Genomic DNA, 85,352 nt, shown 5'->3' on the forward strand with positions numbered 1-85,352 from the left:
TACGCAGGTTCATTTCTTCGACCCAAACGGCGTCAAGATCGAGATGATCTTCGCCGAGCGCGCCGATCCGTCGGCGCTGAACTGACCCCGATGGTCAATTCCCCGAACCTCCCGCTCGACTTTGCTCAGCCATATCCGTCCCGACGCGTGCCGGCGATGGGCCGCGCCGCCATTGCCACCTCGCATCACCTCGCCTCGATCGCCGGCATGGATATGCTGGCCAAGGGCGGAAATGCTGTAGACGCTATCGTCGCCGCAGCGATGACGCTGACCGTCGTCGAACCCACCGGATGCGGTATCGGCGGCGACGGCTTCGCTATTTTGTGGGATGGCAAGGAACTGCACGGTCTCAACGGATCTGGCCGGTCGCCTGCCGCATGGACCCCCGAATATTTCGCCGGGCTTGCCGCTTTGCCGGAACGCGGCTGGGGCTCGGTCACTGTGCCCGGCGTGGTATCGAGTTGGATCGCACTATGGGAGCGGTTTGGCTCGCTGCCGCTCGAGACGATCGGCGAGCCCGCCATTCGATATGCGCGGGACGGCTTCCAAGTCACCCCGACCATCGCCGGCCTCTGGGCGAATGGCGGCAAAACGCTGAAAAACCAACCTGGTTTCGCGCAATGCTTCCTACCCGCCGGCCGCGCGCCGCGCGCGGGAGAGCTGTTTCGCTCCTCGGCCCACGCTGCGACGCTGGAAGCGATTGTGGCGACACGGGGCGAAGCCTTTTATCGCGGGGACTTGGCCGAGCGCATCGTCGCCCACGGTCAGGCGCATGGCGCGGCGCTCAGCTTGGCCGATCTCGCTGAACATCGCGCGGAATGGGTGGGTACGATCTCACAACGCTTCGCCAACGGCGTCGTGCACGAACTGCCGCCAGCAAATCAGGGCTTAGCGACGTTGATCGGTCTCGGCATATTGGAGGCGGCAGGCTGGCAGCCGTCGACTCCCGACGATCCGCATCAGCTGCACTTCGCTATCGAAGCGACCAAACTCGCCCTGGCGGACATCTATCGCCACCTGGCGGATGTCGACTCCATGCCATTCGCGCCCGAGGCATTGCTCGAACCCGCCTATTTGCGGGAGCGGGCAAAGCTGATCGATCCCGATCGCGCGGGCGATCCAGCATTTGGTGAACCGCGACCCGGTGGCACTGTCTGCTTGGCTGCTGCAGATGATCGTGGGATGATGGTGTCGTTCATCCAATCCAACTACAAGGGTTTCGGATCGGGCGTGGTTGTACCCGACACCGGCATCGCGCTCCACAATCGCGGCATCGGCTTTACGCTCGAACCGGGCCATGCGAATCAGGTTGCGCCGCGTAAACTGCCTTTCCACACGATCATCCCGGGCTTCGCAATGGACCTGAACGGTGAACCGCTAATGGCGTTCGGCGTCATGGGCGGGCCGATCCAGGCACAGGCTCATTTACAGATCGCGTTGCGCATCCTCGGCTATGGCCAGAATCCGCAAGCCGCCGCAGATGCGCCGCGCTGGCGGATCGATACGGGGCGCAGGATCGGCATCGAGCCTGGGACCGATCCGGCACTGATCGCTTATCTTCAAGCGCGCGGGCACGAGGTCGTCTCTGAAGAACTGGATTCGACTTTTTCATTTGGCGGCGCGCAGATCATTCTCAGGACCCCTGACGGTTATGTGGCCGGCTCGGACCCTCGCAAGGATGGGCTGGCCCTCGCACGCTGAACTGCTTCTCTTGGCAGATCGTGACGACCGGTCGCGGCGCGACCGCTCACGCCTTCAGGCGGTACCCCGTCCGGAAGATCAGCCATACCAGCAGCAGGCACAGGCCGAGGAACAGGACCGTCATCGCCAGGCTGATCCGCATGTCGACATCGGCGGTGCCGAAGAAGGTCCAGCGGCAGCCGTTGACCAGATAGACGATCGGATTGAACAGCGTCAGGGTCCGCCACGGCTGCGGCAGCATGTCGATCGAGTAGAAGACCCCGCCCAGGAAGGTGAGCGGCGTCACCACGAGCATGGGGATGACCTGGAGCTGCTCGAATCCCTTGGCCCAGATGCCGACGATGAAGCCGAACAGGCAGAAGGTCGTCGCCACCAGCATGAGATAGCCGAGCATCAGAAAGGGGTGGGCGATCTGCACGTCGATGAACAGATTGGCGGTCGCGAGGATCACCAGCGCCACCGTCATCGCCTTCGTTGCGGCCGCGCCGACATAGCCGAGCACAGTCTCGAAGGCGGATAGCGGCGCCGAGAGCAGCTCATAGATCGTGCCGGTGAAGCGCGGCATGTGGATGCCGAACGACGCGTTGAAGATGCTTTCGGTGAACAGCGACAGCATCATCAGGCCGGGCACGATGAAGGCGCCGTAATCGACCCCGCCGATCGCACCCATCCGCGATCCGATCGCCGATCCGAAGACGATGAAATAGAGCGACGTGGTGATCGCCGGCACGGCGAGCCCGGTCCACAGCGTTCGCTTGAAGCGATGCATCTCGAACCGGTAGATCGCCCAGACGCCGCGGGCGTTGAAACGTTTCACGCTCATGCTGCGTCCCGCTCGCTGACCAGGCTGACGAAGATATCCTCGAGCGAGCTCTGGCTGGTGTTGAGATCGGTGAAGCCGATGCCGAGGTCGCGCATGCGCGCCAGCAGCGACGGTATGCCGGTCCGTTCCGCCCTGGCGTCGAACCGGTAGCGCAGCTGGCGTCCGCCGTCCTCGATTTCGAGCTGCCAGTCGGACAGTTCGGCGGGCAGCGCCGTCAGCGGTTCGACAAGGTTCAAGGTCAGTTCCTTCCTGCCAAGCTTCTTCATCAGTTCGTTCTTGCTCTCGACGAGGATCAGCTTGCCCCGGCTGATCACGCCGACCCGATCGGCCATTTCCTCGGCTTCCTCGATATAATGGGTGGTGAGGATGATGGTGACGCCGCTGTCGCGCAGCCGGCCGACCAGTTCCCACATATCGCGCCGCAGCTCGACATCGACACCCGCGGTCGGCTCGTCGAGGAACAATATCTGGGGCTCGTGCGACAGCGCCTTGGCGATCATCACACGGCGTTTCATGCCGCCCGACAATTCCTTGATCTTGGTGTCGCGCTTGTCCCACAACGACAGGTCGCGCAGCAGCTTCTCGACAAAGGCCGGGTTGGGCGGCCGGCCGAACAGTCCTCGGCTGAAGGCAACCGTCGCGCGGACCGATTCGAAGGCGTCGGTATGCAGCTCCTGCGGCACCAGCCCGATCATCGACCGCGCGGCGCGATAGTCGCGCACGATATCATGCCCATCGACGCTCACCGTGCCGCCACTGGCGTTGACGATGCCGCAGACGATGCTGATCAGCGTCGTCTTGCCCGCGCCGTTCGGCCCGAGCAGCGCGAATATCTCGCCGCGTTCGATATCGAGGCTGACCGTGTCGAGCGCCCGGAAGCCGGAGGCATAGCTTTTCTCCAGTCCTGAAATGGAGATGATCGGCGTCATGCTGTCCCTCGTCGTGAAGCGGCTTGGGACCGATGTAGTCGAGACGGGTGGCCGAGCGGAAGGGCTATCGGCCGCGCCGCATGTGGACGGAGCGCCGCCCGCATGCCAATAGCCGGACTATGGCCGAACCGACGCCCAAGGCACCGATCGATACACCCTTCCCGAGCAAGGCCGATCGCCAGCGCGAGCGGGAGGCGAAACGCCAGGCGGTGTTGCTGGCGGCGGTGCGGATGTTCAACGAACGTGGCTTTCGCGAAACCTCGCTCGACGATGTGGCGGCGAGCCTCGGCGTCACCAAGCCCGTCCTATACCATTATTACGGCAACAAGGATCAAATCCTGTTCGCTTGCGTCGACGCGGGACTCGCCCAGCTCCGGCCGGCCGCGGCGCGCGCGCGGGCGTTGCCCGGCACCGGGCTCGACCGGCTCAAGGCCTTTCTGATCGACTATGCCGCGATCAACATGACCGATTTCGGGCGCATATTCGTGCTCACCCGGCCCGAGGCGCTCAGCGCCGAAAGCGGCGCGCGGTTACGCGACTTCAAGCGTGAGATCGACGGAAATCTGCGCGAGCTGATCGCCGGCGCGGCGGCCGACGGGTCGGCGGTGGTCGGCGACGTCAAGCTCACCGCCTTTGCGCTGGCCGGCGCGCTGAACTGGCCCGCGCGGTGGTTTCAGGAGAATGGCGAGCACAGCGCGCCCGATGTCGCGCGCGCGCTTGTCGGGACGCTCTGCGCCGGCCTGGAGCCCCGCCCCGGCGGAGCCTGAGCGTCCCGATCGTTACGCCCGTGACCGGATCGTTCCGATAGGCTATGATGCCTCCGGGCGCATCATCCGAAGGGGAGCGTTGCGATGATCTTGGGTCTTTCGATACCGGCCTTCACCCAGCTTCACGTCATCATCAGCCTGATCGCGATTGCATCGGGGCTGGTCTGGCTTGTCGCGCTGACGCGGGGCCGCTGGCTGCCGCGCACCAACCTGGTCTTTCTGGTGACGACCATCCTCACCAGCATCACCGGCTTCATGTTTCCATTGGCGGCTGTCACCCCCGCGGTAATCACCGGCGTCGTCTCGCTGGCCGTGCTTGCGGTTTCGGTGGCGGCGATCGGGCCGTTCAAGCGGCACGGCGTCTGGAACGGCATCTACGCCCTCACCGCCGCCATCGCGCTGTGGCTGAACTGCTTCGTGCTGGTGGTGCAGTCCTTCCTCAAGATCGGCCCGCTCAACGCGCTCGCGCCGACCCAGACCGAACCGGCCTTCGCCGCCGCGCAGGGGCTGGTGCTCGTCGCGTTGGTGCTGCTCGGTTTCCTGGGCGTGAGACGATCGCGGACGGCGGTCGCGTCAGCCTGAGTTACCGCACCAGCTTGCCGCCCTTCATGACGTGATCGACGGATTCGAGCGCGGTGATGTCAGCCAGCGGATCGGTCTTTACCGCAATCATGTCGGCATAGCGGCCGGGCGCGACGGCGCCGACGTCGGCGGACCAGCCGAGCAGGTCGGCGGCCGTGACCGTAGCCGACCGGATCGCCTGCATCGGCGTCATCCCGTAGCGGATCATATATTTGAACTGGCGCGCATTGATGCCGTGCGGATAGACTCCGGCGTCGGTGCCGAAGGTCAGCTTGACGCCGGCCTTCACCGCCTTGCGGAATCCTTCGCGCTGGGCGTCGGTGGTCTCGCGGTTCTTGCGGATATAGCCCTCGGGCCAGCCCTCCTTGACACCGATCTCCTCGATATAGTCGCCGTTGAAGATATCCATGTCGAGGAACACGCCCTTCGCCTTCGCCAGCGCGATGCCCTCGTCGTCGATCAGCGAGGCATGTTCGATCGATCGCGCCCCGGCGCGGATCGCGGCCTTGATCCCCTCCGCGCCATGGGCGTGCGCCGTCACCCAGCTGCGATTTGCCTTCGCGGTTTCGACCGCCGCGCGCATCTCCTCGTCGCCCAGTTCGCGGGTGCCGGGCTCGGTTCCCTCGGCCAGCACCGCGCCCGTTGCGATCAGCTTGATCGAGTCGACCCCGCGCTGGAACAGATAATTGACCTTGAGCCGCGCCTCGCCGGCATCGCGGACCACGCCGACGCGCATGTCGGCGGGCACCGTCACGTCGGGAGCAAAGCCGGTCACTTCGCCGCCGCCGCCCGGCACGGTGATATAGGCCCCGACCACACTCATCCGCGGTCCCTCGACATCGCCCCGGTTGATCGCATCGCGCAATTCAACATCGCTGAACGCACGATAGCAGCCGACATCATGGACGGTGGTGAAGCCGGCATGCAGGGTGACGCGGGCGTGACGCGCGCCGATATAGGCTATCTCCTGCTGGCTGTGCAGCAGCGGCTCGGCGACATTGCCGGTCATGCTCATGTCGGCGAGATGGGTGTGCATGTCGATCAGCCCCGGCAGCACGGTGAAGCCCGACCAGTCGAGCAGCGGCGATCCGGCGGGGGGCGTGGCGAAGGGCGTTATCGCGGTGACACGGCCGTCGTCGATCCGGATCAGCCGGTCGGCCAGCACCGTCCCCGCCTCGACATCGATCAGCTTTCCGGCGCGGACATAGCTGGTCTCGGCTGCCGCTGGAGACAGCGCGGACAGGAGCCCCGCCGCCAGCAGCGCGATCGATCGGCTCGCCATGTTCGTACCTCCAGCTTTCAGTCGGTGCTTTTCATTCCCGAATATTTCCCGCTAGGAAAGGCCGTGCCGAAAATCGCTTCACATCTCGCCGCGCTCGCGCTGGTCCTCGCCGGTCCGGCACTGGCCGCACCTGCCGGCGGCAACGACAGCGTACCTGCCAACCAGACGGCGGCGGCGAACGAGTCCGCGCCCGCGGAATCCGGCGGGCTCAAGTCGGTGGGGCAGAGCGCCGGGCGGATTGCGTCGCAGCCGGCCAAGGATGTCGGTGTCGCGCGGACCACCATTCCGCCCGCGTTGATCGCGGCAGCCGAGAACCCCTATAGCCTGAAGGGCATCAAGACCTGCCGCGACATATCGGTCGCCTTCCGCGCGATGACCGACGTGATCGGGCCTGATTTCAAGGTGGGCGACGCCAGGAAGGAAAACCGGGCAGGCAAGCTGGCCGAGGCGGGCGGACAGACGGTGGTGAACTCGTTGATTCCGTTTCGCGGCCTGGTCCGCGAGGTCACAGGCGCCGCCCCCGCGCAGCGACGCCTCAACCGCGCCATCGACGCCGGTTACGCGCGGCGCGGTTTCCTGCGCGGCATCCACCAGACACGGAAGTGCAAGACGAAGCTCTTTTAGCTAGCGGCGGCCCGCTAACACGCTAAGCTCCCTGTCCAAGCATAGGGAGAGGAAATCCATGCTCGTCATGTTCGTCGGCAGCGATCGGGTCGAAACCGCGATCAACGCGTCTCAAGTGACCTTCATCTCGTCAGTGACCGACGGCACCCGCATCCGCTTTGGCGAGGGCCGCAGCATCACCGTCACCGAGCCGATGGCGGAGGTGGTCGAGAAGCTCAACCAGGGGCTACGCCCCCACGAATAGCAGCTTCGGCTTTCCCCGCATTTGCTGATCCCATCCGGTTTTCACCGGGGCCTGATGCCGGGCGGTCATTCTTTGTTAGGAAAGCTGTGATAGAGATCACAATAGCGGAAAGTGGGTTTGCGCGCCGTTAACCGCGCTCCTCAACATCGCATATACCCGCTGGCGGGATAATCGTCCCGGGCCCGACATGATCGGGCCTGAGACGAGGATATCGCCATGAAGCGGCTTTCGATGTTGGTCTGTTTGTTGTCGATGCCGGCCAGCGGCTGGGCTCAGGGACTTCCGTTCGACTTCGATCCCGAACCCGTCGCGATCGAGGCGGTCCAGTCTTCCCCAATCGCCTCCACGCGGCGTGACGAGGCGAACGGTACCCGGCCGGTCCGCTATGCCGCGCGCAACGTGCGCATGGTCAACGGCACTTCGCCGATGGCGGCGGAGCTGGACATGAGCCGATTGCCGGACGCGGAGCGCTAGTCTTCCCGTCACCCGGCGCACGCCGGGCCGACGGTCGGGGACGTGGTTGCCCCAAGCCTCTGAACTCCCTATTTATTACCCTCCACGCACGGGAGGCCGACATGAACCAGGACCGGAGCAGCATCACCAGCCTCCCCCTCATGGTCCGGATCAATCATGTCCTCGCTTCTCACTTTCGACAGAATCTCGCTCGCTGCGCCTGACGGCCGGCGGCTTTTCTCAGAGCTGACCCTCGCCGTCGGCCGCGAGCGCGTCGGCGTGGTCGGCCGCAACGGCGCCGGAAAATCTACCTTGCTGCGTGCGATCATGGGCGAGATACGGCCTGTCGCCGGCAGCATGTCCTTGTCCGGCACGGTCGGCACGCTGCGTCAGGCGAGCGGCATCGCCGATGGCTCTGCCGCCGATCTGCTCGGCGTCGCTCCGGCGCTCGCGCTGCTCGACCGCATCGATCGCGGCGAGGGGACGGCGGACGATTTCGACGCCGCCGACTGGCTGCTGCCCGCGCGGATCGAGGCGGCGCTGGCCGAGGTCGAACTGGACGCGCCCGATCTCCAGCGGTCGCTCGCCAGCTATAGCGGCGGCGAGCGGATGCGGCTGGCGCTGGCCCGGCTGTCGCTCGACGCGCCCGACCTCATCCTGCTCGACGAGCCGACCAACGACCTCGATCGCGCCGGGCGGGCGATGGTGGCGAAGCTCGTCGCCGGCTGGCGCGGCGGGGTGCTGATTGCCAGCCATGACCGCGATCTCCTCGAACAGGTCGGTCATATCGTCGAACTGTCGTCCGTCAGGGTGATGCATCATGGCGGCGGCTGGTCGACCTTCGCCGAGGCGCGCGCGGCCGAACGGGCGCGGGCGGCGCAGGCGCTCGACGATGCGAAGGCCGACGCCCGCGCCACAAGGCGCGAGGCCCAGGTCGCGCGTGAGCGGCAGGCGCGCCGCGATTCCGCCGGGCGCGCCTTCGCCGCCTCGGGCAGCGCGCCGAAGATCCTGCTCGGCGGGATGAAGCGCCGGGCCGAGGCGACCGCGGGCAAGGCCGAGCGCATGGCGGCCGACATGATCGACGCCACCGGCGAGGCGCTGGCCGATGCGGCGCGCAACATCGAACGGGTGACGCCGCTCTCGATCGAACTGCCGCCTACCGGCCTGCCCGTCGGGCGCATCGCCCTTATGCTGGAGCATGTCGTCCTCGATCTGGGCGGACGGACGATGTTCGGGCCGATCGACCTGGCCGTGCAGGGCCCCGAGCGTATCCGCGTCACTGGTCCCAACGGCGCGGGCAAGAGCAGCCTGCTCAAGCTGATCAGCGGAACGATCGAGCCGACGACAGGCATGATCCCCGGAACGTGGCGATCGCCTATCTCGATCAGCATGTCGGCCTGCTCGACGATCGGTGCTCGCTGCTCGACAATCTGCGCCGCCATCAACCGGTGCTGACCGACAACGAAGCCTATGCCGCGCTGGCGCGCTTCGCCTTTCGCAATGCCGATGCGTTGCGCATCGCGGGTGGACTGTCGGGCGGCGAACGGCTGCGTGCGGGTCTGGCCTGCGTCATGTCCGCCGCCGCGCCGCCGCAACTGCTGCTGCTCGACGAGCTGACCAACCATCTCGACATCGCCAGCATCGAGATATTGGAGGGCGCGCTCGCCGGTTATGACGGCGCGCTGGTCGTCGTCAGCCATGACGAGGCGTTCGTCGCGGCGCTGGGGATCGAACGGACGATCGCGATCGACAGCATCGCGCGCGCCTCCGCAGGATGAGTGGTTTAAGTCTGAGCCCGTCTGGACTAAATGGCTGGCCACCATGACCGACATGCCGATCTGCGTCGCCGCGCTCTACCAATTCACCCGCTTCGCCGACTGCGAGGCCGTCCGCGGTCCGCTGGCAAAGCTGTGCTGCGGGCAGGGCGTGAAGGGCACGCTGCTGATCGCACGCGAGGGGGTCAACGGCACGATCGCCGGCAGCGATGCGGCGATCGATGCGGTGCTCGCCCATCTCCGCACCCTGCCGGGCTGCGCCGATCTCGAGGTCAAGCTGTCGCGCGCCGCGGCGATGCCCTTCCACCGCATGAAGGTTCGCATCAAGCGCGAGATCGTCACGATGGGCGAACCCGACATCGATCCGCTGACCGGTGTCGGCCATTATGTCGCGCCAGAGGACTGGAACGCGCTGATCGCCGAACCGGGGACGATCCTGATCGACACGCGCAACGATTATGAGGTTGCGGTGGGCAGCTTCGCGGGTGCGATCGACCCGCGAACCAGGAGCTTCCGCGACTTTCCGGCATGGTTTCGCGAACATCGCGACGAACTGCTGGGGCAGGGCGCACCGCCCAAGATCGCAATGTTCTGTACTGGCGGGATACGGTGCGAGAAATCCACCGCCTTCCTCAAGGCCGAAGGGCTCGACCAGGTCTATCATCTCAAGGGCGGCATCCTGAAATATCTGGAAACCGTACCGGTCGAGCAAAGCCGCTGGGACGGTGAATGTTTCGTGTTCGATCAGCGGGTCAGCGTCGGCCATGGTCTGACGCCCGGCACGTACGAACTCTGCCATGCCTGCCGCATGCCGGTAAACGCGGCGGATCGCACGTCGCCGCTCTATGTCGAGGGGGTGAGTTGCCCGGCCTGTCACGCCGATCGCAGCGACGCGCAGCGCGAGGGCTATGCCGAACGCCACCGGCAGGAACGGCTCGCCGCCGAACGCGGCGCGACGCATGTCGGCGCAACCCTGGCGCGCCATCGCGATGAGCGCTGAAGACCTGCGCCCGATCCTCTACAGCTTCCGTCGCTGTCCCTATGCGATGCGGGCGCGGCTCGCGCTGCTGGCGAGCGGCACGGTCTGCGAGATCCGCGAGGTCAAGCTGTCGGCCAAGCCCGCCGAACTGGCCGCGGCGTCACCCAAGGCCACCGTGCCGGTGCTGGTGCTGGCGGACGGCCGGGTGATCGACCAGAGTCTCGACATCATGCGCTGGGCGCTAAGCCGCAACGATCCGGAGGGCTGGCTCACGCGTGCCGACGAGGCGCTGATCGCGACCAATGACGGTCCGTTCAAACACCATCTCGACCGCTACAAATATCCCCACCGCCACCAGAGCGATCCCGCCGAGCATCGCGCCGCCGGTCTGGCGATGCTCGAAACGCTCGAAAGCCGGCTTGAAGCGAGCTCCTGCCTGAGTGGCGCGGCGCGCGGCATCACCGACGCCGCGATATTCCCTTTCATCCGCCAGTTTGCTGAACCCGACCGCCTATGGTTCGACGCTCAAAAGCTCCCGCGCCTCCACGCCTGGCTGGTGGCTCATCTCGCCTGGCCGCTGTTCGAAACTGCGATGGTGCGGCTGGACCCATGGCGGACGGACGACGCGCCAAGGCTGTTTCCGGGCTGAGCTACTTCGCCGGATCGGGCGGGTTGTGCTTCTCGACGAAGCCGACCGCGGCCTTGAGCATCGTCAGGCGCGTTCCGCTGCGTGACAGCCAATGGTCCTCGCCTGCCAGCTTGACCAGTTCGACCGGCTTGCCCGCGCGCTGGAGCGCGGCGGCCATTTCGGCGCTCTGCCGATAGGGGACGATGATGTCGTCAACGCCATGGATCAGCATGACCGGCGCGTCGGCGCGATCGACGAAACGGATCGGCGACACCAGCGCAAGGTCGCGACCCTTGCCGAGTTCTTTCCTCAAGACGCGGACCAGAGCGGGATTGTTGCCGCTTTCGGCGATGTCGGTGCTGATCAGCTTACGTACGTCTCCTATCCCCGCGACCGACACCGCGCAGCGATAGAGGCCCTGCTGCAGCGTGACTCCCGCCAGCGCCGCATAACCGCCATAGCTGGTGCCGACGATGCAGGCCCGCTTCGGATCGGCAATCCCCTGGCGGGCCAGTTCGGCGAGACCGTCCGAAATATCGGTCTGCATCTTCCCGCCCCATTCGCCCCAGCCAGCGCGTACGAAGGCGCTGCCCGATCCCGAAGAGCCCCGGAAATTCGGCTGGAACACGGCATAGCCGCGCGACGCGAACGCCTGCGCCATCCAGTCGAACTCGGGATAGTCGCGCGCCTGAGGTCCGCCATGCGGCATGACCACAACGGCAAGATTCTTAGGCTGACGGCCTGGCGGCAGGGTCAGGACGCCCGCCATGTCGACGCCATCCGCAGCCTTGTACCGGATCATCCGCATCGGGCCGACATCCTCGGCCCTGATCGGGTAGCTTACGCCAAGATTGTCGGCGGAACGCTTTTTCGTATCGACAAGCCACCAGTTCCCCGGATCGCCGGGACCGGACGTCCTGACGATGAGCCGGTCGAAGGCTTCGTTCTGGTCGATCAGTTTTACCGAAAGCCCCGGAAACGCCCTGCGGGTAGCGGCCATGATCTTTGCCGCGGCCGCGTCGAACATCATGTCCTCGGGTATGTCGCCGTCGCGGACATAGCCGATCATCTGGCCAGTGCTCCCGCCCCGGTGATAGCCGATAAATCCCTGATCCCGCAGTATCTCTGTTGCCGGCCCTCCCTTTAGCGGCTGTTCCCAAAGGCGTGCGCCGCTTTCTTCGTCGCCCAGCCGATAGATGATGGTGTCAGCCGAACGGCCCAGACTCAGAAGATCGGGTCGCCCCGTCGGAGATTGCCCGGATGCGATTGTCTCACGCCGCGCATTGCGGATACGCCATTCGCCCCTTGCGCTCGAATATTCGAGGGTTGCGGCGACCGTGCCGTCAGGACTGACGATCCAGTCACGCCAGTCCTCCTGCCGGTCGGGTCGGTGCGCGATCAGGCGGGTCTTCTGTGTCCGCAGATCGACTTCGTACAGATCGGGATCGAAGCTCGTGACATAGGCGCCGCCATTGCCGCGAGTCAGCGTCAGTCCGCCAAAATAGCCGTAGCTGACGCCGTTGCGCTCGTAGACGCCATAAAAGCCGTGAATGCTGCCGCCGATCGTCTGCGACTTGCCGAAGATAGACCAGATCGGCTTGTCGCCGATCTGGACGATGAACATGCGGCTCACTTCGGTGCGGGCAGCCGAAAAACCAACGCCCAGCGGAACGGTCTCACTGATCCGTAGCATCACGAGGTCTTCGCCCGCCCAGTCCAGACTGCGGACCTTGTGATCACCGACATCGCTGTTGATCAGGGTCTTGCCGTCTTCGATGACGATCAGGCGGCGCTCATCGCCAACGACGCCCATCAGCGCGACCTTTTTGCCCGACGGGGAAATCGCCGCCATTTCGAAGCCCGGTAACTTGCCATAGGTTTCGAGCGGTGGGGCAGCCGGTGCTGTTGCGATCCAGCACATCGCGACGATCATCGCGCACAATCTGCTCAACCGCTTCATCGTTTTCCCCCGGAAGTCCGGCCCGATCCCTATCGCATCGCCACGCGGCGGGAAGTCGATTCTTGCACCATATCGGAGCTTTCGCGCTACTCCGCCGCCTCGGGCAGGGCGGCCGCGGTCGTCCAGCCGAGGCGGGGAATGGTGATCGATCGCTTGCCCGACAGATCGGTGCGCAGCACGAAGATGCCTTGTTCTTCCATATAGGCGATCAGGCGGCGGACCCGGCCCTGCGAGTGGGTGCCATAGACCTGCGCGAGCATCGCGTCGCCGGGCGCTTCGCTGCCATCGCGCGCCGCGCGGGCGACGAGCAGGAAGGGCGCGAGCATGTCCTCGGGCAGCGACGCGCCGAGCGCCATCGCATCGAGCCAGCCGGCGTCGAGCTCACCGTAAAGGCCGGCCCGCGCCATCGCGAGGCGGCGTCGGAAGGCGGTGAGGTCGAGGCCGTGGCCGCCCAGCCGGTGCATCCGGCACCGCACGCCAAAATCCTGGAACAGGATGGCGGGCGCGCGATAGGTCGCTTCGGGATCGTCAACGATCTCGCGAAGCACCGTGTCGATCACCGCGTCGCGCTCTTCATCGGCCATCGCGGGATGGGCGCTGGGAGCGGCGGTCGGGGTCAGCTCGGGCCCGCCCCGGCTGATCGTGCGGAGCAGATCGTCGCTGGTCGGCGCGGGTGCGCGGACGGGCGGCGGCGGGGGCGGCGCGTCGTTGCCCGGCGCGAACAGCAGGCCCTGCAGGTCTTCGGGTGCGGTGGCGGTGGGGAGCGGGACCAGCTTGGGGCTGCCGCTGCGCGCCGATGTCTCGACCGCGCCCACCGTCACCGCGATCGGCCGGCGCGACACGGCCGGGCCGAGGGCCAGGAAATGGCCGCGCGGCAGGTCGCGTATCTGTTCGGCCTGACGGCGCTCCATGCCGAGCAGGTCGGCGGCGCGCGCCATGTCGATGTCGAGGAAGGTGCGCCCCATCATGAAGTTCGATGCCTCGGCGGCGACATTCTTGGCGAGCTTGGCGAGCCGCTGGGTGGCGATCACCCCGGCCAGACCGCGCTTGCGCCCCCGGCACATCAAATTGGTCATCGCGCCAAGCGAGGCGCGCCGCGCCTCGTCGGAGACCTCGCCAGCGACGGCGGGGGCGAAGAGCTGCGCCTCGTCGACCACCACCAGCGCCGGATACCAATGATCGCGCGGTGCATCGAACAGCGCCGACAGGAAAGTTGCGGCGCAGCGCATCTGCGCTTCGATCTCCAGCTCGTCGAGCGCGAGGACGACCGAGACGCGATGCTCGCGGATGCGCGCGGCAAGCCGGGCTATCTCGGTTTCGCTATGGTCGGCTGCCTGGATCGCGACATGACCGAAGCGATCGCCCAGCGTGACGAAGTCGCCCTCCGGATCGATCACCACCTGCTGGACGACATTCGCGGATTCCTCGAGTAGCCGGCGCAGCAGATGCGACTTTCCCGAGCCCGAATTGCCCTGAACGAGCAGACGGGTGGCGAGAAGCTCCTCGACGTCGAAGAAAACCGATTGTCCCGGGCCGCTGGTGCCGATGTCGATTCGTGCGGTCACGCCGCCGTCTTGGCGGATCGGGGTGGTCGGGTTCAAGCGGTACGGCGAGAAAACTGTGGATGATTCGCCCTATTCATCGTCATTCCAGCGAAAGCGGAAATCTCTCTGGTTCTTCGTTGCGCAAAGGCAATGAGATCCCAGCTTTCGCTGGGATGACGGCGAACTTATATGGGAGGCATGACCGACAGTGCAGAGTTGACCACCGTTGCCAGCGTCTCGCTGGCGACCTCCGACAAGGATCCCGAGAAGTTCGCGCAGGCGATCGGCCGTTCGTTCGAGCGTTTCGGCTTCGCCGTTGTCGCCGATCATGGCATTCCCGCGGATCTGATCGCGCGGGCCGAAGAGACCGCGAAGGCCTTTTTCGCGCTGCCCGAGGATGTGAAACGCGCCTATTTCGTCGAGGGCGGCGCGGGGCAGCGCGGCTATACTCCCTTCCGGGTCGAGACCGCCAAGGATGCGAGTGAGGCGGACCTCAAGGAGTTCTGGCATATCGGGCGCGAGTTGCCCGCCGGGCATCGCTATGCCGGGGAGATGCCCGCTAATATCTGGCCGGCCGAAATCGCCGATTTCCGCGAGACCTATCTGGCGCTGTTCGCGGCGTTCGACCGGGCGGGCCTGCGCATATTGTCGGCGATCGCGCGCTATCTGGGGCTCGATCCGCATTTCTTCGACGACACGGTGGCGGACGGCAATTCGATCCTGCGCCTGCTCCATTATCCGCCGATCGGCCCCGACGCCCCCGGCATTCGCGCCGGCGCGCATGAGGACATCAACGCCATCACGCTGTTGCTTGGCGCGGAAGAGGGCGGGCTTCAGCTGCTCGACAAGGATGGGCGCTGGCTGTCGGTGGGCATCGCGCCCGGCGAGCTGGTGGTGAACATCGGCGACATGCTCCAGCGGCTGACCAACAAGCGGTTGCCGTCGACGAGCCATCGCGTGATGAACCCGCCCCCCGAACGCCGCGGCTTCGCGCGCTATTCGATGCCGTTCTTCCTGCACTTCCGGCCTGATTATCTGATCGAGACCTTGCCGCAGACGATCACGCCCGAGCGGCCCGACCAGTTCCCCGAGCCGATCACCGCGAATGATTTCCTGTTGCAGCGGCTGCGCGAGATCAAGCTGATCTAGGGCGACGATCTTACTTTCACTGATGTCATCTGTTGCGCTAGCCTGAGCCCAATCAAAGGGATCATCACATGCGCTTCTCTATCGCTCTGGCCGCCGTCGCGCTGGCCGCTCTACCCGTTTCCGCCTACGCCGCCGATGACAAGAAGAGCGACGACGCCCCGATCGCCGCCCCGATCGTCTCGGTGACGAAGCACAAGGGCAGCTTCGGCGGCCAGTCGATCGCCTATACCGCGACCACTGGCGAGACCTACCTCACCGACAAGGACGACAAGCCCGTCGCCGCGATCTTCGCGACCTCCTATGTCAAGGATGGCGGCGATCCTAAGACCCGGCCGATTACCTTCCTGTTCAACGGCGGTCCGGGTTCGGGATCGCTCTGGCTACACATGGGCGCCTTCGGGCCGAAGCGGATCGCCATCCCCAATGCCAGGGACGACGGCGCGCCGCCCTATCCGCTGGTCGACAATCCCGACAGCCTGCTCGACGTCACCGATATCGTCTTCATCGATCCGGTGGGCACCGGTTTCGCCCGTGCGCTCGGCAAGAAGGAGGCGAAGGATTATTGGGGCGTCTCGGCCGATGCCAAATCAATCGCCGAGTTCATCCGCATCTGGCTCAACCGCAACGGCCGCTGGAACTCGCCCAAATATCTTGGTGGCGAAAGCTATGGCACGACGCGGTCGGTGGCGGTGCTCAAGGAGCTGGAAGGCAGCTATAACGATGTCTCGCTCAACGGCATCATCCTGATCTCGACGATCCTCGATTTCGGCGCACCGGCTGAAATTCAGGGTAATGAGATGCCGTACATCCTCAACCTGCCGTCAATGGCGACGACGGCCTGGTATCATAAGAAGATCGCCAACCCGCCGGCCAGCGCCGCCGATATCGCAGCCGAGGCGCGGGCCTTCGCGATCGGGCCTTATGCGGCGGCGCTGTTGAAGGGCAATCAGCTGGGCGGGGAGGAGCGCGCCTCGGTCCGCGCGACGCTGGCGCGGCTGACCGGCCTGTCCGAAGCCTTTGTCGACAAGGCCAATCTGCGCGTCCTGCCGGGCCGTTTCTACAAGGAGCTGCTGCGTGACCGGGGGGTAAGCATCGGCCGGCTCGACACGCGCTATACCGGCGTTGACTATGATCTGGCGGGGGAGGAGCCGGACAATGATCCGAGCTTCTACGCGATCGACGGCGCCTATAGCGCGGGCGTGAACGCCTATTTGCGCAATGATCTGAAGCTGAAGATGGACGACCGCCATTATGTGACGATCGGCGGCGTCAGCAACTGGGACTGGAAGCTCGCCGATCAGCGCGGCCGCGATGGCGAAGTCTATGTCAATGTCGCGCCCTATCTGGGCAAGGCGCTGCGCGAGAATAGCGGCCTGCGCGTGTTCGTCGGCCAGGGCTGGTATGATTTCGCGACGCCTTTTTTCGGCGCGGAATATTCGCTGAATCGTCCCGGCTTCGACCCCGCCCGCATCCAGTTCCATTATTATGACGCGGGCCACATGATGTACGTGCGGCCCGAGGACCTCCACAAGCTGAGCGCCGATGTGCGAGCGTTCATCCAGGGACGCTAGATCGCCCACCATATCGCAAGGCCTGCGAGCGCGCAGGCGGCGAGCGTCGTCAACACCCCGGCGCGAAAGCGCAGCATCGCCAGCATCGCCGCTGCCGATAGCGTCACCGCGGCGATGTCGATCGTCGCAAGGTCGGGTATCGCCAGATGGACCGGGCCGATCGTCCGGTCGTCGACGCGCGCGAACCAGTAATGCAGCGCGAACCAGCAGGCGAGGTTGAGGATCACCCCGACGACCGCCGCGCTTATCGCGCTTAGCGCGGAGGCAAGCGCGCGGTTGCCGCGCAGCCGTTCGACGAAGGGCGCGCCGAGGAATATCCACAGGAAGCAGGGCAGGAAGGTCACCCAGGTCGTGAGCAGCCCGCCGAGTGTGCCCGCCAGCAGCGGATCAAGTCCGCCAGGATTGCGGTAGGCCGCCAGGAAGCCGACATATTGGGTGACGATAATCAGCGGGCCGGGCGTACTTTCGGCGAGTCCGAGCCCGTCGAGCATCTCGCCTGGGGTCAGCCAGTGATATTGCTCGACCGCGGCCTGGCCGACCCAGGCGAGAACAGCATAAGCGCCGCCGAAGGTGAGCATCGCCATTTCCGAGAAGAAGGTCGCGATCGGGGCGAAGGCGCTGTCCGCCGGGGCCAGCTGCACGATCAGCGCCACCGGGATCAGCCAAAGCGCGAGCAGAAGCGATGCGATTGCCATCAGCCGCCCGGGACTCTGGTGAGCATGATCGGGCATGTCCGCGCCAAGCGCGCTGTCGGCATCGAGCAAGGGAGCGGAAGCGCCCGAACCGTGAGCGTGGTCGGCGGAGAAGGCGGTCAGGCCCGCGCGCCCGGCCAGCCAGCCGCCGAAACCGGCGGCAAGAATGACGAGCGGGAACGGCAGTTGAAAGAGGAACAGCGCGAGGAACGCCGCGCCGGCCACGGTCAGCCGGAAACGATTCCCGAGCGACCGGCGGCCGATCCGCATCACTGCCTGGAAGACGATCGCGACCACCGCCGCCTTGATCCCGAACAGCAAGGCCGCGACCGGCGGCGCGCCGATCGCCAGCACATAGAGCCAGGACAGCGCCATGATCGCCGCCATCCCGGGCAGGATGAAGAGGATGCCCGCCGCGAGCCCGCCTTTGATCCGATGAAGCAGCCAGCCGATATAGATGGCGAGCTGCTGCGCTTCGGGTCCGGGCAGCATCATGCAGAAGTTTAGCGCGTGGAGGAAGCGCGCCTCGCCGATCCATTTCTTCTCGTCGACGAGGATGCGATGCATCAGCGCGATCTGTCCCGCCGGGCCACCAAAGCTGAGCAGGGCGATCCGCGTCCAGACGCGCAGCGCTTCGCCGAAGCCGATGCCGTGATGCGTCTGGCCGGTCACTTTATCCCCGGCCGCGATAGCCGGCGACGCCCTGATCAGGCACCCATAGCCCCTCGGGCGGCGTGCCCGATTGCCAGAAGACGTCGATCGGGATGCCGCCACGGGGATACCAGTAGCCGCCGATGCGCAGCCATTTCGGCGCCATCTCGTCGAACAGCCGCTGGCCTATGCCGACGGTGCAGTCCTCGTGAAAGGCGGCATGGTTGCGGAAGGATCCAAGGAACAGCTTCAGCGATTTGGATTCGACGATCGTCGCGCCGGGCGCATAGTCGATTACCAGATGCGCAAAGTCGGGCTGGCCCGTCACCGGGCACAGCGAGGTGAATTCAGGCGCCGCGAAACGAATGAGATAGAGCGCGCCGTCGCGCGGGTTGGGAACATAGTCGAGCACTGCCTGTTCGGGAGAGGCGGGCAGGCTGCTGGTCTTGCCGAGATGGATGGTGCTCATGGTTCGCCTCCTTAGCCGAGGCCGACGGCCTATGCCAACCTGTACCAAAATTACTCTATCGATCGTATTTTCGTAACATACTTGCAATCACGGCAATGTATTGATAATTAAACCTCACCTCCCCGGATAATTGATTCGCCATGGCACCGTCGCGATGGTGGAGTGTGTCCGTTGCAGGAGGTAAAGATGGAATTGCTGGTTTCGACCGAATGGCTCGCGAGCGAACTCGGGGCCAATGATCTCCGTGTCGTTGATGCGACCTATTTCGCGCTGGATCCCGCGCGCGATGCGCAGGCCGAATATGAGGCCGGTCATATTCCCGGTGCGGTGCATCTCGATCTTGCGAATCTGAAAGACGAGGCAAGCGACCTTCCCGGCATGCTGCCGCCCGCCGAGAAGTTCGCCAGCCGTATGCAGTCGCTCGGTCTCGGCGATGGCAGCCGCATCGTTCTGTACGACAACAGCCCGCACCGCACGTCGGCGCGCGCCTGGTATATGTTCCGCATGTTCGGGGTGAACGAGGTCGCGATCCTCGACGGCGGCCTGCACAAATGGGTCGCCGAGGGCCGGCCGATCGAACAGGGCAAGGTGGCGCTGCGTCACCGCCACTTCACGGTCTGGCGCGATCCCGCCGCGGTGCGCGACATCGACCAGATGAGGGTGAATGTGGCGAGCGGCGCCGAAGAGGTGGTCGACGCCCGCTCGGCGAAGCGCTTCACCGGCGAGGAAGCCGATCCGCGCGGGCTGGCCTCTGGCCACATCCCCAATTCCAAGAACCTGCCCTTCGACCTGCTGCTCAATCCCGACGGCACCTTCAGGAGCAAGGATGAAATCCGCGCCGCGTTCGACGATGCCGGGGTGGATCCGGGCAAGCCGCTGGTCACAACCTGCGGCTCGGGCGTCACCGCGTCGGTGCTGCTGTTCGCGGCGGCGTTGCTCGGACGCGAGGATATCGCGCTGTACGACGGTTCCTGGAGCGAGTGGGGGTTGCGCGCCGACACCGAAAAGGCAATCGGTGAGGCATGCATGACGACGACAGCGACCGCCTGAAACCCGGTACCAGGCTGGTAACAGCCGGACGCAAGAAGATCGCCGGCCGGGGGATCGTCAATCCCCCGGTGTGGCGCGCCTCGACGATATTGTTCGACAGCGTGGCCGAGCTACGCGCGGCAGTGCGGAAGCCAGATGACGGCCTCTATTATGGCCGCCGCGGCACCCCGACCCAATGGGCGCTTGCCGATGCGCTTACCGAATTGGAGCCCGGCGCCGAAGGGACGATGCTCTACCCGTCGGGCGTGGCGGCGATCAGTGCGGTGCTGCTGGCGCTGCTGTCGCCGGGCGACGAACTGCTGCTGGTCGACAGCGCGTACGAGCCGACCCGCGCGATCTGCAACGGGCTGCTCCGACGGATGGGCGTGACCACGCGCTATTTCGATCCGATGATCGGCGCGGGTATCGCGGACCTGATCACCGATCGCACCCGGGCGATATTTCTCGAAAGCCCCGGCAGCCTGACCTTCGAGGTCCAGGACATCCCCGCGATCACCGCCGTGGCCAAGGCGCGCGATATTACCACGATCCTCGATAACACCTGGGCGACGCCGCTGCTCTTTCCGGCGATCGCGCATGGCGTCGACATTTCGATCCTTGCCTGCACCAAATATATCGTCGGCCACTCGGACGTGATGATGGGATCGGCCACCGCCGCGCCCGGCCATTTCGACAGGCTGCGCAAGGCCAGCCTGTCGCTCGGCCAGTGCATCAGCGCCGACGATGCCTATCTGGCGCTGCGGGGCCTGCGGACACTCGGCGTCCGGCTGCGCCAGCATGAGGAAGGCGGGCTCGCCGTCGCGCGCTGGCTGGCCGAACAGCCACAAGTCGCGCGGGTGATGCACCCGGCACTCGAAAGCTGCCCCGGCCATGATCTGTGGCGGCGCGATTTCGCGGGAGCGTCGGGATTGTTCAGCTTCGTGCTCAACGGCGGCGACGATGCCGCGCGCGCGGCGCTGATCGACGGGCTCCGCCTGTTCGGCATCGGTTTTTCATGGGGCGGTTTCGAAAGCCTGGCCCTGCCGGTCGATCCGGCAGGGCTCAGAACCGCTACTGCCTGGGCAGCCGAGGGCCCGGTGGTGCGCCTTCATATCGGCATCGAGGACCCCGAGGATCTGATCGCCGATCTGGCCGCCGGGCTGGTTCGATTCGATGCTGCTCGCGGCTGAAGCTGTGATGAACGGCTAAGACGCCGCCAATTTTTTCCTGGACAGGCATGAACGGCGCATCCGGCCAAGGAGTTCAGATCGGGCGCGGCTTGAGCAGATTTTCGAGCCGCTGCATCGTCGCCGCCACGCTTTTGCCTAAAAAACGGGCGGCGGCGATCGTGCCCGGATCGCTTCGGCCATGGCGGCCTGCGATCAATCCGAAGCCCATCCGCGCAACCGTGTCGGCCTCGCCCAGCAGCGCATCGAAGCGGCGGCGGGTGATCGGGTTCGCGGCTGCGTAGCGCGTGCCCAACGACTGTGGCGCGGGGGCGGAAATATGTTGTTGCAAAGCAACATCGGGCCGTCCCGCAATTGCGAAATCCTGAAGAGCCGATAGCAGCGACCGGACGGCATCCAGCTGCTCTTCGAGCCCGACGGCGGTGGCGTCGCTGGTAGTGATACGGCGCTCAAACATTCTCGGCCACCTTGTGCAAGCCTAAATAATCAGCAAATTATTGCGCAAAATGCTTAATATTCGGTCAATGGGCCTCAGGCTGTGCAACCCTGAAAATCGCAGGAATCCAGCTCATTTCAACTGTTGCTGCTCAGCAACAGTCTGCTTCAAGAAATGTTGATTTGTCACAATCGTCATTGTGCGCCGCAAGGCGGTCCTGCACAAACGCCGGGTCTCGCACAGCAGCCGGCTCATCCCAGTTACGGGGATAAAGAAGTCTGGCGCGGGCGATGCAGGGGAACGGATCGAGCTTTTTATATAAGGGGACTAACCTATGCGCGCTTCCATGATCGGTCTTTCGGCCCTCGCTCTGGTCGCTTCCGCCACGCCTGCTCTGGCGCAGGAGGAAACTTCGGAATTCACGCTGACCGGCACCGCTGCCCTCGTCAGCGACTACCGCTTCCGCGGCATCTCGCAGTCGGGCAAGCACATCGCGGCCCAGGCCGGCGCCACGCTCGCGCACAGCTCGGGCTTCTACGGCAGCTTCTGGGCCAGCTCGATCGACGATTATGTCGCAGCGGGCGCCGATGCCGAGCTCGACCTGATCGGTGGTTACTCGACCACGATCGGCAACGTCACGCTTGACGGCGGTGCGCTCTATTACATGTACACCTCGGCCACCAAGAACGCGCCGACCGACTTCCTCGAGCTTTATGCTTCGGCGAAGGCCGCTGTCGGCCCCGCGACCGTCAAGGTCGGCGTCGCCTATGCGCCGAAGTCGAACGCGCTCAGCGTCGGCTTCGGCAAAGAAGACAATCTGTATATGTACAGCGACGTTTCGTTCGCGGTTCCCGAGACGCCGTTCGGCCTGTCGGCTCACGTCGGCTATTCGCCCGACACGACCTTCATCACCGGCGACAAGTATCTCGATTGGAGCCTCGGCGCGACCTACACCTGGAAGGCCGCGACGTTCGGCGTCTCCTATGTCGACACCGACCACAGCAAGGGCTTCCTGACCGATCCGTCGTCGGGCAAGGACATTGCCAAGGCTGGTGTCGTGATCTCGGCAACCTACGCCTTCTAAGCATCGCTTCCACGATGTTCGAGAGGGGCCGCGGAGCGATCCGCGGCCCCTTTTCCGTTTAACGGCTGGCGTCGACCAGGCTGCGCGTGATGGCGTGCGACGGTGCGGCGATCAGGCGGTCGGTAGGGCCCTGCTCGACGATCCGTCCGGCATCCATGACGATGATCCGGTGGCACAACCGTCGCGCGACGGCGAGATCATGAGTGATCATCAGGATGGCCAGGCCCCGCTGGCGCTGGAGCTCGCCGAGCAGATCGAGGATTGTGCCGGCGACCAGCACGTCGAGCGCCGAAGTCGCCTCGTCGAGCAGCAGCAGCGCCGGATCGGGCCCGAGCGCGCGGGCGATCGCGACGCGCTGCGCCTGCCCGCCGGACAGGCTTGCGGGCCTGCGGCCGGCGAGCGCCACATCGAGGCCGACCTCGGTGAGCGCGGCGTCGATCCGCGCGGCAACCGCGACATCGTCGAGATCGGGGCGAAGCCGGCGTAGCGGCTCGGCGACGATATCGCGCACCTTCCACAACGGGTCGAGGCTCGCGACCGGATCCTGGAAAACCGGCTGAAGCCCCGCGCGATGGCGCGGGCGCATCGCCTTGCGCGGGGGAAGGGGCTCGCCCCGCCAGTCGACGGCGCCGTTGTCGACCGGGCCGAGCCGGGCGATGGCGCGGGCGAGGGTCGACTTGCCCGAACCCGATCCGCCGACGATCGCCACCGCCTCACCCTCGGCAACCGAAAGGCCGGCATCCGCGACCGCCTGCAGCCGGCCGCGCCGCCAGCCGGGCCGCGCGAAGCTGACCGATATGTCCCGGGCGTCGATAAGCGGCGCACCGATGGGCCCGAGGGGTGGTGCGGGACGGTCGAGCCGGGGGCTCGCCGCGATCAGTGCGCGGGCATAGTCGCTCCGCGGGCTGCGCAGCAGCATCGCCGCGGGGCCGGTTTCGACGATATGACCGTCGTGCAGCACCGCCACATCGTCGGCATGATCGGCCACCGAGGCCAGGTCATGGCTGACGAGCAGCAGCGCCATGCCCCGCTCATCGCACAGCCGGCCAAGCAGCCGCATGATCTCGGTTCGCAGTATCGCGTCGAGCGCGGTGGTTGGCTCGTCGGCGACGAGCAGCTTCGGCTTGTGCGCGATCGCCATCGCGATCAGCGCGCGTTGACGCTGCCCGCCCGACAGCCGGTGCGGATATTGGTCGAGCCGCTCGGTCGCATGGTCGAGCCCGACCCGCTCTAACGCAGCCGCCATTTCCGTGCGGGAAGGGCGTGGCGCGCCGGCCTGCGTCCACGCCTCCTGGAGTTGCGCGCCGATCGTCAGATGCGGGGTGAGCGCGGTCAGCGGCTGCTGGAAGACGAAGCCGACGTCGCGGCCCCGGATCGCGCGAAGCCGGTCTTCGCGCGCGCCGACCAGTTCTTCGCCCGCGAGACGGAAGCTGCCCTCCACCTGTGCTGGAGACAGGCCGAAGGGGGCGAGGCAGGTCTGGCTCTTGCCCGATCCTGACGCCCCGACCAGCGCGAGCGAGCGGCCCGCCGCGATCGTGAAACCAATATCATGGACGATCCGCCGCCCGCCGATGGTGAGGCGCAGGCCCTCGACTGCAAGCAACGTCACAGCGTGAACCGGTCGCGCAGCTTCTCGCCGGCGCGGGTGAGGCAGAGCAGGATCGCCACCAGCACCAGTCCCGGCAGCAGCAGCGCATGCGGGGCGATGTCCATGTCGTCCGCGCCGTCCTTGAGCAGGATGCCGAGCGAGGTCATCGGCTCCTGCACGCCGAGACCGAGGAAGGACAGGAAGCTCTCGATCATCACCACCTGCGGGATGGTCAGCAGCAGATAGGCGATCGCCACCCCGGCGAGATTAGGGAGCATGTGGCGGATCACGATCATCGTCGGGCGGGTGCCGGCGGCCTCGGCGGCGGTGACGAAGGGGCGGTCGCGCAGCGCGAGCATCTGGCCGCGCACCACCCGCGCCATCGTCAGCCATTCGACCGCGCCGATGCCGAGGAAGACGAGCAGGATCGAGCGGCCGAACACCACCATCAGCAATATGACGACGAACATGAAGGGCAGCGCGTAGAGCGCGTCGACGATCCGCATCATCGCCTCGTCGACCTTGCCGCCGCGCCACCCCGCGATCGCACCCCAGGCGACGCCGACCACCAGCGAGACGAGCGCGGAGGCCGCGGCGACGCCCAGCGTCACCCGCGTGCCGACCAGCGTGCGGGCGAGCATGTCGCGGCCGACGCTGTCGGTGCCCATGATATGGTCGGCGGAGAACGGCGCGCCGCGCACCGTGTTCCAGTCGATCGCGTCATAACGCCATTCGACCGCCAGCGGGCCGAGCAGCGCCGCGACGACGATCAGGCCGAGGATGATGAGCGGGGTTCTCATCGCCGTGCTACCGCCGCGCCCTCGGATCGAGCCAGCCATAAGCCAGGTCGGCGAGCAGATTGAACAGGATGATCAGCGCCGCGTAGAGCGTGACCACGCCGAGGACGAGCGGATAGTCGCGGTTGAGCGCGCCCTGCACGAAATAGCGGCCCAGGCCGGGCAGCGCGAACACCGTCTCGATCACCACCGCGCCGGTCAGCATGCCGGCGGCGGCGGGGCCGAGATAAGATGCGACCGGCACCAATGCGGGGCGCAGCGCATGGCGGATCAGGATACGCGGCCGGCTGAGGCCCCGTGCGTGCGCCATGCGGATATGGTCCTGCTCCAGCACCTCGGCGAGGCCCGCACGGGCGAGCTTGGCGATCGCTCCGGCAGCGGGGAGCGCGAGCGCGACTACCGGCAGCAGGATATGCGCCGGATCGCCATCGCCCCAGCCCGATACCGGCAGCCAGCCTGTCCACAGGCCGAAGACCAGGGCGAGCAGCGGCCCGACCACGAAGCTGGGCAACGAGGTTAGCAGCGTCGCGCTGAGCATCAGCGCATGATCGGTGCGCCCGCCGGCCCGCGCGGCGGCGGTGAGGCCCGCGCTAAGCCCGAGGACCAGCGCGAGCAACAGCGCCAGCGCGCCCAACGTCAGCGATACCGGAAGGCCGCGCGCGATCAGGTCGGTGACGGTGAAGTCGCGATAGACCAGCGATGGCCCGAAATCGCCCTGCGCCAGCCGTCCGACATAGCGGATGATCTGTTCGGGCAGCGGTTTGTCGAGTCCGTAAGCGGACATCAGCGCGGCGCGGGTCTGCGGATCGAGCGGGCGTTCGCCGTCGAACGGACCGCCAGGCGCGACGCGCATCAATATGAAGGAGAGGATCACCACCGCCGCGAGGGTGGGCAATGCGGTGAACAGCCGGCGGCGGATCAGGTCAAGCATTTAGCCCCTCCCTTTTAGGGGAGGGGTTGGGGTGGGGGCCATCCGCTGGGCGCGACTCGCGGAGAGCTCCCACCCCCGGCCCCTCCCCTGAAGGGCAGGGGTGAGATGATTTGTCCCGCCTCTCAGTTGCCGAGCGTGACGCTGGCGTCCGCGCTGTTCGTCGCGGCGGCGGCGAGGATCGTGCGGGTGGTCGGGCCCTTGTCGACCATCACCTGACGAACTTCGGCGACCGAGGAGCGGATGCCGGGCTCGGGCACCGTCTTCGTCTGGCTGATGATGTCCTTTTCGGTCTGGCTCTTCGCCGGCTGGGTGTTGCCGAACATCGCCGACAGCGCCTGCTGGCCCGAATCGGCTTCCTGCGGGCGCGGTGCGCCGGGCTTTGGCGGGACCAGGACGAAATCGGGCGGAATGGTAAGCGGCGCGCGCTTCGACACCGCGAAGGCGTCGAGGCTCGAACGGCCAGCCATCACGCCGGGCCGGTCGCCCCGGCTGCTGCAGCCGGCGAGGAGGGCCGTGGCGACCAGCGCCGAACCGAGAAGCAACTTAGTCCGCATCGATATTCTCCGCAGGGGCTTGCGGCTCACGCGCCAGGAGGGCGCGCGCCACAAGAAGTACAACGCCAATGGTAATCGCGGCGTCCGCGACATTGAAGACCAAAAAAGGATGCCAGTCGCCGATATGCAGATCGAGGAAGTCGGCGACATAGCCGAGCCGCGCCCGATCGGTGATGTTGCCGATCGCGCCGCCCAGCACCAGACCGAGCGCCAGGACGTCGAAACGCGCCTTCTCCCGCCATATCCAGACGCTGACGCCCGCCGCGATGGCCGCCGTCACCGCGACGAGGATCCAGCGTTCCTTGTTCGACGATGCGACGAGGAACCCCATCGACACGCCATAATTTTCCACCCAGCGCAGGTCGAAAAAGCTGGTGATCGTGATCAGCCCGCGCTCGCGCAGCGCCAGCGGCCCCATGATCGCCCATTTGCTGAGCTGATCGAGGATGAAGATGATGGCGGCGATGCCATAGCCGAGCGGGCGATGACCGCCGCGAATCGGATCAGCCATGCACCACCGTCTCGCAGCGGTCGCACAGCGCGCCATCGCTCTTCACTTCGGGCAGGTGCCGCCAGCAGCGGCCGCATTTCTCATATTCGGTCTTCGTCACCTCGAACGCGATCGGATCGCTGCCATTCGCCATCCCCGCCACGGCAGGATCGCCATCGCAGACGGTGACCTTCGCGACGATGCCGATCTCGGCCATGTCGGCGGCGCGCAGCAGCGCGGCCTCTCCCGCCGAATAGCTCAGCGCGGTGACGTCGACTTCGAGGCTGGAGCCGATCACCTTCTCGCGGCGCAGCGGCTCGATTTCGCCGGTCAGCCTGGTGCGATATCGGCGCAGCAGCTCCCAGCGCATCCGCAGGTCGTCATTCGCCCAGCCGGCGTCGACTTCGGGCCAGGTGAGCAGGTGGACCGACCCGGCGTCGGGGAAGCGCGTGCCCCATACTTCCTCGGCGGTGAAGCACAGAACAGGCGCGGCGTAGCGGACCAGTGCGTGAAACAGGGTGTCGAGCACGGTGCGATAGGCGCGGCGCTTCAGGTCCGAAGGGGCGTCGCAATAGAGCGAGTCCTTGCGGATATCGAAGAAGAAGGCCGACAGGTCGTTGTTCGCGAAATCGACCAGCGCGCGGGCATAGCGGTTGAGCTCGAAGGCGGCGGTCGCGTCCTTGAGCTCGGCGTCGAGGGTCGCCAGCAGGTGGAGGACGTAACGCTCCAGCTCGGGCATTTCGGCGGGCGCGACCTTCTCGGCATCGGTGAAGCCGTCGAGCGCGCCGAGCAGATAGCGGAAGCTGTTGCGGAGCTTGCGATAGGCGTCCGATGTGGTGGCGAGCACCTCCTTGCCAATGCGGACATCCTCGAAATAGTCGGTCGAGGCGACCCACAGGCGCAATATGTCCGCGCCGCTCTCGTTGATGATCTTGAGCGGATCGACGACATTGCCCTGGCTCTTCGACATCTTGCGGCCCTGGCCGTCGAGCGCGAAGCCGTGGGTCAGCACGGCGTCATAGGGCGCGCGGCCACGCGTGCCGCAGCTTTCGAGGAGCGACGACTGGAACCAGCCGCGATGCTGGTCCGACCCTTCGAGATAGAGGTCGGCGCGGGTGCCCACGCCATAGCGCGCCTCGACAGTGAAGGCGTGGGTGCAGCCCGAATCGAACCAGACGTCGAGGATGTCGTTGACCGGCTCATAGTCGGCGGCGCTGTAGTCCGCGCCGAGGAAGTCCTGATGATCGGCGGTGAACCAGGCGTCCGCGCCGCCGGCCTCGAACGCCGCGACGATGCGCGCGTTCACGGCCGGATCGCGCAGATAGTCCCCGGTCTTGCTGTGGACATAGACCGCGATCGGCACGCCCCAGGCGCGCTGGCGGCTGATCACCCAGTCGGGGCGGCCCGCGACCATCGCGGTGATGCGGTTCTCGCCCTTCTCGGGCACCCAGCGGGTCTGCTTGATCGCGTCGAGCGCGAGATCGCGCAGCGTCGCGCCATTGCCCTGGCGCGCGCGGATCGATTCCTCCTCGGCGCAGCGCGCGGCGAGACCGTCTTCGATCGGCCGGTCCATCGGGATGAACCATTGCGGGGTGCAGCGGAAAATCACCTTGGCCTTCGAGCGCCAGCTATGCGGATAGCTGTGCCTGAAGTCGGCGCTCGCCGCGAGCAGCGCACCGGTCTCGGTCAGGTCGGCGCAGATCGGGCCGTCGGGGGCGTTGAACTTGGGATTGATCACCGATCCCTGGCCGCCGAGCCATTCCCAGTCGGCGCGATACTTGCCGTCGCCCTCGACCGCGAACACCGGATCGATGCCGTTCGCCTTGCACAGGAAAAAGTCGTCCTCGCCATGATCGGGCGCCATATGGACGAGCCCGGTGCCCGCGTCGGTAGTGACGAAGTCGTCACCCGCCAGAAATGGACGTAGTTTGGCGAAGAAGCCACCAAGCTGGTGCATCGGGTGGAGGGCTTTTGCACCCTCTAATGCCTTTCCAAGATACTGGAGAATATCCTGCGGGCCATCGGAGGTCGGATCGAAACCCCAACGCTTCATCGTGGCGGCTTGGCAGTCTCGCGCGATCAGATATCGAGCGCCATTGAAGGGAACGACATCATAAGCGATGGCCGAGCCATAGGCTAAAGCCTGATTGACCGGAATTGTCCAAGGTGTTGTCGTCCAGATGACGGCATACACCTTTTCACCCGCGTTGATGAAAGCTTGGATACCCGGCGCGTTCGGCGCTTCGACGATCTCGAAGGCCACATCGATCTGGGTCGATGTGATGTCCTCATATTCGACCTCGGCCTCGGCGAGCGCGGTCTTTTCGACCGGGGACCACATCACCGGTTTAGCGCCGCGATAGAGTTGGCCGCTCTCGGCGAACTTCAGCAGTTCGGCGACGATCGCGGCTTCCGACGCGTAATTCATCGTCAGATAGGGGTCATCCCAGTCGCCCTGGATGCCGAGCCGCTTGAACTGCTCGCGCTGCACACCGACCCATTTCTCGGCATAGGCGCGGCATTCGGCCCGGAACAGGACGGGATCGACCTCGTCCTTGTTCAGCTTCTTGGCGCGATAGGCTTCCTCGACCTTCCATTCGATCGGCAGGCCATGGCAGTCCCAGCCGGGCACATAGGGCGCATCCTTGCCGGTCAGCGACTGGCTGCGGACGATGATGTCCTTCAGCACCTTGTTCATCGCATGGCCCATATGGATGTCGCCATTGGCGTAGGGCGGGCCGTCGTGCAGGATGAAGCGCGGCTTGCCGGCGCGGTCCTGGCGCAGCTTACCATAGAGATCGTCCGCCGCCCATTTCGCGAGGATCGCCGGTTCCTTCTGGGCAAGGCCGGCCTTCATCGGGAAATCGGTCTTCGGCAGGAAGACGGTCGAGCGGAAATCTGGGGCGTCGGTCATCGTAGAAGCTTCAATCCATCAATCCATACGTATGTTTTATGCATACGGAATCGAGGGAGGCTCTAGGGCTTGGCCTCATAACCGGCAAGTATGCGCTTCGCCTCGATGCAATCCTTGTCCATCTGCGCGGTCAGCGCGTCGAGGCCGTCAAACTTCGCCTCGGGACGAATATAGGCGATCAGCTCGATCTCGACGCACTGGTCATACAGGCTCTCGGCGAAATCGAAGAAGTGGGTTTCGAGCAATTCCTTGGGCGGATCGAAGGTCGGCCGGATGCCGATATTCGCCGCGCCGTGCAGTACCCGTCCGTCCGCCAACAGCCCGCGCACCGCGTAAATCCCGTATTTCGGGCGCAGATAGCGGTCCATGTCGATATTGGCGGTGGGGTAGCCGATCGTCCGGCCGAGCTTGTCGCCATGCTGGACGACGCCCTGGATGCGATAGGGGCGGGTGAGCAGCCGCGCGGCTTCGGCGGGATCGCCCGCGATCAGCGCGTCGCGGATGCGGCTCGACGATATCGGGCCATGTTCGTCGCTGACCGGTCCGATCGCCTGCGCGGTAAGTCCCTGCGCCGCACCCAGCTCGGCCAGCACCGCGACATTGCCGCTGCGGCCCTTGCCGAAGGTGAAATCCTCGCCTGTCACGATATGCGCCGCGCCGGCCCGGCCGATCAGCCAGTCGGCGACGAAATCGCCCGCCGATACGTTCGCGAGGGTCTGGTTGAAATTGAAGACCAGCATCGCGTCCGCCCCTGCCGCGGCGAACAGATCGCCGCGCTGGTCGAGCGAGGTCAGGCGGAAGGGCGGAACGTCGGGCCTGAAATAGCGCACCGGATGTGGATCGAAGCTGGCGACGAGCACGGGCCGTCCAGCCGCGCGGCCATGCGCGATCGCCGCGCCCACGACCGCCTGATGCCCCCGGTGGAAGCCGTCGAAATTCCCCAATGCCACCACGCCCCCGCGCAAAGCCTCGGGAACGGGGTGGTCGCATGTCAGGCGATCCATGCCGCGCCTATAGGAAGTCGCGGGGGATGGCGCAATCAGCGCCGGCGCAGGGTGACGAAGGCAAAGCCCGGCTTTCCATCCGCCGCCACATGCTCCTCGCGCGCATCCTCGCGCCAGACTGCGGGATCGAAGGACGGCACGACCGTGTCGCCTTCGGGCGCGTCGTCGACCTCGGTCAGTTCGATCCGGTCGGCATGCGGCAGGAGGAGCGCGTAAATCTCCGCGCCCCCCACCACCGACAGCCGCCCGGCGGCCGCCGCGGCGATCGCGGCTTCGACGCTGTGAACCACCTCGGCCCCCTCGGCGCTCCAGCCCGCATCGCGGGTCAGCACGATATGCCGGCGGCCCGGCAGCAGGCCGGGCAGGCTCTCGAAGGTCTTGCGGCCCATCAGCATCGGCGCGCCCTGGGTAAGCGCCTTGAAATGCTTCAGGTCGGCGGAAAGGCGCCAGGGCAGGTCGCCGTCACGTCCGATCACGCCATTGCGGGCGCGGGCAAGGACGAAGACGATCTCGACGCTGCCGGTCATCACACCGCCACATCCGCTTTGATGTGCGGGTGGGGATCGTAGCCCTCGATCACGAAGTCATCGAGGGCATAGGCGAACATGCTCGACGGCTTGCGTGCGAAGCTGAGCCGGGGGAAATCGCGGGGCTGGCGCGACAGCTGTTCCTCGACCAGATGGCCGTGGTTCGAATAGACATGGGTGTCCGCGCCCATCCATACCAGCTCGCCCGGCTCAAGGTCGGTCTGTTGCGCGAGCATGCGGATCAGCACCGCCGCTTCGAAGATGTTGAACGGGAAGCCGAGCCCGAGGTCGCACGACCGCTGGTATAGGATGCCCGACAGCCGGCCGTTGGCGACATGATATTGATAGGTCATGTGACAGGGCGGCAACGCCATGCCGGGGAGTTCGGGGACGTTCCAGCCGGTGAAGATCAGCCGCCGCGATCCGGGATTGGCGCGGATCATATCGACGAGCTCGGCGATCTGGTTGATGCCCTTCTCCTCGCGCTTGTAGAGCCCCTCCTCGCCGGTGGGCGTGTAGCGCGGCCAGTCCACCCACTGCTTGCCATAGACCGGGCCGAGATCGCCCCATTGCCCGGCGAATGTCTGGTCCTCGACAATGCGCCGTTCGAAGGCGTCGCGGTCGATATCCTCGCCGGTCGCCTTGCGATATGCGTCGAGAGGCCAGTCGGTCCAGATATGGACGTTCTGCGCGACCAGCGGACGGATGTTGGTCTCGCCCGACAGGAACCAGATCAGCTCCTTGATCGCAGATTTCCAGAAGATCTTCTTGGTGGTGATCAGCGGGACGGTGCCGTCCGACAGATCGAAGCGCATCTGTACGCCGAACAGCGCGCGCGTACCCACCCCCGTGCGGTCGATCCGCTCGTCGCCGCCATACCAGGCCTTCGCCATGGCATCGAGATATTGCTGTTCGGGGTGCTGGCTCATGAGGGTTGAGGTAGCGGGCGGTGCGATGGCGTTCAACGCCTATCCGTCGTGCCGGCGAGGCTGACGTCTCTGGCGGAAAGGGCGGTGCATCTCCTTACGAGATACCGGCCTTCGCCGGCATGACGATATTGGGAGGTACTGGCGGAGTCGAAATCCGCTCGCTACATCGCCGAACCATGGCAAAGCTCAAGATCGCATCGTGGAACATCAATTCGGTGCGTGCCCGCATCGATATCGTGAAGCAGTTCTTGATCGAGCAGGAAATCGACATCCTCTGTCTGCAGGAAACCAAGGTGCGCGACGATACCTTCCCCTTCGGGATGTTCCGCGACATCGGGTACAGCCATTTCGAGATCAACGGCCAGCCGATGCACCATGGCGTCGCGATCATCTCCAAATTGCCGCTTCACGACAACGGCAAGCATGACTGGCAGGACAATGGCGAGGCGCGGCACATCGGCGTGCGGCTTGATTGCGGCATCCGGCTGGAGAATGTCTATGTGCCTGCGGGCGGCGACATTCCCGATCGCGCGCTCAACCCCAAATTCGGCCAGAAGCTCGATTTTCTCGAGCGGATGATCCGCTGGTCGGAGGAGCTCAAGGAGCCGACATTGCTGGTCGGCGACTTCAACATCGCCCCGCTCGAATGCGACGTGTGGAGCCACAAGCAACTGCTCAACGTGGTCAGCCACACCCCGATCGAGGTCGAGACGCTGAACCGGCTTCAGGCGAGCCACGACTGGGTCGATCTTGGCCGCCATTTCGTCCCCGCGCCGGAGCGGCTCTACACCTGGTGGAGCTACCGCGCGCAGGATTGGTCCGAGTCCGATCGCGGCCGGCGGCTCGACCATATGTGGGCGAGCCCTGAACTCGCGAAAAAAGCGACAAACCATTATGTCTGCGAGCCGTGCCGCTCGTGGATCAAGCCGTCGGACCACATCCCGCTGATCACCGAGCTCGACGTGTGAACGGCGCGCGCGATGCCGCCCGCGCGATCGATGCGCTCAAGCGCGGCTGGCCGGTCGCGGTGTCGGCTGGCGGCGGACGGCTGGTGGTGCTCGCGATCGAGACCGCCAATGATGTGAGCCTCGCCGATTTCGACGGCGCGCAGCCCGCCGACGTGCTGCTGTCGGCGGCGCGCGCGGCGACCCTCAATCTCGCGAACCAGCTTGAGGCGGCGAGCCCTTCCATCCCTGCGCTGGTCGCGCGGGTGCCATGGCTCGATTTGCCGACCGCGACCGCGCTCGCCGATCCGGTCCGCGATCTCGCCACCCCGCTGAAGGGCCCGTTCCGCGCCAAGCCGGTCGAAGCGCCCGAGGCAGCGACGGCGGCGTTACGCCTCGCGCGGCTCGCCGGTCTGCTGCCCGCCCTGTTCGTGCGCGGCGACGGCGCGGTGGAGGCCGAACTGGAGGCGTCGGCGCTCGACGATTATGAAGACCCCGTCCATCTCGTCATCGCATCGCAGGCGCGGCTGCCCGTCGAGGTGAGCGAGAAGGCCGAGATCGTCGCCTTCCGCCACACCGCCGATGCCGCCGAGCATGTCGCGCTGATTATCGGCACACCCGACGGCACCCCGCCGCTGGTTCGCCTGCACAGCGAATGCCTGACCGGTGACGTGCTGGGCTCGCTCAAATGCGATTGCGGGCCGCAGCTTGCGGGCGCGCTCCGCGCGATGACCCAGGGCAGCTGGGGCATTCTCCTCTATCTGCGGCAGGAAGGGCGCGGCATAGGCCTGATCAACAAGCTGCGCGCCTATGCGTTGCAGGATCAGGGCTTTGATACCGTCGACGCCAATCTGCGCCTTGGCTTTGGCGTCGACGAGCGCGACTTCCGGGTCGCGGCGCGGATGCTGACCTTGTTGGGGCAGCGCAAGGTGCGGCTGATGACCAATAATCCGAAAAAGGTCGAAGGACTCGAGGCAGCCGGTGTTGCGGTGGTCGAGCGGGTGCCGCACAAGATGGGTGAGAATCCCCACAACAGCGCCTATCTCGCGACCAAGCGCGACCGGACCGGCCACCAGCTGTGACCGAGGCCGTCCGCGTCGACAGCGCGGCGCTGACGCTGACCGGGCCCGACGGCACGACCGTTCGCTGTGCTATCGGACGATCGGGCGCGGGCCCCGCCACCGCCAAGCGTGAGGGCGACGGAATGACCCCGCTGGGCCGCTGGCCGATCCGCACCGTGCTGTTCCGCCCCGGTCATGCCGCCCCACCCGCCGGGATGAAATTGCCCTGGCGCTGGGTGCGCGATGACGACGGCTGGTCTGACGGTGCGGGCGATCCCGACTATAACCGCCCGGTGCGACACCCGCACGGCTTCTCCGCCGAACGGCTGGTTCGCGACGACGGGGCTTATGACGTGATCGTCGTGCTCGGCCACAATGATGCGCCGCCGGTCGATGGTCTCGGCAGCGCCATTTTCCTCCATTGCAGCGAAGGCCGCCCGACCGCCGGATGCGTCGCGGTGGAGAAGGACGCGCTGCTGGCGTTGCTGGCGCAACTCGCGCCCGGGGATGCGGTGGAGATCGTGTGAGCCGCCCCTCCTCCCGCATGCGGGAAGGGGGCGGGTTGGCGAGAACCGGTAAACCTATTTCTTTGCTGGCTTCACGGCGGTCACTTCGAGTTCGACGACATGCATCAGGTCGGCCACCCCTATGCGCAATTATTTTCCTGAAGAGAAATCGACCTCTGCGACGACGGGTCGCGGACGTGCTGGCGTCAGCCTGCCGCGGCGATCCGGTCGTGGCACTGCCGCGCGATGTCCTGAAGCTCGTGGAGCGTCTGGTCGACCGCCTCGCGTTGCGCGACCAGCGCACTCATGCGCTCGGAGACGCGTTCGAGCAGCCGCCGGGTCTGCGATAGATGCAGGCTGTCGGCATCGTAGAGGTCGAGGAATTCCTTGATCTGCCGCAGGCTGAAGCCGAGCCGCTTACCGCGCAGGATCAGCTGGAGTCGGCCGATCTCGCGGCGCGAATAGACCCGCATCGTGCCGACGCGCTGCGGCTCGAGCAGGCCCTTGTCCTCATAGAAGCGGATCGTGCGCGTGGTGACGCCCAGCTCGGTCGCGACGTCCTGGATGCCGCGCAAGGGTTGGCGATCGTCGTCGCCAGACAGGGCGCGCTTCGCCACGCTCAGTTTGCCGCTGCCGCTTTGGCCTTGGCGGCCTCTTCGGCAACAAGTTCCTTCTTGGACAGCTTGCCGATCAGCGTCTTCGGCAGGCTCTCGCGAATTTCCACCTCGCGCGGCATCTCGATCTTGGAGATGCGGGTCGTCAGGAATTCACAGAGCAGCTCGGGCGTCGCGCTCTGGCCGGGACGGAGCACCACGAAGGCCTTGGGGGCCTGGCCGCGATAATCGTCAGGCACCCCGATCACCACCGCTTCGAGGATGGCGGGGTGCTCGTACAGCGCTTCCTCGATCATCCGCGGATAGACGTTATAGCCACCGCAGATGATCACGTCCTTGATCCGGTCGACCAGGAACAGATAACCGTCGGCGTCGAGATAGCCGACGTCGCCGGTACGGATCGCGCCGTCGACGAAGACCTTCGCGGTCTCGTCGGGCTTGTTCCAATAGCCCTGCATCACCTGCGGCCCGCGCGCGCAGACCTCGCCGCGCTCGCCAACGGGCATCAGCTGGTGCGGATCGTCGAGGCCGCGAATCTCGATCGTCGTGCCGGGAAAGGCGATGCCGGCGCTGTTGTCCTTGATGATCCCGCCCTCGCACGGGTTGCAGGTCAGGATCGGCGAGGTTTCCGACAGGCCATAGCCCTCGACCACCTTCGCGCCGGTCAGCCGCTCGAACTCGGCGCGCACGTCGAACGGGAGCGGCGCGCCGCCGGAGACGCAATAGTCGAGATCCTCGAAATGGATTTCGCGCGTGATCGCGGCCTTGTTGATCGCGGTCAGCATCGTCGGCACCGCGAGCAGCTTGGTCGGCCGTGTCCGCTTCACCGTCTTCAGGAACTGATCGAGTTCGAAGCGCGGCAGCAGGATCATCAGCGCGGCGGTATCGACCGAGAAGTTGAGCACGGTGGTCAGCGCGAAGACATGGAACATCGGCAGCACGCCCATGATCCGGTCATTCTGCTCGGCGCCATGGCCGACATGCAAGGTCATCTGGCGGCAATTGGCGGTCAGGTTGGCGTGGCTCAGCATCGCCGCCTTGGGGACGCCGGTGGTGCCGCCGGTATATTGGAGCACCGCGACGTCATCGGGCGACAGCGGCACCGGACGGAATGGAGCCCGGCTCTCGGCCAGCGAACGGAAGGTGACGTGGCGGGCGTCATGCGGCCAGCGCGCGATATCCTTGCGCTTGAACAGGCGGTAGGCGATCGACAGCAGCGGCGGCAAGATGTCCGCCATCGGGCAGACGATGATCTTCTCCAGCCCGCATTCCCCGGCAATCGCCGCGACCTTCGCGTGGATGTTCGCGACGTCGACGACCGCCATCACCGTCGTCCCCGAATCGCGGATCTGATGGCGCAGCTCATGTTCGACATAGAGCGGGTTGAAATTGACGATCGTCGCCCCGCAGCGCAGCGCCGCGAAATAGAGGACCACGAAATAGGGGGTGTTGGGCAGGCACAGGCCGAGCCGCACGCCCGGGCCGACGCCCATCGCCTGTAGTCCGGCGGCGACATGATCGACCTGCGCGCCGATCTGGGCATAGCTCCAGCGCCGCTTCAGGAAATCGACCGCGGGCCGCGCGCCATGATCGCGCACCGCGGCATCGAGCATGTCGGTCAGCAGTCGCTTCGGTATCGGCGGGGGCGCTGGCACGCCCCCGCCGTCCGGGGTTGCGGCACCGCGACCAGGGGGGATGGGGTCAGTCACGGTGCCGTCTGGAGACATGTTCTTCCCTTCAGCCTCAGAAGCTCATCCGGCCGCCAAAGGCGAGGATGATAACGCTGGCGTTGTTGAGCCGTCCGTCCGGCAGAATGACCGTCTGCGCGGCGGTTCCGGGATAGAAGCCGCCGGGACGATCGATCGTAGCGTTCTTGAGGTCGATATAGCTGGCGGCCGCGTCGAGCGTGATCGATTCGGTGACCGCGAAAGAACTGCCGAGCGCGAAATTGATGCGCGAGGCGTCGGGCACGCGCGCATCGCGGAAGCCGTCCTGCGTCGGGGTCTTGTCGATCTGAACGCCGCCGCGCACCGTCACGGTCGGGGCGATGTCGTAATCGACGCCGATCGCATAGCTCCAGCTGTTCTTGTAGTTCTGGTCCAGTGCGGCGTTGACTGGCGCGCCGAGGCGGATCGCGTCGAACTTCTCCCAGCCCGCGCGGACAATCTGCGCGTTGAGGGTCAGTGCGTCGGTGGCGTGGAAACGTGCGCTCGCCATCGCCTGCCACGGTGTGCGGAAGCTGGCGGTGACGCCGTCGATCTTGCCGTTAGAGGCGGCTAGCGGGCCGAGCAGGCCAGCGGTGGTGATGCTGCCCTTCAGCTTGTGCTTGATCGACGACTTATAGCTGAAGCCCAGGTCGAGCATCTCGCTCGGGTGGAGCTGGATACCTACGCTATAGCCGAAGTCCCAGCCCTTGCCGCGCAGCGTCTGGTGTCCATCGGGCAGCAGCGGCGAGAGGTTGGGCAGCGAGTTGGAGAGCGACGCCTTGCTGTGCTCGGCATTGAGCGCGATGCCGATGCCGATGATCGGCGACGGCGCGAAGGCCAGCGTCGGCTGAAGGTCGAAGGTGGTCAGCTTGGTCTTGTCGGCGGTATAGCGCGCCCAGCTGGCGCCCTTGTAGTTGGTGGCGAAGCTGTACGGCGCAGTGACCGACAGGCCGACCGCCCATTGGTCGTTGAGCTTCCAGCCCACCGCGCCCGACGGCAGATAGCCCTTGTTGAGCGGGTCCTTCGACACCTGCTCGCCGCCGACCGGCGCCGGGGCCTGGCCTGGGCGGATGATGCGGGTGTTGACGTTGACGACGTCGCCCTTGGGCAGGATCGCGCTGACGCCGCCATAGACCGTGCTCGTCTCGTTGCCGGCGATCGCCGCCGGGTTCCACCACAGCGACGATGCGCCCTGGTCGGCGGCTTCGCCGGAAAAGGCGCGGCCGGCGGCGCGGACCGACTGTTCCTGCAGGTAGAAGGCCGAGGCCTGCGCCGCGCCCGCGCTGACCAGCGCGACGGTCGATGCCGCGCCCGCCAGGGCGACGCGCCGGAAATTGAAATTGGTCATCGGGATCGTTCCTCTCTTGTAATCGGTGCGTCTCAGCGCACGCGGGTCCAGGTCTGGTTCTTGCACAGCGGCACGAAGACGCAGCCCCTGAGCTTCAATGTGTTCGCATCGACGGGGGTGATGCGCGCGTCATAGGTCTTGCCATCCTCGGCGTTATAGATGGTGCCGCCGTCCCAGACGCCATTCTTGAGCGTGAAACCGCCCAGCAGCTGCACGCCCTTGAGGGCGCGGCCGCGCAGCTTCTCGTCCTTGTTCTTGACGTCCTTCAGCGCCGGATTGGCTGTGATGCCATCCGAGCTCAGTAGTTTTCCGCATAGCGATTGGCCGCAGTGCGTGATCTCTACGATGCCGTTGCGGGTTTCCGTTTTCCACCGGCCGACAACGGTATCGGGGCTTGCGGCCGCCGCCATTGCCAGGGCCATCAGCGTGATGCTCATCGCCTTCCATCCTCCTGCAAGCCGCCCGATGCTGCGCTCGGGTCGTGCTCTTCGATGCAGCATGGATTGCACAATTTTTGATTGACGTATAGGGTAATCATCCTACCTTTAAGATAATTCATTCGCGACTGTTGCATAAAGGTCGCGCCGGAGGAGACGGAGGTCCCATGTCGAATGCCGTTATCGCGGGCTATGCGCGCTCGCCCTTCCACCTCGCGGGCAAGGGCGATCTGGCCCGCGTTCGCGCCGATGATCTCGCCGCACAGGTGATTCGCGGACTGATCGACAAGAGCGGCGTCAAGGTCGAGGATATCGAAGACATCATACTCGGCTGTGCCTTCCCGGAGGGCGAACAGGGCCTAAACGTCGCAAGGCTGATTGGGTTGCTTGCCGATCTCCCGCTCAAGGTTGGCGGGATGACGGTGAACCGTTTTTGCGGATCGTCGATGAGCTCGGTTCATATCGCCGCCGGGCAGATCGCGATCGGCGCGGGCGACGTGTTCATCTGCGCCGGCGTGGAGAGCATGAGCCGGGTGCCGATGATGGGCTACAACCCGCTGCCCAGCCCCGAACTCGCGAAGAAGCGGCCCGGCGCTTATATCGGCATGGGCGATACGGCGGAGAATGTCGCGACCCAGTTCCAGGTGTCGCGCGCCGCGCAGGAGGCCTTCGCGGTCGAGAGCCAGAAGAAGGCCGCCGCTGCCCGTGACGGCGGCAAGCTCAAGGACGAGATCGTCGCGATCAAGACCAGGAAGGGCGTCGTCGACACCGATGGCGTGCTGCGCCCCGACACGACCGCCGAAGGTCTCGCCGCGCTCAAGCCCGCCTTCGACGCCAATGGCTCGGTCACAGCGGGGACATCCTCTCCGTTGACCGACGGCGCGGCGGCGGTGCTCGTAACCAGTGAGGAATATGCCAAGGCCAATGGATTAACCATATTGGCGCGGATCAAGAGCGTCGCAGTGTCGGGTTGCGAGCCCGAGATCATGGGCGTCGGCCCGGTATCGGCATCGCGCAAGGCGCTCCAGCGCGCCGGGCTTGCGGTCGGAGATCTCAATGTCGTCGAGCTGAACGAAGCCTTTGCCAGCCAGGCGCTGGCATGCACCAACGAACTCGGCCTCAAACCGGAGACGATCAACCTCGATGGCGGCGCGATCGCGATCGGTCACCCGCTCGGCGCGACCGGCGCGCGGATCGTCGGCAAGGCGGCGTCGCTGCTCAAGCGGGAAGGCGGCAAATATGCGCTCGCCACCCAGTGCATCGGCGGCGGGCAGGGCATAGCCACCATCCTCGAGGCGGTGTGACGATGAGCGGCGCGATAAAGAAGGTCTGTGTCATCGGCGCGGGCACAATGGGCGCAGGGATTGCCGCGCAGGCGGCGAATGCCGGCGTGCCGGTGCTGCTGCTCGACATCGTCCCCAAGGAGGGGGCGAACCGCAATGCGATCGCCGAGGGGGCGGTCGCGAAGATGCTCAAGGCCGATCCCGCCCCCTTCATGTCGAAGGCCGCGGCAAAGCTGATCGAAACCGGCAATGTCGAGGACGACCTCGCCAGGGTTGCCGACTGCGACTGGATCGTCGAGGCGGTGATCGAGCGGCTCGACATCAAGCAGAGCCTCTATGCGAAGCTGGAGGAGGTGCGGAAGACGGGGACCGCCATCTCGTCGAACACTTCGACGATTCCGCTCGGCAAGCTGATCGAAGGCCGGTCCGACGCGTTCGCCGCCGATTTCCTGATCACCCATTTCTTCAATCCGCCGCGCTATATGCGGCTGCTGGAGATCGTCACCGGTCCGAAGACCAGCAAGGAAACCGCCGCCAAGGTCGCCGATTTCGCTGACCGCGCGATGGGCAAGACGATCGTCCGCACGAACGATACGCCCGGCTTTATCGCGAATCGGATCGGTACATATTGGTTGCAGGTCGCGGTTAACGCCGCGATCGACCTCGGGCTGACGATCGAGGAGGCCGACGCGATCGGCGGCAAGCCGATGGGCGTGCCGAAGACCGGCGTGTTCGGGCTGATCGATCTGGTCGGTATCGACCTGATGCCGCTGCTCCAGAAGAGCCTGACCGCGACGCTGTCCGAAGGCGACGCCTATTTCGCCACCGTACGCCCGATGCCGCTGATCGATAAGATGATCGCCGAGGGCTATACCGGCCGCAAGGGCAAAGGCGGTTTCTACCGGATCAACCGCGAGGCGGGGAAGCGCAAGGAGACGCTCGACCTCGTCACCGGCGAATATCGCCTGCCAATCAAGGCGCAGGCTCCGCGCGCGGAGCTCGCCGAACTGATCGCAATGCCGGGGAAGACCGGCGATTTCGCCTGGGCGGTGCTGGGCCAGCTGCTCAGCTATGCCGCGAGCCTGGTCGGCACCATCGCCGACGACATCGTCGCGATCGATGATGCGATGAAGCTCGGCTATAACTGGAAATATGGTCCGTTCGAGCTGATCGATCAGATCGGCGCGGCGGCCTTCGCCAAGCGGCTGGCGGATGAGGGCCGGCCGGTTCCCGCGATCCTGCAAACCGCTGGCGACCGGAGCTTCTACCGCGTCGAGGGCGGCAAGCGTCAATATCTCGGCCTCAACGGGGACTATCACGATCTTGTGCGTGCCGAGGGCGTGCTGCTGCTCGAGGACGTCAAGCGTGCGGGCAAGCCGATCCTGAAGAATGGATCGGCGTCGCTCTGGGACATCGGCGATGGCGTCGCCTGCTTCGAATTCACCTCGAAGATGAACGCGCTCGATGGCGATACGCTCAAGCTGCTCGGCCAGGCGGTCGAGCATGTCGCCACGTCGATGAAGGCGCTGGTCGTATATAATGAGGGCAGCAACTTCTCGGCGGGCGCAAATCTCGGCCTCGCGCTCTTTGCGGTGAACATCGCCGCATGGGGCGAGATCGACAAGCTCGTGACCGGCGGCCAGCAGGCCTATAAAGCGCTCAAATATGCTCCCTTCCCGGTCGTGGCCGCGCCCGCTGGCCTCGCGCTCGGCGGCGGTTGTGAGATCGTCCTTCATGCCGATGCGGTCCAGGCGCATGCCGAAACCTATATCGGCCTCGTCGAATGCGGTGTCGGGCTCGTCCCCGGCTGGGGCGGCTGCGGCGAATATATCGATCGCTGGGTGAAGTCGGGCTTGTTGCCCAAGGGCCCGATGCCCGCCGTCGGCAAGGCGTTCGAGACAATCTCGACCGCGACCGTCGCCAAGTCGGCGGCTGAGGCGAAGGAGCTGCTGTTCCTGCTTAAGGACGACGGCATCACGATGAACCGCGACCGGCTGCTTGCCGACGCCAAGGCGCGCGCTCTTGCGATGGTCGATGGCTATGCGCCGCCGAAACCTCCCGAGTTCCGTCTGCCCGGCGAGAGTGGCCGGGTCGGCCTGAACATGGCGGCGCAGGGCTTCCGCAAGCGGGGCCTCGCCACCGATTACGACATGGTCGTGTCCGATGCGCTGGCGAAGGTGCTGACCGGCGGCGACGCCGATCTCGTCGACGTCGTCACCGAGGAAGCGATGCTGGGCCTCGAACGCGAGGCCTTCATGTCCCGCGTGCGTGATCCGCGTACTCAAGCCCGGGTCGAGACGATGCTCGAAACCGGCAAGCCGCTAAGAAACTGAGCTTCAGGAGCAGGATAAGATGCAAGTCTATGAGGCCCCGCTGCGCGATATGCGCTTCCTCGTCCACGAACTGTTCAAGGATGACGGCTTCGGCGATCTCCCTGCCCATGCCGAGTTCACCCCGGACCTGATCGATGCGGTGATCGAGGAGGCGGCGAAGCTGGCGCAGGACGTGCTGCTCCCGCTCAACGCCAGTGGTGATGTCGAGGGCTGCGTCTGGGAAAATGGCGTCGTCCGCACGCCGAAGGGTTTCAAGGAAGCCTATGCCCAGTTCCGCGACGGCGGCTGGTGCTCGCTCGCGAACGATCCCAAATGGGGCGGGCAGGGCCTGCCCGAGACGGTCAACAAGCTGGTCGAGGAGATGATCAGCTCGTCGAATCTCAGCTTCGGCCTCTATCCCGGGCTGACCCATGGCGGCACCACCGCGCTCAAGGCGCATGCGACCCCGGATCTTCAGGAGCGTTTCCTGCCGAAAATGGTGTCGGGCGAATGGTCGGGCACGATGTGCCTGACTGAGCCGCATTGCGGCACCGACCTCGGCCTGCTGCGCACCAAGGCCGTGCCGCAGGATGACGGCAGCTACAGGATCACCGGCAACAAGATCTTCATCTCGGCAGGCGAGCATGACCTGACCGAGAACATCATCCATCTCGTCCTCGCCCGGATGCCCGACGCGCCGAGGGGCGTGAAGGGGATCAGCCTGTTCGTCGTCCCCAAATATCTGCCCAAGGCGGATGGATCGGTCGGTCCGTCGAACGGCGTGCTGTGCACCGGCATCGAACACAAGATGGGGCTGAAGGCGTCGGCGACCTGCCAGATGAGCTTCGACGATTCGACCGGCTGGCTGGTCGGCGAGCCGCATCAGGGCCTCAACGCGATGTTCACGATGATGAATACCGAGCGCGTCTCGGTCGGCGTCCAGGGGCTGGGCGTCGCCACCGCCGCCTATCAGAGCGCGGTCGCCTATGCGAAGGATCGTATCCAGGGCCGCGCCCTGTCCGGCCCCAAGCGGCCCGATCTCGCCGCCGATCCGATCATCGTCCACCCCGATGTCCGCCGCATGCTGATGACGATGCGCGCCTATAGCGAGGGGTGCCGCGCGCTCAGCCTGTGGGTCGCCCGTGCGCTCGATGCCGAGCGCCATTCGGAAGACCCCGAGATCCGCCAGCGGGCTGAAGACATGACCGCGCTGATGACCCCGGTGGTCAAGGCGCTGCTCACCGATCTCGGCCATGAATCCGCTCAGCTCGGCATCCAGGTCTATGGCGGCCATGGCTACATCCGCGAGCATGGCGTCGAGCAATATGCCCGCGATGCCCGCATCGCGATGATCTATGAAGGCACCAATGGCGTGCAGGCGCTCGACCTCGTCGGCCGCAAGCTGCCCGCGCATGGCGGCCGCTATCTGCGGTCCTTCTTCCATCCTGTGTCGGAGTTCATCGAGCAGCACAAAGCGGTGCCGGGCATGGAGAAAATGGTCGAGGCTCTGGAAAAGGCGTTCGGCGCGCTCCAGCTCTCGACCGCGACGATCGCCCAGAAGGGCATGGCTGATCCGGAGGAAGCGGGCGCCGCCTCGTCCGACTATCTCCGCCTGCTCGGGCTGGTTGCAATCGCCTATCTCTTTGCGAAATCGGCGAAGATCGCGGGCATGAAGAAGATGTTCGGGCAGGATCCCGACGGCTTCTACGCCGCCAAGCTGATCACGGTGCGCTTCTTCTACGAACGCCTGCTGCCGCAAGTCGCAACGCTGTTCACTGCGATTAAGGCCGGCAAGGCGTCGATGATGGACATGCCCGAAGACGCGTTCTGATCGGTTAGACAGCAGTGGTTGAGCCGGGACGCTTTAGCGTCCCGCAAGGCCGAACGGCCGCCTGAGCTTATGCGAGGAAGCCAAGGCCAGCGGATGCTGGCCGCCCGGCGTTTGAGGGCGCCCGCGCTCGCGCGGGCCAAAAGATTACGCCGCCTTCAGCCGATCGATGAAGGTCTTCGTGACCTTCTCCAGCGTGACCGCATGGCCCAGCAGGTCGCCGGCCGCGCCACGGACCTGGCTGGACAGCTTGCCCGCATCGTTGGCGACCGAGGCGACCTGGACGATGCGTTCGGCCATGTCGTCGGCGCCTTCGGCGGTGTGCCGGGCATTGTCCTCCAGCCGCTGTGCGGTGCTGCGTTGTTCGGCGAGCATGTTGCGGATGCCGTTTGCCGCGTCCGCGAGCTGATCGACGACGCGCGAGACATCGCTGAGCGACCCCTCCGCTACCTGCGCGCCCGCATGGACGCCTTCAATCAGAGCGGTGATCTCGGCAGTGGCCCGGGCGGCTTGTCCGGCGAGGCTCTTCACCTCGGTCGCGACCACGGCAAAGCCCTGCCCGGCGGTGCCGGCGCGGGCGGCTTCGATCGTCGCGTTGAGCGCGAGCAGATTGGTGTTCGACGCGATCGACTGGATGCGTCCGGTGAACTCGCCGATGTCGGTCGCCCGCTCGGCGAGCGAACGGACCGCCTTGTCCCCGGTTTCGGAATTGGAGCGCGCACGCGCGCTGAGTTCGGCCTGCTGATCGATCCGTGCGGCGATCCCCGCGATCGATCTGGACAATTCGACGACGCTGCCGGCGACCTCGCGCGCGGCGCGACTGGCGCCGTTGGCGCGTTCGGCCACGGCGGCGCTTTGCCGGCCGCTGTCATTGGCGAGGTCGTTCAGTGCGCTCGACGCCGCCTCGAGCTGGGTGGCGGCGGCGCCGACCGAACTCACCACGACATGGACCGAGCCCTCGAACTGCTCGGCAAGCGCCAGCAATTCCTTCGAGCGGGCGGCTGCGGCGGTGCGCTCGCTATCCTCGCGCCGGGTTCGTTCGACCGCGACTCGTTTGTCGGCATCGGCGGCGGCGGTCAGGGCGCGTTCGGCGGCGGCCTGTGCGGCGCGTGCTTCGACCATCGCAGCCTCGGCCTCGGCGGCCAGCGTCTCGCTGGCGGCGCGCGCGTGGCCCTGGCCGACGAGAACGGCCTTCAGACGGCGAGTCATCAGCGCGAGCGCGATGAATTCGAGGATCACGGCAACGGCATGGACCATCACCCGGCCGATATTGCCGGTTCCGGTGAAGACCCATTCGGGCGCTAGATAGTCGAGCAACAGATGGTGCAGCGCGATCAGCAGGGTCGCAAGCAGCATCGGCCGCCAGTCGCACAACAGCGACAGCGCCGCGAGCGCGACAAAGAAGTACATATGCATGTCCATCTGCCAGCTATGCCCGCGAAAGGCATAAACCAGCATCGCCGGAAGCGCGGCGGCAAGCACGCCCATGACGAGCCGGGCGACGAAGTCGTGCCGCGAGTGAAGCGCCATGTGCACCGGCACGATATTGATCAGGACGGCCATCGTGACGAGTGGCCAGCCGCCCCGGATCAATCCGAAGGCGACGCCGATCGCGAACTGGAGCGCGATGAAGCAGCTGACGATGACGAGCAGCCGGATTCCCCCGACGCGCAGCTGATCCAGTTCGGAGATCCTCATGCTTCTTGTCCCTGTGGGGCTGTGGAGCCGCAAATTATCTCTGGCGCGGCGATCAGCACGATGCCCCGGCGCAGCAAGGCGGTACCCAGCCGCGCACGTTCGCCGCGCACCAGCAACGATCCCGCGACGGGCCCTTGCCCCAACAGCAAAGCGCCCCGCCGGACGGCGAGCCCGGGCAAGTCGGCCCGGGCGCGCGTGGTCAGTGGCACGAGGAGCATCGCGCCCCGTACTGGCGGCGCGAAGGCGAACATGCCGAAGGCGGCGAGCAGCATGAGGAGCTGCACGGCGATTGGCGTCAGGCGAGAGAGAATCAGGGGCCTTTGCGGAATCATGATCCGGCTGTCGGGCAGCTAAGGTTAGCAAATCGCTAAAAAGGCGCGAAAAATTGTTCTGAATGCCGGAAAAGTCGACCATAGCCTTAGTGTCGGCACGATGCGCTTCGCATATTGCCCTGCGCAGCGGCTTCGCCTATATCGCGGCTACTTCTCGACATTGGAAACTTTGCCGGGCTCGGGGGCGGAAGCCTCCGGGACATGAACTGCTGTCTTTTGATACGGAGCCTGAATGGCGGATATCGCCGCACTGACGAAGCTGATCGAGCCCGAGGCCGAGGCCCTGGGGCTCTCGCTCGTGCGCGTTGCCTTCTTCGGCGGCAAGAGCGATCCGACGCTGCAGGTGATGGCGGAGCGCCCGGATACGCGCCAGTTGGTGATCGCCGATTGCGAGGCGCTGTCGCGGCGGATTTCCGAGAAGTTCGACGAACTTGACCCGATCGAGGAAGCCTATCGGCTTGAGGTCAGCTCGCCTGGCATAGATCGCCCGCTGACCCGCGTCACCGACTGGACCGACTGGGCCGGCTTCGACGTGCGGGTGAAGCTCGCCAGCCCGCTCGACGGCCGCAAGCAGTTCGACGGGCGGATCGTTGCCAGCGATGGCGACTCGGTCACGCTCGGTGTAAACAAAATTGGTGAGGTGGTGGTCCCGCTGGCCCAAATCGCCGGCGCGAAGCTGATCCTGACCGACGCTCTCATCAAGGCCACCGCGCCACTCTCCACAGAGGGTGCGGACACGATCATCGAAGATGCGCCGCTCGACGACGCCGACACGACTAAACTGGAAGGATAGACTCGTCATGGCCACCGCCATCACTGCCAACCGCGCCGAACTGCTCGCAATCGCCGATGCCGTCGCCCGCGAGAAGCTGATCGATCGCGAAATCGTGATCGAGGCGATGGAGGACGCGATCCAGCGCGCCGCCCGCGCGCGCTATGGCGCCGAGAACGACATTCGCGCCAAGATCGACGGCAAGACCGGCGATATGCGGCTGTGGCGCGTCGTCGAGGTGGTCGAGCTCGTCGACGACTATTTCAAGCAGGTCTCGGTCGACGAGGCGCAGAAGCTGCAGAAGGGCGCCGTCGTCGGCGACTATATCGTCGATCCGCTGCCCCCGATCGAGTTCGGCCGCATTGCCGCGCAGGCCGCCAAGCAGGTGATCTTCCAGAAGGTCCGCGATGCCGAGCGCGAGCGCCAGTATGACGAGTTCAAGGACCGCGCGAGCGAGATCATCACCGGCGTCGTCAAGCGCGTCGAGTTCGGCCATGTCGTCGTCGACCTGGGCCGCGCCGAGGGCGTCATCCGCCGCGATCAGCAGATCCCGCGCGAAGTCGTCCGCGTCGGCGATCGCGTCCGTTCGCTGATCCTCAGCGTGCGCCGCGAAAATCGCGGGCCGCAGATTTTCCTGAGCCGCGCGCATCCCGACTTCATGAAGAAGCTGTTCGCGCAGGAAGTCCCCGAAATCTACGATGGCATCATCGAGATCAAGGCCGCGGCCCGCGATCCCGGCAGCCGCGCCAAGATCGGCGTCATCTCGCATGACGGTTCGATCGATCCGGTCGGCGCTTGCGTCGGCATGAAGGGCAGCCGCGTCCAGGCCGTCGTGCAGGAGATGCAGGGCGAGAAGATCGACATCATCCCCTGGTCGCCGGATATCGCGACCTTCGTGGTCAACGCGCTTCAGCCCGCCCAGGTCGCCCGCGTCGTGATCGACGAGGAGGAAGAGCGCATCGAGGTGGTCGTCCCCGACGATCAGCTCAGCCTCGCCATCGGCCGCCGTGGCCAGAATGTCCGCCTTGCCAGCCAACTGACCGGCAAGGCGATCGACATCCTGACCGAAGCCGACGCCAGCGAGAAGCGCCAGAAGGAGTTCATGCAGAATTCCGAGATGTTCCAGACCGAGCTCGACGTCGACGAAACGCTGGCCCAGCTGCTGGTAGCCGAAGGCTTCGGCGCGCTCGAAGAGGTCGCCTATGTCGATCTCGACGAGATCGCGTCGATCGAAGGCTTCGACGAGGAGCTTGGCGCGGAGCTGCAGAATCGTGCGCAGGAAGCGCTGGAGCGCCGCGAAGCCGCCGCCCGCGAGGAACGTCGCGGCCTCGGCGTCGAGGACGCGCTGGCCGAGTTGCCTTATCTGACCGAGGCGATGCTGGTCACGCTCGGCAAGGCGGGCATCAAGACGCTCGACGACCTCGCCGATCTGGCCACCGACGAGCTGATCCAGAAGAAGCGCGCCGAGCAGCGCCGCCGTCCGAACAGCGATCGTCCGGAGCGCCCCGAGCGCGCCGAGCGTGAAGAGAACAAGGCTGGCGTGCTGGGCGAATATGGCCTGAGCGAGGACCAGGGCAATGAGATCATCATGGCCGCCCGCGCCCATTGGTTCACCGACGAGGCCTGACGCTCATGCCGTTCGTCGACATCCGCCTCGCGGGCACCGCCACGCGCGAACAGAAGGCCGCCATCGTCGCTGACGTGACGCGGTCGCTGGGCGCGCATCTCGGCAAGTCGGCGAGTGCGGTCCAGGTGAACATCCTCGAACTTTCCCCGGAAAATTACGGGGCGGGCGGTCTGCTCATCGCGGACCATCCCGCCACCGTCGCCACGCAGGAGGTCGCTCCCGCGAATGGCACACGATGATCATCGGGACGTTCCGCTAGCATCGGATGACGGCGGGGAGGTTAGGCCTCCCCGGCCGGAAAAGCATGTACCCGAGCGCAAGTGCGTGCTGTCGGCGGAGCATGGCGCGCGTGGCGACCTGATTCGCCTCGCGCTGTCGCCCGATGGGACTGTGCTGCCCGATTTGCGTGCCAAGGCGGGCGGGCGTGGGGCCTGGATCGGGGTCGATCGCGCGATGCTGGAAACCGCGATAGCGAAGGGTAAGCTGAAGGGCGCACTCGCCCGCGCCTTCAAGACTGGCGAGTTCAGCATCCCGGCCGATCTGCCCGACCGGATCGAGGACGGTCTGCGCCGCGCGGCGCTCGACCGGCTCGGCCTCGAGGCGCGCGCGGGGGCGCTGCTTACCGGATCGGACAAGATCGGCGAGGCCGCCCGGCGCGGGCAGCTCCATTTGCTGCTCCACGCCGCCGACGCTTCGGAAGACGGCAACCGCAAGCTCGATCAGGCGCTCCGCGTCGGCAGCGATGCCGAGGGCAGCGGCCTGCGCGGGGTGGTAATCCCGGCTGAGCGCACCATATTGTCGATGGCGCTTGGGCGGGACAATGTGGTACATATAGGTCTGACCGTGCCGGCTTCCGCCGTGCGCGTCGCTGACGCTTTGGGCCGCTGGTGCGGCTTTATAGGACGTTCGGAAAGCGCTTCAGCCTTGCGGAGTCGATCCGCAGGGTCCATCGGCGCTACAAATTTGTGAAGTGAAGGGTTCGGTTACCAGATGAGTGACAACGACAAGCCGAAACTGGGAATGCGCGCGCCGCTGGGCCTGAAGCGTACGGTCGAGACGGGCCAGGTGAAGCAGAGCTTCAGCCATGGCCGCTCGAACACCGTCGTCGTCGAGGTCAAGCGCCGCCGCGTGCTCGGTGGACGCCCCGGCGAAGCCGAGCCGCAGGTAGTCGAAGAACCGACGCCGGCACCGGCTGCCGCTCCGGCGCCCGCGCCCGCGCCCGCGCCTGTTCAGGCCGCGCCGACGCCGGCTCCCGCCGCGCCGAAGCCTGCGCCTCCCGCGCCGCCCGTCAATACACGCCCGATGACCCCGCTCGAGCGGCGCGAGCAGCAGGCGCGCCTGCTGCGCGAGGCCGACGAAGCCCGCATGACCGCACTTGAGGAGGCACGCCGCCGCGAGGAACGGATGAAGGCCGAGGCGAGTGAGGAAGAGAAGCGCCGCGCCGAGGATAACCGCCGCTCCGAGGAGCAGGCCGAGCGCGCCGCCTCCGAGCCTGCCGTCGAGACCGCCGCAGCGCCGGCGCCGGCCGCAGATGCCGCGCCCGCTGCCGCGCCCGCAGCCGAAGTCCGCAGCGACGGTGTCCCGCCGCCGCGCCGCTTCACGCCAGTTGCCAGCCCCAAGCGTCCCGAGCCCAGCCGTCCGCAGCAGCGCGACCGCAAGGGCGACGATCGCCGTCAGTCCGGCAAGCTCACCGTTACCAAGGCGCTCGACGACGACAGCGGCGCGCGCGCGCGTTCGCTCGCCGCGCTCAAGCGGTCGCGTGAGAAGGATCGCCGCGCGCATCAGTCGGGAGCGGTCCAGCAGAAGCAGGTCCGCGATGTCGCAGTGCCGGAAACAATCACCGTCGCCGAACTCGCCAATCGTATGGCGGAGCGGGGCGCCGATCTGGTCAAGGCGCTGTTCAAGATGGGTATGCCCGTCACGGTGAACCAGTCGATCGACCAGGACACCGCCGAGCTGCTCGTCACCGAGTTCGGCCATAACATCAAGCGCGTTTCCGATAGCGACGTCGACCTGGTGTCGACGCATGATGTCGATGCCGACGAAACGATGGTGTCGCGTGCTCCGGTCGTCACGATCATGGGCCATGTCGACCATGGCAAGACCAGCCTGCTCGATGCGTTGCGCGGTACCGACGTCGCCAGCGGCGAAGCCGGCGGGATCACCCAGCATATCGGCGCCTATCAGGTGCAGGTGGAATCGGGCACGAAGATCACCTTCCTCGATACCCCGGGCCATGAAGCGTTCAGCGACATGCGCGCGCGCGGCGCCAACATCACCGACATCGTCGTGATCGTCGTCGCCGGCGATGACGGGCTGCGTCCGCAGACGATCGAGGCGATCAGCCACACCCGCGCCGCGGGCGTGCCGATGATCATCGCGATCAACAAGATGGATAAGCCCGGCTCGAACGCCCAGAAGGTGCGCGAGGCGCTGCTCCAGCACGACGTGCAGGTGGAAAGCATGGGCGGTGACGTTCAGGAGGTTCAGGTCTCCGCGCTCAAGAAGACAGGTCTCGATGAGCTGATCGGCAAGATCGAACTTCAGGCCGAACTGCTCGAGCTCAAGGCGAATCCCGATCGCGCCGCCGAAGGCACTGTCGTCGAAGCCACGCTCGACAAGGGCCGTGGCGCGGTCGCGACCGTGCTGGTCAACCGTGGCACGCTCCGGGTCGGCGACATCTTCGTCGTCGGTGCGGAGAGCGGCAAGGTTCGCGCGCTGATCGACGACAAGGGCCGCAACGTCAAGGAAGCGGGCCCGTCGCTGCCCGTCGAGGTTCTCGGCCTGTCGGGTGTGCCGAGTGCGGGCGATCAGCTCTCGGTCGTCGAGAACGAGGCGCGCGCCCGCGAGGTCGCGGCCTATCGCGCCAGCGTCATCCAGGCGAAGCGGACCACCTCGGCGCCCGCCAGCCTCGAGTCGATGTTCTCGGCGCTGCGCGAGCAGCAGGCCCAGCAATATCCGGTGGTCGTGAAGGCCGATGCCCAGGGCTCGGTCGAGGCGATCGTCGGTTCGCTCAACAAGATCTCGACCGACCTGATCCAGGTTCGCATCCTGCATTCGGGCGTCGGTGGGATCACCGAGAGCGACGTCAGCCTGGCTGCCGCGTCGAAGGCGCCGATCATCGGCTTCAACGTCCGTGCCAACGCCAAGGCACGCGAGATCGCCACGCGGGACGGGGTCGCGCTTAAATATTATGACGTGATCTACGATCTGCTCGACGAAATCCGCGCCGCGATGGCCGGCCAGCTTGGTCCGGAATATCTGGAGCATGTCGTCGGACGCGCCGAAATCCGCGAGGTCTTCTCGGCGGGTAAGCATGGCAAGGCCGCCGGCCTGCTCGTGGTCGAGGGCTATATCCGCCAGAAGCTGCGCGCGCGCATCCTGCGTGATGACGTCATCATCTATAATGGTGCGATCTCGTCGCTGCGCCGTTTCAAGGACGACGTTCCGGAGGTTCGCGCGGGCCTCGAATGCGGCATTACCCTCGACTCGACGACCGACATCAAGCCCGGCGATATCGTCGAGACGTTCGAGGTCGAGGAACGCGAACGGACGCTGTAGGAACAGAGCGTCATCCCAGCGCAGGCCGGGATCTCAGGAGATATGCGCAGGTCCTCCCTGCCGCCTGAGACCCCAGCCTGCGCTGGGGTGACGCGTCCTTTGGAAAGGCCGCGTCATGCGCCGTAACGAAACTGCCGAAGGCAAGTCGGTCCGCCTGCTCCGCGTCGGCGAGCAGGTGCGCCATGCCCTGTCGGACATATTGATGCGCGGCGACGTGCACGACGATACGCTCGCCAGTCACATGGTGTCCGTGACCGAAGTCCGCATGTCGTCGGATCTCAAGCACGCCACCGCCTTCGTGAAGCCGCTGCTCGGCGCGAATGAGGAAGCGGTGATCAAGGCGTTGCGCACCAACACCGCCTATCTGCAGAGCGAGGTCGCGCGGCGGGTGAACACCAAATATGCCGCGAAGCTCAAATTCCTGGCCGACGAAAGCTTCGACGAGGGCAGTCATATCGACAAGCTGCTTCGCCAGCCCAAGGTCGCGCGGGACCTGACCCGCGACGAGGGCGAGGCCTGAAGTCGTTTCGGCATGGCTGAAGCGCGGAGCTGGTTGGCGCCGCGGTCAGATATGTCGAACAAATCTAGGTCTTTTCGGTCCACCGTCGCGCTACGGCATTATGCTCCGCGGCGTGGAGCAGCTCCTCGAGATCGGCGAGGCCGACGTCGAGCACGTCCGGATAGTCCGCGATCGCCTTGATCAGGTCTTCCCGCGAGAAATCGGCTGAGCTCGCCGGCTCGGCCAGCGCCTTGGCGACATGCGGGTAGCTGTGGCCCGAAAAGCGATGGAAGCTCCAGGCCATGGCGAGCAGCAGCACCGTTCCCACGCCGACCGGGGCCAGGACGAAGCTATAGCCCATATCGTGGATCCCGGGCCCGCCGAGCACCGCGGTCAGCGCGACCGCGCCGCCGGGAGGATGAAGCGATCGCGTTAGCGCCATCGCCGCGATCGCGCCGCCCACCGCTAGCCCGGCCGCAACCATCGGGTCGGCCCCGAGGCGCGCCGCGGACACGCCGACGATCGCCGAGACGATATTGCCGCCGAACACCGCCCAGGGTTGCGCCATCGGACTGGCGGGCACCGCGAACAACAGCACCGCCGCCGCACCGATCGGTGCGATCAGCAGCGGCATGTGTGCACCCGCGCCCGCGAGGCTGCGCACCAGCAGGCCGGTCGCGATGATGCCGATCAGCGCGCCAAGGCCCGAGATCAGCCTGTCGCGCACCGCCTTGTCGGCGGGCACAGCGATCATCATTGCGTGATAGCGCGACCAGCGGAAGCGGACGCGGGGCGTATCCTCGGGAGGCATCTTCATCATGCGCGGCTATCGTCGATGAGGGCGGGCTCCGCCAGAAAGATGTGATTGTCCGCCGCCAATATTGTAGCGTCCGATTCGTTGCATGTTGGGGGCATGGATTGCTTATATCGCGAACATTGTCGGCGCCGCGCCGCGCGCTAGGATAGCGCGATGGCGAAGCTCTATTTCTATTATGCGGCCATGAACGCGGGCAAATCGGCCACGCTGCTTCAGGCCGATTTCAACTATCGCGAGCGCGGCATGCGGACGCTGCTGTTTACCGCTGCCTTCGACGACCGCTTCGAGCCGGGCAAGATCAGCTCGCGAATCGGTCTCGCGTCGCATGCCAATGCGATCGATCCCGAAAGCGATCTGTTCGAGGAGGTCGCCATCGAACTGGCCGAAGCGCCCGTCCATTGCGTGCTGGTTGACGAAGCGCAGTGGCTGACCCGCGCACAGGTGTTCCAGCTCGCGGCGGTGTGCGACGAACTCGACATTCCAGTACTGGCCTATGGACTGCGCACCGATTTCCGCGCGCAGCTTTTTCCCGGCAGCGAAGTGCTGCTCGCGATCGCCGACAATCTTATCGAGCTGAAGGCGGTGTGCGCCTGCGGCCGCAAGGCGACGATGAACCTGCGCGTCGATGCGGAGGGCTTCGCGGTCAAGGAGGGCGCGCAGATCGAGGTGGGCGGCAATGAGCGCTATGTCGCGCTGTGCCGCCGCCATTATGCCGAACAGATGGGCTGGCGGCGCGGCGCGCATCTGTGAATGCCCATGCTCAGGCCCGGTTCAGGCACGCCGGGCTATCCTTGCGGGAATGAAACAGCTGATCATCTTCGCCTGGTCGGCCGTGCTGCTGTCGAGCGCGGCTGTGGCGGCGGATACTGCCCCCGCGAAGGAGCCGCGGCAGGCGCGCATTCCCTTCGCCAATAGTGGCTCGATCGACAATTGGCAGGCGGACGGCCGCCAGGCGCTCTATATCCAGGGGCCGGGCCGGCAATGGTATCATGCCAGGCTCGCCGGCTACTGCCCTGATCTCGATTTCGCCACTGCGATCGGCTTCGAAACGCGCGGCATCGGCGATTTCGACAGCTTCTCGACGATCATCGTGCGTGGCCATCGCTGTCCGCTCACGAGCCTCGTCAAGAGCGGCCCGCCGCCCAGCAAGATAAAGAAGCCGAAGAAGGATTAGTGCGCGGGCAGCCTTAGCCGCGCGACGGTCCGCGTCCCACCGCTCAGGATGAAGCTGCCGCGCAGTTGCCGCGCAAGCATCTGGGCGAGGCGGAGGCCCAGACTGTCGGTGGTGGCGAGGTCAAAGCCAGACGGGAGCCCTGCGCCATCGTCGCTGACATCAATGTCGAGTGAGCCGTCTTTGCGCTGCCACACCTCGATCAGCACCTCCCCCTTTTCCCGACCAGCCAGGCCATGTTCGATGGCGTTCGTTACCGCCTCGGCGACGATCAGCGCCATCGGCACCGCCGCTTCGGGGGCGAGGTCGATATCCTCCGGCGCTTCTACCCGGAAATCGACCCCTGCCTTTCCGCTCGCTTCGACGAGGTCCGCTCCCAATTCGGTGAGAAAGGCCGCAAGATGGAGCTGATCGCCATGCGGATTATAGAGTTGCCGGTGGATGCGGCCGATCAGCGCCAGTCGCCGTGCGGCGTCGTCGAGCGCGAGCCTGGCTGTCTCGTCCGAAATGCCGCGCATCTGCAGCGACAGCAGCCCGCTGACGACCTGGAGATTGTTCGATACGCGATGCTGAAGCTCGCGGAACAGAAGCTCGCCGCGTTCGGCGAGCCGTTCGCTGCGTTCGCGCTCATCGGCAAGCCGGCGGTTGGCGCGCTGCATCCAGTCGATCAGCAGGATATCGATCACCACCACGACCGAATAAAAGCCCAGCGCGAAGACAATGCCACCCGTTATCTTTACCGCGAAATAGGGCGGTATGAAGCAGTACCAGGCGATGAGGCCGCATAGGATACCCGCCAGGATGCCCGGCCGTACGCCGAACAGGAATGTCGACAGGATCACCGCCGGGAAGAAGCTGACATAAGGAAAGCCCGCCGGCAGCAGCGGTTCGGCGAGCATGCGCACGGAGAACGAGACGGCGCAGATCGCGAGCGTGCAGCCATAGGCCAGCATCGGCCGATCACGACCGAGCGGAAGCCGCTCCAGCAACTGGGCCCATGGACTCGCCAAATTTCCCCCCAAACCGGTTCCGGCCATCTAGCCAGTCCCGTGGGGAGGCCGCAATATTCGTAAAACTACAACTACTAATCGAGGTTAACGGCCTTGTAACAATCGACGGCCCCGCAAGTAGATTTCGATGCGATAGGCGGTAAGCACGCCGGCCGCGAAAGCGATGAAGATGCCGCTGACCAGCATTGCGCCGAGATGCCAGCGCGCGTCGCTCAGTTCGACGATATAGTGCAGGATCCAGCGGACCCCGATCAGCATGCCAATGAAGATCAGCGCCGCGGGGGAACTGCGCTGGTTGAGGCGTCCACTTTGCGGATCGAGCCCGATCTCGACCAGCCGTCCGCGTTGCCAGCCGATTGCGCTGCCTGCCGCCAGTCCCAGCCCGATCCATAGCCAGCCGGAAGCGGAGGGCGGAGATGTGACGAAGACCGCCGCGGCGAACAGCATGAAGACGGTGGGAATGATCCACAATGTGCCGAGCCGGAGCCGCTGGGTCTTGCCGATCCTGCGGACGCGGATGACGATCGCCAGCGCGAAGCAGGCGCCGACAAAAATATAATAAGGCCAGTCATGCTGCTCCATGGCATCAGCCTAACATGCTGGCCCGGAACAAAAAAAGGGGAGCATCGCTGCTCCCCTTTTCTTCTTGTTCGGAACTGAGGATCAGTCGTCGTCGCGCTTCAGGAAAGCGGGCGCGAACTCGGGCGCCGGTCCGTCGTCATTGCCGCCTTCGCGACGCGGGCCGCGATCGCCACGGCCTTCGCCGCGGGGACCACGATCGCCGCCGTCGCGACGGGGACCACGATCGCCGCCGTCACGGCGCGGACCACGGTCGCCATCGCGGCGCGGGCCACGATCGCTGCGGGGAGCGCGATCACCACGGTCGCCGCCTTCACGCGGCGGGCGGGTGTCGGGCAGTTCCTCACCGGTTTCCTGATCGACGACGCGCATCGACAGGCGAACCTTGCCGCGCTGATCGATCTCGAGGACCTTGACCTTGACTTCCTGGCCTTCGCTCAGGGCGTCCGAGACCTTCTCGACCCGCTCGTTCTTGATCTCCGAGACGTGGACGAGACCGTCCTTGCCGCCCATGAAGTTCACGAACGCACCGAAATCAACCAGGTTGACGACCTTGCCGTCGTAGATCTTGCCGACTTCGGCCTCGGCGACGATGCCGATGATCCAGTTCTTTGCGGCTTCGATCTGCGCGGGATCGGACGACGAGATCTTGACGGTGCCGTCATCGTCGATGTCGACCTTCGCGCCGGTGGTGGCAACGATCTCACGGATGATCTTGCCGCCGGTGCCGATGATGTCGCGGATCTTGTCCTTGGGAACCGACATCGATTCGATCCGCGGCGCGTGCGCCGACAGCTCGGTCCGGGTCGAGTCGAGCGCCTTGGCCATTTCGCCCAGGATGTGGGCGCGGCCTTCGCTCGCCTGGAGCAGCGCGGCCTTGAAGATCTCCTCGGTGATGCCGGCGATCTTGATGTCCATCTGCATCGTGGTGATGCCTTCGGACGTGCCCGCAACCTTGAAGTCCATGTCGCCGAGATGATCCTCGTCGCCGAGGATGTCGCTGATCACCGCGAAGTCCTTGCCTTCGAGGATCAGGCCCATTGCGATGCCCGAGACCGGACGCTTGATCGGCACGCCGGCGTCCATCATCGCCAGCGAACCGCCGCACACCGTCGCCATCGACGACGAGCCGTTCGACTCGGTGATGTCCGAGGTCAGGCGGATCGTGTAAGGGAACTCCTCCTTGGTCGGCAGCACCGCGTGCAGCGCACGCCATGCCAGCTTGCCATGGCCGACTTCGCGACGGCCCGGCGCGCCGAAGCGACCGACTTCACCGACCGAATAGGGCGGGAAGTTGTAGTGGAGCATGAAGTGCTCGTAACGCAGGCCGGTCAGGCCATCGATCATCTGCTCGCTTTCCTTGGTGCCCAAGGTGCAGGTCGAGATGCTCTGCGTCTCGCCACGGGTGAACAGCGCCGAACCATGCGCGCGAGGCAGGAAATGCGCCTCGGCGACGATCGGACGAACCGTCTTGGTGTCGCGGCCATCGATGCGGCGGCCATGCTTGAGGATTGCGGTGCGGACGATTTCGGCCTCGAGCTTCTTGACGAGCTTGCCGGCGGCCATCTGGTCCTGTGGCGCGGCGTCGGCGAAAGCAGCCTTCGCCTTGGCGCGGACCTCGTTGAGCGCGCTCGAGCGAGCCGACTTGTCGGTCAGCTTGTAGGCAGCCTCGATATCCTTGCCGACCAGCTTCTTGAGCTTGGTCTTGGCGGCGGACAGATCGGCCTGGGGCGCCATTTCCCACGGATCCTTGGCAGCCTTCTCGGCGAGCTTGATGATCGCCTTGATGACTTCGCCGCTCGCCCGGTGAGCGAACATGACGGCGCCGAGCATGACTTCTTCCGAAAGCTCCTTGGCTTCGGATTCGACCATCATCACCGCGTCATGCGTGCCGGCGACGACGAGATCGAGCTCGCCCGCCGCGACCTGCGCGTCGGTCGGGTTGAGGATATATTCGCCGTCGACATAGCCGACGCGGGCAGCGCCGATCGGGCCCATGAAGGGAACGCCGGAGATGGTGAGCGCGGCCGAGGCGGCGATCATCGCCAGGATGTCGGGTTCGTTCTCGCCGTCATAGCTCAGCACCTGGGCGATGACGTTGACCTCGTTGTAGAAGCCTTCCGGGAAAAGCGGGCGGAGCGGGCGGTCGATCAGGCGGGAGACCAGCGTCTCCTTTTCGGTCGCGCCGCGCTCACGCTTGAAGAAGCCGCCGGGGATGCGGCCGCTGGAGAAATACTTCTCCTGATAATGGACGGTCAGCGGGAAGAAGTCCTGCCCTTCCTTGACGCTGCGCGCCGCCGTAACGGCGCAGAGGACGACGGTTTCGCCCAGGGTCGCGAGCACCGCGCCGTCGGCCTGGCGCGCGACGCGGCCCGTTTCCAGCGTGAGGGTCTGGCCGCCCCACTGGACTTCTACTTTCTTCGTATCGAACATCTGATTTCCTTGTCTCCGGACGCCCTATGCGGCCGGGGCCTATGCGGATGGCGGCGCACATCGCGCCTTCGACCATCGCGTGGGGCAGGCCGCTTTCGGCCTGCCGTGACGGGAGCTTATGCCCGCCGTCCCGCCCGGTACCGAATTGCACCAGGCCGGAAATGACGAACGGCCCCGTTTCCGGGGCCGTCCTGAAGGGGTTACTTGCGCAGGCCGAGCTTTGCGATCAGCGCTGCGTAGCGGGAAGCGTCTTCCTTCTTGAGATAATCGAGAAGGCTGCGGCGCTTGTTGACCAGCATCAGCAGACCGCGGCGCGAGTGATTATCCTTCGCGTGGGTCTTGAAGTGCTCGGTCAGGTTGACGATGCGCTCGGTCAGGATCGCGACCTGGACTTCGGGGCTGCCGGTGTCACCCTCGGTACGGGCGTTGTCAGCAATGATCGCGGTCTTGCGCTCGGCGGTAACGGTCATATGTCTTCCTTCGACATCAGGTTAAAGCCCCGCACCACCCAGACCTCATGGTCATCGGCCTCGACCAGCGCGACGGGCGTTTCGCCCTCGATCGCAAGGTTGAGGCCGGTGGGTGCGGCGATCCCGGTCAGCCGGCGTCCCTGGCGGAACGCATGTGCCTGATCGGGGGTGACGGAAAGAGCCGGGATGTCGTCCAGCCCTGCCGTCAACGGCAATAGTGCCGTTTCAAGCCGCCGGGCCTTAGCGAGTTCGTCCAGTTTGTCCAGCGAAATCGCGGGTTCGAGCGTGAACGGCCCGGCCTTGGTGCGGCGGAGCATGGTGACATGCCCCACGGTGCCGAGCGCGAGCGCGATGTCCCGCGCGAGGCTTCGGATATAGGTGCCCTTGGAGACGGTCGCGGAGAGGGTGATCTCGGGCAGTTCGTCGCCTTCTCCGCTATCGGCGGGCGCCTGGACGACGAGCCGGTGGATCGTCACCGGCCGCGTCTTGATGTCGAACGTCTCGCCGGCCCGCGCGCGATCATAGGCGCGCTCGCCGTCTATCTTTAGCGCGGAATAGGCGGGCGGCACCTGCTCGATCGGCCCGGTGAATCCCACCAGCGCCGCCTCAATCGCGGCGCGGGTCGGGCGGACGTCGGATGTCGCAACCGCTTTCCCCTCGGCATCCAGCGTGTCGGTCTGGATCCCGAAACCGATGGTGAAGTCATAGGCCTTGTCGGCGTCGAGCATTCGCCCCGACAGCTTGGTCGCCTCGCCGAGCGCGACCGGCAGCACGCCCGTCGCCAGCGGATCGAGCGTTCCGCCATGACCGACCTTGTATTTGCCATAGCTGCCGGCCTTCAGGGCGCGTTTCACCGCCGAGACGATATCGGTCGAGCCCGGGCCGAGAGGTTTGTCGATGATGAGCCAGCCATGCATGGCGCGCGGCTGTAGACATGTTGCGTCCGTCATGCCAGCGCCGACCCGCCACCGGCCTTTGCGCATTGTCATGTTGCGGATCGGCGCGCGGCGGGCCAGACTGCGGACAACGCTTCCAGGGGTTAAGAGATGAAAGATATCAACTGGGATGCCCCGGCGCAGCTTCATGAGCGCAGCGACGGCGGGTCCGATATGTTCTACGATTTCAAGACGCTGAAAAGCGGTCCGCTGGCCGAGCTGGTCGCGCATGTGATGGCGCTGCCGACGGCGGAGCGGGAGCGTGTCGTGATAGACGCGGCGGGGATCGGTTCGATCAATGTGCAGGACATCGCCGGGCTGGCCGAGCGGTCGGATTTTCCGGCTAGCTGAGCCGCCTCAGATCTCCAGCTCAAGGCTGTCATACGAGCAGACGATTTCGAGCGGCGTCCGGTCCTTGCGGTTGAGCGCCTCGTAGCGGACCGTCTCGTCGAACAGATTGTCGATGTCGGCGTCGCTGCTGGTCGGTTCGTGATGGAACAGCGCCAGCTTCTTCACCCCCGCGCCGTGGCAGAGGTTGACCGCCATCACGTTGCTCGAATGGCCCCAGTCGGCCTTCAGCGTGATGCTCTCCGCCAGTGAATACATCGTGTCGCAGATGACCAGATCGGCCTTGTCGAAGAAGGTCTCGAACGCCTCCTTGTCCTCGATGTCCTCCATCCGGTGCTCGGCGTCGGTCGAGAACACCAGCGTCTTGCCGTCCTTGCGGAACTTCCAGGCGTAGGAGACATGGCTGTGGTCCTGCGGCATCAGCTCCACCTCGACACCGTCGACGACATGGGTTTCGCCCGGCGTCAGCACCTTGAACTCGATCTTGGCGCGCAGCCAGTCGAACGCGACCGGGAAGCTGATCTCCTCCTGCTGACGGCGCAACGCAGCCTCGCAGTCGGCATGGCCCGAATGGATGATGATATGCGCGCCCGGATCAAAGGCCGGCCCGAAGAAGGGAAAGCCCATGATATGGTCCCAATGCAGGTGAGACATGAAGAAGTTGTACGTCCGCGATCGTCCTTGCTGGGCGATCCGGCGGAAGGCGTCGTTGCCCAGCTCGCGCAGGCCCGATCCCATGTCGAGAATGAAGAAGCTGTCGTCGGCGCCTTCGAGTTCCAGGCAGGTGGTCGCGCCGCCATAGGTGTGGCCCTCGCCGAAGCTCAGTTCGTCATTGATGAAGGCTCGGGCTGCGGCCTCGTCGGCGAAGCTGCGGCCCGACGCGCGCATCAGCGCATTGGTCAGCTTGTCCTCGATGACGCGCGCGCGGGGAGCAACCGGCAAGGATCCTCTCGTTCCCCAAAAGCGCACCAGCATCTAAAGCTCCTCAGCCGCCATCGGCGTCGAGATCGTCGACGATGTCGAAGATCAGTTGATAACGGCTTATCTCCAGCACTTCGCGGATCGCCGGATTGGGCCGCGCCAGTACGATCTTTACATCGCTGGTGATCGCTTCCTTGCGGGCGATCGTCAACGCCATCAACGCCGTGGCCGAGATATGTTCGACGGCCGAAAGGTCGACGACGAATTCGCCGTCGCCTGCCGCGGCCGCCGCGACGCCCTCGCGCAGATGGACAAGAAAGGCTTCACGCGCGTCATCGCCGATGTCGCCCGCTGGTCGCCCTACCGGTCCTCGCGCCGATGACGACGCCGCCCATATCATCGAAGCCCTCCCCCTGCTCCGTCCCGTAACGAAGCTTAGGGACTCTAAGTGCTCACTGCAACGGGACTGATTACCGGCTTGTCAGCAGCTTTCCCACCTGCGGGGTGATGCCTTTGACGATTACGGAAACGCCCCGTGCATTGGGGTGGATCGCATCGCCGATGTGCAGCGACCGGTCTCCGACTATGCCAGCGAGGAAGAAGGGGTAGAGCGGCACGCGATATTTTGCGGCCAGCCGGGCATAGATCGGATTGAAGCGCTTCGCATAATCTGGCCCCAGATTGGGCGCCGCGACCATGCCGGCAAGGAGGATCTTGATCCTGCGCTTGGACAGTTCGGCGAGGATCGCGTCGAGATTGGCCTCCGCCCGCGCCGGATCGAGCCCGCGCAGCATGTCGTTCGCGCCGAGCTCGACGATCACCACGTCGGGCCTGGCCTTGAGCGAGGCAAGCACCCAGTTCAGCCGCGCGCGTCCCTGTGCGGTGGTGTCGCCCGACACCCCGGCATTATGCACCCGCGCCGCGATCCCCTGCTTACGAAGCGCGGCCTCCAGCTGGGGCGCGAATCCCTGGCCCGGCGGCAGCCGGTACCCCGCCATCAGGCTATCGCCAAAGGCGAGCACCAGCTTGTCTGCGGCCTGGGCGGCGGCGGACATCGACAGCAGGGCGAGGAAGGCGAAGGCGGTGCGGAAAAAGGTCATGGGGCCGATATTGGCACGGGGGCGGGGAATGTCACCCCTCGGCCGGCGTTATCGCCGCGTGAGCAGCGGATAAGGATTGATCGCCTTGCCCTGCCACCAGCCTTCGCCGGGCGCCATCGCGTTGATGGCATAATGGAGATGGGGGGCTTCAGGGCTGGCGTCGCCGGTCGATCCTACGGTGCCGATCATATGGCCCTGGGGTACCTTTTGTCCTTCGGTCAGGCCGGGAGCATAGGCGTCGAGATGGGCGTAATAGTCGATCCATTGCCCGCCGTCGCGGCGAATATAGACGGTGGTGCCGCCCAACTTGCTCTCGAACAACTTCTCGACCGTGCCGGCCGCCGCGGCGATCACCGGGGTGCCGCGCGGCGCCATGATGTCGATCGCATCGTGGATGCGGCCCTCGCCGCGCGCATCGTCGAAAGTGTCGGTGAGCTGGTTCGCGACGATCCCGGCGACCGGGATGACCAGTGGGCCGGATCGAACCACCTCGATGGTCTTGCCCGTGCCGGCCCCCATCCTGGCCACTGGGGCGGGCGATGTGGCCATTGTACGGGGCGCGTCATTCCCCGGCAGGTTGAGGATGATCACCCAGATCACATAGCCTACCACCGCCACCAATAGCAGCATTGCGATCTTGCGGATCATCCCTCTCTCCTCCTGCCGGGCCAGACTTATTCTTGGAAGGTCGCCGGGGTGCCCGGCTTGATCATCATCGCCAGCCGCGCGGCATCCCAATTGGTCAGGCGGATGCAGCCATGGCTTTCCGTCCGGCCGATCTTTTCGGGGTTCGGCGTCCCGTGGATGCCATAATGCTTCTTGTCGAGATCGAGCCAGACCACGCCGACAGGTCCGTTCGGACCCGGCGGCAGCAGCGCCTTCTCGTCCTTGTTCTCGGCATCCCAGAACAGTTCGGCATTATAATGGAAGGGCGGGTTATACGCCGCGCCCTGAATCTTCCAGTTGCCGATGGGCAGTGGATCATGGCCGCTGCCCATCGTCGCGGGGAATTGCGCGACGAGCTTGCCTGCGCCGTCGAAGACGCGCAGCACGCTGTCAGACTTGTCGACGACGACCTTCGCACCTTCGGGCTGATCCGACCCGACATTGAGCGTCCACAGCGTCTTGCGCCAGGCCGGGTTGAGGCTTTCAGCGAACTCTTGCTTCGGTGGAATCACGTTCGGCACCTTGATCACCGCGCCCACGGCCAGTTTCGCGCCCGGCTTGTTCAGCGCGATCAGCGTCGCCTTCGTGGTGTGATAGCGCTCGGCGAGCTTTTCCGCCGCGTCCGAATAGCCGAGTGACTTCATCTTGGCCTTGTCGATCTCCTTTGCGGGCAGCGGACCGACGAACGGTCCTTCGAGAATTTGCTCGTTGAGTTTGATTTCGATGACGGTCGGCATCGCCCGGTGCGGCTCGAAGCTCTCCAGCGTCGCCGCATCGAGCTGGCCGGTCTCAGGCAAGCCCTTCGCTTCCTGATAGCCCTTGAGCGCTCCGGTAAAGCTCGCGCCCTTCGCGCCGTCGATTACGCCCGGACCGAAACCGAGCCGGTCGAGCAGCACCTGTGCGCCCAATATGCGCGGGTCGGGGGCTGCCGCCATCGCCATGGCGGGCAGGACGGCAGTAGTCAGGATCAGGGTTTTCAGCAGGCGCACGCAACACTCCTCTTGTCGTAACGAGGGGAGAACGTTCGCCTTGGCTTTTCTTTCCGTCCTATCTGAAACGCGCTGCGATCAGGGCGCGGCGACCGCCAGCTTGAGCTCCTGCAGCGTGGGTGTCGCTGTCGGGCCCAGCAGGAAGCTGCCGGTGATCCGGCCTGTTTCGCAGGTCCATGTGAACTTGCCCGCCATTGCGGTGGTCGCGGTGACGGATTCGGTCGTCGCGCAGCCGCCGACCTCGCGTTTCAACCGGGCGAGGTCGGTGTTCCAGTGCGCCGCGTCGCGATCCATCAGGAAGTTCATCGCCAGCCGGCCGGGCGCCGCCATCACGTCGCCCGCCGCCCAGATCGCGCGTGCCGCGGCATAGCCCGCGATCACGCCGGGGCTCGCCGCCGTTTCGCGATCGTCGGGCAGCGCCTTTGCCGCCTTGAGGGCCAGCGCGGCGCGGAACGCGGGCATCGAAGGGCCGCCATAGGTGCGGTTGGTGAAGGCGAAGATGCCCACGCCCTTGTCGGGCAGAAGCGTCACTACCGATCCATATCCCGGATATCCGCCGCCATGCGTCAACACCCGCCCAAGATCGCAATCGTCGACGATCCGCCATGCCATGCCATAGGCGACAGCCTGCCGGCAGGGGGTTCCGCCGATCGCCGTGGCCCGCATCTCGGCGGAGATGAAATTCGATCCCTCGACGATCGCCCGCACCGTCGCGCGCGCCACCGGTCCCTTGTCGGCCCCGTCGCGCGCAGGCCACGCCGAAAGCAGGAAGCCGACCCAGCGGGCATAGTCCCTCGCGCTCGTCTCCATTCCGCCCATCGCCCCGAAGGCGCCGTCCGCCATGTCGGGCTCGCGCAGCCAGCCATTGTCCTGCCAGCGATAGCCGAGCGCGCGCCGCGCGGGCGGGGAGGCGGCAACGTCATAGCCGGTGGAGTTCATCCCCAGCGGGCGCAGCAGCGTATCCCGGATATAGTCCTGATAGCGCTTGCCTGCGACGTTGGTGATAATCCGGCCGAGCGTCGCATAGCCGAAGTTCGAATATTCCATGGCGATACCGGCGGGGCGCGAGAAGGGCACCCCGGCCTTGAGCATCGCGGTGAATTCGGGCTCGGTCAGCGGCTGTTGCCGGTCGCCCCAGGGATTGTCGTCGACGAAGCCGGCGATATGATTGAGCAGGTCGCGCACGGTGATGCGCGGCGCATCGCTGGTCGGATATTTCCAGCCGCGCATCTCGGGAACGTAGCGTTCGGCGGGAGCGTCGAGCGAGAGCCTGCCCTCGTCGCGCAGCTTGAGGATGGCAAGCGCGGTGAACGCCTTGCTCATCGATGCGATGCGGAACAGGCTATCGTCGTCGACCGGCCTGCGGCCGTCGAGGTTCTGCACGCCCAGCCCCTTCACATGGACGAGCCTGCCGTCGGCGACGATGCCGTAGACGAGCCCCGGCACATGCGCGTCGACCTTCCACTGCGCGAAGATGCGGTCGACCTCGGCGATCGATGCTGCATCGATGTCGGCGGCGCGCAGCGGCGCGGCGGCCAGCAGCAGGAGTGAAGAGATCAGAATCCGGAACAGCATCGGCGCACACTCCCGTCGCCCCAGCGAAAACCGGGACCTGTTGCTTCAGGTTGAGCATGAAGGAACGAGAGATTCCAGCTTTCGCTGGAATGAGGATCAGGAAGAAGGTTCAACCGTTCGCACGGTCCAGCGGCGCAGCCCAACGCCGACCAGCGCCACCGCCGCGGCCCCCAGCATCAGCAGGGGCACCGCGAGGTGCGGCGGTACAGGGTGAAGCGTGAAGACAAGACCGGTGGCCGCCGCTGGAGGATGTACCGCGCGAAACAGCATCATCAGCAGCAGCCCGATCGTCGCGGCGATGATCGCGACCAGCACCGACGCCCCGAAGAGCCAGCCCGCCATTGATCCGACAAGCGCTGTCGCCGCATGTCCAGCGAGGATCGGCCACGGCCGGGCCGACGAGGCCTTTGGCGTGGTTGCGATCAGCGCGACCGAATTGACCAGCGGCATCCACATCGCGACGATCCCGAAATGATGCGCCAGCCCGCCGAACAGCGCCAGCGTGACGAGGAACATCGACGCCGCCAGCAGCATTGCCCGCCACGACATTACATCGGTCGTCGTCCAGGGCATGCGATCAGCGCCGGTCCTTGGTCGCCGAGAAGCGCAATTTCGGGAACTTGCCCTGGATATAGTTCAGTTCCCACTGATCCTTCGCCATGAAAACCGGCGCGCCATCGCGGTCCTCGGCCATGGCCGAGCGATGAAGCCCCTTGAACTCCTCCAGCGTCTTGTCGTCGTCGGCGGCGATCCAGCGCGCAGTGTCCCATGGCGAGGGCTCGAATCCCGCCTCGACCTTATATTCGGCCTGGAGCCGCGAAATCATCACTTCGAGCTGGAGCTGCCCCACCACGCCGACGATCCACTGCGATCCGATCGACGGATGGAAGACCTGCATGATGCCTTCCTCGGCCATGTCGTTGAGCGCGTTGCGCAGCTGCTTGGTCTTGGTTGGATCGGCGAGCTTCACGCGGCGCAGGATTTCGGGCGCGAAATTGGGCAGGCCGGTGAAGCGGATCATCTCGCCCTCGGTCAGCGTATCGCCGACGCGCAGCGTGCCATGATTGGGGATGCCGATGATGTCGCCCGGATATGCCTCCTCGGCGAGCTCGCGATTCTGCGCGAAGAACAGGATCGGGCTGTGCACCGCGATCGTCTTGCCGGTGCCGATCTGGCTGAGCTTCATGCCCCTTTTGAACTTGCCCGAGCATAGCCGCATGAAGGCGACCCGGTCGCGATGCTGCGGATTCATGTTGGCCTGCACCTTGAAGATGAAGCCGGCCACATTGGGCTCGCCCGGATCGACGTCGCGCGGTTCACCCGGCTGGGGGCGTGGGCTGGGCGCGAAATCGGCGAGCGCGTCTATCAGTTGCTCGACGCCGAAATCCTTGAGCGCCGATCCGAAATAGACCGGGGTCAGGTCGCCGTTGCGATAGGCGACCTCGTCGAACGGCGCATAGCCGATCTGCGCGAGTTCGGCTTCCTCGCGAAGCTGCGCCAGAGTGTCGGCGGGCAGAATGTCGTCGAGCTGCGAATCGCCAAGCCCGGCGACGGCGATCGCATCGCCCTCATAGGCGCCGGTCGCGTCGGCGGCGGGGCGGTAGAGCCGGTCGCGGGCGAGATCGTAAATGCCCTCGAACATGCCGCCCATGCCGGCGGGCCAGCTCATCGGCGAAACGTCGAGCGCCAGCGCATCGGCAATCTCGTCGAGCAGTTCGAAGGGCGGGCGGCCTTCGCGGTCGACCTTGTTGATGAAGGTGATGATCGGCACCGAGCGCAGGCGGCAGACTTCGAAGAGCTTGCGGGTCTGCGGCTCGATGCCCTTGGCGGCGTCGATCACCATAACCGCCGAATCGACCGCGGTCAGCGTGCGATAGGTATCTTCGGAGAAATCTTCGTGGCCCGGCGTGTCGAGCAGGTTGAAGGTGATCCCGCCGCGCTCGAAGGTCATTACCGACGAGGTGACCGAGATGCCGCGCTGCTGCTCGATCTTCATCCAGTCGGATCGCGCCCGCCGCGTCTGCCCGCGGGCCTTCACCTCGCCGGCGAGATGGATCGCACCGCCGAAATAGAGCAGCTTCTCGGTCAGCGTGGTCTTGCCGGCATCCGGGTGCGAGATGATCGCGAAGGTGCGGCGGTCGGGGCGGTTCTGCTTGTCCATGATGGCCGCGGCGGATAGCAGCGATGATCCATGCCGTCACCATCTCCCTATGACGTGATCATCCTCGGCGCCGGCGCGGCCGGCCTGATGTGCGCGCTCACCGCCGGGCAGCGGGGGAGGCGAGTATTGTTGCTCGACCATCTCGACCGGGCGGGGGCGAAGATCCTGATCTCGGGCGGCGGGCGCTGCAACTTCACCAATGTGAACGGCGGCATGGCCGAACGCTATCTGTGCGCCAACCCGCATTTCCCTAAATCGGCGCTGGGGCGGTACACGCCCGCCGATTTCATCGCACTGGTCGATTCCCATGGCATCGCCTGGCACGAAAAGACGCTGGGCCAGCTGTTCTGCGATGGCTCGGCGAAGCAGATCGTCGCCATGCTCGAGGAAGAGTGCGCCAGGGGTGGAGTCGAAACGCGGCTGCTGAGCCGCGTGACCGCGGTGTCGAAAGCCGATGATCTTTTCCAGGTCGAAACCCCGGCGGAGACCTATGCTGCCGCATCACTGATAGTCGCCACCGGCGGACCTTCGATCCCGAAGATGGGCGCGACCGGCTTTGCTTATGACGTCGCCCGCCAGTTTGGGCTGAAGGTGGTCGAGCCGCGCCCGGCGCTGGTACCGCTGACCCTGGGCGCCGACGACCGGCTGTTCGAGAGCCTGTCGGGGGTCTCGCTCGATGTCGTCGCGAGCATCGGCAAGGCGCGCTTCCGCGAGGCGGCGCTGTTCACCCATCGCGGCCTGTCCGGCCCGGCGATCCTCCAGATCAGCAGCTATTGGCGGCATGGCGACTCATTGTCGCTCGATCTGCTGCCTGACGCAGATGCGCGCGCGCTGCTCACCGAGGCCAAGCGCGCGCGGCCCAATGCCGAGCCGCGCACGATCCTGCGCGAGCGATTCCCCGACCGGCTCGCCGATGTCCTTGCCGATCGGCTGGGGCTGTCGGGGCCGCTGGTAACGCACAAAGATCCGGCGCTGGCGGCGGCGGGGGCGCGGCTCAACGGCTGGGCCTTCACCCCCAATGGCTCGGAAGGATTCGCCAAGGCCGAGGTGACGATCGGCGGCGTCGCCACCGACGGGCTCGATCAGCGCACGCTGATGGCGAAGCGCGCGGCCGGGCTGCATTTCATCGGTGAGGCGGTCGACGTGACCGGCTGGCTCGGCGGCTATAATTTCCAATGGGCCTGGGCGAGCGGCCGCGCGGCGGGCGAGGCGGCCTGATCCCTGCCCAGCCGTCCGCCGCTGAGCAGCTCGGCGGCCTTCGGCGAGATTGCCTCGACAAGCTTCGCCAGTAAGATCGCGAAGCCGAGCGCCAGCAACGGCTGGAGCAGGAAGAAAGCGGGCCATAGCGGACTGCCCATCGTGCCCGTCACCAGCCCGATCTTCGGCGCGATCAGCCACATGAACAGCAGGTGCGAGCAGAACAGGAAAAAAGCATAGCGCTCCAGCGCCAGCAGCGGGCCGGCGACGGATCGCGCCGCCAGCGCATTCGCCGCCCGCCAGACGAGCAGCGCCGCGGCGGCCCGCGTCAGCAGATCGACGGCCGCCGTCGCATGGAGATGGAAATCGGCCGCGCCGCCATTCTCGACCGACAGCCATGTCTTAACTGGCACGACCAGCAGAAAGGGCAGCGCCGCCTGCCAGGGCGGCAGCAGCGCGGCGCGCTGGGCGAGGCCATGACGGCGCGCGAGGATGCCGCCGATGAAGAAGGCTAGGATAGAGGGCCGGAGCAGCAGCGGGAATTGCCACAGACTCACCCACCACAGCATTGCCAGCGCGGCTATCGCGACGAGCCAGCCGGTGCGCAGCCGCACCAGTAGCGGTGCGGCGAGCATGCACAGGAACAGGTCGCGCAGGAAGGCGGTCTGGACGTTGATATCGCCCGCGCGGGTCAAGTTGGCGACATTGTCGGCTATCCAGCGCGCATCGCCTATCAGCGGCGCGCGGACCCAGCCCATGCTCCCGGCGCCAACGACCAGCAGCATCGCGATCACATTCCACAGCAGCATAGGCAGCAACACGGTGCGCGCCTTGCTGCTCACGAAGCTGCGCGCGCCACGCTTGGCCAGCGATCCCGCGACGAGCCAGCCCGACACCAGGCTGAGCAGCGGCACCGCGCCGCGCCCGAACAGTTCGACCACGGTCCAGCGCAGCAGGTCTTGCGCCGATCCCATCTGCGCCGCCATCTCGTCACCGCCCAGCCCGGTCCAGCCGTGGACATAGACGATGCCGAGGATGCAGATCAGCCGAGCGAGCCCGATCGCCTTCGATATCGGCGGCGCGGGCGGCTCTGCCATACGCCGCACCGGCGCATCGGGGGGAAGCATGCGACTCATCTCTTCACTAGCTGGCATTGCGTGAAGCTTTACGCACCCACCCGGGCGTTATTCCGCCCCGAAGTGGCCACGGCCCATCCCGGACTGGCAATTTCCGGCGGCGATGCCTATAGGAGCCGCCAACATTGCCGCGCGCAGAGAGGCGCCGGCCCCCTTTGCTATCGGATATCAGATGCCCTTTTCTTCCCTGCCGCGGCCGGTCGCCGAGGCAATCGCCGAGCGTGGATACGAGACCCCGACTCCGGTCCAGGCCCAGGTGATCGCCGCCGAGGCGCATGATCGCGACCTGCTCGTCTCCGCCCAGACCGGCTCCGGCAAGACCGTTGCTTATGGTCTCGCCATCGCGAACACCCTGCTTCAGGGCGCCGAGACGCTGCCCCGTCCGGGCGAGCCGCTCGCGCTGATCATCGCCCCGACCCGCGAGCTTGCGCTTCAGGTCGAGCGTGAGCTGCAATGGCTCTACGCCAAGCTCGGCGCACGCGTGACGAGCTGCGTCGGTGGTATGAACGTTCGCGTCGAACAGCGCGCCTTGTCCCACGGCTGCCACATCGTCGTTGGCACCCCCGGCCGCCTCAAGGACCATCTCGAACGCGGCACGCTCCAGCCCGGCTCGCTGCGTGCGGTGATCCTCGACGAGGCCGACGAGATGCTCGATCTCGGCTTCCGCGAAGATCTGGAAGAGATTCTCGATCTTACGCCGCCCGAGCGCCGCACCCTGCTGTTCTCCGCGACGATGCCCAAGCCGATCGCAATGCTCGCCAAGCGCTATCAGCGCGATGCGTTGCGCATCGAGACGACCAGCGCGCGCGAGGCGCATGCCGATATCGATTATCGCGCGATGGCGGTCGCCCCGGCGGATATCCAGCACGCCGTCGTCAACGTCCTGCGCTTCCATGAAGCCAAGGGCGCGATGGTGTTCTGCGCGACTCGCGAAAATGTCCGCCGCCTGTCGGCGACGCTCACCGAACGCGGCTTCGCGGCGGTGACGCTATCGGGCGAGCTCAGCCAGAACGAGCGCAACCATGCGCTCCAGGCGCTGCGCGACCGCCGCGCCCGTGTCTGCGTTGCGACCGACGTCGCCGCGCGTGGCATCGATCTTCCCGGCCTCGAACTGGTGATCCATGCCGAGCTGCCGATCGGTCCCGACGTGCTTCAGCACCGTTCAGGCCGCACTGGCCGCGCGGGCAAGAAGGGCACCTGCGTCATCATCACCCCCTATCAGCGCCGCCGCCATGCGGAGCGGCTGCTGCGCGCTGCGAACGTCAACGCGACCTGGGAGAATGTACCGACTCCCGACGAGATTTACGCGAAGGATCAGGACCGGCTGGTTGAAAGCCTGTCGATCGGTGAGGTGTCCGAGGAGGATCTGGAGGTCGCCCGCAAGCTGCTCGAAACGCGCAGCGCCGAAGAGATCGCCGCCGCCTTCGTGCGCACCCAGCGCCAGCGCCTGCCCGCCCCCGAGGATCTGATCGACGCGTCGCCGATGGCGCGTGGCGAACGCGAACAGACCACCCGTGATGAGGGGCCGCGCCCGGGCTTCGAGGACACTGTTTGGTTCCGGATGAATGTCGGCCGCGCCGCCAATGCCGATGCGCGCTGGCTGATGCCGCTGCTGTGCCGCCGTGGTCACATCACCAAGCGCGAGATCGGTGCGATCCGCATTTTCCAGACCGAGACCCGATTCGAAGTGCCGCGCGCCGTCGCCGACAAATTCATCGACGCGCTCAAACGCACCGAGGGTGAGGCGGACGGCGTTATCATCGAACCCGCCGGCGACGCTCCCACGCCTCCGCCCGCCCAGCTTCGCGATCGTCGTGGTCCGCCACCGCGCGCGCAGCTTTCCGCCCGTGGCCCCGGACGGCCCGATGGCCCGCCGCGCGGCCCGCGGGGACCGGGTGGCCCCGGGCGCGGTCCGGGCGGCCCAGGCGGTCCCAAGCGCTTCGGCGCGAAGCCGTATAAGAGCGGCGGACGCAAGCCTTCGTAGATCGGTGGCGTAAGGCTAAGAGCAAATGTCGGGGTGCCTAGCACCCCGCAGGGCCGAACGGCCGCCCGAGCTTATCGCGAGGAAGCCCCGCACGGCGGATGCCGTGCGCCCGGCATTTGATGGCCAGACAAAAACCAGCTTAGGGCGAAAGCCCTAAGCCGCCAGGCGCATCTCCATCCGGCTCCATATCTCGACGAGCGCCTGGGTTAGCTCACGCATCATCGCCTCGTCATGGGCGGGGCCGGGGGTGAAGCGCAGGCGCTCGGTGCCGCGCGGCACGGTCGGATAGTTGATCGGCTGGACGTAGACGCCATATTCGGCGAGCAGGATGTCCGAGACTCTCTTGGCCTTGACCGGATCGCCGACCATCAGCGGTACGATATGCGTCACCGTTTCCATCACCGGCAGGCCGGCGTCGGCGAACATCTTCTTGAGGGTGGCGGCGGCGGCCTGCTGGCCCTCGCGCTCCTCGGACGATGCCTTGAGATGCTTCACGCTGGCGAGCGCGCCGGCGACCAGCACCGGCGACAGCGAAGTGGTGAAGATGAAGCCGGGCGCATAGCTGCGGATCACGTCGATGATCATCTGGTCGGCCGCGATATAGCCGCCCATCACGCCGAACGCCTTGCCCAGCGTGCCCTCAATCACCGTCAGCCGGCTGGCCGCGCCGTCGCGGTCGGAAATGCCGCCGCCGCGCGGGCCGTACATGCCGACGGCGTGAACCTCGTCCAGATAGGTCAGCGCGTTATACTTGTCGGCGAGGTCGCAGATCTCGTGGATCGGGGCGACGTCGCCATCCATCGAATAAACGCTCTCGAACGCGATCAGCTTGGGCGCTTCCGGATCGGCAGCGGCGAGGAGCTCTTCGAGATGTTCGAGATCATTGTGGCGGAAGACCTGCTTCTCACAGCCTGAATTGCGGATACCCGCGATCATCGAGGCGTGGTTGAGTTCGTCCGAGAAGATCACGCAGCCGGGCAGGACCTTGGCGAGCGTCGACAGCGTCGCCTCGTTCGAGACATAGCCCGAGGTGAACAGCAGAGCGCCTTCCTTGCCGTGCAGGTCGGCAAGCTCGAACTCCAGATCGACATGATAATGGGTGTTGCCGCCGATATTGCGGGTGCCGCCCGAACCGGCGCCGACATCATGGAGGGCTTCCTCCATCGCCGCGATCACCTTGGGATGCTGGCCCATCGCGAGATAGTCGTTCGAACACCAGACGGTGACGGGCTTCGGTCCGTTATGGCCGGCAAAGCAGCGCGCATTGGGGAACATGCCCTTGTTGCGCAGGATATCGATGAAAACCCGATAACGGCCTTCGGCGTGAAGACGGTCGATCGCCTGGGTGAAAACGCGATTATAGTCCAAGAGCCCTGCTCCCAACGCCCCGCTCTGCCAAGGGGCTGAATCGAGCGCCTTTTAGGAGGTCATTACTGCAAAAGCCAGTGAGAACGATTCGCTTCTGAGACAAGGGAGCGATGCCTAGAGGACCGAGACGGCGTCGAGCCCACGCGCCGCAAGTTCGGCGCGCAATGGCTCGCCGATATCGAGCGGCGCCGTGAAAACCGCCTCGCCCGTCGCGATCGCGGGCCATAGCTGCCCGTCGGTGAGGAATGCCACCCGGCGCGCAATGCCCGGACCACCGTCGACGAACGACAGCGGGCGCGGCGCGGCGGCGGCCAATTCGTCGGCCACGAGCGGGAAGTGGGTGCAGGCGAGCACCACCGTGTCGATTCGCTCGCCGCCCGGCTGGTCGAGCAGGCCTGCGAGCGCAGCCTCGTAATCGGCAGGTTCGGCGGGTTCGCCGCGCAGCTTGGCCTCGGCCAGTTCGACCAGCCGCGCCGATCCATGACGCAGTACCGTGCAGTCGGCGGCGAATCGCGCCGACAGATCGTCGACATAGGGCTGACGCACCGTCGCGTCGGTGCCGAGCACGCCGATCGCGCGGCTCTTCGATGCTTCGGCGGCGGGCTTTATCGCGGGCACGGTGCCGACCACCGGCAGGTCGAGCGCGGCGCGGACTGCGCCGAGCGCGATCGTCGACGCGGTGTTGCAGGCGATCACGACAAGGCGCGGACGGTAGCGCTCTACCAGCCGCCCGAGCAGTGCGGGCACCCGCGCCGCAATCTCGGCCTCGCTGCGAACGCCATAGGGAAAGCCGCCATTGTCGGCGACATAGACATAGGACGACTGGGGCAGCAGCACGCGCGTCGGCGCGAGGACGGACAGCCCGCCCACCCCGGAATCGAACATCAGGATCGGGCGATCGTCGGCCATTGCGATTCACTTAGGGCGCGGCCCGCCGGATCGCAACCGCCCAAACTCCGGGGATTTCGCGGTGATCATGTCGTACCCGAAACTTTCTGTGCCGTTGTGCGTGTTGCCAAGCGCTTGTCAGGGCTTATGCTGCGCGCGCCGGCTGGGGAGCATGCTTTCGTCCATGGTTATGTCGACCACATTCGTCACGCTGATCGGCGCCTATCTGCTCGGTTCGATTCCATTCGGGGTCGTGCTGACGCGGCTCGGTGGGGCGGGCGACCTGCGCCAGATCGGCTCGGGCAATATCGGCGCCACCAATGTGCTGCGGACGGGGCGCAAGGGGCTTGCGGCGGCGACGCTGCTCCTCGACGGCGGCAAGGGCGCCGTGGCGGTGCTGCTCGCGCAGTGGCTCCAGCCCGACCTCGCTTTGTGGGCGGGGGCCGCGGCCTTTGTCGGCCATCTTTATCCGGTCTGGCTGAAATTCCGCGGCGGCAAGGGCGTGGCGACGATGCTCGGCGTCTCGCTCGCCGCCTGGTGGCCGGCGGGCCTCGCTTTCGCTGTGGTGTGGCTGGCGATGCTCGCACTGACCCGGCGATCCTCGGTGGGCGGCCTGGCGGGCGCGGTCGCCGCGCCGATCGCGGCGGCGATGGGGGGGCAATCGGCGGCGGTGCTGGTGATGCTGATGATGACACTGCTCGTCGTCTGGAAGCATCGCGACAATATCGCGCGGCTGATCGACGGCACCGAACCCAAGGTCGGCGGGCGATAAGCTCCGCTTCCGACCCAGGCCCGGTGGAGCGCCTCGCCCGGCTGCGGCTGATCCGCACGCCCCGCATCGGGCCGGTCGCCTATATCCATCTCGTCCGCCGGTTCGGCAGCGCCGCCCGCGCGATCGAAGCCCTGCCCGATCTCGCCTTTCGCGGCGGTGGTCCCGCGCCCGCGGTTTTCCCTGTCGCCGCCGCCGAGGCCGAGTTCGCCCGGGTCGAGGCGATCGGCGCGCGCTTCCTGTTCCGTGGGCTCGAAGGATATCCGCTGCTGCTCGATCAGATCGAGGCCGCGCCCCCGGTGCTGACGGTCAGGGGCGATCTGTCGCTGCTCGACCGGCAGGCGGTGTCGATCGTCGGTGCACGCAACGCCAGCGGCGCGGCGGTCCGCTTCGCGCGGATGCTCGCCCATGATCTGGCGGAGCACGGCATGCTCGTCGTGTCGGGGCTGGCGCGCGGCATCGATACCGCTGCTCATGTTGGATCGATCGATGCGGGGACGGCGGCGGTGATCGCCGGCGGGATCGACATCGCCTACCCGCCCGAGAACGCCGCGCTCCAGCAGGACATTGCCGAACGCGGCCTGCTGATCGCCGAACAGCCGCCGGGCGTCGAGCCCCGCGCGCGCCACTTCCCCTATCGCAATCGGATCATCGCCGGTCTCGCGATGGGCACGGTGGTGGTCGAAGCCGCGCCCAAATCGGGTTCGCTGATCACCGCGCGGCTCGCCACCGAGTTCGGTCGCGAGGTGATGGCAGTGCCCGGCTCCCCACTCGATCCGCGCGCGCAAGGCTGCAACCTGCTGATCCGCGAGGGCGCGACGCTGGTCCAGTCGGCCGCCGACGTTGTCGAGGCCCTGTCGCCGATCGGCGCGGTCTCGGCCGCGCCTCAGGCCTATCGGCCCGGCCCGCCCGCCGATGCCGACGCTGGCGCGCGGCAGGCGATCATTGACCTGCTCGGGCCGGTGCCGCTGCCGGTCGACGAACTGATCCGCCAGGCCGGGGTCGCGGCGGCGATCGTGCAGATGGTGCTGCTCGAACTCGAACTCGCCGGACGGATCGAGCGCCATGCCGGCGGGCGAGTCAGCCTTGCCGCCTGACTGATTGGACGAAGCCCTAACGGGCCAATTGAAAGGTGACGTCTTTCCGTTCAAAGTCCGCCTGATGCTCGACGAAGGTTTCGGCATCCACGATCTGCAGATCGGCTCGGCCAGTCATGAAGCCGGGCTTGATCGTGCAGCGAACATAGCGGGTTTCGCCCGGGTCGACGATCACTTCGACGCTGCTCGTCTTGTTGGTCAGGATGAACCGGCCTGTTGGCACGGGAAACTCCGCAAACTTGCCGCGGCCAAGCTCGACGATCTCTTTTTCCTTGTAACGGATCGGGCACCCCACGCCGGCGCCCATGATGCTCGATGGCCGGTACAGCACGATCTTGCCCCCTGCGGCCACCGGAGGGTCGACAGCCGCCACCGCCTCGGTGACCGTCAGCTGCATGAGCAGCGCAAGCGCCAAAGATGTCATGATGTTCCCCAGTCGCGATCCAGCATTCGCCTGAATGCTCAGGCGCGCATATCGCGCGGGCTTTTGCGTCGGGCAATCGGTTTATCATCCGAAACGACCTGCATCGGCCGTTGCGATAGTTCGCACCGTCAGTTCAGGGACACTTGACGACCCTCCTCCCGGCTCTCCACCCTCGTACGTGTATATGCACGCGCGTAAGAGGATTGCCGGAAGCCCATGAAGCTCGTTGTTGTAGAATCTCCCGCCAAGGCGAAGACCATCGAAAAATATCTGGGGCCGGGCCATCGCGTCCTCGCCTCCTATGGTCATGTCCGCGATCTGCCCGCGAAGGACGGTTCGGTCGATCCCGACAATGGCTTCGAAATGGAATGGGAGGCCTATGCGGACAAGGCCAAGCAGCTGAAGGCGATCACCGATGAGGCGAAGGCCGCCGACACGCTGATCCTCGCCACCGATCCCGATCGCGAGGGCGAGGCGATCAGCTGGCATGTCCAGGAAGTGCTGCGCAAGCGCAAGGCGTTGCCCAAGGATGTGCAGCGCGTCACCTTCAACGCGATCACCAAGCCTGCCGTGCTGGAGGCGATGGCCAATCCGCGCGAGCTCGACGAGGATCTGATCGACGCCTATCGCGCCCGCCGCGCGCTCGACTATCTGGTCGGCTTCACCCTGTCGCCGGTGCTGTGGCGCAAGCTGCCCGGCGCCAAATCGGCGGGCCGCGTCCAGTCGGTGGCGTTGCGCCTCGTCGTCGACCGCGAGCGCGAGATCGAGATCTTCAAGGCCCAGGAATATTGGTCGGTCGCGGCCGACATGGAGCATGACGGCATTCCCTTCATCGCGCGCCTCGTGCGCTGGAAGGGGCAGAAGATCGAGCGGCTGACGATCGGCAACGGCAAGGATGGCGAGGCCGCCAAGGCCGATGTCGAGGCGGGCCGCTTCTCGGTCGCCAGCGTCGAGACCAAGCCGCTCACCCGCAATCCTTCACCGCCCTTCACCACGTCGACCCTGCAGCAGGAAGCGGCGCGCAAGCTCGGCTTCTCGGCGAGCCACACGATGCGGGTCGCGCAGGGCCTCTACGAAGACGGCGCGATCACCTATATGCGGACCGACGGCGTTCAGATGGACGGCGGCGCGATCAACGAGGCGCGCGGCGCGATCGCCAACCGGTATGACGCCTCCTACGTCCCGGACAAGCCGCGCCACTATGTCGCCAAGGCCAAGAATGCGCAGGAAGCGCATGAGGCGATCCGCCCGACCGATTTCTCCAAGGATCGCTACGGCGGCGGCGACCACGCCCGGCTTTACGACCTGATCTTCAAGCGTGCTCTGGCGAGCCAGATGGCGTCGGCGCGGCTGGAGCGGACCACGGTCGAGCTGACCGACGGCACCGGCCAGCATGGGCTGCGCGCGACCGGACAGGTCGTGCTCTTCCCCGGCTATCTCGCCATCTACGAGGAAGGGCGCGACGACGAGGGCGACGAGGAATCGCGCCGCTTGCCGCGGATGCGCGAGGGCGATGCGCCCGCCAGGAAGGCGGTCACCGCCGAGCAGCATTTCACCCAGCCGCCGCCGCGCTATTCGGAAGCGAGCCTCGTCAAGAAGATGGAAGAACTGGGGATCGGCCGTCCGTCGACCTATGCCTCGGTGCTGCAGACGCTCAAGGACCGCGACTATGTAACGGTCGAGAAGAATCGCTTCACCCCGAATGAGAGCGGGCGGCTGGTGACGAGCTTCCTCGAACGCTTCTTCGAGCGTTACGTCAGCTATGATTACACCGCCGGGCTCGAGGAAAGCCTCGACGATGTGTCCGGCGGCCGCGCCGGCTGGCAGGCGGTGCTCGAAGCCTTCTGGAAGGACTTCAAGCCGAAGACGATCGAGGTGATGGAGCAGAAGCCGTCCGACGTCACCAAGGCGCTCGACGAGTTCCTCGCCCCCTATCTTTTCCCCGAGAAGGAGGACGGCACCGATCCCCGGCTATGTCCGGTCTGCACCGAGGGCAGCCTGTCACTGCGCGGCGGCAAGTTCGGCGCGTTCATCGCCTGCTCCAACTACCCCGAGTGCAAATATACCCGCCGCTTCGCGCAGGCGGGCGGCGCAAATGAAGGCGCGGACAGCGGCCCGGTCGTGCTGGGCACCGATCCGGAAACGGGCCTCGAAGTGTCGAAGCGCTCCGGACGGTTCGGACCCTATATCCAGCTCGGCGACGGCAAGGATGCCAAGCGGGGCTCGATTCCCAAGGACGTTCCGGCCGACGAGCTCGATCTGGCGATGGCGCTGCGGCTGGTGTCGCTACCGCGCACCGTCGGCGCACATCCCGAGACGGGCAACCCGATCACCGCGTCGATTGGCCGCTATGGGCCCTATCTGCTCCACGACGGCAAATATGGCCGGCTGACCTCGACCGCCGAAGTGTTCGAGATCGGCATGAACGCGGCGGTGGTGAAGCTGGCGGAGGCCGCCGAAGCCAAGGGCGGGCGCGGCGCGGGGCGCGAACCGCTCAAGCAGTTCGGCACCAGTCCGGAGACGGGCAAGGAGGTCAAGCTGATGGAGGGCCGTTTCGGCGCTTATGTCACCGATGGCGTCACCAACGCGACCTTGCCGAAGAGCGCCAACCCCGACGACATGACGCTGGAAAGCGCGCTGGCAATGCTCGCCGAGCGCGCCGCCAAGGGGCCGGCCAAGGGCAAGAAGGGTGGTCGCAAGCCGGCTGCTAAAACCCCCGCCGCCAAGAAGACGGCTGCCAAGAAGAGTCCCGCGAAAAAGCCGGTGGTGAAGCCGGTGGTGAAGAAAGCCAGCTGATACCGTCGCCCCGGCGGAAGCCGGGGCCGCCACGCCGTTTGCGGACAGGTTGAGGCACGAGCCCGTGCCGGCCCCGGCCTTTGCCGGGGCGGCGAGGGCTACAGCCCCATCGCCTTGTACGCCGCCGCCATGGTCGGCGCGGCGAGTGCGCGGGCCTTTTCAGCACCCTTAGCGAGGATCGCGTCGAGCTCGTCGGGATTGGCCTTGAGCGCCTTCAGCCGATCGGCGATCGGGCCGAGCTTCGCCGTCAGCAGTTCGCCCAGCGCAGGCTTGAACGTGCCGAAGCCCTGACCACCGAACTGCGCCAGCACATCGGCCGGCGTCGCGTCGGTCATCGCGGCATAGATGCCGATCAGGTTGCGCGCCTCGGGACGGCCTTCGAGCCCCTCAATGGAGTCCGGCAGCGGCTCGGGATCGGTCTTCGCCTTGCGGACTTTCGACATGATCGTCTCGGCGTCGTCGGTCAGGTTGATCCGGCTCATGTCCGACGGATCGGATTTGGACATCTTGGCGGTGCCATCACGCAGGCTCATGACGCGCGCAGCGGGTCCGCCGATCACCGGCTCGGGCAGGGTGAACAGCTCGACACCGAAATCGGTGTTGAACTTGGTGGCGATATCGCGCGCCAGTTCGAGATGCTGCTTCTGGTCCTCACCTACGGGCACATGGGTGGTCTGGTAGAGCAGCACATCGGCGGCCTGGAGCACGGGATAGCCGTAAAGGCCGATCGACGCGCCCTCGCGGTTCTTGCCCGACTTCTCCTTGAACTGGGTCATCCGGTTCAGCCAGCCGATCCGCGCGGTGCCGTTGAGCAGCCAGCACAGCTCGGCATGGGCGGAGACGTCGCGCTGGCGGAACAGGGTGGCCTTGTCAGGATCGATCCCGCAGGCGACGAGCGCCGCCGCCATTTCGCGAATGTTCGCCGACAGCATTGCCGGGTCGTTGTGCACCGTGATCGCGTGGAGATCGGCGAGGAAGAACAGGCACTCGCCTTCGTCCTGCATCGCCACCCAGCGCCGGATCGCGCCGAGATAATTGCCGAGATGCAGGTTACCGGTGGGCTGGATGCCCGAGACTGTGCGCTTATGGGTCATAGGGCGGGCTTTTGCGGTGCGGTGCAGGGGAGGTCAAGGTCTGCTTCAGAGCCCACTCATATTGAACGAAAACAGCCATAATCGCGGCAGCTCCGGACAATATGGCCGATTCACATCATACCGCCAAAATCGCCACCCCCAGAAGGCCATATCCTTCACGTGATCTTAACCATGTTCGCCAATGTAGGAGAGAACGGCGTTCGAGGTGAATCATGAAAGTGCAGCGAGCGTCGGTGTCAAATCACGCTACAGACGACGTTCTTGAGATTGCTGCGGATTTTTTAAGTGAAGGCGATCTCGCGTCATTGCCTCAGCTATTTTCGTTCGTCGGCTTGGACCAGGATTTTTGTGAAGCCCAAAAGGGCCAACTCATCCTGGTGGATATGCTCAATCTGCTCCTCGACGGACTTAACCTTGGCCGCGCCGATTCCGTTCTCGCTGCGATGGCGAACTGCCCACCGGCCTTTGCGCGATTTGCCCACGATCTATTGCTCGGTGCGCTATGTCCGGACCCGGCCGATGCCGATCTGACGGAACTCGACGATGCGGCGATTTTATGTCTCGCGCTTTTGCAGGGAATCGCGGGCGACGGAGAACTTGTCTCCCGCTTCCTGCGAAATGCGGAAGCGGGACGGACCAGTCTCTATTTCTTCAATGTCGCCGCGACGATCCTGGATTCCTTTGGATCGGCGGAAGAAGATGGGTCGTCCGATATAAAGCTCGTCATCTGGGATCTTGACGATACCCTGTGGCAGGGAACCCTGGCCGAAGGCGACGAGCCAGTCCTCAACCAACGCCGCGCCGACTATGTGCGCACCTTGAATAGCCGTGGAATCGTATCGGCCATCTGCTCCAAAAACGATTTGGCCGTTGCTCGCGCGAAGCTTGAAATGTTCGGACTTTGGGAGGAGTTTGTTTTCCCGCGCATCGCCTTCGTTCCCAAGGGGCCGGCGGTGAAGCAGATGATTGCCGATATGCAATTGCGCCCGGCTAACGTGCTTTTCATCGACGACAACCCCCACAATCTCCATGAAGTGGCGGGAGCGGCGTCGGGTATCCGCGTTATGGACGCGACTTCATCCGAATGCGACGCGCTGCTCCAGGCCATTGCGGAAAGTCATGCGAACGTCCGGAAGAGCCGTGTAGCCGACTATCGAATTCTCGAGGCCAAGCTGGCGGCGCGCGAGGAGATTGATCTTACCGACGAGGATTTTCTCGCACAAAGCGACATCAGAGCTTCCATAGTTTTTAGAATGGATAATTTCGATTTCGCGAACCGAATTGAAGAATTAATCAACCGAAGCAACCAGCTTAACTACACTAATAGTTGCGTATCACCTGGGGAAATCAATCGATATATACTCGACATTGATCATTATCATGTTGTCTCAGTGTTCGCATGGGACCGATACGGATATTACGGCTTGGTTGGCGCAGGGATTTATAATCATTACAATAATGTGATCGAACATTTGGCGTTCTCATGCCGAATCATGCACATGGGAATCGAAGCCTTCATGGTCGATGCTTTCCGTGAGTATCGTGTTGAAATCGATCCGGCCCAGCTATGCAAACCCCTGCCGTCTCAGCCGGCCACGATGATTGCAACTGCCTCGTTCGCTGACGCCGATATCCGCGCAAAGATACTTGCCAGGGAGTCACCTCGCGATTGGGCGGCTATCCGGTTGCGGGTTATGGCGGATTGCCAGTCGGGCGCGCTCTATCACTACAGCCGTTTTCGGGACATGATCGATCATGACAACCGGCCGCGGCTTTTTACCCTTCCCATGATGCACACGGGCGAATTCACGGCCCAAAAATTTCCGCCATATCTCGTCTATGCCGCTGCTACGGATTACGCCGTCTGGCGATGGGGAGAACGCATCCCTGGGGCATTGGATATCGATCTCGTTCGCCTCTGTATGGCCCGCTTTGGCGAGATGGTTGCAGCCGGAGGGCACAAGTGCCTTCTGATCCTGCCCCCGCAGTCGGGATATGCCACTTTGTACAATGTCCATCGGGACTGCGATGCCGTTCGCTCACAGCAACTTCATGTCATCTTCAACGAAGCCTGGCGGGCGGTCGCGCAGCGATATCCTGACCATTTTTCCGTCATAGAGCTCGAGGATGAATTATCCCTCGGTGATCTCCACGCTCATGCGCATCACTACATCCCGTCGGCATTGAAGCGGATCGCGGGCATGATGGATGACTGGTACGAACTTACCCAGCGGCAGATTCTTCCGAACCGCCAGCCTTCGCTAGGGTAACAGTTCGAAGGTTACCGCTTCCGCCGAAACTGTGCCTTCAGGCCGCTCACCGAATAGGCGCCCAGCCCGAACACCAGGCCGAAATAGATGACCACCGCGACGCCGATCATCGCCGACAGCGCGGCGACGCGTTCGAAGAGGGTGCGGCCGGTCCATGGATCGACCCACGGATTGAGCAGGAACAGCACCGCCGCCATCGCCAGCGTCGCCGCGATCAGGCGGACTGCGGTCCGCCGCAGCCGGTCGTCGATCGCGAAATGGTCGCGGCGGCGCAGCGTCCAGTAGAGCAGGCCGGCATTGACCCAGGCCGCGATCGCGGTCGACAGCGCCAGGCCGATATGCGCGAGGTGCCAGATGAGCGCGAGGTTGAGGCCGAGGTTGACCAGCATGGCGAGCATCGCGATCCGCACCGGGGTCTTCGTGTCGGAGCGCGCGTAGAAGCCCGGGGTCAGGACCTTGATCAGCACATAGGCCGGCAATCCCAGCGAAAAGGCCGCGAGCGCGCGGGCGGTGGCGATCGTGTCGATCGCGGTGAACATGCCGTGCTGGAGCAGGCCGCGGATCAGCGGGGTGGCGGACACCATCAGAGCGGCGGTGGCTGGCAGGGTGAGCAGCAGCACCAGTTCAATCGCGCGGTTCTGCGTATCCATTGCCGCCTTGGCATCGCCGCCGCTCAGCTGGCGCGACAGGCTGGGCAGCATCGCGGTGCCCACGCCGATGCCGATCAGGCCGAGCGGCAGCTGGTTCAGCCGGTCGGCATAATAAAGATGGGAAACCGACCCTTCGGGCAGGAAGCGCGCGGCGAGCGTCGTGGAGATGAGCAGGTTGAACTGCACCGCGCCCGCGCCGATCGCGGCCGGACCGATCAGCGCGAGCAGCCGCTTCACCTCGGGGCTGAGGCGGGGCAGGCGGACGCGCAGCCGCACACCGGCCTGCCAGCAGGCGAGGATCAGCCAGGCGAGTTGAAGCACGCCCGCGACGGTTACTGCGATCGCCTGGGTCCGCGCGGTCTCGACATCGCTATGGCCCCGGAAGAACAGCAAGCCGCCGATCAGGCAGAGGTTGAGCAGGATCGGCGCGGCGGCGTTCACCCAGAAGCGGTTGAGGGAGTTGAGGATGCCGCCGAGCAATGACACGATCGAGATCAGCATCAGATAGGGAAAAGTGATCCGCGTGTATTCGGTGGCGAGCGCGAATTTTTCAGGGCCGCCATCGGGGAAGCCGCCGGTCATCGTCCACACGATCGGCCCTGCCGCCAGGATCATGATGATGGTGAAGAGGATCAGGAAGGGCAGCAGTACCGCAAGCACGTCTTCCGCGAAGCGCAGTGCGATTGCCAGGCCGTTACCGGGTTCACGCGCTTCGCCCTCGGCGACGGTGCGGTTGAACATCGGCACGAAGGCGGCGGAGAAGGCGCCTTCCGCGAACAGCGCGCGGAACAGGTTGGGCAGCCGCCAGGCGATCAGGAAGGCGTCCGACGCGAAGCCCGCGCCGACGAAGCGCGCCATCAGCATGTCGCGCAGGAAGCCGAGGATGCGGCTGATCAGCGTCAGTCCGCCGATCGTCGCGCTGGCGCGGAGCAGGCTCATCTCAGAGCCCTATATCGTCACCCCAGCGAAGCCGGGGTCCATGTTCGCCGTCGCCCGCCAAGGCAGCTGGCGCCGGGAGAGACATGGATCCCGGACTTCGCCGGGATGACGGGAGACTCAAGTGCATCAGCCCTCAGGCTTCGCCCGCCGGCTGCGTTTCGGCCAGTGCGGCCTGTTCCTGCGCCTGCTGCATGTAGAGCGCGCCGAAGTCGATCGGCTCGAGCACCAGCGAGGGGAAGTTGCCGTCGCGAATCGCATCGGCCACCACGCGGCGCGCATAGGGGAAGAGCAGACGGGGCGCTTCGGCGAGCAGGAAGGGCGGAAGATGCTCTTCGGGCACGTTGCGGATGCCGAACAGGCCGGCATAGACGAGCTCGACGGCATAGGCGGTCATCTCACCCTGGGTTGCCTTGACGTCGATCTTGAGCGCGACTTCGTAGACGTCGTCTCCCGCCACCTGCGAGCCGATGTTGAACTGCACATCGATCTTCGGCTGCTCGGGGGCCTGATAGATGCCTGGCGCGTTGGGATTTTCGAAGGACAGATCCTTCACATATTGGGCGATCATCGCCACCTGCGGCAGATGATCCTCGCCGTTGGTCAAGGTCTCGGCGGGGCCCGTCTCTTCGCTCATCTATCTCGTTCCACTATCCCGTTGGGGCCGGATCGATCGGGTCTTTCGCCCGCTCCGGCAATGGGCCACGCGCCTAGCAGGCGGGGCGGGGCGGGGGGCAGGGGGGGGGC

General features: G+C 65.6%; 79 protein-coding genes and 1 pseudogene (1 of these 80 only partly in view). 36 read left to right on the plus strand and 44 right to left on the minus strand.

Going from position 1 to position 85,352, the window contains the following annotated elements; genetic code table 11:
• On the plus strand, positions 1 to 85 hold the end of the coding sequence (locus WP12_RS09360; RefSeq protein WP_046193444.1) for a VOC family protein. The gene continues 323 nt to the left of window position 1, outside the view; the window shows 85 of its 408 coding nt (coding positions 324-408); its start codon lies off the left edge, out of view; the stop codon is at positions 83 to 85.
• Between the two features lie 5 nt (positions 86 to 90).
• Positions 91 to 1,701 carry a gamma-glutamyltransferase family protein gene (locus WP12_RS09365; protein ID WP_046193445.1) on the plus strand — a complete coding sequence of 537 codons (1,611 nt, stop codon included), beginning with the start codon at positions 91 to 93 and terminating at the stop codon, positions 1,699 to 1,701.
• A gap of 46 nt (positions 1,702 to 1,747) precedes the next feature.
• On the opposite strand, the gene WP12_RS09370 is transcribed toward WP12_RS09365, so the two are convergent.
• Complete coding sequence (locus tag WP12_RS09370) at positions 1,748 to 2,524, minus strand: ABC transporter permease (protein ID WP_046193446.1); 777 nt, start codon at positions 2,522 to 2,524, stop codon at positions 1,748 to 1,750.
• A complete protein-coding gene (locus WP12_RS09375; RefSeq protein ID WP_046193447.1) occupies positions 2,521 to 3,453 on the minus strand; it encodes an ABC transporter ATP-binding protein in 933 nt (310 codons plus the stop codon). Before WP12_RS09375 ends, WP12_RS09370 begins: the two co-directional genes overlap by 4 nt.
• A 119-nt stretch (positions 3,454 to 3,572) precedes the next feature.
• Between WP12_RS09375 and WP12_RS09380 the strand changes: the two genes are divergently transcribed.
• Complete coding sequence (locus WP12_RS09380; RefSeq protein ID WP_046193520.1) at positions 3,573 to 4,220, plus strand: TetR/AcrR family transcriptional regulator; 648 nt, start codon at positions 3,573 to 3,575, stop codon at positions 4,218 to 4,220.
• Positions 4,221 to 4,304: 84 nt separating this feature from the next.
• Positions 4,305 to 4,802 carry a hypothetical protein gene (locus tag WP12_RS09385; protein WP_046193448.1) on the plus strand — a complete coding sequence of 166 codons (498 nt, stop codon included), beginning with the start codon at positions 4,305 to 4,307 and terminating at the stop codon, positions 4,800 to 4,802.
• Position 4,803: 1 nt separating this feature from the next.
• Here the strand turns inward: WP12_RS09385 and WP12_RS09390 are convergent, their stop codons facing one another.
• Positions 4,804 to 6,084 carry a Xaa-Pro dipeptidase gene (locus tag WP12_RS09390; protein ID WP_046193449.1) on the minus strand — a complete coding sequence of 427 codons (1,281 nt, stop codon included), beginning with the start codon at positions 6,082 to 6,084 and terminating at the stop codon, positions 4,804 to 4,806.
• A gap of 63 nt (positions 6,085 to 6,147) precedes the next feature.
• Between WP12_RS09390 and WP12_RS09395 the strand changes: the two genes are divergently transcribed.
• The 6 genes and pseudogenes from WP12_RS09395 to WP12_RS09420 all read left to right on the plus strand — a co-directional run bounded on the left by WP12_RS09395 (position 6,148) and on the right by WP12_RS09420 (position 10,808).
• Positions 6,148 to 6,708: a hypothetical protein gene (locus WP12_RS09395; protein WP_046193521.1), complete on the plus strand. Its 561-nt coding sequence runs from the start codon at positions 6,148 to 6,150 to the stop codon at positions 6,706 to 6,708.
• Positions 6,709 to 6,766: 58 nt separating this feature from the next.
• Entirely contained in the window at positions 6,767 to 6,952 is a 186-nt protein-coding gene (locus WP12_RS09400) for a hypothetical protein (RefSeq protein ID WP_046193450.1), read from the plus strand.
• A 216-nt stretch (positions 6,953 to 7,168) separates the two neighbouring features.
• On the plus strand, positions 7,169 to 7,426 hold the full coding sequence (locus WP12_RS09405; protein WP_046193451.1) for a hypothetical protein: 258 nt from the start codon (positions 7,169 to 7,171) through the stop codon (positions 7,424 to 7,426).
• 306 nt (positions 7,427 to 7,732) lie between these two features.
• Positions 7,733 to 9,183 (plus strand): annotated as a pseudogene (locus WP12_RS09410) (ATP-binding cassette domain-containing protein).
• Between the two features lie 52 nt (positions 9,184 to 9,235).
• Entirely contained in the window at positions 9,236 to 10,180 is a 945-nt protein-coding gene (trhO, locus tag WP12_RS09415; RefSeq protein ID WP_443027860.1) for an oxygen-dependent tRNA uridine(34) hydroxylase TrhO, read from the plus strand.
• Positions 10,170 to 10,808 carry a glutathione S-transferase gene (locus tag WP12_RS09420; protein WP_046193453.1) on the plus strand — a complete coding sequence of 213 codons (639 nt, stop codon included), beginning with the start codon at positions 10,170 to 10,172 and terminating at the stop codon, positions 10,806 to 10,808. Before trhO ends, WP12_RS09420 begins: the two co-directional genes overlap by 11 nt.
• A gap of 1 nt (position 10,809) precedes the next feature.
• On the opposite strand, the gene WP12_RS09425 is transcribed toward WP12_RS09420, so the two are convergent.
• Positions 10,810 to 12,747: an alpha/beta hydrolase family protein gene (locus WP12_RS09425; protein ID WP_046193454.1), complete on the minus strand. Its 1,938-nt coding sequence runs from the start codon at positions 12,745 to 12,747 to the stop codon at positions 10,810 to 10,812.
• Positions 12,748 to 12,833: 86 nt separating this feature from the next.
• On the minus strand, positions 12,834 to 14,312 hold the full coding sequence (locus WP12_RS09430) for an ATP-binding protein (protein ID WP_046193522.1): 1,479 nt from the start codon (positions 14,310 to 14,312) through the stop codon (positions 12,834 to 12,836).
• 177 nt (positions 14,313 to 14,489) lie between these two features.
• Here WP12_RS09430 and WP12_RS09435 point away from each other — a divergent pair, with 177 nt between their 5' ends.
• Positions 14,490 to 15,440 (plus strand): isopenicillin N synthase family dioxygenase, encoded by a 951-nt coding sequence (locus WP12_RS09435; RefSeq protein ID WP_046193455.1) that lies wholly within the window; start codon positions 14,490 to 14,492, stop codon positions 15,438 to 15,440.
• Between the two features lie 68 nt (positions 15,441 to 15,508).
• A complete protein-coding gene (locus tag WP12_RS09440; RefSeq protein WP_046193456.1) occupies positions 15,509 to 17,011 on the plus strand; it encodes a S10 family peptidase in 1,503 nt (500 codons plus the stop codon).
• On the opposite strand, the gene chrA is transcribed toward WP12_RS09440, so the two are convergent.
• Together chrA and queF are read right to left on the minus strand one after the other, a co-directional pair.
• Positions 17,008 to 18,375, minus strand: coding sequence for a chromate efflux transporter (gene chrA / locus WP12_RS09445; protein ID WP_235399078.1), 1,368 nt, complete (start codon positions 18,373 to 18,375; stop codon positions 17,008 to 17,010). The two genes, WP12_RS09440 and chrA, sit on opposite strands and share 4 nt — an antisense overlap.
• Position 18,376: 1 nt before the next feature.
• Complete coding sequence (queF, locus tag WP12_RS09450) at positions 18,377 to 18,823, minus strand: preQ(1) synthase (RefSeq protein WP_046193457.1); 447 nt, start codon at positions 18,821 to 18,823, stop codon at positions 18,377 to 18,379.
• 186 nt (positions 18,824 to 19,009) lie between these two features.
• Between queF and sseA the strand changes: the two genes are divergently transcribed.
• Together sseA and metC are read left to right on the plus strand one after the other, a co-directional pair.
• A complete protein-coding gene (gene sseA / locus WP12_RS09455) occupies positions 19,010 to 19,873 on the plus strand; it encodes a 3-mercaptopyruvate sulfurtransferase (RefSeq protein ID WP_046193524.1) in 864 nt (287 codons plus the stop codon).
• Entirely contained in the window at positions 19,846 to 21,042 is a 1,197-nt protein-coding gene (gene metC / locus WP12_RS09460) for a cystathionine beta-lyase (protein ID WP_046193458.1), read from the plus strand. The genes sseA and metC overlap by 28 nt, the downstream gene beginning before the upstream one ends.
• Positions 21,043 to 21,115: 73 nt before the next feature.
• On the opposite strand, the gene WP12_RS09465 is transcribed toward metC, so the two are convergent.
• On the minus strand, positions 21,116 to 21,496 hold the full coding sequence (locus tag WP12_RS09465) for a hypothetical protein (protein ID WP_046193459.1): 381 nt from the start codon (positions 21,494 to 21,496) through the stop codon (positions 21,116 to 21,118).
• A 313-nt stretch (positions 21,497 to 21,809) separates the two neighbouring features.
• Between WP12_RS09465 and WP12_RS09470 the strand changes: the two genes are divergently transcribed.
• Positions 21,810 to 22,559 carry a TorF family putative porin gene (locus WP12_RS09470; RefSeq protein ID WP_046193460.1) on the plus strand — a complete coding sequence of 250 codons (750 nt, stop codon included), beginning with the start codon at positions 21,810 to 21,812 and terminating at the stop codon, positions 22,557 to 22,559.
• A 58-nt stretch (positions 22,560 to 22,617) separates the two neighbouring features.
• Here WP12_RS09470 and WP12_RS09475 read toward each other — a convergent pair whose 3' ends face one another.
• From WP12_RS09475 to thyA, 9 genes are all read right to left on the minus strand, one after another.
• The gene (locus WP12_RS09475) at positions 22,618 to 24,168 is read right to left on the minus strand and encodes an ATP-binding cassette domain-containing protein (RefSeq protein WP_046193461.1); all 1,551 of its coding nucleotides are present in this window, start codon (positions 24,166 to 24,168) and stop codon (positions 22,618 to 22,620) included.
• A complete protein-coding gene (locus WP12_RS09480) occupies positions 24,165 to 24,947 on the minus strand; it encodes an ABC transporter permease (RefSeq protein ID WP_046193525.1) in 783 nt (260 codons plus the stop codon). The genes WP12_RS09475 and WP12_RS09480 overlap by 4 nt, the downstream gene beginning before the upstream one ends.
• Before the next feature lie 7 nt (positions 24,948 to 24,954).
• Positions 24,955 to 25,875, minus strand: a complete 921-nt coding sequence (locus WP12_RS09485) for an ABC transporter permease (RefSeq protein ID WP_046193462.1) — start codon at positions 25,873 to 25,875, stop codon at positions 24,955 to 24,957.
• 122 nt (positions 25,876 to 25,997) lie between these two features.
• Positions 25,998 to 26,429: a DUF3035 domain-containing protein gene (locus tag WP12_RS09490; protein ID WP_046193463.1), complete on the minus strand. Its 432-nt coding sequence runs from the start codon at positions 26,427 to 26,429 to the stop codon at positions 25,998 to 26,000.
• Positions 26,419 to 26,940 carry a signal peptidase II gene (lspA, locus tag WP12_RS09495; RefSeq protein ID WP_046193464.1) on the minus strand — a complete coding sequence of 174 codons (522 nt, stop codon included), beginning with the start codon at positions 26,938 to 26,940 and terminating at the stop codon, positions 26,419 to 26,421. The genes WP12_RS09490 and lspA overlap by 11 nt, the downstream gene beginning before the upstream one ends.
• Entirely contained in the window at positions 26,933 to 29,833 is a 2,901-nt protein-coding gene (gene ileS / locus WP12_RS09500) for an isoleucine--tRNA ligase (protein WP_046193465.1), read from the minus strand. The genes lspA and ileS overlap by 8 nt, the downstream gene beginning before the upstream one ends.
• 62 nt (positions 29,834 to 29,895) lie before the next feature.
• Complete coding sequence (locus WP12_RS09505) at positions 29,896 to 30,837, minus strand: bifunctional riboflavin kinase/FAD synthetase (RefSeq protein ID WP_046193466.1); 942 nt, start codon at positions 30,835 to 30,837, stop codon at positions 29,896 to 29,898.
• Between the two features lie 35 nt (positions 30,838 to 30,872).
• A complete protein-coding gene (locus WP12_RS09510; RefSeq protein ID WP_046193467.1) occupies positions 30,873 to 31,364 on the minus strand; it encodes a dihydrofolate reductase in 492 nt (163 codons plus the stop codon).
• Positions 31,364 to 32,293, minus strand: a complete 930-nt coding sequence (gene thyA, locus WP12_RS09515) for a thymidylate synthase (protein ID WP_046193468.1) — start codon at positions 32,291 to 32,293, stop codon at positions 31,364 to 31,366. The genes WP12_RS09510 and thyA overlap by 1 nt, the downstream gene beginning before the upstream one ends.
• A gap of 176 nt (positions 32,294 to 32,469) precedes the next feature.
• On the opposite strand from thyA, the gene WP12_RS09520 reads away from it, so the two are divergent.
• Genes WP12_RS09520 through WP12_RS09530 form a run of 3 tightly spaced genes read left to right on the plus strand, consistent with a single transcriptional unit; the run spans position 32,470 to position 34,825 of the window.
• Positions 32,470 to 33,261 (plus strand): exodeoxyribonuclease III, encoded by a 792-nt coding sequence (locus tag WP12_RS09520; RefSeq protein ID WP_046193469.1) that lies wholly within the window; start codon positions 32,470 to 32,472, stop codon positions 33,259 to 33,261.
• On the plus strand, positions 33,258 to 34,319 hold the full coding sequence (ribA, locus tag WP12_RS09525; protein ID WP_046193470.1) for a GTP cyclohydrolase II: 1,062 nt from the start codon (positions 33,258 to 33,260) through the stop codon (positions 34,317 to 34,319). The genes WP12_RS09520 and ribA overlap by 4 nt, the downstream gene beginning before the upstream one ends.
• Positions 34,316 to 34,825: a L,D-transpeptidase family protein gene (locus WP12_RS09530; RefSeq protein WP_046193471.1), complete on the plus strand. Its 510-nt coding sequence runs from the start codon at positions 34,316 to 34,318 to the stop codon at positions 34,823 to 34,825. The genes ribA and WP12_RS09530 overlap by 4 nt, the downstream gene beginning before the upstream one ends.
• A 185-nt stretch (positions 34,826 to 35,010) precedes the next feature.
• Here WP12_RS09530 and WP12_RS09535 read toward each other — a convergent pair whose 3' ends face one another.
• The 4 genes from WP12_RS09535 to WP12_RS09550 are packed head-to-tail and all read right to left on the minus strand — an operon-like array spanning position 35,011 to position 38,909.
• Positions 35,011 to 35,421 (minus strand): MerR family transcriptional regulator, encoded by a 411-nt coding sequence (locus WP12_RS09535; protein WP_046193472.1) that lies wholly within the window; start codon positions 35,419 to 35,421, stop codon positions 35,011 to 35,013.
• Positions 35,422 to 35,423: 2 nt separating this feature from the next.
• Entirely contained in the window at positions 35,424 to 37,145 is a 1,722-nt protein-coding gene (locus WP12_RS09540; RefSeq protein ID WP_046193473.1) for a long-chain-fatty-acid--CoA ligase, read from the minus strand.
• A 16-nt stretch (positions 37,146 to 37,161) separates the two neighbouring features.
• Complete coding sequence (locus WP12_RS09545) at positions 37,162 to 38,472, minus strand: OmpP1/FadL family transporter (RefSeq protein WP_046193474.1); 1,311 nt, start codon at positions 38,470 to 38,472, stop codon at positions 37,162 to 37,164.
• Between the two features lie 32 nt (positions 38,473 to 38,504).
• On the minus strand, positions 38,505 to 38,909 hold the full coding sequence (locus WP12_RS09550) for a DUF2147 domain-containing protein (RefSeq protein ID WP_046193475.1): 405 nt from the start codon (positions 38,907 to 38,909) through the stop codon (positions 38,505 to 38,507).
• Positions 38,910 to 39,076: 167 nt separating this feature from the next.
• Here WP12_RS09550 and WP12_RS09555 point away from each other — a divergent pair, with 167 nt between their 5' ends.
• From WP12_RS09555 to WP12_RS09565, 3 genes are read left to right on the plus strand one after another with little or no spacing between them, the layout of a single operon-like run.
• Positions 39,077 to 40,213 (plus strand): thiolase family protein, encoded by a 1,137-nt coding sequence (locus WP12_RS09555; RefSeq protein ID WP_046193476.1) that lies wholly within the window; start codon positions 39,077 to 39,079, stop codon positions 40,211 to 40,213.
• A gap of 2 nt (positions 40,214 to 40,215) precedes the next feature.
• Complete coding sequence (locus WP12_RS09560; protein ID WP_046193477.1) at positions 40,216 to 42,525, plus strand: 3-hydroxyacyl-CoA dehydrogenase/enoyl-CoA hydratase family protein; 2,310 nt, start codon at positions 40,216 to 40,218, stop codon at positions 42,523 to 42,525.
• Between the two features lie 19 nt (positions 42,526 to 42,544).
• On the plus strand, positions 42,545 to 44,335 hold the full coding sequence (locus WP12_RS09565; protein WP_046193478.1) for an acyl-CoA dehydrogenase C-terminal domain-containing protein: 1,791 nt from the start codon (positions 42,545 to 42,547) through the stop codon (positions 44,333 to 44,335).
• 144 nt (positions 44,336 to 44,479) lie between these two features.
• Here the strand turns inward: WP12_RS09565 and WP12_RS09570 are convergent, their stop codons facing one another.
• The gene (locus tag WP12_RS09570) at positions 44,480 to 46,030 is read right to left on the minus strand and encodes a methyl-accepting chemotaxis protein (protein ID WP_046193479.1); all 1,551 of its coding nucleotides are present in this window, start codon (positions 46,028 to 46,030) and stop codon (positions 44,480 to 44,482) included.
• Positions 46,027 to 46,314, minus strand: a complete 288-nt coding sequence (locus tag WP12_RS09575; RefSeq protein WP_235399079.1) for a hypothetical protein — start codon at positions 46,312 to 46,314, stop codon at positions 46,027 to 46,029. Before WP12_RS09575 ends, WP12_RS09570 begins: the two co-directional genes overlap by 4 nt.
• Positions 46,315 to 46,594: 280 nt before the next feature.
• Between WP12_RS09575 and rimP the strand changes: the two genes are divergently transcribed.
• From rimP to rbfA, 6 genes are all read left to right on the plus strand, one after another.
• On the plus strand, positions 46,595 to 47,155 hold the full coding sequence (gene rimP, locus WP12_RS09580) for a ribosome maturation protein RimP (RefSeq protein ID WP_046193480.1): 561 nt from the start codon (positions 46,595 to 46,597) through the stop codon (positions 47,153 to 47,155).
• 7 nt (positions 47,156 to 47,162) lie between these two features.
• Positions 47,163 to 48,761, plus strand: a complete 1,599-nt coding sequence (gene nusA, locus WP12_RS09585; RefSeq protein ID WP_046193481.1) for a transcription termination factor NusA — start codon at positions 47,163 to 47,165, stop codon at positions 48,759 to 48,761.
• A 5-nt stretch (positions 48,762 to 48,766) separates the two neighbouring features.
• Positions 48,767 to 49,000: a tautomerase family protein gene (locus tag WP12_RS09590; RefSeq protein WP_046193482.1), complete on the plus strand. Its 234-nt coding sequence runs from the start codon at positions 48,767 to 48,769 to the stop codon at positions 48,998 to 49,000.
• Positions 48,987 to 49,730 carry a DUF448 domain-containing protein gene (locus WP12_RS09595; RefSeq protein ID WP_046193483.1) on the plus strand — a complete coding sequence of 248 codons (744 nt, stop codon included), beginning with the start codon at positions 48,987 to 48,989 and terminating at the stop codon, positions 49,728 to 49,730. The genes WP12_RS09590 and WP12_RS09595 overlap by 14 nt, the downstream gene beginning before the upstream one ends.
• A gap of 21 nt (positions 49,731 to 49,751) precedes the next feature.
• Positions 49,752 to 52,322 carry a translation initiation factor IF-2 gene (gene infB / locus WP12_RS09600; protein ID WP_046193484.1) on the plus strand — a complete coding sequence of 857 codons (2,571 nt, stop codon included), beginning with the start codon at positions 49,752 to 49,754 and terminating at the stop codon, positions 52,320 to 52,322.
• Positions 52,323 to 52,437: 115 nt separating this feature from the next.
• Positions 52,438 to 52,842, plus strand: coding sequence for a 30S ribosome-binding factor RbfA (rbfA, locus tag WP12_RS09605; protein ID WP_046193485.1), 405 nt, complete (start codon positions 52,438 to 52,440; stop codon positions 52,840 to 52,842).
• A gap of 64 nt (positions 52,843 to 52,906) precedes the next feature.
• Here the strand turns inward: rbfA and WP12_RS09610 are convergent, their stop codons facing one another.
• Positions 52,907 to 53,641 (minus strand): HPP family protein, encoded by a 735-nt coding sequence (locus WP12_RS09610; protein WP_235399080.1) that lies wholly within the window; start codon positions 53,639 to 53,641, stop codon positions 52,907 to 52,909.
• Positions 53,642 to 53,791: 150 nt separating this feature from the next.
• On the opposite strand from WP12_RS09610, the gene WP12_RS09615 reads away from it, so the two are divergent.
• Entirely contained in the window at positions 53,792 to 54,388 is a 597-nt protein-coding gene (locus WP12_RS09615) for a thymidine kinase (RefSeq protein WP_046193486.1), read from the plus strand.
• Positions 54,389 to 54,437: 49 nt separating this feature from the next.
• The gene (locus tag WP12_RS09620; RefSeq protein WP_046193487.1) at positions 54,438 to 54,812 is read left to right on the plus strand and encodes a DUF6491 family protein; all 375 of its coding nucleotides are present in this window, start codon (positions 54,438 to 54,440) and stop codon (positions 54,810 to 54,812) included.
• On the opposite strand, the gene WP12_RS09625 is transcribed toward WP12_RS09620, so the two are convergent.
• The 5 genes from WP12_RS09625 to truB form a co-directional block, all read right to left on the minus strand.
• A complete protein-coding gene (locus WP12_RS09625; protein ID WP_443027861.1) occupies positions 54,809 to 55,762 on the minus strand; it encodes a sensor histidine kinase in 954 nt (317 codons plus the stop codon). The genes WP12_RS09620 and WP12_RS09625 overlap by 4 nt on opposite strands.
• Before the next feature lie 141 nt (positions 55,763 to 55,903).
• A complete protein-coding gene (locus tag WP12_RS09630; protein ID WP_046193489.1) occupies positions 55,904 to 56,401 on the minus strand; it encodes a CcdC protein domain-containing protein in 498 nt (165 codons plus the stop codon).
• An 81-nt stretch (positions 56,402 to 56,482) separates the two neighbouring features.
• Positions 56,483 to 58,831 (minus strand): polyribonucleotide nucleotidyltransferase, encoded by a 2,349-nt coding sequence (pnp, locus tag WP12_RS09635; protein ID WP_046193490.1) that lies wholly within the window; start codon positions 58,829 to 58,831, stop codon positions 56,483 to 56,485.
• 200 nt (positions 58,832 to 59,031) lie between these two features.
• Positions 59,032 to 59,301, minus strand: a complete 270-nt coding sequence (gene rpsO, locus WP12_RS09640; protein ID WP_046193491.1) for a 30S ribosomal protein S15 — start codon at positions 59,299 to 59,301, stop codon at positions 59,032 to 59,034.
• Positions 59,298 to 60,218 carry a tRNA pseudouridine(55) synthase TruB gene (gene truB, locus WP12_RS09645; protein ID WP_084691063.1) on the minus strand — a complete coding sequence of 307 codons (921 nt, stop codon included), beginning with the start codon at positions 60,216 to 60,218 and terminating at the stop codon, positions 59,298 to 59,300. Before truB ends, rpsO begins: the two co-directional genes overlap by 4 nt.
• Positions 60,219 to 60,347: 129 nt before the next feature.
• Here truB and WP12_RS09650 point away from each other — a divergent pair, with 129 nt between their 5' ends.
• Positions 60,348 to 60,587, plus strand: coding sequence for a hypothetical protein (locus tag WP12_RS09650; protein ID WP_046193492.1), 240 nt, complete (start codon positions 60,348 to 60,350; stop codon positions 60,585 to 60,587).
• 6 nt (positions 60,588 to 60,593) lie between these two features.
• Here the strand turns inward: WP12_RS09650 and WP12_RS09655 are convergent, their stop codons facing one another.
• From WP12_RS09655 to WP12_RS09690, 8 genes are all read right to left on the minus strand, one after another.
• Positions 60,594 to 61,559: an MBL fold metallo-hydrolase gene (locus WP12_RS09655; protein ID WP_046193493.1), complete on the minus strand. Its 966-nt coding sequence runs from the start codon at positions 61,557 to 61,559 to the stop codon at positions 60,594 to 60,596.
• Positions 61,560 to 61,569: 10 nt separating this feature from the next.
• Positions 61,570 to 61,905 (minus strand): STAS domain-containing protein, encoded by a 336-nt coding sequence (locus tag WP12_RS09660; protein WP_046193494.1) that lies wholly within the window; start codon positions 61,903 to 61,905, stop codon positions 61,570 to 61,572.
• A 70-nt stretch (positions 61,906 to 61,975) separates the two neighbouring features.
• The gene (locus tag WP12_RS09665; protein WP_046193495.1) at positions 61,976 to 62,605 is read right to left on the minus strand and encodes an arylesterase; all 630 of its coding nucleotides are present in this window, start codon (positions 62,603 to 62,605) and stop codon (positions 61,976 to 61,978) included.
• A gap of 48 nt (positions 62,606 to 62,653) precedes the next feature.
• Positions 62,654 to 63,253 (minus strand): M23 family metallopeptidase, encoded by a 600-nt coding sequence (locus WP12_RS09670; protein WP_046193496.1) that lies wholly within the window; start codon positions 63,251 to 63,253, stop codon positions 62,654 to 62,656.
• Between the two features lie 26 nt (positions 63,254 to 63,279).
• Entirely contained in the window at positions 63,280 to 64,206 is a 927-nt protein-coding gene (locus tag WP12_RS09675; RefSeq protein WP_443027862.1) for a L,D-transpeptidase family protein, read from the minus strand.
• Between the two features lie 132 nt (positions 64,207 to 64,338).
• The gene (locus WP12_RS09680) at positions 64,339 to 65,835 is read right to left on the minus strand and encodes a serine hydrolase domain-containing protein (protein WP_052730292.1); all 1,497 of its coding nucleotides are present in this window, start codon (positions 65,833 to 65,835) and stop codon (positions 64,339 to 64,341) included.
• Between the two features lie 96 nt (positions 65,836 to 65,931).
• Complete coding sequence (locus WP12_RS23420; protein ID WP_052730293.1) at positions 65,932 to 66,408, minus strand: HPP family protein; 477 nt, start codon at positions 66,406 to 66,408, stop codon at positions 65,932 to 65,934.
• 4 nt (positions 66,409 to 66,412) lie between these two features.
• A complete protein-coding gene (locus WP12_RS09690; protein ID WP_046193498.1) occupies positions 66,413 to 67,996 on the minus strand; it encodes a peptide chain release factor 3 in 1,584 nt (527 codons plus the stop codon).
• A 30-nt stretch (positions 67,997 to 68,026) separates the two neighbouring features.
• On the opposite strand from WP12_RS09690, the gene WP12_RS09695 reads away from it, so the two are divergent.
• The gene (locus WP12_RS09695; protein WP_046193499.1) at positions 68,027 to 69,214 is read left to right on the plus strand and encodes an NAD(P)/FAD-dependent oxidoreductase; all 1,188 of its coding nucleotides are present in this window, start codon (positions 68,027 to 68,029) and stop codon (positions 69,212 to 69,214) included.
• On the opposite strand, the gene WP12_RS09700 is transcribed toward WP12_RS09695, so the two are convergent.
• Entirely contained in the window at positions 69,160 to 70,320 is a 1,161-nt protein-coding gene (locus WP12_RS09700) for an acyltransferase family protein (protein ID WP_046193500.1), read from the minus strand. The two genes, WP12_RS09695 and WP12_RS09700, sit on opposite strands and share 55 nt — an antisense overlap.
• Before the next feature lie 181 nt (positions 70,321 to 70,501).
• Between WP12_RS09700 and WP12_RS09705 the strand changes: the two genes are divergently transcribed.
• Entirely contained in the window at positions 70,502 to 72,313 is a 1,812-nt protein-coding gene (locus tag WP12_RS09705; RefSeq protein ID WP_046193531.1) for a DEAD/DEAH box helicase, read from the plus strand.
• A 153-nt stretch (positions 72,314 to 72,466) separates the two neighbouring features.
• Here WP12_RS09705 and hemA read toward each other — a convergent pair whose 3' ends face one another.
• Entirely contained in the window at positions 72,467 to 73,681 is a 1,215-nt protein-coding gene (gene hemA / locus WP12_RS09710; protein ID WP_046193501.1) for a 5-aminolevulinate synthase, read from the minus strand.
• Positions 73,682 to 73,795: 114 nt separating this feature from the next.
• Complete coding sequence (gene murI, locus WP12_RS09715) at positions 73,796 to 74,590, minus strand: glutamate racemase (RefSeq protein ID WP_046193502.1); 795 nt, start codon at positions 74,588 to 74,590, stop codon at positions 73,796 to 73,798.
• Between the two features lie 163 nt (positions 74,591 to 74,753).
• On the opposite strand from murI, the gene plsY reads away from it, so the two are divergent.
• Together plsY and dprA are read left to right on the plus strand one after the other, a co-directional pair.
• Positions 74,754 to 75,341, plus strand: coding sequence for a glycerol-3-phosphate 1-O-acyltransferase PlsY (gene plsY, locus WP12_RS25505; protein WP_200894483.1), 588 nt, complete (start codon positions 74,754 to 74,756; stop codon positions 75,339 to 75,341).
• 23 nt (positions 75,342 to 75,364) lie between these two features.
• On the plus strand, positions 75,365 to 76,435 hold the full coding sequence (gene dprA / locus WP12_RS25510; protein WP_235399082.1) for a DNA-processing protein DprA: 1,071 nt from the start codon (positions 75,365 to 75,367) through the stop codon (positions 76,433 to 76,435).
• Positions 76,436 to 76,451: 16 nt separating this feature from the next.
• On the opposite strand, the gene WP12_RS09730 is transcribed toward dprA, so the two are convergent.
• Entirely contained in the window at positions 76,452 to 76,859 is a 408-nt protein-coding gene (locus tag WP12_RS09730; protein WP_046193504.1) for a hypothetical protein, read from the minus strand.
• Positions 76,860 to 77,075: 216 nt separating this feature from the next.
• Between WP12_RS09730 and topA the strand changes: the two genes are divergently transcribed.
• On the plus strand, positions 77,076 to 79,655 hold the full coding sequence (gene topA, locus WP12_RS09735; protein WP_046193505.1) for a type I DNA topoisomerase: 2,580 nt from the start codon (positions 77,076 to 77,078) through the stop codon (positions 79,653 to 79,655).
• Between the two features lie 98 nt (positions 79,656 to 79,753).
• Here the strand turns inward: topA and trpS are convergent, their stop codons facing one another.
• Entirely contained in the window at positions 79,754 to 80,749 is a 996-nt protein-coding gene (gene trpS, locus WP12_RS09740) for a tryptophan--tRNA ligase (protein ID WP_046193506.1), read from the minus strand.
• A 212-nt stretch (positions 80,750 to 80,961) separates the two neighbouring features.
• Between trpS and WP12_RS09745 the strand changes: the two genes are divergently transcribed.
• Entirely contained in the window at positions 80,962 to 83,019 is a 2,058-nt protein-coding gene (locus WP12_RS09745; protein WP_152663943.1) for an HAD-IIIC family phosphatase, read from the plus strand.
• An 11-nt stretch (positions 83,020 to 83,030) separates the two neighbouring features.
• Here the strand turns inward: WP12_RS09745 and murJ are convergent, their stop codons facing one another.
• Positions 83,031 to 84,608 (minus strand): murein biosynthesis integral membrane protein MurJ, encoded by a 1,578-nt coding sequence (murJ, locus tag WP12_RS09750; protein WP_046193507.1) that lies wholly within the window; start codon positions 84,606 to 84,608, stop codon positions 83,031 to 83,033.
• A 133-nt stretch (positions 84,609 to 84,741) separates the two neighbouring features.
• Positions 84,742 to 85,242, minus strand: coding sequence for a protein-export chaperone SecB (secB, locus tag WP12_RS09755; RefSeq protein ID WP_046193508.1), 501 nt, complete (start codon positions 85,240 to 85,242; stop codon positions 84,742 to 84,744).
• Between the last annotated feature and the right edge of the window lie 110 nt (positions 85,243 to 85,352).

The sequence above is a fragment of the Sphingomonas sp. SRS2 genome, assembly GCF_000971055.1.
Classification (GTDB): Bacteria; Pseudomonadota; Alphaproteobacteria; order Sphingomonadales; family Sphingomonadaceae; genus Rhizorhabdus.

Coding starts and splice junctions, on each gene's coding strand:
- WP12_RS09365 (WP_046193445.1), top strand. CDS start 91: ATGGTCAATTCCCCGAACCTCCCGCTCGACTTTGCTCAGCCATATCCG.
- WP12_RS09370 (WP_046193446.1), bottom strand. CDS start 2,524: ATGAGCGTGAAACGTTTCAACGCCCGCGGCGTCTGGGCGATCTACCGG.
- WP12_RS09375 (WP_046193447.1), bottom strand. CDS start 3,453: ATGACGCCGATCATCTCCATTTCAGGACTGGAGAAAAGCTATGCCTCC.
- WP12_RS09380 (WP_046193520.1), top strand. CDS start 3,573: ATGGCCGAACCGACGCCCAAGGCACCGATCGATACACCCTTCCCGAGC.
- WP12_RS09385 (WP_046193448.1), top strand. CDS start 4,305: ATGATCTTGGGTCTTTCGATACCGGCCTTCACCCAGCTTCACGTCATC.
- WP12_RS09390 (WP_046193449.1), bottom strand. CDS start 6,084: ATGGCGAGCCGATCGATCGCGCTGCTGGCGGCGGGGCTCCTGTCCGCG.
- WP12_RS09400 (WP_046193450.1), top strand. CDS start 6,767: ATGCTCGTCATGTTCGTCGGCAGCGATCGGGTCGAAACCGCGATCAAC.
- WP12_RS09405 (WP_046193451.1), top strand. CDS start 7,169: ATGAAGCGGCTTTCGATGTTGGTCTGTTTGTTGTCGATGCCGGCCAGC.
- trhO (WP_443027860.1), top strand. CDS start 9,236: ATGCCGATCTGCGTCGCCGCGCTCTACCAATTCACCCGCTTCGCCGAC.
- WP12_RS09420 (WP_046193453.1), top strand. CDS start 10,170: ATGAGCGCTGAAGACCTGCGCCCGATCCTCTACAGCTTCCGTCGCTGT.
- WP12_RS09425 (WP_046193454.1), bottom strand. CDS start 12,747: ATGAAGCGGTTGAGCAGATTGTGCGCGATGATCGTCGCGATGTGCTGG.
- WP12_RS09435 (WP_046193455.1), top strand. CDS start 14,490: ATGACCGACAGTGCAGAGTTGACCACCGTTGCCAGCGTCTCGCTGGCG.
- WP12_RS09440 (WP_046193456.1), top strand. CDS start 15,509: ATGCGCTTCTCTATCGCTCTGGCCGCCGTCGCGCTGGCCGCTCTACCC.
- queF (WP_046193457.1), bottom strand. CDS start 18,823: ATGAGCACCATCCATCTCGGCAAGACCAGCAGCCTGCCCGCCTCTCCC.
- sseA (WP_046193524.1), top strand. CDS start 19,010: ATGGAATTGCTGGTTTCGACCGAATGGCTCGCGAGCGAACTCGGGGCC.
- metC (WP_046193458.1), top strand. CDS start 19,846: ATGCATGACGACGACAGCGACCGCCTGAAACCCGGTACCAGGCTGGTA.
- WP12_RS09465 (WP_046193459.1), bottom strand. CDS start 21,496: ATGTTTGAGCGCCGTATCACTACCAGCGACGCCACCGCCGTCGGGCTC.
- WP12_RS09470 (WP_046193460.1), top strand. CDS start 21,810: ATGCGCGCTTCCATGATCGGTCTTTCGGCCCTCGCTCTGGTCGCTTCC.
- WP12_RS09480 (WP_046193525.1), bottom strand. CDS start 24,947: ATGAGAACCCCGCTCATCATCCTCGGCCTGATCGTCGTCGCGGCGCTG.
- WP12_RS09485 (WP_046193462.1), bottom strand. CDS start 25,875: ATGCTTGACCTGATCCGCCGCCGGCTGTTCACCGCATTGCCCACCCTC.
- WP12_RS09490 (WP_046193463.1), bottom strand. CDS start 26,429: ATGCGGACTAAGTTGCTTCTCGGTTCGGCGCTGGTCGCCACGGCCCTC.
- lspA (WP_046193464.1), bottom strand. CDS start 26,940: ATGGCTGATCCGATTCGCGGCGGTCATCGCCCGCTCGGCTATGGCATC.
- ileS (WP_046193465.1), bottom strand. CDS start 29,833: ATGACCGACGCCCCAGATTTCCGCTCGACCGTCTTCCTGCCGAAGACC.
- WP12_RS09505 (WP_046193466.1), bottom strand. CDS start 30,837: ATGGATCGCCTGACATGCGACCACCCCGTTCCCGAGGCTTTGCGCGGG.
- WP12_RS09510 (WP_046193467.1), bottom strand. CDS start 31,364: ATGACCGGCAGCGTCGAGATCGTCTTCGTCCTTGCCCGCGCCCGCAAT.
- thyA (WP_046193468.1), bottom strand. CDS start 32,293: ATGAGCCAGCACCCCGAACAGCAATATCTCGATGCCATGGCGAAGGCC.
- WP12_RS09520 (WP_046193469.1), top strand. CDS start 32,470: ATGGCAAAGCTCAAGATCGCATCGTGGAACATCAATTCGGTGCGTGCC.
- WP12_RS09540 (WP_046193473.1), bottom strand. CDS start 37,145: ATGTCTCCAGACGGCACCGTGACTGACCCCATCCCCCCTGGTCGCGGT.
- WP12_RS09545 (WP_046193474.1), bottom strand. CDS start 38,472: ATGACCAATTTCAATTTCCGGCGCGTCGCCCTGGCGGGCGCGGCATCG.
- WP12_RS09550 (WP_046193475.1), bottom strand. CDS start 38,909: ATGAGCATCACGCTGATGGCCCTGGCAATGGCGGCGGCCGCAAGCCCC.
- WP12_RS09555 (WP_046193476.1), top strand. CDS start 39,077: ATGTCGAATGCCGTTATCGCGGGCTATGCGCGCTCGCCCTTCCACCTC.
- WP12_RS09560 (WP_046193477.1), top strand. CDS start 40,216: ATGAGCGGCGCGATAAAGAAGGTCTGTGTCATCGGCGCGGGCACAATG.
- WP12_RS09565 (WP_046193478.1), top strand. CDS start 42,545: ATGCAAGTCTATGAGGCCCCGCTGCGCGATATGCGCTTCCTCGTCCAC.
- WP12_RS09570 (WP_046193479.1), bottom strand. CDS start 46,030: ATGAGGATCTCCGAACTGGATCAGCTGCGCGTCGGGGGAATCCGGCTG.
- rimP (WP_046193480.1), top strand. CDS start 46,595: ATGGCGGATATCGCCGCACTGACGAAGCTGATCGAGCCCGAGGCCGAG.
- nusA (WP_046193481.1), top strand. CDS start 47,163: ATGGCCACCGCCATCACTGCCAACCGCGCCGAACTGCTCGCAATCGCC.
- WP12_RS09590 (WP_046193482.1), top strand. CDS start 48,767: ATGCCGTTCGTCGACATCCGCCTCGCGGGCACCGCCACGCGCGAACAG.
- WP12_RS09595 (WP_046193483.1), top strand. CDS start 48,987: ATGGCACACGATGATCATCGGGACGTTCCGCTAGCATCGGATGACGGC.
- infB (WP_046193484.1), top strand. CDS start 49,752: ATGAGTGACAACGACAAGCCGAAACTGGGAATGCGCGCGCCGCTGGGC.
- rbfA (WP_046193485.1), top strand. CDS start 52,438: ATGCGCCGTAACGAAACTGCCGAAGGCAAGTCGGTCCGCCTGCTCCGC.
- WP12_RS09610 (WP_235399080.1), bottom strand. CDS start 53,641: ATGATGAAGATGCCTCCCGAGGATACGCCCCGCGTCCGCTTCCGCTGG.
- WP12_RS09615 (WP_046193486.1), top strand. CDS start 53,792: ATGGCGAAGCTCTATTTCTATTATGCGGCCATGAACGCGGGCAAATCG.
- WP12_RS09620 (WP_046193487.1), top strand. CDS start 54,438: ATGAAACAGCTGATCATCTTCGCCTGGTCGGCCGTGCTGCTGTCGAGC.
- WP12_RS09625 (WP_443027861.1), bottom strand. CDS start 55,762: ATGCTGGCCTATGGCTGCACGCTCGCGATCTGCGCCGTCTCGTTCTCC.
- WP12_RS09630 (WP_046193489.1), bottom strand. CDS start 56,401: ATGGAGCAGCATGACTGGCCTTATTATATTTTTGTCGGCGCCTGCTTC.
- pnp (WP_046193490.1), bottom strand. CDS start 58,831: ATGTTCGATACGAAGAAAGTAGAAGTCCAGTGGGGCGGCCAGACCCTC.
- rpsO (WP_046193491.1), bottom strand. CDS start 59,301: ATGACCGTTACCGCCGAGCGCAAGACCGCGATCATTGCTGACAACGCC.
- truB (WP_084691063.1), bottom strand. CDS start 60,218: ATGCATGGCTGGCTCATCATCGACAAACCTCTCGGCCCGGGCTCGACC.
- WP12_RS09650 (WP_046193492.1), top strand. CDS start 60,348: ATGAAAGATATCAACTGGGATGCCCCGGCGCAGCTTCATGAGCGCAGC.
- WP12_RS09655 (WP_046193493.1), bottom strand. CDS start 61,559: ATGCTGGTGCGCTTTTGGGGAACGAGAGGATCCTTGCCGGTTGCTCCC.
- WP12_RS09660 (WP_046193494.1), bottom strand. CDS start 61,905: ATGATATGGGCGGCGTCGTCATCGGCGCGAGGACCGGTAGGGCGACCA.
- WP12_RS09665 (WP_046193495.1), bottom strand. CDS start 62,605: ATGACCTTTTTCCGCACCGCCTTCGCCTTCCTCGCCCTGCTGTCGATG.
- WP12_RS09670 (WP_046193496.1), bottom strand. CDS start 63,253: ATGATCCGCAAGATCGCAATGCTGCTATTGGTGGCGGTGGTAGGCTAT.
- WP12_RS09675 (WP_443027862.1), bottom strand. CDS start 64,206: ATGGCGGCAGCCCCCGACCCGCGCATATTGGGCGCACAGGTGCTGCTC.
- WP12_RS09680 (WP_052730292.1), bottom strand. CDS start 65,835: ATGCTGTTCCGGATTCTGATCTCTTCACTCCTGCTGCTGGCCGCCGCG.
- WP12_RS23420 (WP_052730293.1), bottom strand. CDS start 66,408: ATGCCCTGGACGACGACCGATGTAATGTCGTGGCGGGCAATGCTGCTG.
- WP12_RS09690 (WP_046193498.1), bottom strand. CDS start 67,996: ATGGACAAGCAGAACCGCCCCGACCGCCGCACCTTCGCGATCATCTCG.
- WP12_RS09695 (WP_046193499.1), top strand. CDS start 68,027: ATGCCGTCACCATCTCCCTATGACGTGATCATCCTCGGCGCCGGCGCG.
- WP12_RS09700 (WP_046193500.1), bottom strand. CDS start 70,320: ATGCTTCCCCCCGATGCGCCGGTGCGGCGTATGGCAGAGCCGCCCGCG.
- WP12_RS09705 (WP_046193531.1), top strand. CDS start 70,502: ATGCCCTTTTCTTCCCTGCCGCGGCCGGTCGCCGAGGCAATCGCCGAG.
- murI (WP_046193502.1), bottom strand. CDS start 74,590: ATGGCCGACGATCGCCCGATCCTGATGTTCGATTCCGGGGTGGGCGGG.
- plsY (WP_200894483.1), top strand. CDS start 74,754: ATGGTTATGTCGACCACATTCGTCACGCTGATCGGCGCCTATCTGCTC.
- WP12_RS09730 (WP_046193504.1), bottom strand. CDS start 76,859: ATGACATCTTTGGCGCTTGCGCTGCTCATGCAGCTGACGGTCACCGAG.
- topA (WP_046193505.1), top strand. CDS start 77,076: ATGAAGCTCGTTGTTGTAGAATCTCCCGCCAAGGCGAAGACCATCGAA.
- trpS (WP_046193506.1), bottom strand. CDS start 80,749: ATGACCCATAAGCGCACAGTCTCGGGCATCCAGCCCACCGGTAACCTG.
- WP12_RS09745 (WP_152663943.1), top strand. CDS start 80,962: ATGAAAGTGCAGCGAGCGTCGGTGTCAAATCACGCTACAGACGACGTT.
- murJ (WP_046193507.1), bottom strand. CDS start 84,608: ATGAGCCTGCTCCGCGCCAGCGCGACGATCGGCGGACTGACGCTGATC.
- secB (WP_046193508.1), bottom strand. CDS start 85,242: ATGAGCGAAGAGACGGGCCCCGCCGAGACCTTGACCAACGGCGAGGAT.